The sequence below is a fragment of the Paenibacillus sp. FSL H8-0168 genome (genome assembly GCF_038592955.1).
Classification (GTDB): Bacteria; Bacillota; Bacilli; order Paenibacillales; family Paenibacillaceae; genus Paenibacillus; species Paenibacillus polymyxa_B.
On the sequence record NZ_CP151948.1, the window covers coordinates 3,743,507 to 3,858,849 of the forward strand.

Consider the following 115,343-nt stretch of genomic DNA (forward strand, 5'->3'; position numbering starts at 1 on the left):
AATAGCTATGTCTCTTGTTTTCTCATCCATTACAAAATATACATAGTTAATGAAATTCATAAAACAAACTCTTAACTGTTCCATATGATAAGTCAGATTCATATCAGCTTCACTGAACCACCTTCCCAATAGTTAATTAAAAACAACAACATTCTGTTTGAAGGATTTTTACCCCTTCATTTTTGGAGATAATTTACACTCAATTATAAAGCTCCCCATTTCGTGGTACCTACGATTATAACCATTGATGCAATAGAAAGGCTCCGACTCTCTGTTACAAGATCGCTTAATCTTGCCAAAATAAAAAAACGCCTCTCCGTATGTTAACGGTGAGACGTTTTTTGTTGATCCTGCGTACCTGCTGAATGCTCCACTGCAGCTACAAGCTCTCTCATTATTTTCGTTCATTTAACTTTGATGTGTCCGTGGTAATTCAAGGATGCCGAGGACCGGGATCGAACCTGTACGGTAGTCACCTACCGCAGGATTTTAAAACATGAGTTTTCAATATACTGTACTGGCATACAGTTCCAAAATCCAGCATTCTCAAGGCTTTTGTGTGTTCGTATATGTTCTCATTTGGACTGTATTCTACACAAAATACTACAGTCTGTCCCCAATAAAAAGAGCAGAAGGGATTAATTCCTTACTGCTCTTTTTGCCTTCTACTAAATACAAAATCATTATCCGCCGACCACTAGGTTAGCGGGTAGTATCTTTTGCCGTATGTGTTGTCTTACCTCATGCACACTATCGTTTTTTGTACACTGTAATCTAATTTCTATCCTCCAACGCATCCTAGGAAAAAGCCAGTTTATTATAAACCGTGATAATTATTCCGAAATTAAAAAATGATACACAGTATACATTCTTAATGACTCTCTGGTTCTGAATAAGCTTGGACTACTTTTTTATGAGTAGTACCTTAGGCTTAAACTATTCCATCCGTTCCCGCTCCTCACTATGAATTAACAGGACATGGTTATGAAGAAAAATTCGTGATAATATCTATGTCATAGTAAGTAGATATGAATTAATTGTTTGGAGGGATAATTTTGACTAAAATTCACCAAAAGTTGACAGAATTAATTGGAAATACTCCTTTGTTAGCACTGTTGAACTACAGCCAAATCCAAAATATTGAGGCAAGCGTGGTAGCAAAGTTGGAATATTTAAATCCGGCTGGTAGCGTTAAGGACCGCATTGGATATGCTATGATTAAAGACGCTGAGGAGAAGGGCTTAATCAATAAAGACTCCGTTATTATCGAGCCGACAAGTGGAAATACTGGAATCGGACTTGCATTTGCAGCTGCGTCTCTTGGATATAAACTTATAATTACACTTCCTGAAACGTTTAGTATCGAACGTCGTAAGCTTTTGACTGCGTTCGGTGCTGAGCTTGTGTTAACACCGGGATCCGAGGGGATGAGAGGCGCTATCAAGCGTGCTGAGCTCTTAGCTGCCGAAATACCGAACTCTTTCATACCACAGCAATTCAGCAATCCTGCCAATCCAGAAATTCATCGCAAAACTACAGCGGAGGAAATCTGGCAGGATACAGACGGCGGTGTAGATATTTTTATCGCGGGCGTAGGTACAGGTGGAACTATTTCGGGCGTTGGCCAAGTATTGAAGGAACGAAAACCTTCTGTAAAAGTGATAGCCGTCGAACCGTTCGATTCACCAGTGCTGTCTGGCGGTACTCCAGGTTCACATCAACTACAAGGACTCGGTGCTGGTTTCATTCCAAATAACTTTAATGAAGAATATGTGGATGAGGTTTTCAAAGTTAAAAACGAAGATGCGTTTGAAACTGCACGCCTGCTTGCCAAAACAGAAGGGCTGCTTGTTGGTATTTCTTCTGGGGCTGCGGTTTATGCAGCAACACAAATTGCGAAACTTCCAGAAAACAAAGGCAAGATGATCGTGGTCATATTACCTGATACAGGTGAGCGTTATTTATCCACTCCGCTTTTCTCACACGTAGAATTATAAAACGCCGAAGGCAGGGATCCTCCTGCCTCATTTGTTAATTTTCCAGCCACGACAAGCAAGAGCCTATAGAATTGCTTCATTAACCTAAATTGATACCTTTCTTCGCCAGCGGTCCATTTTTCGCACAACGAATGGACCGCTAGCGAAGAAAAAGTTACCTTGGCCCAGCGCGATGTCATTGTAGCTCATCAGGCTTTTTCTGTAAAAGTGAGCTTCTCCGTAATAGTCTTGTACCACTCTGTAAGCCTCTTTCTTTAACTTGATGCGGGTGTAACGCATCATCATCAGGAAGTCTTCGATTGCGATATGAGGATCTGCTTTTTTAGTTAATCAGCTAAAACACTAGCGTCAAATGCTCCTAGAAAGACTTCGACTTGAAATGTCGTAGGTAAGGCGGTTGAAAATATTTCTTGTTTGTTGGATAACGTCAGTAGAATATTTACTCCCCTTAGATTTTTGCTAGATACTTGCTGAAATGATATCCTCCAACTTGTTCCAACTAAAATCATCCTCGCCACGAAACAGTTTCACTTCCCTGCGAGCAGTATTTATAGACATGATTACACCTGTGAGTTCTTCGTCATCGAACGGGCTAAAAACCACTATCGATATAGGTTGACGTGTGTTGTAAGAGACTATGATCGCCTGCTCAATTAGCTGCACTTCTTGATCATCAAGTTCAGGCTTACCACGCCGTTGGCGATCTTTCATAAGCTTCAGGCATGCTTCCTTATGTTTAGGGATGATTATCCGACTGCTTTCCCATAATCCATTGCCCTCAAGTTTCTTTCCCATGTATACAGCCTCCTGATGTGTTATGTAGAAATCATATTCCGAACATACGTTCTAGACAAGGCTTTTTGTATGCCGAATCCAAAACTTTTGTCCTAGAAAAATATTCCTAGGTCTGATAGACTACACGAAAATACAAAATCAGGGGGATAATATGAAAATTGTAACAGGTATATTGGTGGCTGCCGCGTTTCTAACGCTTGCAGCTTGCTCGCCTAAACAAACTGCCACAACAAATGACACTAAACCAGCTACTACGCCAACGAATACTGCCGCACCAGCAGCACCAGTGGAACAAAAGCAAGAAGATACGGTTACACCTATTAAAAAGGGCGAGACAGTTACAATACAAGATTTCGCTGATATAACAGTAACGGGAAATAAGATTTCGAAAAAAATCGAACCCTCTAAACCGGGAGACTTCCACACACTATACAAATCCAAAGAAACAGACTCCACCTTCTTTGCTCTAATCATTAAAGCCAAAAATCTTGGGACAGAAGGTATTAAAGCGGATAAAATAGCGGAAGTAAACCTAAAATTTGATAACAAATATGATTATGATACATTCAGTACTATTGAGGAACGTGGTGGTGAAGACTTTACTTACACCAACATAACTAGCGTAGACCCACTTAAAACGGGAACACTGTACTATCTTTCAGAGATCCCCAATGAGGTGGCTAAAAGTGATAAGCCATTAAAAGCAGAGATAAAGATTCAGGATAAAGTTTACGAATATACGATCAGATAAAAAACAACCCCTGAGCAATCCGGGGTTTTAATCTACTGTCAGCAGAAACCAAAGTATTTGACTGAGTGTCTTTATTCCATGCGACCTTTCGAATTGTCATACCGCTAGATTTCATAAAATAAGTTTTAGACGGACTTAGAAATTGGAACAGCGACAACTAAGGACGAGAAGATAAAGTCCTAGACTGTCGCTGTTCCATTGAACTAACGTATCCCGTTAGCGGAATAACATATACGAAATTCTGATATTTTTGTACAACAGTCTTAATGTTTGATTTTCCTTGAAGTCTTTTTTAAATAGAAATTGTAGGCTGGTGCAATGTGTAGGTTAGTAATATTACGTCGTCTATACCTACTATTTATTTCTAAAAATTTATATATTTTCTTATTCTCTATTTCGAATTTGCGTCTAACCTATTTTACCGATTTCGGCGGTAAACAATCTGTTGGCGGAAGTGGTAAAGAAGTTGATAGTAGAGCTTGACTGACCGAATATAAAATACGCCGTCGTTATGCCTCTCGTGCATCTTATCTATTTTGATGTCGTTTTATTCTGAATGCTGACATATGTGTCTCGATTGCATGAAACGACGGTTAATCACAGCAGAAACCGACATCCGCCCTCAAATAAAGGGCGCGATGTCGGCTTTAAACTTAACGGCCAAACTCCTTATTGATTATTTTATTGTGAGCCGGCTCCACTTCCGGAGCTACCGAGTTGATGCACGTTACCAAAATATGCTGCCCGCCTAGAGATCCGAAGGCTCTCGATTCAAATCCGAAAGTACCGCCGGCATGCCCCCAGTATGATTGCCCGTCAGCTGTTTTTATTTCATAAATCCCTAGTCCGACTTTACCTATAGGTGAATCTACTGTCGTGAGCATCTGGTTCATTATCTCTTGATTTAGAAGCTTTCCGCCCAACAGCGAACTGAAGAAGGTGGTCAAATCTTTGGTTGTTGAGACTATATCTCCGGCTGCATTTGCCCATGATTGATTCATTTCTGTTAAATCATACAAATGACCCGATCTGTCCATATTATATCCTGTGGCATGCTTACCTGGAATATCGTGACTATTTTCCATTACAAATGTCCCTGTCATCCCGAGCGGTTCGATCAACCGTTTCCTGATCTGCTCCGCATACGTCTCTCCTGTTACCTTCTGAATAATTTGACCGGCTAGTATAGTATTCATGTTCGAATAGTTCCAGCCCTTCCCTGGCGCATATACAGGCGGCTTTGCTAGTCCCATGCTGATAAGCTCGTCGGACGAATAGTAACGGAATGGATTTTGAGGCAAGGTAATATCTCGAAAATCAAGATCAGTATAGCTCGCAAGCCCGCTTGTATGGTTCAATAACTGACGAATTGTAATTTTATTGCCGTCATACCCATTACCCTTTATGACCCCCGGCAGCCATTTTTCGACCGAATCATCCAGGTTCAATTTTTTCTCCTGAGCCAACTGCAATACAACGGTAGCAGTGAATGTTTTCGTGATGCTTCCAATACGGAATGAAAAATCCGGCTCCACCGGGCGTGGTACTTCGAAACTGGCTGTACCCGTAGCGTAGGACCAGCGTTCCCCATCCTGTAGCCCGCCTGCCACGACACTTGGAACTCTTTTGTTGGTAACTACTTGATCCATGACGCGTTTGACTTCTTCCCGATGCTTTCTTTTCTTTTCTTTCTCGTTGAGTTCTTTTTTGGGTTCTTTTGCGAATTCCGACGATAAAATATTGTCGGTATTGGCTGCTTTATCGATAGCTTGATAAGTTTCCGTCTGACCCTCTGCGTGGACAGTTCCATAAGCCACTGTACCCGCCAATATGGCTATTAAAGTAAGTGCAACTCCTTTTCGAATGGTGAATGATTTCATAACGCATCGCTCCTATTATTTTGAATGTTGTTCTGCTTTACCCCCTCACCTTACCTCTGATATTGTTAAATCGAACAGTGATAAAACCGCCAAGCTTTTGATGACATCGTACTTGGACCTGTCACATATACCGCATGACAAACTGCCAACTGTCTTATATGACGTGCTTGCTAAGCTACGTTCTAACCGCTGTTACCCCACCCTCTTTCGCTTGACGGATCGGGAAGTTATATTGCATGATAGGTCTGAATCATTCGGAATTTGATTTACAAAAAAATATAAGAAGGTGTGCGTAATTCGTGTTCTCGATAATGAAAAAAAGGGTCTGGTATGATTGGATACTTGTGGCCATACGAACGCTTTGGCTGGTCATTATCGCAAGCGCTGGTTTTGTCGATCCGTCATTGACCGTTGTGTCGCTTTGGGTTGTACTTTCTCTCGCTTTCGTCGTTTATCTCGTTCCATTAATCATCCTCTATAGGAAAGAAGACTGGTATCTCACAATCGAAGTCACGGTAACGGGCTTTTTTTATCTTTATTTAGCCTACGCAGCCCCGGGATTGCTTTGGTCTTTTGTTTTACTCGTGATAACTATCGGCTTGACGAGCAGTCGAAGAACCTATGTGTGGACAGGTATCCTTAGCGGAATCGTATTCCCGGCATTGAACGGTTGGATTGCTGATCGTCTCCCGTATGAGTTTATCGTTAGCTGCAGCCTTGGTTTTGCCATCGGCTTCGCGTTTAATATTTTAATTCAGTCCCATAAGCAAGCCCGAATTATTCAAGAGCAAAAGCTGTTGCTGGAGCAGCATATTAAGCGGATTGAGGAACTTACGCTGATGGAGGAGCGCAGCCGGCTGTCACATGAGCTGAATGACACGATTGGCCATACGCTTACCTCGCTCATCGTCGGCGTCGAATCACTGCGTTCGTCCGTACCAGATGCGCAAATAGAGAGGATCAATTCGCTTGTCGGAATCGCCCAACACAGTCTGGTTGATATCCGAAAGCATCTGCATCAGCTCTCTCATACTCCGTTGAACCATTCGTTAAGTGAATCGCTGCGGCAATTAACTGAAGATTTTATGAAGTCAACAGGTATAACGGTCAAATTCCGTGTGATCGGTAGTGAGACTCTCGTTATGCAAAAAATAAACATTTGTTTATATCGTTGCCTGCAAGAATCTCTAACCAACGTGGTTCGGCACGGCAAGGCGAGCATGATATCCGTTCAGTTACATTTCAATAGTCAGCAGCTTCGATTACAGATCGAAGATAACGGCATCGGAATGGAAGAAATCCAATTTGGATCTGGGCTCAATGGAATGAAGGAACGACTTGAACTATTTCACGGCACGTTGTCCGTGCATTCTGAATCAGGACAAGGAACTTTCGTCATATGTAATATTCCGTTGCAGACAGAGCCTGCACATGATGCGATCCGTCTGCTGATCGTTGATGACCAGTTGATCATTACCGACAGCTTGAAGCAAATTTTGGATCAGCATGCTGATTTTAACGTCGTTGGTACAGCCAGGGACGGGCGCGAAGCATTAGAACATTGTGATCGCTCCCAACCAGATATCGTGCTAATGGATATTCGTATGCAAGGAATGGGCGGGATTGAAGCTTTAGTTGAGATGAAACAACGATGGCCTGATATGAAGGTTGTATTCATGACAACGTTTAAGGATTCCTTGCAGGCAGCAACTGCATTGGAGCGCGGGGCAGAAGGCTACATGCTGAAGTCGATTCATCCGCGGGAGATGAAGGAAGCCTTGAAACTTATTTATAATGGAGGAACCTGGATCGACCAATCGGTCGCTACGCGAGTTTTCGAAGAGATGAAGCGTCAACGTGAGCAGTTGGAGAAAATCGGTTCAAGTCAGGGAAACTACCCGTACGGGCTTACGAAACGCGAGATGGAGATTCTAGAGCATCTGTCGAGCGGTCTGCGCTACAAATCGATTGCCGCCAAGCTATTTTTATCGGAGGGAACGATCCGCAATTACTGCTCGATTCTCTACTCGAAACTCGGCGTCAACAACCGTGAAGAAGCATTAGAAATGGCGCGAATGAAGAATATCGTGTAGCTGGGGAACTTCCCGATGGTACTCACGCTATAGGGGTCACGTGCTGTTCTTTCAAAAAATGGGCCAGGTTCAACCAGTAGTGGTCGGTCGGTTCCATGCCAACGATGACGTCCTGAAACCCTTCTCCGTAGCAATCTTTCTGAACCAGCTAACGAACAATTCAAAGCCTTCACGGTCGTTCTCAAACGTAATAGCCTTCCCGAACTCGACTCCGCGGTAGTCTTGTGCCCGGGCGACATGTTTGAATTTAGCGATGTCTACACCGATAATAAGGTAGAAGAAGTGATTTGATTAATACGTTCATTTTGAGTAGAATTCATCTTGTACTCTCCTTGGTTTGTTTTTGGATCCAGTCGCTGGCCAGCATCATGGACCCATTTACATCATACCAAGGAGTCTTTTTCATTCTGAAACCTCTTATTTCAACATAATAGGAATGCTGCCCGTTCGTATTATGTGATCAACCAGTTCTTTGTGGTTGGTTCTTTTTTTATTTTAGTTTAAGGATTGTAGGTGAGCTTAAAAGGCGATGATGCCGAATATATTAATGCCTTGCCTTCAACTGTTATTAAACTTCAGTTTCTGCTTCTTGTGCTTTCTGACTCCCTTACTCTTCGACTTCTCTGACTCGTCGGTAAAAAGTCGTCCTCTTCATATCGATCTGTCGCATAGCCTCGGTTGCAGTTATCAGTCCGTCCTTCCGCTTCTGTTACTACGGATAATGTCAGACCCGCCGCAGATGTCTCTCAAGAGCAGGAAACTGTAGAGTATCCGCTCAAATCTGCAGAAGAGTGTTGGGAAAATTACTTGAACAGCCTTGGCACTGAAGTTGCAACGGCCTTCTGATGACATCATCGAGGCCGCTAAAGCGTCCATGTTCTGAATTTTATACCCCCACAAAGAAGAACACGCCGTTATCCGGATTTATCAGCAGATTGAGTGTCCATTCACCGGAAGGCTCTTCGACTCAATGGACGAACTCGTACGCGAAACTATTCTGCATCTCATCGAGGAGTTAACCGCCGAGGAATAGCGTGATCCTGAACGAACAGCAGCGGATAGCTTCCAGGAGGAGAAACAATATCTTAACCACATTAGACTAAATACAGGTCATGTTCGGCGGACCTGTCTGGGCGAGGTGAATCAGAAACTTTATGCGATCTTGAAACGAGTTTGGAAAGACTCCTTCGACCCTGAAGGGGTGAAGCTGGAAGGATATCGATTCAAGAGTTTAAACCAAGTTGGCCACAGTCGGAACTATTTATAATAAAAAAGGAATGCCGGTTTTAACGACGATCTGTAGCAAATGGGATGACGGAACGGGTCTGGAAAACACTCCATAATAGTTCTTATCTTCCGCTTGCGACCCAATCTAATAAGCCTCCTCCCACTGCTCCATATGTGGCAGATCAGTTGCAGATTGGTTTCATGCAAAATGATTCGATGGCATGGAGAGAAGAATTCTCACGATGTTTTGGTTGGGTGCTGCAGCTCGCCTACGAAGATCCGCGTTGCAGCGCTTGGCCATCCTCGTAGCCATAAGTCGTTGAAAGTCTAAAGCTTGTCATTACAATGCACAGTAGGGAGTATAACAAGGTTATTAATTAAATTTACATATAGTAACAACTACTTTTGCGGGTGGTGTCAGCTTCGCTGGTACTTGGCCTGTTGATAAGGATGAAAATTGTAACTCGCGAATATAATATAGATTATGTGAAAACGTTAGAGAATAATAAAATTATCAAAAATGATCTGTCCTACATTCTCTTTAAGGGTCGGACGCTAAAGACTCACAAGTAAAAAGGTACTTTTACATGTAGAGCGGAATGGATAAACAGTAAATCTGATCCTTTCTAGTATCAAATTTACTGTTTAATATTAGCTTTATGAATTTCAAACTCCTTACGCTCATATAAAAACTAAACCTACTTCAATATCAATTAGGGGACAAACTTGATAAATAGTGATTACTTTCTCCGTTGCAACAGCATTTGTTGGGTAGCAGCAACTTCCTCGTGTAAATCTTCGTTTGTAAAATGAAAATGCTGGCTGTACTGAATCACGACTTGTTCTAAACCAAACCTTTTAGTAGCCAATAAATCGTATATCCATCACGAACATACCACCTGGAATAATGAAATGAAACGACAATAGGCATGAAGTGGCCGTGCAAGTCATAGTATTCGGCGGCTCGTTTTATTTTATCAAATGATGGTGTTGAAAAGTAAGAGGGAACATGAATGTCATGCACAGGAAGTATAATTTCGATGGGGTCTTTTTGTATGCTTTTGAAATTAATAATCTCCTTTGAAAAGAAAATTGTCATCAATGATATTTCTTTCTATTTCATCGTTATTCCTGCATAACTCCCTTTGCTTTTTTGCACCTGCCTCACCCTATACGGTAGAGCCGGATAATCTCTTGCTTTTTATTTCAGCTTCCCCCTATGTTTGTATTTAGTAGTACCGCTGTTTGCACCCAAAGCGTCTTCTTGTCTACTATGCTCTTTTCCTGATATCGATTCATAATACCCGGCCTGATTTGCAGCGTCCCAATACGATCCGCAGCCGGAAAACCTTCGATCACTGGGAGCTGGATACGGTCGTTTCCAGCCGAGGGAAGAGTAAGCTTGCGTCGACACATCATGGAGGCAAAAACACGTTTTTACCAAGTGATTAAATGACGATCGCACGGCATTATCGATGAAGTTCGCGTTTGGCTTACTAGCGGCTCAGTATCCGATGTCTGCGATTCGGAGCGCGACCGTGGGCGAGGGAAAGAATTCGTCTGTCACAGAGAGTTGGAACGGCTGTACGGCGTGGGTGTCTATTTCGCCGACCTGTACTCATCCTGGCAACGAGACTTCAACGAGAATGCTAAGTCTTGAGCGTGAATTCATCTCAAAGGGTCATAACTTCGCTCAGGTGACAGATGCTGATCTGGAACAGGCTCTCGCCCTGATTAACAACCGACCCCGAAAAACTTAAGATGGAAGTCCTCTCACGAATCGTTTCAGGAGGAACTGTTGTACTTGTCTTGACAATCCGTCTATTAAAAAAGGTGAAAGAAAACCATCATTTCACTGGTTTTCTTTCATCTTTTACGGTTTAAAGCTTTTTCAGTAGCTTATATAATGAATTTATTCAAACCGTAAATTTCCATCAGTTATTATAAATCCAAATGTTTTACTTAAGGCTTGTAACTCACTTTCATTAACTTCCGTTATTTTGATTATCTTATTGTTATCGTCTCTAATCACCTTTGAAATCGGATTTACCTTTAGCATCATAGTAAAAATTATTTGATCTACCTTCATTTTTTATATCCTTATCAACAAACAATCTGACTTGCTTGTCATGGAAGAGAAATCTGTCCTCTTTCTTATCATAAGTTAGACCATAGGCAATGTAATCCTTTAAAGAATCATAATTAAAATCGGCACCTTCACCAGCTTCTTGTGCTGAGGTAGATGAACTGAGGCTTGGCTTGTATCGTGATGATTTTCGATGGCTTGGATTTCAGGTGTACTCGGTGGAATGGGGAGCGCGATGCAGTCCAGCGGCAAGCCGATGAGCAAGACCAGGTATCCATAATCGTGAAACAATTATTCAACTAACCCGATCAGGTCCATGAGCATTCTCCCTCTTGTGCTGCAAAGTCCCGCCAGCCGAGACAAGCTTGTTTTGCGGCAAAATCAAATAAAAAAGTGCAAGAACCGCCAGTAAAGCAGCGCTGATGCTAATGGCAGCGGCATTCGTATACTGGCTGGCTATCCATCCCCCGATGACCGGGCCAATCATAATACCGAGCCCTTCAATCCCGGAGAGTACTCCCCACCCGGTCCCCTTCTGATCCTCCGGAACAAGGTACGACAGCACCGCATTCCAGGCCGGAAGCACGGCTGAGTAAGACAATCCCAGCATAAAGGCAAACAGCATCGTTAATGCAGGCGGCGGCATGGATACGACTAACAGAGCCAATACGACCGTAAGCGATACGAAACCGGCGAACAGCATTTGCTTGTGCCCCCATCGATCGGCCAGCTTTCCCATCGGGACAAGAAACAGCATCGCGCCGGCCCCGCCTAATATGAGCATTAGCGAATATTGCGGCTGGCTCAGACCGAGATGGTCAGCGGCAAAACCGGGCAGTATCGGCAGCAGCAGTCCCGCAGCGGTCATCTGCAGGACCATGCCTGGCAGCAGCCATTTCAGCTGAACGAGCCTTCTTCGCAGTCCTGCCGCTTGTTCGGAAAAGCTGACGTTCTGGAGATGCAAGGGGGTTGTTCTGTTAATCCCGAACGATGCGATGCAGCCGACGGCTAGCAGCGCAACCATCAGCCGGAAGGCAGGTTCGAAGCCATAATCGAAGGTGAGATTGATTGTGACCGGCCCCAGACCGATGCAGGCCAGCCACACGGTGTATATCGCCCCCATCTGGGCTGCCCGCTCCGTCAGCCGGACTTTCTCCAGACAAATGAGCCATATAGGCGACGCCCCCATCCCAAGCATCACGGAACCGGCAACCAGCCCCCAGGCATACGGACTAAAGAACACGGCGGCTAGTCCGGACAGCATCAGGACGAAAGTGGCGGGCAGCAGCCAGCGCAGCGAAAACCTGTCCAGCAAATATCCAGCCACACATTTAATCAGCGTATCGGCTGTATAATGAAGCGAGACGGCAAGACCGACCAAAGCAACGGTTTGCCCCGACTCGTTGACGGCAAAGTTCGGCAGGAACGAGAACAAGAAAGCGCTTCGGACAAACTCTGTGCAAAAAAGCACCGTGAACAGCGTCAGAGTAGAAAGCTTGAACGCGCTCCTCCCGCTCATCATATTCCACTCCTTCTTAAGGGACTTGCCTCCGGAAACAAATGCCGGACAATATGGTCCGCAGCCGCTTTCTGCCTTGCTGCGAGCAACCCGTTCATCATCGACTGCTTGATCTGCTCAGAGGAGATCATCGCTTGTATCTGCAACACCAGATCATGAATCGTAAAGGCCACGACTGCCGCTCCTTTGCGCTGCAAATACAGGGCATTTTCCTTCTCCTGCCCCAGAAACGGATTTAGGATGAAAATTGGAACCCCGGCCTGAATCGTTTCGGATAGTGTAACGCCTCCCGCTTTCGTGACTACGCAGCAGGCGCTGCTCATCAGAACATGCAATTGATCGGTGAAGCCGAATACATCCACTCTTGCATCATCCTCCCAGCTCTCCGTAAGCCTCCGTCTCCATCCTTCCTGCCGGCCGCAAATCACTTGAATGCGGACGCCTGACAAGAGCAGCAGCTTCCCGATGAGCCTCGATAACGAATGCAATGTGCCGCAGACGTTAGCCATAAGCAGAATCACATGCTCATCTGCTTCTTTAATGGAGCCGGAACCGCTCATTGCCGCATCATGAAATGACTCCCTGACCGGAATTCCGGTCACGGTAATACGACTCTCGGGAACGCCCTGCCTGACCATGGCCTCTTTCACGTCGCTGGCAGGGACAAAATAATGATCCGGCTTGGCGAACAGCCATCTTCGGTGAACATCAAAGTCCGTTATGACAACAGCAGTCCGGGGACGGATCGCAGATAATGCCTCACTGCTTGGCAAGCTGCCGAACGGGAATGTATAAATGATGACTTCCGGCTGGTACTGGAGGATGATTTTCTTGAGCCTATCGCCGCCAAGACTGTTCATCCAGGCTGCGATCTTTCCCTTCATGGGAAGCTGGTTGGTCAGATGGTAGGTCCATCCGTAATAGGGAATGCCCAGGCTGGCTGCATACAGGCTTTGCCGGTACAGATAGCGGATTATTTTGTTCAGCACAGGATAAGCTTCCCGGAACAAGTCGACAACCGCCACCTGGCTATAACCATTGCGGATCAAGCTTTGCTGCAACACCTTGGACACCTGATGATGACCTTCTCCGTAATCGGCCGTTAAAATTAAAATTTGCGGTTCCTGTTTCACTATTGTCACCTCATTTCCTTTGTCAAGCCATTTCATCCAGACGAACGAATTGCAAGTTGCGTCCCTGTAATTGATGCAGTACTTCCTCCAGAGCCCGAAGCATAAAATATGGCGCGTGACGGTCCGCTCCCGGCGAATCTCCGCTGTCATGCAGCAAAATAACAGATCCGTCCGTAATTCCGTTCAGCAGCGTTGCCTTCAGCTTTTTGCGGCAGCTTCTGCTGCGCCAGTCCCCCGCCTTCAAGGACCAGAGTACGATGCGGTACGATTTGGGATGAAAGAAATCGAAAGCGTTCATGAGCCCCCAAGGCGGGCGATAGTGATCCGGCCTTTTTCCAATTATGGATTCAATAATATCTGCGGTCCGTTTCATATGATCACGCCGCACCGTCCAGGGAAGCATCAGCCAATTGGAGATGTGATTGTAATTGTGGATTCCAATCTGATGACCTTCACGATCCATTCTTCTGATCAGATCCGGGTGCAGTTCCGCCTGTGAGCCAAGCACGAAGAATGTGGCCTTCACTTGATAATCCTGCAATAAATCCAATAATTCCGGTGTATACCTCGGATGCGGCCCATCGTCGAACGTGAACGCTACCTGGTTCTTGGTCGTTCCCTTACGAAAGGCTCCAAACCTGATCATTCGTGGTAGAAAACTGGGAATTAGCATATACAGACTGATGAAGCCTATGAGCCCAATCAACAAATATTTAACAAGCAACGTCTTTATCCCCCTTAGTGAAAATTAAGCTTAAGCATACTGCTGCAAGGAGCAAACCCATTTTTCTTCCTGTGTATCGCTCTGCATGCTCAGAATTTGCATGACCGCATGTCTGGCGGAATCCTGCTGTCTGCACAACCCTGTCTTCTCCCTCATTTCTTCCAATAGGGAAGGCTGTTGAACCAGCCGCTGAATCTGATCCTGCAAATTGTCAATCTGACATAGATACGCTACTCCCGCTTGAATCAAATAATCGGCATTATCCTTTTCCTGCCCCAGCCGTGGCTCCAGCAGCAGCATGGGAAGCTGAAGCGCCAGCGCTTCGGAGGTCGTCAGTCCGCCCGGCTTGGTAATCAATACGTCTGCGGACGCCATCCATTCATGGATTCCCTCCAGGAAGCCTGTCAGTATGACGTTATCCCTGTCTCCCAATGCTTCACGCAGACGGTACAGCAGCTTCACATTGCGTCCGCACACAATGACAAATTGCACGTTAGGGGGAAAAGAGTCAGATTGCATTTGCTCGATGAAGGATTTATCGATAATCCCGCAGCCGCCGCCCATCACCAGCACGACAAAGGCGTCAAGAGCCAAGGCTAGCTTCTCGCGCAGCCGGTCTTTATTGTCATGCTGACTGTAGGATGGGCGAACAGGGATGCCCGTTACAGCGATTTTGTGGTCAGCAACGCCTTTTCTCTGCAGAGCTGCACGCACGCCTTCGGAGCCAACCAGATACAGATCCGTAGACGGATGTATCCAATAGCTGTGATCGGAATGGTCGGTAATGACCGTTGCCGCAGGCAGATCCGTCATCCCTTTTTCCTTAAGCAAGGAAATGGCGGCTGATGCCAGCGGGAACGTGCTGACAATCAACGTCGGCTGTTCCTCATTCAGAAGTTTGAGCAGCCGCTGCAGGCTGGTCGTGAGAAAATGCTTCAGGAAGAAAGTAAGTGTACTGTCCGTCCGGGTCTTCTGATACATATATCCGTATGAGGAAGGAAAATACTTCACCCATTGCAGGAAGCAATACCGTTCAACCACATGCATGCGGGGATGGATCCATTGCATGAAGTCGACCACCTCTACTCCCTGTTTGTACAGCACCGATGCCTCCAAAATCGCCTTGGCCGCCTGCATATGTCCATCCCCGAGCGCGCCGGACAGAATCAGCAGCTTTTCCCGTTTCATGCTATTCATCAACAATCGCCTCCCTCGTGAAATTTAACTATGCATGAACAAAACAACCAGCACCGCCGTTAGGAATCCGACCATCCCACCAGCCACACAATCGATCGGATAGTGATAGCCCCAATAAACCCGGGATATGGCCACCAACAAGGCCAGACCAATCAAGACAAGCATAATTGCCGGCGATGAGGCCAACATAAAAGGTGTAACCAGGGCGAAAATAGCGGTAGTATGGCCGGATGGAAAGGAATAATCCTTCAACGGGAATTTGCCTACCTTCACCTGCTCCAGCTTGCGGAAAGGCCGGTCTCTGCGCACCTTTCTCTTGATCAGGACAGCAACGATATGGCTAACGCCCAGTGCGATCAAGCTTTGCAGCCCGATTCTGCTGAACTCCCCCTCGGCGAACCATGCCAAGGACACTGCGCAAATGATAGTAAACAAAGCTCCGCCCAAATGGGTAATCCATCCGAACAATCGGTCCATTGCCCGACTACTCAGCCGCTGGTTGCACCAGAAGAACATCATTTGATCAATTCGTCTTATCCACTGCATCCTGTTTTCCGCCTCCATTCCCTGTTTTTTCGATCGGTTGATGTTCATCCCTTATCTTCCTCCGCTCGCACAGCTTCCGTATCAAGAACCATATTGCCGCAATCGCTACACCAACTCCCACCAGCGTAATCGTGAGAACTTGGTTCACCATATTCTCTGCCGCGCGTCCATATATATAGAAGAGAAAACCGACTACATAAAACTTCACCGCCCGGCCAATGGCCGCATAGCTGAGCAGCTTCCATAACGGATAATTCATGTATCCGGATAAAACCGTAAATATTTTAAACGGGATCGGAGTGAACGATCCGATCAGGATTGCGGCCTCGCCGCGGCGGGCAAATAAGTCGCTTGCCGAATCCAGCCATTTTTTCTTCATTACACCGCCCATAACATGCTTTCCCGACACCTTGCCGATCCCATAACCGATCGGTGTTCCAAGCAGACTTCCTGCAAAGCCAACCGTAGCGAGCCATAAAGCCGACTCCGGTTGCACCGCACTTAAAGAAAGCTGCAGGAAGAACGCCGGGATGGGGAAAATAATCGCATCGAGCATAGCATGAATGAAAAGTCCCGTCGCTCCGAAGTTCTGTAAAAATTCCATAATTTTATCCATGAATGCCTATCCCGCCTTTGTTACAGAGCATGATAAAAAATAGGTTGCCTCCGGGCGGTATGGGTTTCCACTCGCTGTGTTCCAACTCCATACCGCCCTCCAAGAACTTACTCACCACGCTCTTAGTTTCTTTTGTTTTAATTAATTGGAGCTTGATTTGGGTAGACATAACTCCTTTGAAACGGAGTGTCTCTTCACCGTCATAAATCGGTTCCTCAGCGAGCTGCGGGAGTGAATCAGCATCATCGGTATCAATTTTTCGGTCTTGCGGCCAATCCGCTTCTTGCCTTCAGGGTGCATGACGGATAACAATAATCGTAGATAAGCCGTTGTAATGCGTTGGAACAGATCGGACTTCATCGGTTGTTGTTCGAAACCAAGACCATGTATCAAACCACGATGAAGCAGCGTAATGCCGACTAACGCCTTCACCTCTCTGAACTCCGGCTGACTTGCGAATGCCTCGCTGATCTGCTGCATGGATTTCCGTGTAAGCCGGGCCGTCATGAGCGCCGCGCGGTCTGAGTCTTCGGATTTGATCAGCGTCAGAATCGTTTCATTATTGAGATGGAGTTCCCCGACCAGATCGCCTTTATCGATGATGGTGGAGTCCGCACAGACGATACTCTCCCCTCGGTGTTTCTTAATCATGACTTTGCAAATTCCAAAGTGCGATGTATGCGAGCCGCGAAAGCGTGAAATCCAATCGAACCCTCTTTCCCACACCATCCAGGCCGCCTGCATTGAAGATTTGCGTAAACGAAGCAACATTGATCCAACCATCCCTCATTCTTATTTTAATCGACGAATTTTATTGAAATTGTCAAACTGAAATAATATTTCTATGTTAATTCCTTATTTCTGTTAACTTTATGATAGAGGATTTAACCAAAAGAGCATACGGGCTGAGGTACTGGTTGGTGGCCCGTCTTGAGACGGGGCCGGATACATTAAATATGAAAAATAAAGCATAATTAAACGTAAAGAAATTCTTAAGAAAAGGTTAATTTCGTTTGGGGTCGGGGGGTCCGTCACTCAATTTGATGCACATCGCTAATCGCTCAAGTTTAATTTGATATATAAGTGCGACCAAAAATAATTTCGTTACATGCTAGTTGAAATTCATTTGCACTCCTAACAATCAAATCAGGTAATGCCGATAGGATGGCTTCTCCTTCTGAAAAGTCCGGATGATCCGAATCACATCGGTACGATGCTGATCGGGAACCTTTAATTAAAGCAGTGTGCAGCGCGTGCCGGGAAAATGACGGAAAGTCCCCTCATAGACATCTTCTTCAACAAACCCTGCAACCTAAGGATTCGTCGCCCTCTTACGGCCGAAGCTAAACAATTCGTTCAGTTCTGCGTCTATTGCCAGAGAGGCATGGTATTGAAATCTGCCATATACTAATTCTGATATTCGATGTTTCGTAGGGGGGCGATTTCTTTTCTTAATTTTCTCTGATTATCCATGGTTTCCCCTAAGGTGACCGCTCCCGCATTTTTTGATTGAATTACAAGTCAAAGAACTTTGATTCGTCCCTTGCCTCAAGGGCGTATTTAGATCGTCCGTCTCCTGGTAAACAACCAACCGCCTGTCAGAAATATACAGCTGAATAAGAACGTGAGTCCAAATCCCTGAAGTAGCAAATCGTTAAAGAGCAGCGTTAGGAATCCGTCTCCAATATAGCTATTAAAGTAAGTGCAACTCCTTTTCGAATGGTGAATGATTTCATAACGCAATCGCTCCTATTATTTTAGAATGTTGTTCTGCTTTACCCCCTCACCTTACCTCCGATATTGTTAAATCGAACAGTGATAAAACCGCCAAGCTTTTGATGACATCGTACTTGGACCTGTCACATATACCGCATGACAAACTGTCAATTGTCTTATATGACGTGCTTGCTAAGCTACGTTCTAACCGCTGTTACCCCACCCTCTTTCGCTTGACGGATCGGGAAGTTATATTGCATGATAGGTCTGAATCATTCGGAAATTGAGATGAAGGAAGCCTTGAAACTTATTTATAATGGAGGAACCTGGATCGACCAATCGGTCGCTACGCGAGTTTTCGAAGAGATGAAGCGTCAACGTGAGCAGTTGGAGAAAATCGGTTCAAGTCAGGGAAACTACCCGTACGGGCTTACGAAACGCGAGATGGAGATTCTGGAGCATCTGTCGAGCGGACTGCGCTACAAATCGATTGCCGTCAAGCTATTTTTATCGAGGGAACGATCCGCAATTACTGCTCGATTCTCTACTCGAAACTCGGCGTCAACAATCGTGAAGAAGCATTAGAAATGGCGCGAATGAAGAATATAGTGTAGCTGGAGAATTTCCCGATGGTACTCACGATATAGGGGTCACCTCACGAAACGGAAAAAATCGTATTCTAAGCAATGCGTTGCAGAAAAAAACCGGACCCTTACAGGGGAATCCGGTTTTCGTCATAGCAGCAAGTGAAGTTGAACTATCGTTTCCCGTTGCTTTAACGATGTAATCGAACTGAAGCTAAATGCATTAGATCCAAATATCATTGACTGCTGTTAATTCTGACTCAGTCTCGCCAGTGTTTACTACGCCCCTGGGCTCTACCAACATGATATGACACTCCTGGTTAGCGAAAGTTTTGTGTTCGACACCCTTGGTACAATAAACATCTCTCCTTGGGAAATCATTACTTGGCCATCGCGGAAATCAATGAACATCTCCCCTTCGAGCACGATAAACACCTCGTCGGTATCTTGATGATCGTGCCATACAAATTCTATCTTGACCAATTTAAATTGATAGTCATTCATTTCACCAATGACTTTCGGAGACCAATGTTCATTGAACTTAGATAATTTCTCATTCAGACTATTACTTTATTTTTCAGTCTAGAACTTTAGACACCTACAATAAAGACCGCAAAGGCTTAAGCCCTTACGGTCTAATTTACTTCTGGTATCCTGAGTCCAATTTCACCTTCCTTGTTGCGCCCCGTCCATAGTCGATGGTGACAAAATCCAGTGTTCGGTTGACAGCACCAAAAATGGCCAGGCGGACATTACAGATACCAAGAATGAAGCATCTAACGATTATGTAGATATGCCACAATGGTATATGGAGGAACTGGCCGTCCATGTTAAAGGCATGCGTAAACTAAGGTTTGAGGCAAAGGCAAATGGGACATGGCAAGGCGGGGATCGCAACTTTGTTTTTCACTCAGGTACAGGGAAACCCTATTATCATACAACGCCGTCCCAGCAGTGGAAAAACTGGTGTGAGCGGTGTGGCTTCCGTAATGTATCACTCCATGGTCTCCGCCATACAAATGCAACGTATTTGCTTGGCCAGGGAGCATCTATCAAGGAGATTCAACATCGATTGCGACATTCCACATCTCAGGTGACTTCAGATACCTATGCTCATGTCACCAAGAAGCTTAGTCGTAAAACAACAGCACACCTCGATGTCTTCGATCCAAAAGTTCGTCCCCAATCCGTCCCCAAGAGCGAAAAAGGCGCTCGCTCCCTGTGATATGGAAGTCATGATTTCAATCACTAAAAAATAAAAAATCCCTTGATAATCAAGGGATTCAAGAGAAAAACCATAGTGCCGAGGACCGGGATCGAACCGGTACGGTAGTCACCTACCGCAGGATTTTAAGTCCTGTGCGTCTGCCAATTCCGCCACCCCGGCATAAATTTAGGAACGCTAATCTTTACACTTACTTGTCTTACAAGTATCTGAGAAACATACATCTGATTAAGAAGTGTTCTCGTTATGTAAATGTCGTTCAATTGGGCACCAACATATAATACGATAATTTTATCGAATTGTAAAGTGTTTTTTAAAAAAAATAATAAATTTCTCTTTTTGTATAACTTGTGCACATTTGAATTACACTAATAAACGTCTTTCCAAACTACCAGAAGGGGTGTTACGAATGCGTGAAGGTATGATTCCAGCTGTTCTTGGAACGGTAGTATCGGCTTCAGGCGCTGTGTTGCTGAGCAGTAAGTACAAACTTGCAGCTACAGGCATTCTCGGTTTCGGACTGGCTCATGTTGTTCTGGGGGCGATTGATCTGATTGAGCATCGCTAGTTGTTTGGGAAGTGCCGGGCGGGATTTACTTCCCCCCGGTTTTATTTTTATCAACGTTTAGTCTGGAGCACAAGCGTTTATGTAAAGTATAGAAGCTGAATGTACCTAATAAAAGGAGCTGTGATGTGCTATGAGAGATAATAACTCTGAAAAGAATCGTACTGACGATCAAATCAAACATAAACAATCCCTGGACAACCGCGAGCCAGGATTTAATCGCATTCCTGAAACCGATGCAGATACACCTGCTGCTACCGATATGATTGATGAAGCCATAGGTCGCGGGATAGACAAGTTACGTAACGATTTCACAAAATAAAGCATGGGTAATAGGACACAGGTTTGCGAGCAGTCCTTAATTCATTTGTTTTGATATGTACAGTGATTTCGTAAAATCACTTAAAGATCAGCATGATCCAGCCAATGATCGAGATCCACAGCACGATGCTGATTAAAAGTCCACACATGATACCAAAAGAGAAATTACCTTCATTCTTCGGCATAGTACTGCCAAATTTCAATCTAAGCTTCATTTGATTCCAGTTCATAGAACCCCCTCCTTAAGTTCTATTTCGGAATATGAAGCTTATTTTTTTAGACCTATAGTCATGTTTTCGAAAATAAAAAAGGGTTTTTCGTCCTATCACCCTGATCGCGGAAACAGGATTACAGCTATACCGACCAAACAAATCAATCCACCAATGAAATCGTACAAGTCGGGTGTCTTTTTATCAATCCACCAGCCCCATGCGATGGAAAGAACAATAAAGACACCTCCGTATGCTGCATATACACGCCCAAAGGAGGAAAAAACCTGAAAGGTAGCAATGATTCCATACACAGCCAAAATTACTCCGCCGCAAAGTCCGACATACCATGTCTTCCCTTCACGCAGCCACTGCCAAATCAAATATCCTCCTCCAATTTCAGCGATGCCAGCCAATATAAAAAGTAAAGCTGCCTTTAACACCATTTCACATCCCTAATTCTTCGAATTCTTTTCGTTTTTTTGGATATCTCAATTATAGCACTCGAGCTAAAATGATAATCAATGCAATCACGCCAACTAGAATCAGCAGGTTGCTAACCTGACGCCATAAGCTAGGCACTCCCTCGGAGTGAAGCTTCCGCTGATTGGCATCAAAGTTCGCTTTGGCTCCTTCAGCATCTGCTGATCTAGAGAATGGTCTGTTTTCTTCATTCATAAGAGTACCTCCTTTTCAATCCATTTTAATCATACCAAAATTTTCCGTCGATTTCGCGGTGCTTTTATGCATATACTTACCACATATTTCTGATTGCATCTTCATTTATGTGAAGTGTACATCTATATGTCAATATTTCGCTGAATATAAAGTATGATGTCGAATCAAGGTAGAGTGGGTATTTAGACGTCTTTCATTGCAGGACGGTAGTTATGGTATAATTTAGTCAACTTGTTCAAGATCGTAACCAGCGCTCAAATGTTTACTCCAATTGTAATTAAATTCACATCCAAGAATCCACATCCCGGTTACAACCTGCATATTCTGTTTGTAAACCCAGGAGGAGGATACCGATGTCCCCAATCTTTATAGCAAGTTTAATGATAATGGGCATATTTTTATTTCAGGCAGCCATCGTTTTCGGCATCATACATTGGATTTCAAAACGCACCCAACGTCCAGCACAAACCAAAATGTATCTTGCAATGGGTTTGCTCGTTGTAATTTTAGGCTTCCTTGTATGGGACAACTGGATACACTCACAGGAATTTAATGGATGGGCCACGATTAGTCTGCTGGTGATTATTATTAGCGCCTATATACAGCTTAGAAAGCAAAAAGAAAAATACTAATCCCATTACCATGCATCAAAGGAGGAGCGCCATGAAATCTCACTCAACACGCTTTTGGTTACAGAGGGTGCTACTGCTAATGCTTGTTTTACTCTTCAGCGGCTCTCAGCAATCATTCATTGTTGCCGATGCCGCCCCGCCAATTAATGTTCAGGCCTCTGCCAAAGCCAAGCAATTACTTGCCTACCTATCTAATGTACCGGATGATATGCTAATTTCCGGGCAGCATGATTACTTAGAGGCACCGGATGAACAAAATAACAAGCTACAACAAATCAGCGGACAATACGCAGGACTTCACGGCTATGAGTTTGGAGGATTAGCTAATCAGTCCCGTACGGCCCTACAAGAGCAACGTCAGCATGTTATGAATAGTGCTATCCAATGGAGTCAGGACGGCGGAATTGTAGCTATTACCTTCCATCAGGCGCTACCGGGCACACCCAAAACGTGGAAAAATGTACAAGCAAAAATAACTCAAGCTGAATTTAATCGTTACATCACGCCGGGTACCCCGCAATATAAACAACTGATCGCCGATCTGGATGAGGTGGCTCTGTCCCTTAAGACTTTACGAGACGCGGATGTACCTGTTTTATGGAGACCCTATCATGAGATGAACGGCAACTGGTTTTGGTGGGGGAACAAGCAAAATTACGCTAAGTTGTGGAATCTAATGTATGATCGGTTCACTCATGTCCATCATCTGGATAACCTGTTGTGGGTATGGAGTCCCAATGCCCCAAACGCATATAGCACTCCCTATAATCTGTCCTTCCCAGGTATTAACCGGGTAGATATTCTTGCAGCTGATATCTATAATAATGATTATAAATCCTCCTATTACACTGAATTGCTAAAGCTTGCGCAGGGCAAGCCTATAGGAATCGGAGAAAGTGATATTCTGCCGAGTGCGAAGGTGCTGCAAAACCAGCCAGCCTGGGCCTATGCCATGACATGGGGAAAGGAGCTGTCTGCAACCAATTCACAAGCAGCAATCAGACATTTTATGAACCAAAATAATATCATCACACGAGACCTTCTTCATGAGTCCCTCCGCTGAAAGAAAAAAGCTTCCACTTCGCTCTAAGAGCAAAGTGGAAGCTTTTTTTATACTAAATCCAAATAAAGCTCTCTAACTATTTCTGATAACCTCTTCTAGATCAATATCGGCATACGCCTCTTCACCAAGATGTACGGATACAATGGTGTAGATCCGCTTGGACAGTCTAGACATCAGCCGATCACCCGGTGCTACAGAATATTCTTCCCGATAATCTCCAATTTTGTGAAAACCGCTGGACATATGGATGTACAAGTTACCCCTACGTGTTCTACCATGCACCAACATCAAATCTCCTCCTGCTGTGTAACCAACCTAATTTCCCTGTTACATGTATATCGGTCAGAACAAGATAGGATATAAGTCCCTGGTACCCTTCTTTTGTTTCACAAGTTAGTGCACGTAAACGAAACGGGTCTGCCAGTGATGTGACAGACCCGTTTTTGTAAACCCATTTTCGTGATTTAGGAAGAAACTATTCTTGATAGGATTCTGCTATTGCATTCGCTGCAATGATTGCATTGTACACGTCAGCAGGACTAACCGGGAACGGCATGTTGACCATTGTATCATTCGATGCACAAGCAGCTTCAGCCACTTGGCGCCATTCAGCCTCAACAAATTCCTCTACACCCAAGTCACGAAGCGTCAACGGAAGGCCTACATCCTTCACCAGTTTAATCACGGTTTCCAGTTCCTCTTTCGGTGCATTTTCCAGCACTAGCTGGGTTAACAAACCGAATGTAACTTTCTCACCATGCTGTGCTTTATGGAGCGAAGGAACAGCCGTCATGCCATTATGAATGGCATGTGCTGCTGCCAATCCACCTGATTCTGCACCAACACCGCTCAGATAAATAGTAGCTTCAATCGTATCCTCAACCGCACGAGTATATACTTTACGATCCACAGCACGTTTGGCCTTCACAGCATTTTCCAGCAACGTATCATAACAAAGACGAGCAAGTCCCAGTCCTGTAGTGGAAGGCTTGTTCAGAACCAGGTTATCTCCATTGGCCTGATAGCAGGCACGAGCTTCAAAATAAGTGGCCAGTGCATCACCGATTCCAGCTGCAAAGAAACGTGCAGGCGCTGCTGCCAGGATGCCTGTATCCGCCAGTACAACGTCTGGATTAGTAGGCAGGAACAGATATTCATCAAAAGAGCCATCTTTTTTGTATATAACCGCAAGCGCGGTACAAGGAGCATCTGTAGAAGCAATCGTTGGGAAAATAACAACAGGCAGCTTTTCATAATAAGCCGTTGCCTTGGCGGTATCCAATGTTTTTCCCCCGCCAATCCCTATGATAATGTTCGAACCATGTTTACGCACCAATTCGCGGTTACGATCAATCTCTTCTTTTGTACATTCATATTGAAATTTCTCGAAGACCACCTGATTACCAGCTGCTTCAATCGAAGCACCTGCCTCCTTTTGGGCCCTTTCAAGTATGAACTCATCACAAATGACAAAGGCTTTATCGCCATAATCCTTAATATAGTCATTTAACGACGAGAGTAGATTTTGTCCAGAAATAAATTTCTTGGGTGAAGTAACGGACCTTACAACGTTTGCCATGTAAATTCCTCCTCAGCTTTGACTCATACTCAAATTAATAATGATTTGGGCATGTGACCCCTTAACTATAAACCTCTTTTCACGTTATTAAAAGGCTTATTATGGAATATTTTATGAACAAATTGTGTATCTATTATATTTGAACAGTCGAGCTCCATTCAGAATACAGGATACCCATCATGATACGATCATAACTGTTACCATCACGAAGAACAGCGGAACGAACTCTACCCTCAAGCTGGAACCCCGCCTTCTCATAAGTTCGGATCGCTTGTGTATTGTACTCAATCACATCCAAGCCGACCCGATTCAAATTGAGCTCATAAAACGCATAACGAAGAATGAGCCGTACCGCTTCTGCCCCAAAGCCCTTGCCGTGGTAATCCGTATTACCTATACCTATTGCCAGTTGTCCGCTGCGATTATTCCACTCAATCCCGTGGATAGCAACAAATCCGATCAAGACATCATCTGCCAATGTTCTTAATCGAAAATAGACCTCGTTAGAGCGGGGAGATCCTTCTGACTCCATCTGTTTCAACGTGTAGGGGAGCGCCAAATCCGTATCTACATTTCGCAGATACTTCGCATCCTCACCCCATTTGAACATCACTTCGGCATCTTCTTCCCTGACTGCGGCCAGTTTTATTCGTTCCCCATAAAATAAATTTTCGATCTTAATGACTCTTCAGCTCCTATTATGAATTGTGTGCCATGTTTTCCGTCATAATTGTCATGCTATCCGATGTCCGCAATATAAGCTGTCCCTTTTAATTCAATGTTTAAATTTTACAAAATAATCATACATAGCACAACCAAATCATTACAATTGTCATTGTGTGACACACAAAAAAGACCTTACAGCTGCAAGGTCTTCTCATAACTAATATTTAAACAACATAGCAACCAGCTGATATCCAGCTCCAATCGTCCAGAACAGCACATAATCACCGCGCCGGATACGACCCGATTCAATACCTTCATATAGCGCAATGAACGGGCTACTGGTACCTGTGTAACCATATCGATCACCCACATAAATCATTTGGGCATCCTCTAGCTCCAATTGATCCTGAATCTTCAATACATTTGCTAACGAGAACTGAGACAGACAATAAGCCCGCACATCCTGAGGCTCCAGCCCATTTTTCTTTAAAATGCGTTCAAGCAGATCAAATGTAGAAGGCAAGGCCATATTGGCATCGAACGGAAGCCACTGAATATATTTTCCGGGAGCATTCCTTTGGATTGTTGCCGCTAACCCCTGAGCCGGGTACAAAATTTTATCTATATTGACTGGGTCCGTAAAATACATCGAATCTATAAAACCGGTGTCTTCTTCTGTACGCTCCAAAATAACCGCACATGCAGCATCTCCATAGTTCGCATAAGTAATCTCATCCTCCGGACCGGAAATGAGTGAATTATAATCTGAACCGATAATAAGCGCTGTCCGCACGTCAGGATTAGATAGCATTGACCGACTGGCTTGATCGACAGCGACTGTCATCCCTGCACAATTCGCGTTGGAATCCATCACGGCCACATCATGTCTCGCCCCAATCGCCTGGTGAACAAACAAAGCATTCATCGGAAACAGTGACTCAGGAACTTGAGTGGAGAACACGATCATATCTACATCACGGCCTGTCATACCGGCTTGTTCCAGAGCTTTTTGCGCAGCTGCAATTCCCATTGTTAGGCCGTTTTCGTTCGGATCATCAATGATATAACGCTGTTTTCTACCCATATGCTCCATGAAGCGTCGAATATCTTTGCCCCGCTCGTCAAAATGGCGAACATAATATTCGTTATCCAACGAATGGGGCGGATGGTACACACCCAGTGCTTTTATTTTGATATGGCTCATCAGGTTTCCCCCTTACACATACGTCAGCGCATTATTGTACGACAATATCTACGTTATTTAATCCTGCTTCACGTGCTACTCGACCAAGCTGCATTTTAATAATGGTTTGTTGAAGACTGATGCCAAAGATTACTTTGGTAAATCCAGTTTCTTTATAACGTACAAATGAGCCCTTCAATTTTTCCACTTCTCCCGGACCCAAAAGTGCCATCTGGGTACAATCTACCTTGAGTGTAAAGCTGGACGCCTGAATGGATGAAGTTTTGGCTACATAATCTTTTACAAAGCTATCATACTCCTCCTGGCTAAAAACTCCATTCACCGCCATATGTACCGTTTTCATGGCTTGATCTACTTCGATAGTGTAAGGATGTTGACTCATTTAGAAAGACTCCTTTGATTTCATTTTTTTGTCTATTAAGAGTATCGGAATAATAGGTAGAATTTTTAATATTAAATCAGATAAATCACCACTAAAATATTACAAATTTGTGAATATAAAAAACCGTCACTGCTCCTAGAAGAAGCAACTGACGGCTGGAAATTTGCGTATTCTCATGTGCAATTAATTCGTAAACGTATGGCGACCGAGTGAGATGACAGCCGGGCGACTTTTACTCCATTTGGCTGTGGCAATGGCCGGGTTGTAATAAAACAAGGACCCATTAGTCGGATCAGCACCGTTAAGTGCCTGTCTGGCTGCACGGTATGCCGTCTTGTTTGGTTTTAGGCGGTATTGACCATCCTGTACAGCGGTGAATTGGCCAGGCTGCAAAATAACGTCCGGGATCGAGCTTGGAAACTCGCCGGACTGCACACGGTTTAATACGACAGCGCCAACAGCCACTTGACCTTCAAACGACTCTCCGCGCGCCTCAGAATAAATGATACGAGCCAGTTGATCCAGCGCGGTTACGCGCACCTCTCCGAAGGATTTCAGCTTGGCTTGTGTTGCCGCTCCGGCTACTCCATCAGGTGTCAGACCGTTATCTCGTTGAAAACGAGCCACCGCTTTACTGGTCAGAGAACCATAGTACCCAGTAAACCCAGCCTTGAAATAACCGAGCGAATGAAGCTGCTGTTGAAGCTCCAGCACCCGTTCGCTTTGAATCCCTTTCTTCAAAGCTGACGTTTGTGCTTGTGCTTGTCCTGGTGCGACTGACAATACAGTACCTAACATACATGCGCAGGACAGGATTAAAATAGATAATTTTTTCATATTCCAGACAACCTCCTCTTTCATGTTCTGTCCGGTGCAACCATTCCGGCCTGTACAACTCAGGGACGTTTATCCGATGATGTTTCTTATGACATAACTTATGCCTAGCTGCAGAAATGACGCGTGGCTACATACGGAATGGGACAATCATGCTTTCACACGTCCGTTGCAGTATACCACAAGCCGCATTTACGTATCATCCGGCTCTGGTCCTAAGACTACCCAAGCAAATAAAATGCCATCCCTAAAGGGATGACGTGTATTAAAAGAAATGGATCATGTTCTGACCACACTTGAATACGTGACTTTTTTCGCTATTTTTCGTTTCAACTTGCCCGGGATCGGAGCCTGATTTCTACTAATTCAAATCACATTTGCGCGCACACATATATGGGCGTATGCATAGAGTAGCGTACGATCATCAAATCTTGATTAACAGAAAGGCTGGAAACGACGCGTGAATTCATATATGGATTACACCTCTCCTACTGTACAATTCACCTATGATTTAAGCGACAATGTTTTGTTTCAGAAGGATGCTCAAAATTCGATCAACGAGCTGTCGATCCAGCAGCTGAATACATTAGCAAATGTATCGCTGCTGGATATTCGCCTCAGCACTGCTAATGTTGTGGAGCCTCACTATCACCAAAATGCCACAGAACTGGTCTACTGCATCTCAGGAGCAGTAACCGTGTCACTGATTAACCCCTTTACCCGCGAATTACGACATTTTCCGATCACACCTGGCCAAGTGGCTAACGTCCCTCAAGGATGGTGGCATTATCTGGTCGCCACGATGGATAACACTCATTTGTTGACGATTTTTGATGCCCCGACCCCTGAATTCATACTGGGATCTGACATTTTGCGCCTAACGCCAAATAATATTATGGCTCATACTTACTGCCTGGATGAGAATAAGGTTCAGGAAGCGCTCGCCCCTATTAAAAAACCTGTCATCATCGGTCCTCCCAATGACTGCAAGCAGCAGCCCCCCCGAAAACCAGGGATACATGTAAGGCTTGCTGATGCTTCATCACACCATCAGGTCGTCCCCCAAAGAGATTACGCCTATACTAACGGATATCCTGGCTTCTCTTTTAATCCCTATCAAGAATAGGCTAACTCTAGTCAGGTCTTAAGTTGGAGGGAATACCTTTTCCCTGTATGTTCGCCGTTACCATAAGACCGTCCCTCTCATAAAATGCCAATGTATAAGAGGGGGTGATGGAATGGACGCTTACTACAACTGTTTGAACTGCATGAATAAAAAGGTGCGTATTCTCACCATTGACGGAAAACAGTACGAAGGAACCATTATGGATGTGGATCGTAATAATGTGTACTTAAAAACAGAACGGAACGGACGTGTACAAACGTCTGCCTTTTATCCTGGCTACGGGTATGGGAATCAAATCTTAACTTTGAGCCTGTTCACCCTGCTGGCGATTGCGTTAATTTAATCCTGATCCATTGTCCGTTCCTGTCTATAGATGCCAATGTAACTCAAATGACAGCTGCCCAGCCCGGCACAGTTTGTGTAGGGCTTGTACGCTGTTATTTGAGGTGTTTTACATACGTTCCATCCTCTAAAACACTTAACCCCCCATCGGTTATATACCGATGGGGGGTTAAGCTACTCAGTTCAATTTAAACCCATAAAGACTTCGTAATGATAACGAGCAGAATGAACAGTACCAGAATAGCTCCTGTCGATGTCCATACTCCTGGGTAGCCCCCTACTGAACCGCCACCACAACCTCTTTCACATTCACTCATGGTCATTGCCTCCTTCAATTCAAGGTACAACATAGCTTATGTATTGAGCTTTCCTACGGACCGGGCTTTTCGGCAATGTTATGAATGTTTTTGCTGATGGGCATTAGCCTACACCTTTCCTAGGCAGGAGCATAGGATAACACAACTAATCTTGAAGGAGTGAAGCAATTGAATTCAAATCAAATGCTCAATTACAACGTTAATCAACCTTTCCCCCACCATCCTACCTCTCACCACGTCGTGGTGCACCCTGTAGATCCGTACGTCGTAGAAACATTAAAATCGGTGATCGGCAAGTACGTTGTACTTGAGACAACACGTGGCAGAATTGATGGATGTGTAGTGGACTGTAAGCCTGATCATGTCATTTTAGATGTATACGGAAAAAAATTCTTTGTTCGAATCAGCGAAATCGTATGGATCATGCCCAACTAAACAAATTAGACATTAAAAATCCTCGCAGATCCTATTCCGGATTCGCGAGGATTGATTATAACGTTGATTATGCTAATCAAGCTCTCCTGCCAGTGAAGCCCGGAGTTCATCTATCGTTCCGTTGTATTCATCCAAATCGACTTGGCCTTGAATACCCGGAACACTGCCTGTGCTACTGTACTGCCAAGCCCACCAGCTATTCCAAGCTGGGACTGCGGTCGGCTTTTGCGTAGTGCTGTATCGGGCTACCCACAGCTTATACATAGAAAATGTAGGATCAAACTTGGAAGCAAAGACATTGCCCGTGTATACGATCGGCTGACGCCCGGTAAGCCTCTCCATTTCATCCAAAAAAGCATGCGCCACTTCACTAATCTGTGCAGGAGTAAGACCTTTGGGGTTATTTTCATAGTCCATCACAGGGGGGAGATCCAGCCTGCCTCCTGCTGAATCTATAGCCCTGGCAAAATTAGCTGCTTCCTGACGAGCTCCATCCGCAGTAGTAGCGTTCAAAAAGTGGTAAGCGCCAACCAAGATGTTAGCATCTCTGGCACCCTGTACATTTATCAAAAATTGATTATCTTGATATTTTGTGCCCTCTGTAGCTTTAATAAAAGCAAATGTCTTACCTGCCGCTGCCACTTGCTGCCAATCAATATTGCCATTATAGTGTGAGACGTCAATTCCTTGCGCGTGTCCATCAGAAGAAATCGCAGGTACAACAGGTATGGTAGGTATAACGTCCTCGGTAGTTGATGGCCCCTCCGTTTCCTGATCCAACGCTATAACAACTTTACCATCATCCGCATTGAGTACATGAAAGGGTGTGCTGTGATTAAGATCAACCACAATACGTACCGATGCGGGGGTTGTACTAAACATGGAGTATCTTACTTGGGAAACATCTGGATCTTCTGTGACTGGAAAACTTCCTTGTCCACTACTGTCAAATGATTGCGATGCTAGAAATTCCCCAGAAAACGTTGAACTAGGTATGTCTACAACAATACGGTCAGCATGAGTCAACGTGGTTACTTTGGGGGTTACCTTTCCATTAACAGTTATAGTTAATTGGTGATTAGCGAAGCTAATTTGGTTTATAGCCGTGCGCGCACTCTCTTTAGGATTACTTACAGCTGGAGTAGCAGGATGATCATGAGTGGACTCGCTATTGCCGCTTGAAGTAGGAGGAGTCGTCAGGAACACAGTTTTAAGCTCGTTGTTCCAGGCCACATCAATCCCTGTCTGTTCGGACACAAAGCGAAGCGGAACATAAGTCGTTCCCTCTTTAAGCAAAGGAGCTACAGCCAATCCCATTTGATGATCATTGACAGAGGCTATGGGGTTGTTGACCTGAAGACTGAGGTTAAGATTTTGCTTATGTATAGTTATGGTCCCTGTCTTGGACTCCCAATTCACGCTATAACCCAATTCCTCTACAATGAGACGGAGTGGAACCAGTACATTCCCCTTTACTTCTTGAATCTGAACACCTTTGCCAACACTTATATCTTTACCATCCAACTGAAGATGTGAACTCGAAGATGCAGCATGACTTTCTCTTGGAAATGCTAGTAGAAACAGAAACAAAAAAGCAAATAAACAAATTTTCTTCATTATGTACCCTACCATTCTCTAAATTTTCGCTTATGAAATTCTTGCACTCTATGATTCTCAGGACCTCCATTTTGATAGACGCGAATCATATGTAAAAAGTTACGATTGATTCAGTACATATTTCAGTCTTATCATACAAAAGTACTAAAAAACTCTACCAGCTATACAGCAAGCAGAGCTTTTTCAGTTTTATTAATCTAGTTTACTAGCAATCTTATCACCAAACGAATACTTCATGTTCACACTGTTAAAAATGTTAATCCTATAAGAATGCTCGAGGTAACAGACAGTACCAGTAAAGGAAGCCTTGCTTTCTCCCGCAAAGCCTTAAAGCTCACATTCAGCCCCATACCTACCATAGCCATCGTTAACATAAAGGTGGTAACTTGAGAAATTCCGTTCGTCAGACTAGATGGAACTACAATATATTTTCCAAAAACATAGCTGCCCACAATACTTGTAGCCATAAAGCCGATGAGGAACCAGGGGAACTCCACTTTAGCGTCTGTACGAATTTTTCCAGTTCGTTTCATCCAAACCATTAAAACAAAGCTGAGCGGTATGAGTAAGAAAACACGCCCCAATTTGGCTAATAAGCCCATTGCAAGTGCATCCTGTCCGGCAGGCGCTGCAGCTAAGGCCACATGTGCAATTTCATGTAAACTGATACCCGACCAGATTCCATATTGCATATCTGTCAAAGGAAGCCAGGGCCGAAGCACAGTAAACAAAATGGCAAATACCATTCCAACCAAGGCAATGAGTCCTACCCCTATGGCTGTATCCTCATCTTTGGATTTTAACAAGGGAGAAACCGCTGCAATCGCTGCTGCACCGCAAACACCTGTTCCAATACCAAGAAGAAGCGAAAGCGAGGCATCTGCCTTGAAACGTTTTGCCAGCCAAACCGTAAAAAAGATGGAAAATACAACAGTCCCCACATCACGCAAAAGTAAACCCAACCCATGATGAATGACAACATCCATGTTCAGCTTCAGCCCAAATAACACAATAGCTCCACGTAGTATTTTCTTTGCTGAAAACTCAACCCCCGAGCGCACAGCTTCAGGGTATCCCCACAACTGTCGGTACAGAATAGCGAGAAACATGGCACAAGCCAATGGACCTACATAATGAAAACCTGGCAATTCGTTCAGGCCGTAGCCTGCCAAAGCAAATAACATCGTGAGGATAATACCAAGTATACGCTGGAATAATCGTCCTCTGTTCGAAAATAATTTGGTGTGTTGTGTATGTCTGTTCATGGTGAACCCCTCCAATTCTACATGCATCCAGCTTAATATGTTTTTTGTCATAATAAAAATAAATGATTATAATAATGATAATAAGTAAATAGATATGATGAATTTGGAGGAATGGGCTTTGGACCAATCTTTAATCGTATTTGTTATGGTCGCGGAGAAACAAAATTTCACACGAGCTGCCGAGGTGTTACACATGACCCAACCTGCGGTAAGTCAATATATTCAAACGCTGGAACGTAGCGTAGGGACCCGCCTCCTGGAGCGTAGTAATAAATATGTGCGCTTAACCAAAGCAGGTGAAATTGTGTATCATCATGCTCAGGAGATTATCCGTCTCCATACACGGATGCAATATTTGGTGGACGAGCTGATACATACGGCAAAAGGAAACCTGTCGATTGGCGCAAGCTACACATATGGCGAATATGTGTTGCCGCATGTGATTGCGCAAATGAGAATCCAGTATCCACTCATTCAGCCCTCTATTACCATCGGTAACACTCAGGAAATTGAAAAGCTCATGATCCATAATCAACTGGATGTAGGCATTATCGAAGGAGAATTTCAGCATGACCATTTACACATTGAATCATTTGCTGATGATCGAATGTATATCGTCGTTCCGCAAAATCATCGTTTGGCTGGTAAATCTCAAGTGGATTTAAGTGAGCTGCAAGAGGACATCTGGATTCTGAGGGAAGAAGGTTCTGGAACCCGGGAAGCGGCTGAAAATATGTTTGCACGGTTCCGGTTCTCCCCTTCTCATATGATGAATTTTGGCAGTACACAGATCATCAAAGAGTCTGTAGAAGCAGGCTTGGGGATTTCTTTGCTGTCCCAATGGGTCATTCAGAAGGAACTTGCTCTGGGCACATTAAAAGTACTGGATATTCATAATCTTCCGGTCATTCGAAAATTCTCCTTCCTAACTCCTTCATCGACATTTGAAACGAAAGCAAGCACCGTTTTTTTGGAGATTTTGCGAAGTTATAATGTGAAAAGGTAAAGTGCAGAAACAACGAAAAAAGCACCCATTAAGGTGCTTTCAACATCATCGTTATCATATTTTCATGAGGAAAGATGATCCTTACCATGATATAAGAAATGAGAAAAATCAGCGTAGCTTCCTTGAAATTGTTGCATATCATGAGCAGCAATACCTACAAAATTCCCTGTAAAACCACCGGATAAAAAGCTGATATCCTGCATTTCAAAAAGCCGCTTCCAAGCAGGTTTGTCTCCGACTCCATAATAAAATTGCCCGTGGGATGCATGGACTTCCACAGCTAAATGTATAGGAAGATCGTCCTGAAGCGTAATCGCTTGGGGAACTAAGGTAAATGTGTTGGCTTCACATCGCATCATGCGCAGCACCTTCCCTTGTCCCTCCTCATAGCTAATATAGGCGTACAAATAATCTTCTTCATTAAGGTACAGTAGAAGCCCCGCCATTTGCAAATAGCTTGTTGGCTGATACTCCAATGCTGTTTCTACCCGGAAATGATGATCCGTTTGCCGAATGGCAAGCACGTGATGCTGAAACAGGCTTTGAATGGATTCTCCAGCCAGAATGCGAAGGTAGCCTGGGCGCTGGCTTAATGAACACCAGCTATCATCCGCCAGGATACGCAATGTGTTCCACGTTTTATCTAATGTGGGTCCCTCGAAAAAATCCTCGAAAATATAACCCTGCTGCTCTTGTTTAACCGAGAACTTCCCTTGAGGTGCGGGCACTTCCAATTGAGGTGTATGGCCCCCAGCGGTTAATCGCAGCCAGCCTTCATCATTCCAATACACTTGCTGCAAAGCTGTTTCCCGTCCTAAAATGGCATATTTCCCCTCTACTGGACGTGTGCATAAATGAGCCATGTACCATTCGCCGTCCGGTGTTTGTACAAGACTGCCATGTCCTGCACATTGTAACGGGAAATCCAGTCGATCACGTGACGTAAGCATGGGGTTGTGCGGGTCTACTTCATATGGCCCGGATATCTGCTTCGACCGTGCTACGGTAACGGCATGCCCCGTACCCGTTCCACCTTCCGCTGTAACAAGATAGTAATATCCATTTTGCTTATAGATGTGAGGCGCTTCTGTTTTCTTCAAAGGAGTACAATCAAAGATTTTAACAGGCTCGCCAATGAGCTGTTGTTGCTTGCTGTCATACTCCTGCATGACTATGCCGGAAGATTTATTACTTTCCAACATGCGGTAATCCCACAATGCGTTCAACAGCCATTTGCGTCCGTCCTCGTCATGAAATAAAGACGGATCAAATCCGCTACTGTTAAGATAGACGGGTTCCGACCAAGGTCCTTGGATCGTAGGCGCCGTCATCACAAAATTATGAACGTCCTTGAACGGACGCTTGGTGCTTTTCACATCCGTATAGAGCAGATAAAAAAGGTCATCTGCATAGCTAAGCTGCGGTGCCCAAATGCTGCAATTTTTCGGGTTTCCTCTTAAGTCAACCTGATCGGTCAAAATATCTGTGCAGTGCTCCCAATGGGCCAAATCTTTGGACTGGTACACCCGCACTCCAGGCAGCCACTCAAACGATGACACCACAATATAGTAAGTATCCTCGACTCGTGTAATACACGGATCGGGATTAAAGCCTTTTAATATGGGATTTTGGATCATCATGAGACCTCACTTCTCCTTACTTCCAAAATGTAACTTCAGCAAAAACCTGTTCCTTGCTCCATGCTTCTGTTCCCGCTTCAAAACAATCCGCCCACGGAACACGCTGCTTACGTAACGCAGCAACTTCATCGGGTCCGTTATATTCCTGATAACAGACGGTTTTCTCGTTCGCAACATTGTTCCAATTGTCCCAGCCACGTGGGTCAATATGATCGCCCATTTTACAATCGACAAATACGGTCTTGGCATACTCCCGCCACGGACGCCCCAAAAAAACCGGGGTAATATCAGCTTCTGCGGTTAAGTAGCAATGGTTGAATACATAACCATACGCTTGTCCTTGCGGCGTAGAGGCCGCTGTGACGTAGCTCGTTTGGTTGTCATGATGGCGTAAACTGCGAATCTCGCAATCTTCAAAATACGCGGTAGCCCCACCAAAAATAAAGTCCACCGTCCCCTCTATATAACAATGCTGGTAGAGCTGCCGACAGTGCCTATGATGCTTCTTCAAATGAATTCCACCAAACTGGAGTCGTTCTTTCGGTGCAGGAGGTAGAGGGCCTGTAAATAAAGTATCCTGGTGCCCTTTAAAGGTACAGTTTCTAAAGACCGTTTCATCACAATGAGCGTATACCGCAACGGCCTGCCCAATGGCTTCTCCCTGTCCTGCCGTGTTGGAAATCGTGAGATTTTCCAAGATCAGATGGCTACCACCTAAAAATAAAGTAGGTGTCGCAAAGGTCCCTATTTCCTCACCCGCTTCATCCCGCTCCTTGGCATACCGATCCATTCGAATCTCTACCTGTCCGATGCCTATAATATGAAGATATGAACGGTAAATTCGTACCTCTTCCTCATAAGTACCTGATAAAATAGTTAGCGTTTCCATTTCGTTGGAATCCGACTGCTCCAATACAGCAATCGCCTCCTGAATCGTATGGAAATCACAAAAGGATTCTTTTCCAACTAGCATGGTTACCCCGATCCCTTCATTTGATTTACAGGTGTTCAGCTAAAAATAACTGCCACGCCGTTCGCATTTCCAACGTCTCCATATGTCCACCGCCCGCAATCACAGGCTGCCAATGCTCAGGGTGACCTGCCTCCTGGTAAGCTTCCAGCAGCCCTTTTGCCAAATGCTCGACTCCTTCAATAGGACACATCCGATCATTTTGACCTGTTATACTCATCCTTGGACGAGGTACGATCCGCTTTTGAATATCCAAGGTGGTAAAATGCTTCAGCAAGCCGGGGACATAGGAATAGAAACCATGATGATCCAACCCCCTTTTGGCGATTAGCGTATGGGCATCTACCTGTCCACAGATATCAACCGTAACCTGTATCCGTTCATCTAACGCAGCCATCCACCATGCCATGAGTCCGCCCATCGACATACCGATTGTTGCGATACGGGAAGCATCAATATCTTCACGCTGGCACATATAATCCACCAAACGACGGTTATCATACAGCATCATGCCCCACAGCACTTGGCCCTGCCAGAGCATTTCTTTTACCAGCTCGCTCTCGGTTTTGCCTCCACGTTCATTAAAGCCCCACATGTCAATACAGCATACGCAGTACCCCATGTCTGTCAAGGTGGTAGCAAACGAGGGCTGCTGCAAGTAAGAACTGCTATGGATCAGTTCCTTGCGCCCGTTCGTATAATTGCCTCCATGCGAATGGTTAAAAACGACCAATGGGAACGGACGGTTCCCTTGTAAGGGTGTAGCTACATAAGCGGGTACAGACTCGATCCCGTTCAAGTCGAGCAGGAGACACTCCAGTCGGTATCCCTCGCGCTCTTCTTGATTCAGCAGAGTTACCGTTACAGGGCGATCAGCCGGAAGGTCTCCCAACAATGCTTGCAACTTATCCACGTTATACCTCCTTTCATGCCCTCCTAATTCATCTTATTTCGTTCAGAAGGTTGTATCGTTACTTGTTCTATCAGCTTTTCGGGCTGAGCTGTATTCTTTGAATGACAGCGATTGATTTCAACGTCTTCTCCATTTTCAATGTAAAAGGCAGGACCTTCATGATTCTCAATCGTCACATGTTGAAAACGAATATCCTTCACGTTACCTAGATAAAAACCACGGTTGTTCATATCTTCTATCCCTGTCATCATGGCCGGACGACCGGGAATTGCATTTTTAGCCATAGAAATATCAATATTGGAAAATGTAATTTCAGCAATATATTGTTCTGCAAGTCCATATAAGAATCCAGCAGCCGCATGAACCTGTCGTGCCGTAATATCGGAAAAATGGATTCGTCTAAAGCATGGGGTTTCGTCGGTAATCGGATAGGGATTTTTGTCCCACACATATTTGTCTTTGCCCCGAGGGCCGCAGAAATAATAAAGATTCAGAATAAATGGACAAATTACATCTTCCATCACAATGTTGCTGACGCGAATATCCTCGATGGTTCCGCCACGTCCTCGTCTGGATTTCAGACGTATGCCCCGATCCGTTTGCTTGAACACGCAATTGCTGATCGTAACATTACGAATGTCACCACTCATTTCGCTTCCCAGTACGACTGCGCCATGTCCATGCACCATCGTACAGTTGGTGATCGTAATATTTTCACAGGGAATTCGCTCTTGTGTATCTTCGGTTCCTGCTTTGATCGCAATACAGTCATCGCCCACATCTATATTGCAGTTGCTAATACGAACATTGGAACAGGATTCAGGATTAATGCCATCCGTATTGGGGGAGTCCACCGGGTTAAGAATGGACAAATTATCAATCGTAACGTTATAGCAAGCGATGGGGTTTACAGTCCAACTGGGGGAATTTTTTAACATAACATCTTTAATGGTAACCCGCTGACAACGGTCAAAGCTGATTAATTTGGGTCTCGGATATTGTAACTCCTCTGGATGATTCCGGTGCTTTTCCCACCACGGTTGACCATTTCCGTCCAGCGTTCCGCTACCTGTAACTGAAATATTCTCAAGGTTCTGTCCATAAATGCATGACGCATGTACTTCTCGCTGAACGCCTTCCCATCTGGATTCTACTATAGGGTAATCAGCCATTTCCGTACTGAAGGACAGAGTTGCGCCAGGGCTTACATGCAGCTCAATGTTACTTTTTAGAAAGATAGCTCCTGTCAGATACGTCCCAGACGGTACAAAAACGGTTCCTCCTCCAGCATTGCTGGCCGCTTCAATCGCAGCCCCAATCGCTCCCGTAGCCAGCGTCGTGCCATCCTGAACTGCTCCATAATCTACAATGTTATACAATTGCATTTCGTTCTCTCCTGTCTTTATATTTTGTGAATGTTAGATCCATTCTGTATTGGGAAAGCATAAGCTGCCCCCGGATTTCAACATCCAAGAAATCATTCAAGGAGTCTGGGGGCAACAGCCATGCTCAGCTATTATTTTTTCGTTTTCTTATACGCTTCCTCATACTCAGCAGTAATTCGTGATCCACCGGAGTTTTTCCAGTTTTCTACGGCTGCTTTAAATCCGGCTTCGTCAAGCTCACCCATAATAAATTTGAAGGAGGCATCGGTAATGATTTTCTCCAGCTCTGTTCCTTGCTCATTAGCAGTGACTGAATCCAGTGGCACGGTCGGGTCCAGAACAGCAAATTCATTATTTTCACGGACTAATTCATTAGCCAGTTCCTTTTCTGGATTGGCATCTTTTAAGTTATAGGTCACTTCACTTGGTCTGGAGCTTGAAAACGGCTGAACATCTGCTTGCCACAAATCTGTATTCGTAATTTTGAAGGCTCCATCTTTTTCGATTTTATAATGAGTGCCTTCAATACCACCGGTCATATACATATATACATCTTTGTCAATTAAATCATCTACAAATTGCAGCAGTCTCTTCAACTCAGCTTCTGTTTTTACTTCGGATTTTGGAAATGCCAGCAAACCTCCTACCCCGCTTCCTTCAGACCATACGTGGTATTTGCCATCTCCATTCGAAATCTTGTTAACCGGTACCAGCTTCAGTCCCTTTTGTAGGCCTTGGGACAAGGTTCTGAGGTTAGAGATATCGATCATGCCCGTATAAATACCTGCTTTACCTTGGGCAAATTGTTGCTGCTGATCCGTTTTAGCGGTTACAGCAAAGTCTTTAGAGAGATATCCATTTTTGTATAATTTATTGGAATACTTTAAGGTCTCCAAATATTGAGGAGTATCAAATTCTGGCGTAAACTTTCCGCTTTCATCTACTTTCCAGCCATTAGGTGTGCCAAAGTAGGAACTTAAAGTTTTGAAGCTGCTATAGCGTAGATCCGATCTGTCAACAAACCCAGTCGTATCATTTTTTCCATTTCCATCCGGATCATCTTCTGTAAACGCTCTCGCAACTTCATACAACTCATCCAGTGTCGTCGGCACCTTCAGTCCTAAGCGATCCAGCCAATCCTGACGAATGACCAGACCCGCCCGAGCCAGATTCTTCTGGAACGGAACGCCATACAGTACCCCTTCAATGGATGCGGCTTCCCGAACTTCAGGCGGGATCTTCTTCAAATTTTCATAATCATCCAAATACTTTCCTACATCCCAGAATAGCCCTGATTTCAAAGAGCTTCGTACTGAAGAATTTGTCATCATCGTCAGCGTCACCATATCGGCCAATTCGCCGGATGCAAGCGCAGTAGTGATTCTCTCTTCTTTGGAAGCGTCAGGCACCCAATTGAACGTGATTTTAGAATTGGTGTATTCTTCAATTTTGCTTTTGATCGTTTCTGTAGGCGGAGAAGCTGTATGCAATACGTTTAACCAGGTAAATTCCAGTTTGGACTTCGGATCATAGGTTTGGCCGCTTTGATCCTCAGCTCCCTTGTCACCGCAAGCAGCTAAAAAAACACTCATGACCATTAGTACAGCAAGAAGGCCTGATACTCCCTTTTTCGTCGTGATTCCCTTTTTCATTGTGTTTGCTCCTCTTCTGTTTATATATTTATGCCATATCTTCCTCTTTCACCAGAACCTCTCGCTCTATTTTGCTGAACACCTGATGCGTCATCCACATCACGAGATAACCCATAATACTTGCTCCGGCAAAAGTTAGAATTCCTGGGTACAAGCCTAGAATCAATGCAAAAAGCACGACAATGGCTACAAAAAGAACAAGCGTATATTGTAAATACGAAAATCCAATCACTATCGACATTTTGACCTTCAGTCTGATACCTTTCCAATCATAGTGAACCAGCAGCGGGAAAATGTAGGCCAAAGAGATGAGATACAAAAAGGCTCCAATAAGCGTCACCACACGAACATACCAGGACGAGACGTTGACTATATCCACGTAGAGCACGTAACCCACAAGGCTGTAAAGCCCGCCAATAATTGCTGCTTCTTTAAAGCTTTCTCTAAAGTAACGTACAAACGTCGAGAAAATGGCGACTTCCTCATTGCCCCGAATCCACTGCCTTAAAATACTAAGCATAGCAACGGTCGCAGGTCCGACACCTATAAAACCCAAGCCTAGAATCGTCGCAACCGTCCAAAGCAAATTAAGGTAGACCAGGCGCAGCAGGCGCATGCACCATTTGTTCATGTTTTCTACAAACCGTACCATTTTGCATCCTTCCCGTCGTCATTAATAAACGCCGTCTTCACCAAATTTCTTGGCCAGTCGATTGGAGCCCATAATCAGGATTAAACCTACTACACCTTTAAAAAGTCCTACCGTCGTACTGAAACTTAATTGTCCATTCTTTAAGCCCGCAGTATAAATGTAGGTGTCAAAGATTTCGGCAACCTCGCGGTTTAATGAGTTCAATAACAGATACATATGCTCAAAGCCCAAATCCAACGTGCTACCGATCTTCAAAATTAACAATGTAATAATGACTGGGCGGATCGCAGGCAAGGTAACGTGCCATGTCTTTCTCAGGCGTCCAGCTCCGTCCATCTCTGCTGCCTCATACAATTGCGTATCTACCACTGTAATCGCAGATAGATAAATGATGGTAGACCAGCCGAGTTCCTTCCAAATCACTTGCCCGATGTAGACGGTTCGCAGCCATTGCGGAGAAGTTAAGAAGCTGATCTTCTCACCGCCCAGCGCGGCAATCATTTCGTTCAGCACCCCACCGTCTACAGTTAGGAATACATAAGAAATCGAAACAATAATAACCCATGACATAAAGTGCGGGATGTAGATGATGGTTTGAATAATGTTCTTAAAAAACATCTTCCTAACCTCGTTCAGCATGAGTGCCAAAATGATGGGCAATGGAAAAAAGATTACAATGTTCAATGCGAACAAAACCAGCGTATTGCGAAGCAGCATAAAAAACGTAGGCTCGGTAAACAAACGAATAAAATGCTTCATTCCTACCCATGGACTGCCCGTGATTCCCTGAAAAGCTTGATAATCCTGAAATGCAATCACCAATCCCCCCATAGGAAAATACTTAAAAATAATGAAGTACACCAGTCCGGGCAAAACCATTAAATAGAGCAACTTGTGTTTCTGCATTCGTAAAAGGCTTTCCGTCGTTCTTTTGTTCTTTTTCATTTTCATGTTTGGTGCGGGGACACTTGAAACTTTCATTAGTTCGACCTCCTTCAAACGTTCCTGTATACGTTTTCAAGAGTATGCGATTTTCGGCATTCCGCATATAATCATCAAATGATAGCGTTTACAAAACTGGGTGTACAGCCTACTTTTCAACCTTATCACCTTAGCTAATGATTACTACACAACCTAATGAGCATTCGCTTATTTCCATGATTAGAGAACACCTCAAGATTTGATTATATACGGAATTCTTTCCTCTTGATAAGGTTGACATGTAAACGATTACGAGGAGGTCAACCACATTGACAGAGCCATTACGAAAACAAAAATTACGAAAAAAAGAATCGCTAGGCAGCCGTATTTTCAACATTGTAAACAGTACACTATTGATTCTCATTGCCCTCACTTGTCTCTTACCTTTTTTGAATATCATCGCCAGCTCTTTTGCCTCAACCGAAGAAGTGATAGCCAAGAAGTTCATTTTATTCCCAGTTACTTTTTCCTTGGATGCCTACCGCTATATTCTGTCGACTCCCACCATTTTTAGAGGTCTCGGGGTTTCGGTCGGAGTAACGGTCGTCGGTACAGTTGTAAGTATGATATTTACTGCTTTTATGGCTTATGGATTATCCCGAAGATATCTACTCGGCCGCAATACGATTAACTTCATTGTCGTGTTTTCTATGTTGTTTAGTGGGGGGATGATTCCGACATTCCTCGTTGTAAAAAGCATGGGGCTTATCAATTCGTATTGGTCCTTGATTCTTCCCGTGGCCATTAACGCGTTTAACCTGATTATCATGCGTAACTTTTTTCAGGCGCTGCCAGATGATCTGGAGGAATCAGCCAAGATGGACGGGTGCAACGATTTTGGCATCTTCTTTAAAATTATGTTGCCATTAGCCCTGCCTTCTATTGCAACCATCTCTCTATTCTACGCTGTTGCCTACTGGAATACGTATATGCACGCCATTCTCTATATTAATGATTCTGCCAAATGGCCGATTCAGGTCTTGCTACGTCAAATTGTAATCGTTTCCAGTGGTATGCAGGCAGAAGGTACTGCTGTAGATGTCATCCCGCCTGCGCAGACCATTAAGATGGCGGTCATTGTCATTGCGACCGTTCCGATGTTAATCGTATATCCATTTGTGCAAAAGCACTTTGTCAAAGGAGCTTTATTAGGAGCGGTAAAAGGCTAATTGGCTTGCTTCATCTTTCGGTAAGCTCCCGGTGTAACCTGTTCCTTTTTCCGAAAAGAGCGGATAAAGTTTTGTGAATTATGATATTGCAGTCGCTCGGCGATTTCTTTAATTGTCATATCTGTCTCAACGAGCCACTTTTTGCCCATTTGTAAACGGTAGCCCATCAGATATTCACTAAACGTCGTTCCGTATTCTTTTTTGAAAATACTGCTTAAATAATTCGGATTGTAATGAAGTCGGTCTCCAATGAGTTCTAATGATAATTCCTGGTCATATTCAGCACGGATAATAGCAGCAATTTTCTCCGAGAGACAGCGGAATTGCTGGTTGGTCTTCTCCTTCATGCTTTTTACCATGGGGAAAATAACTTGCTCTATCAGCATACGTTCTATCTCTTCCGGGTTACGGATGTCCAGCAAACGATGATACAAGGCATGATTGTCTTGCGTCAGCAGCACTTCAATCCCTAATAGCTGCTCCAATTCGATGAGGTTATTCACAAACCGTACCAACAGCACTTCAAAGTTCATGGAATGATTGTTTTTTATCATCATTTCCTCCAATAAAGAGTGCACGGTATGATATACCTGCTCTTCGTCCCCTATTCGGATGGCATCAAACAGTTTCGATTCCAATTCCGTAGGATAATGAAGCAGCACCGGACCTGAAATGACCATGGAAATATCTTCATAAAAAATAATTGATTCTTTGCCTAAATTTAAACGGTGATGCAAAGCTTGCTTGCTCATCTCACAGGCTTCTTTACTTTCTAATAAGTTATCATACGCCGTACTAATGCCGATGCTGATGGATACATTCAAATACTCTTTTACATTTCGAACCAAAAGGGTCGCATCATCCAGGACTTGCTTTCTCATTTCCTGTTCGCTCTTACCTGTCAAAATTAATATGGTGGCCTGAGTGTTATCGTTCAAAATGATGGGAAGCATTCGCTGCTGCTCTGGAATCGTTTCTTCTACGATTTTGTTAATAGCCAGCAGCAAAACGTCTTTATCCGAGGGCTCTCGATCTCCCAGATTATCCAGTTGGACTAACAAGGTAATATACATTTGATTCTCGATCTGCGGATAACCCAAGCGTGGCATTTTTCGTGCCAATTCCTCTGCAGAAATACGTTTGCGGAACAGGTTGAGAATCAATTGGGTTTCCAACTGTGGCATTTCGGACTGAATGAGACTTTCCAAGCTTTCCTTCTCGGTTACAATGTTGTCGATGGAATTAATAATCCATTCAATTTCATTTTTAGAAGGTTCATTTTTGAAAGCGAAATTAGGATTTTTAGGCAAGCTTCGTTTTATTTGCTGAAATGGCTTTGTAAAGTAAATGGCAATGAAGTACGCCACTACCACCATTAAGAGCGTTAATACAAGTCCCATCATGATGATTCCAAATTTGGTCGTTTGAAAGGCATCCGCAATTTCTTTCTTATCCAATACCGTTAAGTAAGTCCAATTGTTATAGGCAGATTTGGCGTAAATGACTTGTCGTGCAGGCTGCTGATCCGTTTTCTCCAAAGTTAACATACCTGTGTTGTTCGGCTTCACTGTAGCTTCTGAAATGTGCTGAAGCTGCTGGGTGGACAATAATTGTTCAGCAGGCTGGGTTTCATACATTAAATCGCCTTGTTTATTCAAAATAAAAACAGCCATATGATCCTCGGTTTGAATCGTATGATTTAACGTTTGCAGCGAAATATCCGACAAAGCAATGGCTTGCTTCTTCTTAGAGAATACAGGCAAGGTATTCACAAAACGAATTCCTTTATCTGTTTTAACCCAGAATAGCCCCTTCTCTTGGTGGTCGATATAGGTACTAATCAGCTTTTCTCGTTCCGTTTTCGTCAAATAGGACAGGCTACCATTGGAGATTCTCCAATTCTGATCCAGACTGATTAGTGAATATTCCGTTCCTTCTAATCCCATCGTAGCAATATAATTGAGCTGAGTATTCACATTCCGATACGCTATAAAATCTTTTTCTGTAATGGGATTTTTCACAACATCATTAAAGGAACTTGTCGTGCTATACGTATTAAAAGCATATTCAATCGTTTGAATTTTCTGCTCCAGGCTATTTCTGATCTGTGCCATGTAGCTTTGCTTGGTATTGGAAACTCTCTCCACAACGGAGCTAATTGTTGTAAAATAAATGTAGCTGCCAAAACTGGCCACCAATCCTACTCCCAAAACCAGAATCGTAATAAAAATAGTGTAGAACATTCTTCCTTTTTTCATTGCGCTCCCCCTCTGGCTCTTTGCATCACAACAAAATTATAGCGCTTTCATAACAAGGTTTAAATCATTTTTTTCACGTGTGCATTATTTTTTACATCCGTATCATTCCAATTTAAGTCGATTTTGTTTGGTTTGCGGCAGTTAAAAAGAATTTTGGAGGAGTTATTTATGTTACATGTTGTTAGTCCTAAAGAACCGATTATAAAAGAAGAATTTCCGTCAGACACTTCTTTTCTCTCCCTATATCCCGTAGCAGTTCGTGAAGCTCGTCCTTTTATATTGGTACTACCTGGCGGTGGCTACGAGCATTTGGCCTCACATGAAGGAGAGCCTATAGCCCGGTGGTTGAATGATCTAGGTATTCATGCGGGTGTGCTTGAGTATCAAGTCGGCGATTTCGAGATTACTTCCTTGTTGGAGGATGTAGAACATGCTCTGCAATGGATTCGCCAAACACCGCATGACTGGCTAGTCATTCCTGATCAAGTGGGGCTCATCGGTTTTTCTGCAGGCGGTCACTTGGCCTCCATTGTCTCCACTATAGGGACAGTAAAGCCAGATCTTCTGTTGTTGGGATACCCTGTAATTTCATTTCATGAGCCTCATACACATATCGGAAGCCGTACACATTTTTTAGGGGAACAGCCAACGCTGGAGCAGCTTCAAGCCTTTTCATCCGATCAGCAAGTAACTTCACAGACACCTCCAACTTTGATGTGGACTACAGCTAATGATGGCGCTGTACCAGTAGAAAATAGTCTGTTGTTCGCTTTTTCATTATCCAGAGAACATATTCCGTTTGAACTGCATGTATTTGAGGAAGGGCGACACGGATTGGGACTGTCAGAGGACAACCATGAATGCCACCAATGGCTTAATCTGGCGGAAACTTGGCTTCAAAAACATGGATATGCTCAGGCAAGGCAACAGATGACAACTCGACTGTTTATCGCTGGGGACTCCACTGCAGCTCAAAAAGGGGCTACCGAAAAACCGATGACAGGCTGGGGCGAGCACTTGCAAAGCTACTTGGCACCGTCTGTTCATGTGGACAATCGTGCTGTCAATGGACGAAGCACCAAATCTTTTATAGCAGAAGGCCGGTTAGCTGATATTGAAAAAGATATTCAAGCTGGAGATTATCTGTTTATTCAATTTGGACACAACGATGAGAAACAAGAAGACCCTACTCGCTATACCGATCCTGATGGAGAGTATCGTCAAAACTTAATTCAATACATTCAGTCCGCTCGGGAGCGTGGTGGAATTCCAGTGCTATTGACCTCTGTAAGCCGCCGCCGATTCACCGCAGACGGTGAACCTGATCCGTTGGCTGTAGGAGCCTATCCTGCTGCCATGAGAAAAGTAGCCGCGGAAACCAAGACACCCCTGCTCGATATTTTTGAAGCTTCTCAGCAGCTTTATCGTTCAATGGGTGAAAAAGAGTCAAAGCAGCTATTTATGCATTTGCCTGAAAAAGCGCATCCTAATTACCCCGCTGGTGTAACAGATAATACCCATTTTTCTGACGAAGGAGCCAAACAGGTCGCCCAGCTTGTAGCGGAAGCAATTCGACAGTGTGCGGAACTGTCTGCCTTAAAACAGCGCATCGTAGAAAGGAATCTAGACAGCGATGAGAGGCTTGCACACCAACTTGTCAACTGATATCAAGAACTAAATAGATACAAATACAAAACGGACTTGGAGCAAATCACTCTGACGTCCGTTTTTTATTTCGTGTGATCAAAGACTATACAGCTATGAAGAATAGTTCAAAAGTATGGTAAATAAAAAACTTAAATTGTTATATTTTAATTATTTTGTATTTTATAGGACTTTAGAATCGTTTTGTTGTATTATTTTGACAACATTTGTCGAATGAAGTGAAATCCATAACTTTACATGGTATATTTTAGGAGCTCAGATCATACATAAGGAGGATTTTTTTATGAAAACTAAGAAAATATTATTATCAACAGCTATGTCTCTGGGACTTATTGGGAGTATTATCGTCCCTAGCGCGTCCGCATCTGTAGGCCCTTCTCCGGTAATTACGCCTGTCGTAGAAGTTAACGGAGTATACTACAGAACGGCTACGTTGCCACGTAATTATTCCTATGCGTTGTCAAATTACCCAGGGGATACTTATAAAGTGGCGAGCGGAAATGTCACCGTCTCCGCTTCCGGGGTGGTAACAACTAGTACTGCAACGACTGCAAGAGTTGAGATTTACGGCGGTAACGGTAAATTGAGAATGGTGTACACTGTTAAGGTGTCCTAAGATAAAAGCAGTATATATAGCACTGTCCGTTTATTCGGGCAGTGCTTTTTTTATGAGACGAAAAGAACTCATATTAGCTTTTTTATCAGCGGAACCCTTTATTAGTTTTCATTGAACTCTATTAACCGACTCTTGTGAAGTTTTATTTAAATGCTCCTCAAATTGAGTGCCAAATGCTCGAACTTCCTCTTTTCTAAACTTTCGTGAGATCAATAAAGATACCCTAAAAAATCTAAGTCTCCCTCACTCCAATCCATCTTTCCTACTTCTTTAATCATTATTCCATCAATTTTCTCAAAGCCTATTCCATTTGTAATAATTTTTTCATTATCAATTTTTAACCATTTAATTTTGTTCTTTACAGGCTTATATCCATTTCTTAAATACAAGTTCATATTATCAGCAAATAAAAGTATAAAATCAATATTTCGTGTAACGGATAACTTTTCAATTTCTAAAAGCAGTGCTGAAGCTATTCCCTGTGATCGAACATTTTTTGAAACACACAAATCAATTAAACCCAGTACTCTTATGGTTTCTCCGTTTAGATTCATTATCCTATAATCTAATCCAACATGCCCTATAAGTTGATAATCATGGTTAAAAGCTAGAAGTCTAAAATGTGGAAGTTGCTTGAAATAAATTCTATCCGTAGGGTAGATTTCTGAAAAACTGTCCATTAATAATGCTTGTATACTGGCTGCTAACTCTTGACTTATGTCATGTTCAAAAACTTGATCTATTTTCAAAATACCACTCCCATCCTAGTACCTACTTTAGCACTCTTCTACATTTAAGTATCACAACTGTACGTGAATTACCGGAGTTGATCTAAACAAAATGAACCAACCTAGAAAAATATTCCTAGTTCTGATAGACTAATTTTGTGTTTTGAAAGTTAAATTGATAAGGAGCCATAAAAATGAAGAAATTTATATTAGTATTCTTCTCAGTAATCATTGTTTCTGCCTTCCTCCAATTTCCAACATTTGCTGCAGAAATCAATGCCAAAGAAATCCTTAAGAAAAAATATCCTCGGGAAATTGTAACACTGAGCAAATCTACGGATTTAAATGGAGATGGTAAAAAGGAATACTTCCTACTTACTGAAGCGGGTAATTTTTTTCTTGTTAATTCTAAAGGGGCAGTTGTATTAATTAACACAAATATAATAAGTGATGAATTTTTTGAACAGCCTACTATCCAGATTTATCAAGTATCTAAAAAAGAAAAGCACATAGCAATAACATTTGAATATGGACCATCAAATACACAGTTTTATGCTTATCAATATAAAAACGGTACATTATTTAATAAACTTTCCATTATGGGCGATCAGGGTGTACAAGTTGATAAAAAAGGAACCGTTAAACAATATTGGAAAAAGTACAAACCTGAGGGAGGATGGGATTTAGCTATAGCGACGTATTCATGGAGTACTTTAAAGAATAAGTACCTCGGAGCAGGACAGCTGCCTTAGTTAATCATCTCTATTGAAAAGCTCACTTTTAAAGTCATCTAAGGAAATACACTGGGACTCACACCAGCTTTCAGTCAGTGGAGTCCTCTTTTAGATCTAAAAGTAAACTCACTAGTTGTCAAAAGAAAATATAGTACTAGACTGGGTGTCCGTATTCCATGCGACTTTTCGAATTGTTCCCCCCCAGACTTCATAAAATAAGTTTTAGACTGACCTTAAAAATTGGAACAGCGACAGCCAAGGACGAGAAAATAAAGTCCTAGACTGTCGCTATTTCATTGAACTAACGTTCCCCGTTAGCTCAAATATGAAAATTTCTAAAGAGTCCATATAAGAACGAACAATTCCAATTACTGTATAATTGAGAACAAGAAAGGGTGGTAATAACAAATCATACAGGGTTATTTAAGAAATTAAAACCCACCGTAAGGCTGTCGCCTTGCACGGTGGGTTTTGCCTTTATTATCTGATTTGCGTTCCGTTGGGTAGATCGAAATCCGGCTTCAACAGCACGACATCTCCCTGTTCAGGCAGTCCGCCCAGAACCAAAACTTCCGAATTGAATCCCGCTATGCGGCGCGATGGAAAATTGACGACGCCTACGATTTGTTTTCCGACGATATTTTCAGCCGCATATCTCTTGGTGATTTGCGCACTGGAATTCAGTTCGCATCTTACATATTAATTTCATCCGCATTCATTGAAACAAATATAAAGCACCAGCTTCAAAGAGATTCTTCTTTGGTTCGTCATATCTATCGGCAGAGAGTAAGTATACGGCTATCCACTAAGACTTCCCGATCGCAGACTTAGGATAGAAACTCTTTTCCCCATACTCTTATAGAATCGATGATACTCGACAATTTATTTCCTTGTTCAGTGAGGAAGTATTCTACTTTGGGTGGCACAGTGTCATCTACTATCCTCTTCACAATTCCATCCGCCTCGAGTTCCCTGAGTTGTAAAGTCAGCATTCGTTGTGAAATCCCTGGTATTAATCGTTTAAGTTCATTAAATCTGACCGATTTTTCGGATAAAATGTCGATAATGATTCCCTTCCATTTTCCTCCTATTATATGTAAAACCATTTCAACAGGGCAGGCCCTTATAACCTCTTCACTGCAATCGCCATATTCTTTTAATCCATATCCCATATTGCCACTCCATTCATTAAGTTACAAAAATGTGCGTACTTACAAATATCAATCATTTCCACTATATTAACTATATCAGAAATGAAAGGAGATATGTCTCGATTACAATGAGAGAATCTAAATAGCAGTGACAAATATAAGAATTAAATACATTTTCGTAGGTACAGGTTTTAGAAAATAGATTAGGGAGGCAATTTTATGAATAAATCCAAGATCGTATTAATTACAGGTGGCAACAAAGGTATTGGTTTTGAGACAGCAAGACAATTGGGAAACATGGGGTATGAGATTTTAATAGGAGCAAGAAGCGAAGAAAAAGGACATGAGGCCGTAACGTTTTTAGAAACGGAGAACATTAAAGCTAAAACGGTGGTTCTTGATGTCACAAACCCCAGCACCGTTCTCTCCGCAGTAGAATGGATTGAACAAGAATATGGATACCTTGATATCTTGATTAATAATGCAGGCGTGTTTTTTGAAGGCAACACACCTCCAAGTGAACTGGAACTGTCCGTTCTCAAGAATACCTATGAGACAAACGTTTTCGGCGTATTTTCTGTCACTAAAGCAATACTTCCATTGCTCAAAAAATCTTCTGCCGGAAGAATCGTAAATCTTTCCAGCGGATTAGGTTCCTTAACTTTGAATTCAGACCCAACGTCGGAATTTTATAATGTGAATTCGCTCGCCTACAATAGTTCCAAAACGGCTGTAAATGCTTTAACTGTTTTCTTTGCTAAAGAATTAAGAGATACTCCTATTAAAATCAACTCGGTTTGCCCTGGATTTACAGCTACCGATTTAAATGGTAATAGTGGCTATCGCACAGTCGAACAAGCAGCTTCCAGTGTAGTTAAGCTTGCCACAATCAATAATGATGGTCCAACTGGTAGCTTTTTTGATGAAAATGGAGTTGTGCCTTGGTAAAAACACAGGGAATAAGTTAGCTTTAATATCCAAAAATTCAGATATAAATATTTCTAATACATCATCTTATCCGTACCATTTTACCCGGGCAGTTTCTGAGTATTCCGTAAAGCTATTTGGAGAAAGGTATCCTTTTGTTTGATCATACCAGCGGTTGCGCATATACTGAAGACCTGTTACCCCGTCCCACTCTCCAGAGTAGCGGAATAGATTCTCTGTGTAGTCAACGGCTATAAGGACTTGTTCATGTCCACTATCGGCAATAGGGTCAAATTCTTGTGCCTGACCAACTAATACTTTATTTTCTTCTGACACTAGTCCCTAATTTTTTCTAAAGTAGCGCTTCCCATCTCCTGTAGGCATAATAACCTTCTACTCCCTATCCCGTCATTCTACCCGCAATATAGACTCTTCCGCCCATACAATATAGTCAAATCAGGCATCGAAAAGACGATATAACGATCAGCAAAACGATTTCTGAAAGCTGTCCGTTATCAAAGGTATGATTGGGAAACCGATAAGTTATCGGAATGGCATACTGTTCCTGCTGGCGGCATTGTCATAATCGAAGGAGTATATTCCATCCGGAAGGAACTAGAAGACAAATATGACTTCAAAGTTTGGGTTGATTGTCCACGAAAAATTAGGCTTTCAAGAGGTCTTGAAAGAGACGGAGACTGTACTCGTGGGATGGATTATAATCGCCCCCTTATAAATGCTACTTCCCTCCATTTTCTCACCCTCTATAAACAACAAAAAAAACCCTTGCTACGCAAGGGTTTTTGAGGAAATGGGCCCTGAGGGACTCGAACCCCCGACCAATCGGTTATGAGCCGACCGCTCTAACCAACTGAGCTAAGGGCCCTCAAAAAAATTTGTATATTCACGTTACACATTCATAACAGCAACGTTAATTAATATACAACATTTTCTTGTGTTTCGTCAATAGTCTTTCGAAAATTTTCTTTTATAAAATTATTTTTGTGGACTTACGGAATAAATCGGACACCATAACGACCTTTGCGCGAGCGGTACACCTCCACTGCGCGGGGATCATTGTAGCCATACATCCAGCCGTCGTGCTCCAACCTTTTTGCCAGACATCCTGCCTGAAATTTAGTCGTGTACAGTCTGCCATAGTAAATCCAATACATCCGAGCTCCCTCTTTTCACATGATGGTAGGAGTTAGTGTAACCGGATCGAATTCGATTTACACGGCCCGAGCCATAACAATCTACAATAGTTAGCAACGAGTACGAATCGTTCTAATCATTAGCTCTGTTGTCCCCTATAGCCCATCTTATTTGCCAAAGGAAGCCGGGTCCTGACGCCAAGAACGCAGCAGTTCCATCTCTTCTTCCTGAATGGTTCCTTCACGCAAGGCAACATTCATCAGAGCTGTATAATTGGACAAGCTTTGCAGCTCCACACCTGCTTCTTCAAAAGCTTGAGTCGCTTTGTCTAGCTGGTAGCTGAAAATAGCTAGTACCGCTAACGGCTGAGCGCCTGCTTGTGCTACAGCCTGCGCTGCTTTAATGGAGCTGCCTCCTGTAGAAATGAGATCCTCGATGACCATAACCTTTTGTCCTGCGCTGATGCGGCCTTCAATTTGGTTCTCTTTCCCATGTCCTTTGGCTTTGTCCCTTACATAGGCCATTGGCAGATTTAGCTTTTGCGCCACCCAGGCCGCATGAGGAATACCTGCTGTAGCTGTCCCTGCAATGACTTCGGTTTCGGGATATTGCTCACGAATGAGGGCAGCAAAGGAGTCTGCGATCAGCTCGCGCACCTCCGGATAGGACATGGTCAGGCGATTGTCGCAGTAGATTGGCGATTTAATGCCGGATGTCCATGTAAAAGGCTGTTGTGGGCGCAATGCCACCGCCTGAATACGTAACAGATGGGATGCAATTTGCTCGGGTATACTATTCAATGTAGTCATACTTGTATCATCTCCTTAATAATGTGTTCCGCTGCGGCGCGTGGGTCTACTGCTGCGGTGATAGGACGTCCAACGACAATGTAGCTGCTGCCCTGGGCAATGGCTTGCCCAGGTGTAAGCACACGCGATTGATCGCCTGTAGCACTACCTGCCGGGCGTATGCCAGGGGTTATCGTCTTAAATTCTGATCCACATACAGCACGAATGGCAGGCACTTCCAAAGGGGATGCTACCACACCATCCAGTCCCGCCTCACGGGTCAGTTGTGCGTAACGAACCACTGCATCCTGTACCGTACCAGGAATACCTAACTCCTTATTCATGGTCGTCTGATCCGTGCTGGTCAGCTGTGTGACTGCAATAATGAGCGGCATGGAAAGCGAGCTGTCTGCCGAAATAGCTGCTTCTGCACCAGCTTTAGCGGCTGACATCATATTAACGCCCCCAGCAGCATGTACGTTGAACATATCCACACCTAGGCGGGTAATGCTCTCTGCCCCTCCCCGCACCGTGTTAGGGATATCATGCATTTTCAAATCCAGAAATACGGAGTATCCTCTGGACTTTAGCTGTTCTACAAAAGCTGGTCCTGCACTATAAAACAGTTGCATACCTACTTTTATATAACAGGGAATCCCCTCTAGCTGACGAATTAACTGCTCAGCCTGTTGTGCATTGGGATAATCTAACGCAACCATCAGCCGTCCTGCCATCTGCTGAATTGCTCCATTCACCGTTCTACATCCCCTTTTCACGTCAATTCGGGTACATTTGCCCGTGATAAAGGACATCCGTCAGCCGAAGCTGATGAATGTCCTTCCCTGTGCTACTTATTTCCTCACATCTATTCATAACGCATTAGTTGCTCAGGACTGGCATGGATTCGGATGTGAAATTGATCGTTTCCAGCATTCTTAGCAAAGCGCGTACTGTATCCAGTGAGGTCATGCAGACAATGCCATTCTCAACTGCTTCGCGGCGGATACGGAATCCATCACGCTCTGGCGTTTTGCCTTTGGTCAGCGTATTGAAGACAAAGTTGGCTTCACCCGTACGGATCATATCCAGGATATTCGGGTTCCCTTCGCTCAGCTTGTTGATCGTGTTCACCGGAATATTGGCCTGCTTCATAGCAGCCGCCGTTCCACCTGTTGCAATAATTTTATAGCCCAGTCTGTAAAAGCCCTGCATCAACTCGACAGCTTCTTCTTTGTCCTTATCTGCCACTGTAATGATGATTGCTCCAGTGGATGGAATTTTCATGCCAGCCCCCACAAGTCCTTTGTACAGTGCTTTGGCATACTGAATATCGCGTCCCATGACTTCACCTGTCGATTTCATTTCTGGACCCAGCGTTGGCTCTACACGGCGCAGTTTGGCAAAGGAGAATACCGGAACCTTAACCGAGACATAATTACTTTCAGGCCATAGACCTTCTGAATAACCTGCATCTTTAAGCTTACCGCCCAAAATAGCCTGTGTGGCCAGATTCGCCATCGGGATATTTGTTACTTTACTCAAGAAAGGAACCGTCCGCGAGGAACGAGGATTAACCTCGATCACGTACACCTGGTCTTGATGAATGACAAACTGGATATTTACCAGACCGATCGTTTTTAATTCTTTGGCGATGCTGATTGTAATTTCCACAATTTTTTGTTTCAGCTCGGCGGACAAGTGCTGTGGTGGATACACCGCGATCGAGTCACCTGAGTGAACCCCGGCCCGTTCTACATGCTCCATAATGCCTGGTACCAGTACTGTCTCGCCGTCGCAGATGGCGTCGACCTCAACTTCTTTACCCAACATATAACGGTCGATGAGCACCGGATGCTCTGGATTGATTTTAACCGCTTCTTCCATGTACCGCAGCAATTCCGTATCTGAGTACACGATTTCCATAGCGCGCCCGCCCAGAACGTAGGATGGACGTACCAGGACCGGATAGCCTAGCGCCTGTGCGGTTCCTACTGCTTCATCTACCGATGTGACCGTGTTGCCTTTAGGCTGTGCGATAGCCAGACGAGACAAAAGTTGCTCGAACTTTTTCCGGTCTTCCGCTTCATCGATACTTTCCAGACTTGTGCCCAAAATATTCACGCCTGCCGCACTCAGCGGAGCTGCGAGATTAATGGCCGTTTGACCACCGAACTGGACGATAACCCCAATCGGTTTTTCCTGCTCGATGACATTCATTACATCTTCGAAGAAGAGCGGTTCAAAGTAGAGGCGATCGGATGTGTTAAAGTCCGTAGATACCGTCTCCGGGTTGTTATTGATAATCACTGCTTCGTAGCCCGCTTTTTGAATAGCCCATACCGCATGTACGGTGGAGTAATCAAATTCAATCCCTTGCCCGATCCGAATCGGTCCAGAGCCGAGTACGATAACTTTCTCTTTGCTAGATGGAATCACTTCATTTTCCACCTCGTAAGAGGAGTAGTAGTACGGAGTTGTGGCTTCAAACTCGGCTGCGCACGTATCTACCATTTTGTAGACCGGACGCAGGTTTTGAGCTAGACGGAATTCACGTACCTCACGCTCGGTTGTCATACTGTCGTTTTGGCCCATACTGCGAATCTCGGCGATAGAGCGGTCGGTAAAACCTTTACGTTTGGCCTGATAGAGTGTTTCGTAGGTGAGCTCAGATTCTCCAGCGATGATGGCTTCGAACTTGACGATTCCCTCTACCTTATCGAGGAACCACCAGTCAATTTTCGTCAAATCTTGAATCTCCTGCTGCTGCCAGCCGCGACGGAACGCCTCGGCTACCAAGAACAACCGCTCATCATCTGCTTTAATCAGGCGATCCTTGAGCACATCATCAGACAGCTGTTCGGCTCCCTTAAGATGCAGACGGTGTACACCGATTTCCAACGACCGTACCGCTTTATGGATGGACTCTTCGAATGTGCGTCCGATGGCCATGACTTCACCCGTTGCTTTCATTTGCGTGCCCAGCTTGCGGTTGGCAGAAATGAATTTGTCAAATGGCCAGCGTGGTATTTTGCTCACGATGTAATCCAGTGTTGGCTCAAAGCAAGCATACGTTTGTCCCGTTACCGGATTCACAATTTCATCCAACGTGTAGCCCAGTGCAATTTTGGCAGCCATTTTAGCAATTGGATATCCGGTTGCCTTGGAAGCCAGCGCCGAGGAGCGACTTACGCGCGGGTTTACTTCAATTACATAGTATTGATAGCTGTGCGGATCAAGCGCAAACTGTACATTACAGCCGCCTTCGATATTGAGGGCCCGGATAATTTTCAGAGAAGCGGAACGCAGCATCTGGTATTCGCGATCTGACAGCGTCTGACTCGGAGCTACGACGATACTGTCGCCAGTATGCACGCCGACTGGATCAAAGTTCTCCATATTACAGACAACGATGCAGTTATCATTGCCGTCACGCATGACCTCATATTCGACTTCCTTCATACCTGCAATACTCTTCTCCACCAAACATTGTCCGATTGGACTGTATCTCAACCCAGAGCTGACGGTTTCACGCAGTTCTTCTTCTGTGGAGCAGATACCACCGCCTGTTCCCCCTAGCGTATAAGCCGGGCGAACGATAATTGGATAACCGATTTCGTTAGCAAATTCTAATGATTCTTCCAAGGTTGTTACAATTACACTCTCCGGTACAGGTTGTTCCAACTCGCGCATCAAATCACGGAACAGATCACGATCTTCGGCTTTTTCTATCGAATTCAGTTGAGTTCCCAGTAGCTTGACGTTTTCACGCTCCAGCACTCCGGCGCGAGCCAGTTCCACTGCCATATTCAGACCTGTCTGTCCTCCCAGCGTAGGAAGCAGCCCATCTGGACGCTCTTGACGGATAATCTGTGTTACAAAATCAAGTGTAATCGGCTCGATGTATACTTTGTCTGCCATGTTGGTGTCTGTCATGATGGTTGCCGGATTACTGTTGATCAGTACTACCTCGACGCCTTCTTCTTTGAGCGCTTGACAAGCTTGTGTACCAGCGTAATCAAATTCTGCTGCCTGACCAATGACGATAGGACCGGAACCGATCACAAGTATTTTTTTAAGTTCTGTATTTTTCGGCATATTAGCGCTCTCCTCTCACTGCGGCGGCGATAGCAGCCTGACGCGGTTGCTTTGGATGATTTCTTTTGTGCTCACGGATCATGTCCAGAAAGCGGTCAAACAGGTAGCCATTATCGTAAGGTCCTGGTGCAGCCTCTGGATGATATTGCACCGAAAACGCGGGATACTTGGTATGTTTAAGACCTTCAATCGTTTTATCGTTGTTATTAATATGCGTCACTTCAAGCTCAGTACCTTGGATCGAATCCTCATTCACCGTGTAGCCGTGATTTTGTGATGTGATAAAGCAGCGTCCGCTCTCCAGTTCTTTCACCGGATGGTTACCACCGCGATGTCCGAATTTCAGCTTTTCCGTATCCGCTCCCGAAGCTAAAGCGAACAACTGGTGTCCCAAGCAAATTCCAAAAATCGGATATTCCCCTAACAGTTCAGCTACCGTACGAACGGCATGGGGTACGTCTTTTGGATCTCCAGGGCCGTTAGACAGCTGGATACCGTCTGGGTCCAAGCGACGAATTTCCTCAGCCGTCGTATCATGTGGAACGACAACTACATCGCAGTCCCGTTTGTTCAGTTCGCGCAAAATGCCGCTTTTGGCACCGTAGTCAATCAATACGATCCGCTCTCCGTTGCCAGGACTGCTGTACGGATGAGGTGTGGAAGTCATAGGAACCTGATTGCGCAGTTCTTCAATGGTCAAGTCAGACATCATTTCTTTCAGTTCTTCCAGCGGCTGGGAACCAGTCGTCAAAATGCCCTTCATCGTGCCGTGATGGCGAATAATCCGGGTAAGCATGCGGGTGTCGATGTCGCTAATGCCAATGATGCCATATTCCTTCAGCAAATCGCCCACGCTGTATTGAGCACGCCAGTTACTTGGCGCCGGCTCGTAATGTCGAACAGCAAAGCCATGGACATAAGGCCGTACCGATTCAAAGTCATCCCGAGTAATTCCGTAATTGCCAATCAGCGGGTAAGTCATCGTTACGATTTGTCCGCAGTAAGAGGGATCAGTCAGCACCTCTTGATAGCCTGTAATCCCTGTGTTGAAAACGACCTCGCCTGTTTTATCACCTTCCGCACCAAATGATGTGCCTGTAAACAGCGTGCCGTCCTGAAGTAACAATCTTGCCTGCATCCCGTCTCACTCCTCTATATTGTTTCCTGCTATAAGGTTCTATTTTTTTAGTGGTTTCTATTTATTTTGCTTCGTCAGCAGACCATACCAGTTTGCCATCTACCCAAGTTTTCACAGGCCAACCTTTGAGCTTCCAGCCTGTAAAAGGAGTGTTGCGTCCTTTGCTGACAAACGTTTGCGGATCAACTGCCTGCTCCTGCTCCAGATCAATCATAGTCAGGTCGGCTGGAGCTCCTTCTTCCAGGCGTCCCGTATCCAGGCGGAAGACACGCGCTGGATCAGCAGTCATACGACGCACCAGAAAGTCCAGCGTCCACTGTCCGGTAGCTACGAATTTCGTGTACAACAGCGGGAAGGCCGTCTCAAATCCAACGATCCCGAATGGCGCCAGCTCCATCCCTCTTGCCTTCTCTTCCTCACTGTGCGCTGCATGGTCGGTTACGACGATGTCAATCGTACCGTCTTCCAGTCCCTCGATGCATGCCTGCACATCACGTGGGGAGCGGAGCGGAGGATTCATTTTCCAATTCGCATCCAGCCCAGGGATGTCCTCATCTGACAATACCAAGTGGTGAGGGCATACCTCAGCCGTTACCTTGATACCAAAAGATTTCGCGTGGCGGATTAACCGCACTGACTGCTCTGTGCTGACATGGCATACATGATAGTGTGCCCCGGTTGCCTCGGATAACAAAATGTCTCGTCCGACATGAATGGCTTCGGATTCGTTTGGAATGCCTTTAAGTCCGTGGCGCTTGGCAAATTCGCCGTCCGTCACTGCCGCTCCTTCAACAAGCGTGTTATCTTCACAGTGTGCAATAACCGGCATATCCAGTGCCTTGGCCCGCGCCATGGCGTCCTTCATCATTTGCGCGCTTTGCACCCCGACACCATCGTCAGTAAAGCCGATTGCACCTGCTGCTTTGAGCGCTTCAAAATCTGTCAGCTCACGACCCAGTTCGTTTTTCGTAATGGCTGCGTAAGGAAGAACCTTGGCAAGCCCGGCTTCCTGTCCCTTTTTCAATACCAGCTGGACTGTGTCCACATTGTCAGTCACTGGACGTGTGTTTGGCATGCAGGCAATCGTCGTAAATCCACCTTTCACCGCTGCACGGCTGCCCGTTTCAATCGTTTCTTTATATTCAAAGCCAGGTTCTCTCAGATGCACATGCATGTCGATTAAACCGGGAATGACCAGTTTTCCCTGGGCGTCGATTTTTTCAACTTCGCGCTCCTGCCCAGATGCCCCTTCTTCTATAAGTAGGCTGACTCCAGCATCTGCATTTGCGATAGCCAAAATCTTTCCGTCGGCGATTAGGATGGATTTCAATTCAGCCTCGCCCTGCTCGTTCAATACGCTTGCATTCATTATTAATTGTTTCATCTGAAATATTCCTCCGCTCAGTTTTCTGCAACTTTTCCTACGATCCTACTGACAGCTTCTACAGCTTCATTGCCCGTTCCATAACCGCCATGCGGATCGGAACCCCGTTTGCCATTTGTGGAAAAATTCGTGATTGTTCGCTTTCCACAACCGCACTATCAATTTCCACGTTCCGATTCACTGGAGCTGGATGCATGATAATTGTTCCGGGCTTCAGGTTCGCTGCTCTTTTCTCTGTCAAACCGTACTGCTCTCGGTACTCATCCGCTGAGCGCAACATCCCTTCGGCATGCCGTTCCAGCTGTACCCGAAGCATCATGACCACGTCCGCCTGTAGTGCCTCTTGCATCGGAACATAAGGCGCGTACGCCGCAAGATCAGGTGCTTGCATATTATCAGGAGCGCAGAAGCTAACCTTGGCTCCAAATTTTTGCAAGGCCCACAGATTCGAGCGAGCGACACGGCTGTGCAGAATGTCTCCTATGATGGATACTCTCAAGCCTTTAAGCTCACCGAAAGTTTTTCGCATGGTGTACAGGTCCAGCAGAGCCTGCGTTGGATGCTCATTGTTGCCGTCCCCTGCATTAACCAGTGGAACACTGACCTTCTCAGCGAGCTCTTGCAGCACCCCGGCTGGCTTTAACCGGATGACTCCTGCATCAATGCCCATGGATTCGAGCGTACGTACTGTATCGTAAATGGACTCCCCTTTTTCCACACTGGAAGCCGCAGCGGAAAAGTTCAAAACCTGAGCGCCCAGCCGCTTCTCTGCCATTTCAAAAGAAAAGCGGGTGCGAGTGCTGTTTTCAAAAAACATGTTGGCTGCAAAGCGTGATTGCAGTACTGGAACCAGTTTTTCTGGTTGAGATTCCCAATAATGAGCGCGATCCAGAATGGACTCGATTTCATTTCGGCTAAGTTCCTTTAACCCGAGCAGGCTACGTTCTTTAAGTTGACTGGCTGTTGTGATCATAGCTGTTCCCCCCGGTTCTGAATGATTGTCACTTCGTCCTTACCGTCCGTCTCTTGAAGGGCTACTACGATTTCCTCAGATTTGGAGGTCGGGATGTTCTTGCCGATGTAATCCGGACGAATCGGAAGCTCACGGTGTCCGCGATCTGCTAGCACTGCCAGCTGAATCATTTGCGGTCGTCCGCAGTGCATCAATGCATCCATCGCCGCGCGGATGGTGCGGCCTGTGTACAGCACATCGTCAAAGAGAATGACTTTCTTATCATGAACCGATACGTCAGCAGGATTCATCAAAAGCTCTTTTCCATTTCCTTTAGCTTCGGCTACGCTGCTCCGGTCATCCCGGTAGGCTGTGACATCCAGCTCTCCCCATGGAATTGGTGCGCCTTCAATCTCAGCAATTTTTTCAGCCAGGCGTTGCGCCAGATGAACTCCGCGTGTTCGAATACCTACTAGCACACAATCGTCAATACCTTTGTTTTTCTCCAAAATTTCATGTGCAATCCGTGTCAATGCCCGACGAATCGCAATTTCATCCATCAGTACATGTGTTTCATGACTCATGCTTCCAGCCTCCTCAGGTGATGTTCCCTTCAGACCTGGTCCCGTGTTCGGATACAAAAAAGACTCCTTGCCCAAGTTTGGCAAGGAGTCTCGTGTGAACAGTCTTCCACTGTTCTCCGATCTCTCGGACACACTGAAGACATACCGCCGCAGCGGATGCACTGATCAGTGATCCATTCACGTTACCTTGCCAGCCTCACGGGACTGATTTAAAGGTGCTATTCAGGATTTCCTTTGTCCTGCTTCTCATAGTGTGAGATGGTTAGCCATCTCTTGGACAAAGTTCATCGCAACTACAAGAAGTATGACAGATTGAAAATCGTGTGTCAACACCCGTTCAACCGGAACCACCGGAAGCACTCTAATAATTATACAACTTCATTGTATAATTATCCATAGTTGTTTTTACCCATACCTTATCCCACAATAAAAAAACCGCCAATTAGGCGGTTTAACTTAATAATTTATTCAGGTTTGTGAATAGGAATGCAAATTGTCATTGTTTTAGCGACTACGCAGGGATGCTAAAACATCCTCCATATCAGGAGGGATCGGTCTGTTGAATTCCATGTACTCTCCAGTGGATGGATGCTTAAAGCCCAGTACCGCCGCATGCAGCGCCTGACCATCCATACGAACCCCTTTGCTGCGCCCATACATAGGGTCGCCAACCAATGGGTGTCCAATAAATTTCATGTGAACACGAATTTGGTGGGTGCGTCCTGTTTCCAATTGAAGTTCAAGCAGGGTATAATCCCCCAACCGTTCAATGACGAGAAAATGGGTGACTGCATGCTTGCTGTTACGTTCCGTCACTGTGAACAATTTGCGATCACCGGAATCGCGGCCAATCGGAGCATCTACCGTTCCTTGATCGTGGCTCAAATGACCGTGAACTAAGGCTATATATTTCCGAGTCACACTATGGTCCTTAAGCTGTGCTGCAAGTGATGCGTGAGCCTGATCATTTTTAGCCGCCATCAGCAGTCCTGATGTATCCTTATCAATACGGTGAACAATACCAGGACGTAATTCCCCGTTGATGCCGGAAAGATCGTGACAGTGGTACATCAGTGCGTTAACCAATGTTCCCGAAGAGTGTCCCGGTGCAGGATGCACGACCAGACCACGTTGCTTGTTAATAACAATAACGTCCGAGTCCTCGTAAACGACATCCAACGGAATATTTTCCGGTACAATATCTACACTTTCTGGCTCCGGTACCGATAATACAATACGATCTCCTTCAGCCAGCTTGTAGTTCGCCTTGATCGCCGTACCGTTCACCAGCACGCGACCATTTCCGATCCACATCTGTATCTGAGAACGAGACACTTCCTTCATTTCTTCGGCGATATATTTGTCTATACGCGTTTTGGCATCCCCGGAATCGGCTGTCCATTCTAGAGATTCACCCTCCAGTTCGTCCTCATAAGACAGACCTGCGGCTTCGCCGTTTTCATTCACTTCGCTCATGCTATGACTTCCCTTCAATGCTATCATTGCCATTTCCTTTTTCCCGACGCGATTCCAGCAATGTATCCAAAATAATCAGTGCTACACCGATGACAATCGCCGAATCTGCCACATTAAAAATGGGGAACGTATAGCTCCCAAAATTAAATTGTGCAAAATCAACTACTTCCCCTGAAATAGCTCGATCCAAAAAGTTACCGACTGCTCCCCCCAGCACCAAACTTAGCGCAACAGGAAGTAGCTTTTGTCCAGCCTTGACTGTTTTTCGCAGGTACCAGACGATACCAATCACCACTACAATTGTAATCACGATAAAAAGCCAACGTTGACCTTCCAAAATCCCAAAAGCAGCTCCACGATTTCGATGGGAGGTGATTAAAAAGAAGTTGCCGATGACTGGTATTTGTTCGTACAATTCCATCCGCGTAGCCACCAAATATTTGACTCCCTGATCAATCAAAAAAATAATTAGCGCAATACCAAAATAAATCACAGTCCTTCGTCACTCCGATCCGCTTATATCCGTTGTTGAACCCATTTATTGTAGCATAAGCATTCTCAGATCGTCCACGAATCCCGCAAGCTTCAAGTACAGATCATCCATAAAATGAACTCCTTCGCATTTGATTAGAATTTCCTATGTAAAAGAGGTCTTCCCGGTGCAAACTACATGGAGCATACTCGACACAACGCATGCGCATGTAAACCTAGAACAAGGAGAGGATTCCATGTCCCCATTGACGGAGCAACAATTGCAGGGCTTGCGTAACGAACTGCTGGAACGCAAAAAAGAAATTGAGCATCGTTTGCAAAACAACGACCATTACGGACTCGGCGATTCCCAACGCGACCAAACCGGCGAGCTTTCTCCTATTGATAACCACCCAGGAGACCTGGCTACCGAAACCTACGAGCGAGCCAAGGATATTTCCTTACTGGAACACGACGAATTCCAATTAGAACGCATCGAATCAGCTCTGATGGCCATGGAAAAGGGGACGTATGGCATTTGTGCCGCCAGCGGTAAACCCATTCCCTATGAGCGCCTACTGGCTGTTCCCTATACCATTTACTGTAAAGAGTACAGTCCCGAAACAGAAGTGTCTAACCGCCGCCCAGTAGAGGAAGAATTTCTCGCTCCCTCGTTCGGCAGAACGAGTCTGGATGAGCGTGATGATCAAAACGGCTTCGACGGTGAAGATGCTTGGCAGATCGTCGAAAATTGGGGTACCTCTAACACACCAGCCATGGCCGAAAGTGGAGAAATCCACAGTTATGATGATATGGAAATTGAAGCAGGCGATGATAATATGGGCTTCGTAGAGCCATACGAAAGCTTTATTGCTACTGACATTTATGGACAAAATGTATCTGTTATTCGCAGCTCCATTTATCAGCGTTATATCGAAGATGGCGAGGGCGAAGGTCTACTGGAGCCGGATACGCACGAAGACGAATCGTGAACTTCAAAGTGGAGATCGCTGCCTAATAGGTGGTAAGCTCCAATTGTCGCTGTACGATCCGTACAATATCAGCGATATAATCACCGATAATCGGCAAATTCAACGCTCCGAGCACTTGCAGCACATAAATAATGGTAGCGGCAAAAAAAGTAAAACCTAGCGCGATGCCGATTCCCCGGGAAACGCCTGATATTAGATTTAGCCAGAGTAATCGCCAAGGCTTATTCAGCAGCAAAGCGTAATCTGCAATACGTGTCCGTTCCATCTGCTCTGACACAGCACGTATCAGCTTTTCAACACGACTTAATTGCTCTGCCTGATTACCTGTTTTGCTTTTATCTGCGGCTACGGCAGCCCCTTCTCCGTTCACCCCTCGGAGACTCCTTCCCTGTCTACGCCTTGATCGTGCCGTCATATGCACAATCCCCCTTTCCCATGGCTGCCCTGAACGCAGCAAACGAGCCGAAGCACGTAACGGAGAAAACCCGTTTCCGATGCTTAGGCTCGTTTTTATATGCTGCCTGTTATTGTATTATGGGAAAGGGGGCTTGTAATTATTCCCCAATATGAACGCCGATGGTTTTACCGTTCACTTCCACATGTTCTGCCGGTTCGGCTTGACCAAATGTCACAGTAGTAACCAATACGTTCTCACGCAACACAGAGTCGAAGCTTTCGATGGCCAGACGCAGCTCATTATCTACATCCAACGTCAACGCCACATACTTTTCAATCGGCAGATCCAGTTTTTTACGATAATCCTGTACCGCACGAACCACTTCACGTACCCAGCCCTCTTGCTCCAGCTCCGGTGTAATGTCTGTGTTCAACGCTACCGTTAAGCCATAACCGGAAGCAGAAGCGAAGCCTTCTTTCGCTTTTTTCTCCACCAGCAATTCTTCGGCCGTAACTTGCAGTTCTTCACCTTCTGGAGAAGCGACGTTTAACACTCCTTTTTCTACAACAGAACGGGTATCCTCAGCAGACATTCCTTTGAAAAAGTTTTGTAGGAAACCGACATTTTTGCCGTATTTCTTGCCTGCTACTTTCAAATTCAGTTTCAGTGTAAAATCTACAAAGCCGCTATCGTCCGTCTCCACATGAATATGCTTCACGTTAATCTCATCTTTGATGATTTCCTCATAGCCACTCAGTTCAAAGTCCTGATCCATGGACAGAATCAACTCGGACAACGGTTGACGCGTTTTCAAACCCGTTTCGTTGCGGACGTTACGCGCCAATTCGACGACACGGCGTGCCGTTTCCATATCTCGTTCCAGTTCCAGATCGATCAAGGATTCATTGGCAGTCGGATAATCATCCAGATGAACACTTTCCCCGTTGCTTAGGTTGAGGTAAATATCCTCTGCAAGCAGTGGTGTAAACGGCGCAAGCAGTTTGGCAGTCGTTAACAGCACTTCGGTCAGTGTACGGTATGCATCCAGCTTATCTTCTGTAAGACCATTGCCCCAGAATCGGTCGCGTGAACGACGGATATACCAGTTGCTCAGCTCATCCACAAACGACTCAATCGCTTTGGATGAGTTCAGGAAGTCATTTACAGCCAGCGCTTTGTCCACTACCAAAATCAGGCTGTTCAGACGGGACAAAATCCAACGATCCAACTTATGAGCCGATGGTTTGAACGGATGCTGTGCCGGATCAAATCCGTCGATATCCGCATACAAGGTCAGAAAAGCATGTGTATTGACAAGCGTATCCACCAGCTTCGATTTAGCCTCACCTACAATGCCTTTGGAAAAACGTTTGCTATTCCATGGTGCACTATCTGACAGCAATGCCCAGCGGAAAGCATCTGTACCATACTCGTCAATCACTTCCCACGGATCAATAACATTACCCTTGGATTTGGACATTTTCTGCCCCTGCTCATCCAGTACATGGCCTGTCGCCATGACAGCTTTATAAGGAGCTTTGCCAGTCAGCATAGTCGAAACCGCAAGCAAGCTATAGAACCAGCCACGAGTCTGGTCAATCCCTTCACAGATCATATCTGCCGGAAATTGCTGCTCGAACGTTTCATTATTTTCAAAAGGATAATGATGCTGCGCAAACGGCATGGAGCCACTATCGAACCATACGTCGATTACTTCCGGTGTACGAGTCATTTCGTATTTACCGCATTGACTACGAACCTTAATATCATCTACATATGGTTTGTGCAGCTCGATGTCCGCAGGTACATCGCCAATCGCACGTTCCCTCAATTCAGCAATACTATGTGGAGCGAACTGTTCTCCAGTTTCTTCACAAACCCAGATGTTTAGCGGTGTACCCCAATAGCGATCACGACTGATGTTCCAATCCACCAGTTCCTCCAAAAACTTGCCAAAACGTCCTTCACGTATATGCCCCGGGTACCATTCGACTTCGCTGTTGTTGGCAATCAATTGATCCTTGATCGCAGTTGTTTTGATAAACCAGCTGTCCATAGCATAGTACAATAATGGAGTATCGCAGCGCCAGCAGAACGGATAGCTATGCTCGTATTTTTCCTTGCTGTACAGCAAACCTTTTTCGGACAGCATTTTAACAATATCCACATCACAGTCTTTCACAAAACGGCCTGCAAAATCAGTGATTTCCTCTACATAGTTACCTTGAAGATCCACTACGTTGATGAATTCAACACCATTTTCACGGCATACCCGGTAATCATCCTCACCATGCGCCGGAGCCATATGAACGATACCTGTACCGCTGGAGTCTGTTACGAACTTCGCACCCAGAATCTGATTACCCTTCTCAACCTGAAAATACGTAAATGGCGGGATATACGTTTGGCCAACCAGTTCTGAACCGGATAGCGTGCCAATCACTTCATGATCGCCTTTAATTACATCCTCAACCAGATTTTTAGCAACGATGTATACACCGTCTTCCTGCTTCACACGTGCATATTCCAGTTCAGGGTTGACAGCGAGCGCCACGTGACTCGGCAAGGTCCAAGGCGTTGTCGTCCAAGCCAGTACATATTCACCACTGCTATGCAGCTTGAATTTAGCCGTGGCGCTCAGATCCTTCACATCTTTGTAGCCCTGCGCTACTTCATGAGAACTTAGCGTCGTTTGACAATCCGGGCAATATGGACTCACACGATGACCACGATACAGCAGATCTTTTTCATGAATCGTCGCCAAAATGTTCCATACGCTCTCGATATAGTTATTATCCAATGTAATGTACGGGTTATCGAGGTCTGTCCAGTATCCGATCGCTTCGGTTAAATCACGCCATTGTTGCTCATACTCAAACACGCTCGCCTTACATTTTTTAATAAACTTTTCAACGCCGTATTCTTCAATTTCAGGTTTGTGGGAGATTCCCAGCTGCTTTTGTACACCCAATTCCACCGGCAAGCCATGCGTGTCCCAGCCTGCCTTACGTACGACGCGGTATCCCTTCATTGTCTGATAGCGACCGACGAAATCCTTAATTACACGGCCCAGCACGTGACCAATATGCGGTTTACCGTTAGCTGTTGGTGGGCCTTCATAAAACACAAAATTTGGCTTTCCTTCACGATTTGTGATGGATTTACGGAATGTGTCCTCCTGCTTCCATTTGCTCAGGATGCGTAGGTCACGAGACCGTGCTTTTTCTTTAACATCCACTCTGTTCATACCGTCATACTCCCTCTCTACTCATCATTGATTTCTCTAGCATTTCCTAAAAAAAGCAACAAAAAAAGCCCCATCCCTGTAAAGGGACGAGACTGTGCTCGCGTTACCACCCTGATTCCGTAAAAACAGACCATTAAAAATACAGTCTCATCACGGCTCTCTGAGCCCCACTCAACTACAGCAGGGCGCCATTATAACGCATGGCAAACGGTGATTGCTTACACACGCCATAAATCTTAAGCGCTTCAGCTCACTTCTCCGGGAGGATCTTCGGTCATGTTCTGAACGTTGGCTTGCACCGGAAGGCCAACTCTCTGAGGGACAAATCATGACGTACTCGTTCCCATCAACGAATTAAACATGTTAAATTCATCGAAATCAGCAACATCGTTGCCTTGAATAACAATCATCAGCCTACAGACGGATAATCATTGAATTCAGTATAGTATTTACAGTTATAGCCTGTTTAAAGATAAAAGTCAACCCTAACAAAGCCTAATAAAAGCTTGTCAGAAATGAAATTAGTAAATTTCTTTCATCTCACGCTCGCGCTCCAGTACTTCGCGTTCCCGGTTTTCAAGTGCTTCCCAGCCGTCTTGGCTTAACAAGTCAAGCTGTGCTTCCACCAGTGTACGAAACCGTGCTCGGTAAATCGATGCCTGCTTCTTCAGTTCTTCAACCTCCAACGCGATCTTGCGGGATTTGGACAATGCTTCGTTCACAATACGGTCCGCATTTTTTTCCGCTTCCTTCACGATCAGTTGGGATTCTTTCTTGGCGTTGTTACGAACTTCATCTGCGGCTTCCTGCGCTACGATAATCGTCTTACTCAGCGTATCCTCAATCGTCGCGAAATGATCGAGCTTCTCCTGTACGTTTAACAACTCGGTGCTCAGTTCTTTATTTTCACGAATAACGCCCTCGTAATCTTTGATCACCTGATCCAAAAATTCATTAACCTGATCCTCATCATAACCGCGAAGCCGGCGGGCAAATTCCTTGTTATGTATATCCAATGGCGTTAATGGCATGCCGTCCACCTCCTATAAGATTGACAAAAAATACATTTTCCGCGTCACGACGCTCACTATCATCTATCGGTCATCATACCCCGTTTTGTGAATACTGTACAGAGCAAAATCGTTCCAGTTCTTCGCTATAGCTTAATTCTTTCGACAGAAAGCTCGTGATTCCTGCCTACTGCTATACAAACTTACCAATTTTGACACGGAATCTTCCCTTTTTTGTCATCCCGTCTGTTTCAAGCACTTTGAAACGCCCAAAACCCTGCATGGAAATAACGTCCCCCGCTTTAAGTGGAGTAGATGGATTCTCCTCCACCTTCCAATTTACCCGGCACCGTCCCGCCCGAATCGGTGTTAATATTTTACTGCGGCTTAGCTTGTACACATCGCTGGCAATACCGTCCAAGCGCAAAGAAGCGACCGTCAGATCTAGCGCCTCTAATGCAACTTCCTTCGTTCGCAGACTCGCTACAGGCAATAGTTCTGTCCATACATGAACACGATGTACCTGCTGCAAATGCATCGTCATAAAACCACCGATCTCTGAAGCTACCAATACATGGCACCCATCATCCAGTACATGAATGTCCCCGATTTTCCCACGTTTGATTCCAAGTCCCAGTAGGGCACCTAGATAATCACCGTGCTCAAGGGTACCTATTTTATGATCGTCAGATGTGATGGAAAGGACCTGAATCCCCATCTCCTCACCGTCCAAATACGAATAATCGGGCGCAATAAGCGCCCGCTTTCGTTCCGAAGCGATATATCCGCCATCTACCCTAATCGTGACCTTGTCTTCCTTCGAAGCAAGTGTCTCCAATATGTACTGTTGGCGCGGGTCCAAAAAATCAGTCAGCTTCTGCTCATGATAAGCTCCCGCATGACTGATCCATTCGGAAGCGCGATCCACATAGTCCCGTTCATCCGGGTGAAAATGCTCATAAATCTCAGTTCGCATAACTCCTCCTAGACGAAATTACCAATTAAAGAAATCAAGCCGTACGACGCAAAACGCAGAGCAATCAGCGCAACGATGGGTGAAATATCAATCATCCCGAAGATTGGCGGTATAAACCTGCGAAAAGGAGACAAATACGGCTCCACAAACTTGGCAAGTAAATCACCAATTACACTCTCTCTGGCATTAGGAAGCCATGACAGCAGAACATATGCAATGATCATGTACGAATAAATCTGAAATAGCCAGTAAATTACCTCGATCAAGAAAAGTTCACCTCATTCTGTTAAGTTCTTGTTCAGTGTCAGCCAGTATTTCTGTAATAGAGCCTTGAATCTCAACCGTATCTGGTGTACACAGAAAAATATTATTCCCGACCTTGGAAATACCACCACCCAGTGCATACACAGTACCACTCAAAAAATCAATAATGCGCAGCGCCTGATCCTTGCGAATTCGTTGCAAATTAACTACGACGGTGCGATGGGAACGGATATGGTCGGCAATTTCCTGTGCTTCATCATAAGAACGCGGCTCATACAGGACAACTTTCACATTTTTCTGTGAATGGATGCTGACAACATTAGTGCCCTTCTGGTTCTTACGTTTATCAAAGCTTGGGGTTTCAATTTCTTGATCTTCCGGCGTATTCATAACCTCTCGCTCTATAACTTCCTCTTCTTCCTGAAGCCCCAGAAAGTTCATGAACTTATTCATTACGCCCAATGGAAATCCTCCTCTCGTCCGACCAGTACGGAACCAAGCCGCAGCCAGGTCGCTCCCTCTTCAACTGCCACTTCAAAATCATTGGACATCCCCATTGACAAGTGAACGATGGGTTCTCTGGTCAAGGCTTGTCCATTTAACGTATCCCGTAATTCACGCAATCCCCGAAACACAGGCCGAGTTTTTTCCGGGTCTTCTTCATGAGGAGCCATCGTCATCAAGCCAATCACGTCCACATGCTCCAACTCGCGAATTTGTTCCAAGAAGGGGGCAACCGCCTCAGAGGACAAGCCATATTTGGACATTTCTCCAGAAATATTGACTTGCACAAAAGCTTTAACTCGCAATCCCAGAGCGGCTGCTTTCTTGTCCAATTCCTGAGCGAGCGATAAGCGGTCAAGCGAATGTATAAATTTAAATTTTCCAATCACATCTTTAACCTTATTCGTTTGGAGATGACCAATAAAATGCCACGTTCCCCGGTCACCCAACTTGCTCCATTTATCCGCAGCATCCTGCCAGCGATTTTCGCCCACATGCTCCAAGTTGCTATCCAATACTGATGTCATTGTCGCTGCCGAAACATATTTCGTGACAGCGATCACATTAACTTCATCACGCGAACGCCCGCTACGGGCACATGCCGCTTCTACACGGGCATTCACTTCTTTAATTCGTTCCTCCAAAGACACGGGAGGACTCACCTCTCTTCCAGACCAATCCAACTCGCCATTCTTCCTGTGACGCCGCCTTCTTTGCGATATGAAAAAAACAAATCGCTACGGCTACTCGTGCATAAGGTAGTACATTCGATATGGCTCGGCAATATTCCTGCTTTCATCATAATGTGTCGATTGCATTGTTTCAAGTCAAGTAGTGTTTTTCCGTCGGTTAAGGGGAAGTAAACAGAACCTTCCCATTTATCATTACCCGGGCAATCATGCTCCAAAACCTGAATTTGGCTCATCACGTACTCATCCACCTCATAGGATTCAGAACCAATAGAAGGACCGATAGCTGCTAGTATATCAGACGGCTGAGATCCATATTCGTTCTGCATGGTCTGTACCATTTTCAATGCAATTTCCGCAACGGTTCCCTTCCAGCCTGCATGCGCCAACCCAATCACACGGCGCACTGGATCACAAAAATATAATGGTACACAGTCTGCATAAAAGGACGTCAGCAAAATGCCAGGTACATTCGTCAAAAGTCCATCTGTGTCCTGAAAAGCGGATGCACGATCCATAAAGCCCCGCCCGCGATCAGCAGCCTTGACTACAGCAACATGATGACCATGAACCTGCTCACCACACGTCCATGCTTCAGCAGCAAAACCAAGCTGCTCAGCAATGAGCTGCCGATTACGAATGACTTTCTCGGGGTCATCCCCTACATGAAACGCACAGTTCAGACTAGCGTAGGGCACCTCACTGACACCGCCATGACGACCTGTAAAACCAGCTGTTAATCCCTGAACCTGTCGCTCCCAAGATTGAATATATAACAACTCCGGTACGGGACGCCCGCCATCTTGCATTGGCTTTGCCCCCGTAACCTCGGTATTCACTACAAATGATTCCATTCATTCTCACCTCTACTGCCCAGTGTACCAAAAAGCCGCCGCCGTGTCTTCACAACACACTAAAATACGTAGATCTGCAAGTTCAGAAGCCCCTTCGGTCACTCCGCTCTTGACGTTCGATATACAACTTTTCTTCCCCTTCACCCGGCGGCCCTTGCAATCCTTCCAGTCGTACAAGCACAACATCCGAACCAATTTTCACAATGTTGCGCCACGGAATGACCAACTCGCTTCCGCCTCCAAACCAGCCCATAAAACGACTGCTGCCTGGAACCACAATAGCTTCAATTTTCCCCTGCCGCACGTCAATCTCCAAATCACTGATTTGTCCGAGGCGTCGTCCATCTACAATGTTAATGACATCCTTGGTTTGAAACTCGGAAATTTTCATTGCTCTTACTGACGTTTCCGGTGCACTCACACGCATCACATCCTTTATTTCACTATATGAGCGGAAGAGCCCAAAAAATGTCCTGTAAACGCAAAAACGATCCGAGTAGGATCGCTTTTATCGCTGGATCATTCAAGCATTCATTTCATTAGGACTTTACATGTTTTTGCATTTGCTGTATAGCCGACTTCTCTAATCTTGAAACCTGGGCTTGAGAGATACCGATTTCGTCGGCAACCTCCATTTGCGTCTTTCCTTCATAAAAACGCATAGACAATATCATCTTTTCACGCTGGCCCAGGCGATGCATCGCTTCCCGCAGAGCGATTTCCTCAATCCATGAGACGTCTTTATTTCTGTCATCACTGATCTGATCCATCACATAGATTGGGTCGCCCCCGTCGTGATATATCGGCTCGAACAGCGAAACCGGATCCTGAATCGCATCCAACGCGAACACAACGTCTTCTTTAGGCACATTCAGTGCCTCTGAAATTTCAAAAATCGTTGGTTCTCGCGAGTTCAGATTCGTCAGACTGTCCCGCACCTGAAGCGCCTTATATGCAATATCCCGTAACGAACGAGACACACGGATCGGATTGTTATCCCGCAAATAACGGCGGATCTCTCCGATAATCATCGGCACCGCATAAGTGGAGAACTTTACGTTTTGCGAAAGGTCAAAATTATCAATCGCCTTCATTAGGCCGATACATCCTACCTGAAACAAATCGTCCACAAACTCTCCCCGATTGTTAAATCGTTGAATCACACTCAGGACGAGCCGGAGATTGCCGTTGACCAATTTTTCTCTGGCTGATCGTTCATTATTTTGCTGAAGTGATGTGAACAACTCGCGCATTTCTGCATTGGTTAATACCGGCAGTTTGGCGGTATCCACACCGCAAATTTCCACTTTGTTTCGGGTCATCGTGTCTTACCTCCCAAGGAGCAACATTAATGTACATTATCTCCTGAGGGCATTTTTTTATTCGCCGTTTCCATCGCTTCCGGATATACCCATGCATTATACCATTTTGTTAAATTCTTTTCGTAAGCGCTTTATAATTCGCTTTTCCAGACGCGAAATATACGATTGCGAGATACCCAACAGGTCAGCAACATCCTTCTGTGTCTTCTCCTCTCCGTCTTGTAAGCCGAAGCGCAGCTCCATAATCAAACGCTCTCGATCCGTCAATTTATCCAGTGCCTTATGCAATAATTTACGGTCCACCTGCTCCTCAATATTACGGTAAATGGTATCATTTTCCGTTCCCATCACATCAGAAAGCAACAACTCGTTACCATCCCAGTCAATATTGAGAGGCTCATCAAAAGAAACTTCCGTTCTCGTTTTACTATTGCGACGCAAATACATCAGAATCTCATTCTCAATGCATCGAGAGGCGTATGTGGCAAGTTTGATTTTCTTCTCTGGATCAAAAGTGTTAACCGCTTTGATTAGTCCAATAGCACCGATGGATACGAGATCCTCAATGTTGATGCCCGTATTCTCAAATTTACGGGCAATATATACGACTAACCGCAAATTTCTTTCGATTAGCATCGACCGTACTGCCGCATCTCCAGAAGAAAGTTTTCCCAGCAAATATTCTTCTTCGTCTCTCGTCAGCGGTGGGGGGAGCGCCTCGCTGCCGCCAATATAATAAATTTCTTCACTTTTCAGCCCAAATAAAAATAAAATACGATAATATTGCAATTGCAATGCTAACCTAATTCTCATCTTCAATTTCATCTGTTCCCGCATATCATTCTCCCCCTTTTAAAAATAGTGCTATTCCAGCTGTGCTCCGTCCATTTCACCATTGGATATTTCTCGTCGCCTTCAAACATCATTTTGTGTTTATGCTCCGTCATCCTGATTCTGTAAAACGCTCACCAATATGTGCATCTTGTTTCTGGTTGGTATCAGCACTGCCCTCTTCTTGTGCCGTCACATCCGGGTGGATGATGGCGCGATACTTACCCTCTGCCGACAATGTCCCCCCGTCCAAGCCAATCAACACTCGATGATGTACAAAATGAACCCCATTCATCACCACCTCTACCCGGTCTGGTTTAAGGGCGAGCATAAAGGAATGATTGCGGTTAATTCCACGATACGGGACGAGACGAACACGATCCTGCCAGCTAAACGGTTCGTCCCCCAGTTCCATCACCAGTTGGTCAGCATTACCCTCAGAACATTTTCGGAGCCAAGAGGCAGGCAAATGCGATTCCCACAAGGCCGCCTCCATGACCATCACCGGGGTTCGGGTCAAAGGATCATAGAGCTGATTACCTGTATCCAACAAGCCTGTACACTCAATATGATCCTGCCCAATCCATACCTGCACTTGTCCCAAAAACCCACTCATCCTTTCTGTGCGCTGCTTTGAGGACTGCACAATACGAAAGAAAAGCATCACTCCGCCAAATGCGCATAAAATAAACCAGAATGCGATTTTGAGTTCAAAGGACATTCCACCCGAAGCGGTGTACCAGATGCCGTTAAACAATTCCCCCGTATTTTGGAGAAAATAATGCATCCCCAAAATGCCACCTGCAGCTACAAAATTGATCATGTAAAAAGCACCCATTGTACGAAGATACTTTTGCATGCTGCCAAATCCAAAAGCCACCAGCAGCATTATGACCGATAATGCCAGTTTGATCAGGAACGTAAATAAAAAGGACAGTTCCGGCACAAACATCATGACCACATACATTGCGCCGATTCCAGCCGAAGTCATCAACCTCCACCACACTAGACGGATTTTTCTCATCCAAGCGGTGACCATCAGCAACACAGCATCAATGAACAAATTGGCCAAAAAAATCAAATCGATATAAACAACCAAGGCTTCACCCGCCCAGCGTTTGCAGGATAGGATTAAGTATAGTAGTCATGCTGTTCAAAGTCTGTCTAACGGTGGGGACGGTGACCGACTAATTTTGTCGGAAAGAGGAGAAGCGCCTGAACTGCAGGATACGGAAAACAGAAAGAAGCCCGCATCTCCAGGGAGAATGCGGGCAATCCGAATTGAAACTAGTTATCGTTATTATTATTGCGCGAACGGTTACGTAAGAATGTAGGAATGTCTAATTGGTCACTGCTTTGAGTGTTACCAAATGGACGCAAGTTAGGAGAGCCTTTTTCCGCCGATTCGGAAGTAGCCGGGTTGGTTGCCGGTTTACGTCCCGGTGCCGGTTGACTTGGCTTGCCTTCAAAGCCAGTGGCAATGACGGTAACCTTGATCTCTTCTTTCAACTCTTCGTCAATGATAGCACCGAAAATCATGTTTACTTCCGGATCGGAAGCCGATGTTACAATTTCAGCTGCCTCATTAACCTCATACAAGGACAGGTTGTTGCCGCCAGTGATGTTCATAATCACACCACGAGCACCTTCAATGGATGTCTCCAACAACGGGCTCATGATAGCCTTGCGTGCTGCTTCAGCCGCACGATTTTCACCAGTTGCTTCGCCAATCCCCATCAAAGCGGAGCCACGCTCCGTCATGATCGTCTTAACGTCAGCAAAGTCGAGGTTGATTAGACCCGGTACAGCGATCAAATCTGAAATACCTTGAACCGCCTGACGCAGAACATTGTCCGCTTCACGGAATGCTTCCAACATTGGGGTTTTCTTGTCCACAATTTCAAGCAAACGGTCATTCGGGATTACAATCAAAGTGTCTACTTTTTCTTTTAATCCTTCAATACCAAGTTCAGCTTGATTGGAACGCTTACGCCCTTCAAACGTGAATGGTCGGGTTACCACGCCTACAGTCAGCGCGCCGCATTCCTTGGCAATTTCAGCAATGACAGGAGCCGCTCCGGTTCCAGTACCGCCACCCATTCCCGCCGTTACGAATACCATATCCGCACCTTTGAGCGTATTCATAATGAGCTCACGCGACTCTTCAGCCGCTTTTTTACCCACATCGGGGTTAGCGCCGGCACCCAGACCGCGGGTCAGCTTATCCCCAATTTGAAGCTTATGCTCAGACTTTGCTAAATGAAGTGCCTGGGCATCTGTATTGACTGTAATGAACTCCACACCCTGAACACCATTTTCGATCATTCGGTTAACCGCATTGCTGCCGCCGCCTCCGACGCCGATCACTTTAATTTGAGCCAAGCTCTCCATTTCAAAATCAAATTCCAACATACTATTCCATCTCCCCCTCAATGTGCATGGATGGCCCGTCCATGATTGGCATAATTAGCAATGAACGTTATATAAATTCACTGAACATATTTTTTAAGCGTTCAATCAACCCCTGCTTTTGCTCGCCTTCCGCAGCGGGACTACTGCTTTTGGTTCGGTTAGTCGGCTTCTTGGTACTTCCGCCACTGTTGCTAACGCTAGTCGATCTTCCGCGATAGTAACGAATAGCATTATGCAAGATTCCAACTCCGCTCGTGTAGCCCGGATCCCTTACACCGATAAAATCAGGTACGGCGATCCTTACGGAAGCGGCCAGTTCGCTTTGTGCCACCTGAAGTACACCAGGCATGGAGACGGTGCCTCCGGTAAGTATATAACCTCCCGGAAGCTCTGTGTAACCCAAGCGCTTAACTTCCGCCTGAATGAGTTGAAAAATTTCCTGCACTCTCGGCTCAATAATAGCAGCCAAATCCTGCTGGTTGAATTCCTTATCCACATTACTGCCGATACGCGTCACTTTAAAGACGACATCGGCTGCCGCATCATCATACCATGCGCAGCCGTATTTAAGCTTTACTTTTTCGGCTTGATCGGTAAGGGTTCTCAGTCCGTAGGCAATATCATTGGTTACAAATTCTCCACCAATCGGAAGTGTTGATGTGGCAACAATCGTTCCTTCCTGGAAAATGGCAACATTCGTAGATCCTGCACCAATATCCACTAGCACTGAACCCATCACCTTTTCATCCTTCGAAAGAGACAATTGTCCGGCTCCAAGAGGCAGCAAGACCAGATCTTTAATCCTCAAGCCGGCTTTCTCAACGCAGCGCAACAGATTATGTATCGGGGTCTTGCCTCCAGTAACAATCGTAGCCTCTACTTCGAGACGAACTCCAATCATACCGCGAGGGTCCTGAATGCCTTCAAGGCCATCCACGACATACTGCTTGGCTACCACGTCAATAATTTCTCTCTCCGGTGGTACGGCAATAACCTCAGCTGCCTTCAGTACACGCTCAATGTCCTCCTCACCGATTTCACGGTCCTCGTTGGACACGGCTACTACGCCATGACTATTTTGCAGGCCAATATGATTGCCTGAAATCCCCACATACACTTCTGTTATTTGAATACCAACCATGCGTTCTGCGTGATCCACGGCGTTACGGATTGATTGCACGGTTTGATCAATGTCTACAATTGCACCTTTGCGAATCCCTTCCGAGTCGGCAGATCCAACTCCAATAATATTAAAGGTTCCATTATTCATTTCCCCAATAATAGCCCGAACTTTGGATGTACCGATGTCCAAACTAACAATGATGTCATTGTTGCTCAAGTCTGTGGCACCTCCTGACTCCAAAATGAATTTCGTTCTTTAAACACACTCTGTACATATTCAACATACTCCATGCTTTCCCTCTTTTTTCTACAAATTTTTTAGAAGCCAATTTATGGTTGCAGTCACATAAAAATTTGAAGAAAAAAGAAGGAGGCAAGTCTATTACCCATAAAATCAATTCTAGCATTTTTTCACATCACTGAGTAGTATCTTTTTCTTGACCCTCTTCACTCGTATCCGGTTTGAACGGAACGTAGGAATCCGCCTCCAACATGGTGATCAAACCTGGATCTTCTGTTTCTAGCACCTGGTTCAAATAGCTGATTTTAGAATTCAGTAGAGAAACAGTTGTAATAACCTCAAACTGGGAACGTGTGTACATTTTGATGCGATCCGGAAAAGAAGGAATCGGTGCGGGAATGATTTCCGAAATATCGGCTGTCCATTCCCCCGGAATGCGCGATAAAGCATCACACAGCTTCGCTTTGTACGGATCATCAGATTTCCATTTGGTCAAAATAGGCTTCTCAACAGCTATTCCGCTACTCCCCACGCTCACGCTTGTCCCATTCGCTAGAATAGCACGAAGGCTCCCATCACTCTGCAACTCGTAAGCGACCGTAGCAAACTCTTTAATGTGAATAGCAATAATACCCGGAAACTGCTTGTCCACTGTGACTTGCTGTATCGATTGAATTTCCCGCAGCTTCTCAGAGATGTCGGATGAACTGACTCCGAAATACTGGTCTCCAACAGCCAGACCGCTTCGATTAAGAAGCTGATCTCGGGTCGAAAATACATTACCATCAAAACGAATTTCAGAAACCCGACTCAACGAAGAACGGAAAAAGAGAACAGCGAGCAGTACGATAAACAACAAAATGAGAAGAATAGCAATCTTCCGGCTTGTTCTTTTTTTCGTTCTGTTCTTTTTAAGAACAGGTATTTGAGCATTTGGCATAGCTTCTCTCCACAAAAGCCTTTTGTCCCCCCGTTAACGGAGGGACATTACAGGCATTAATTTACGAAATCCAGGTGCTCCGGCACCGGAGACTGACGGCTCATTCGGGCACCCAGTCCCTGGAAAAGACGTTCGATCCGGTCATACCCTCTGTCAATATGATGAACCTGCTCGACAATAGTACGTCCTTGAGCCGCTAGACCCGCTATGACCAGCGCTGCCCCTGCCCGCAGATCGGTAGCCTCTACCGTAGCCCCGTACAGACGAGAAACTCCTCTTATAAAAGCAGCATTTGCATCAACCGTAATATCAGCACCCATTACATTTAGTTCATCCACATGTTTGAATCGGCTTTCGAAGACGGTCTCTTTCATGACACTGAATCCGTCCGCCAAAGAAAGCAAAACCATGACCTGTGATTGCAAATCCGTCGGAAAAGACGGGTAAGGGGAGGTAACGATCCTCTCCACTGCTTTGGGACGACTCATACAACTTACGGTCATTATATCATTCAAGATGCCGATTTGAACACCAGCCCGCCTGAGGACGTGAATCAGAGCAGACAAGTGGGATGGATTGCAGTGGGTCAGCGACACACTTCCTCGTGTAGCTGCAGCTGCAATCATAACCGTTCCAGCTACTATGCGGTCAGGAATGACCTCATACGTACACGGATTGAGGCGACTGACCCCCGTGATTGTAATCGTGTCGGTTCCAGCACCAATAATGCGGGCTCCCATGGCATTCAAGAAGTTTTGTAGATCCTGAATCTCCGGTTCCCTCGCTGCATTGGTGATCGTTGTTCGTCCTTCAGCCAACGCAGCGGCCATCATAATATTTTCCGTTGCACCTACACTCGGGAAATCCATGTGGATGTCCGAGCCGATTAGCTTGTGGGCTCGAAACGTAATTTGCTCGTCTTTTTCCTCTATCTCTGCGCCAAGAGCTTTTAAGCCCTCTAGGTGAAGATCAATTTTGCGCTCGCCTATGGCGCAGCCTCCGGGCTGGTAAATGGAAACCTCTCCATATCTGGCGAGCAGCGGTCCCATCAGAAAGATAGATGAGCGCATTTGCTTCATCAAATCTTCCGGAATTTGGAACGTTCGGACGGACGACGTATCCACGTATACCGTTTCCTCTTCATGTCGGCATGTACAGCCGAGTCTTTCAAGGATGTGCAGCATGACCTTAATGTCTAAAAGATGGGGCACATTCCGAATTTCTACCTTACCTTGTGCAAGTAAGCTCGCTGCAAGAATAGGTAGTGCCGCATTTTTTGCCCCATGGATACGTATGGTGCCTGACAGGGGACGGCCTCCCTCAATCACCAATTTGTCCAATGTATCACCTCCGAGTTTACCGCTCACCCACTACGAAAACCTCCGGAACTAGCTTGATGCCGGTTTGAGATGATATTGTACTTTGAATATGCTTCATTAGGGTAAGCACGTCCTCTGCTGTCGCTTGACCGGTATTTACAATGAAATTGGCATGCTGTACAGATACCTCAGCGCCTCCCGCCTTCAAGCCCTTGAGACCTGCGCTCTCAATAAGACGAGCAGCATAGTCACCTGGAGGATTACGGAACACGCTTCCTGCACAAGCTAACTGTAGCGGCTGGGTCAGCCGACGGCGGTCTTTAAAAGCCGCAAGCGCTGATGAAATTTCCTCCCGATCGCCCCGCTTCATCCGAAACACTGCCTCTGTCACCATTCCACGTTGCTCATGCAACACGGAGTGACGATAGCTGAAATGCATATTGTCAGCATCGTACACAGCCAATTCCCCTGTATCCAGTACAATCTCAGCGGACTGGAATATTTGTGACACATCAGACCCATGGGCACCGGCGTTCATGTAGACAGCCCCACCGACTGATCCTGGGATACCACCAGCAAATTCAAGACCGGACAGGCCCTGTTTGCTGGCCATAACGCACAGTTTGACCAGTGAAACGCCTCCTCCAGCAACGATCTGTTCATCCTCAAAATGAACATAATCAAATCCTGGCCCCAGCTTGATCACAAGTCCCCGTATCCCTTTGTCAGAGACGAGCATGTTGGAGCCCCGCCCCAACTGCATCCAGGGAATTCTGTGCTCGCTAGCCAGCTTCAAAACTCTTGCCAGCTGCTCTTTGGTATCCGGGATGACAAGTGCATCCGCAGGGCCTCCAATCTTCCATGTCGTATATTTGGACAGCGGCTCATGCTCCAGCACTTTTCCGATATCATGCTCCGCTAATAATGGCATCCATTGCTGCATTGTACTGAAACCTCCTTGTTGCTTGCCCGCATGGTTATAAGGCTCTCACCTGACAACCGGCAGCCTGAGTGATGGTCACAATCTATAGGGTATCCTATGTAAATACCATCCGGTGTGTGACAACCGCCCAATTCTGCGCTGCAGACTACCTTTTATGGGCAAGACGTTCCATTTCTTTTACTAAAATATCTGCTGAGTCAGGCTTGCCGAGCGCAGACGCCGACTCTGCCATGCGACTTCTCCGTGCCTCATCCTTCATAATTCCCGCTATAGATTGAAACAGGGCCGGGCCACTCAGTTCCTTTTCTACAATCATGACGGATGCGCCTGCCTTTTCAAGTGTACGAGCATTAGCCTCCTGATGGTTATTCGTCACATTAGGTGATGGGATCAGAATGGACGGAATGCCCAAAGATGTGATCTCTGCCAAGAAGGACGCACCTGCGCGATTAACAATTAATGAGGTACAAGCCAGCACCTCTGGCATATTGTGAATATAGGGAAGCACATGTAGATGATTGGGCAATGAGCCGATCTGATTCCGTATGCTATCCAGCGTTTGCTCATAATAAGATTCACCGGTTACATATACAAAATGGACGTCTTTCAGTTGCGAAAGTTGCGGAGCCATTGCAATCATGGCGTCATTAATGGCCTTCGCTCCCCTGCTGCCACCGACCACAAGGACGACCGAACTGTTCATCGGAACCCCAATTGAAGCAAATCCCCGATCCCGGTTAGCCAAACGAACTGTTGTAGCACGCGGGTTCCCAGTGTACAGTACATTTTTAGCTTTGGGGAAAGCTCCTTCTGAGCCTTCAAAGCTAACAGCCACTGTATCCACATAGCGACTCAGAAATGTATTAGTCAACCCTGGAATTGCATTTTGCTCATGAATAATGCTGGGAATTCCCAACTTGGAAGCTGCATAAACGACGGGGCCGCATACATATCCCCCAGTGCCAATAACGACATCTGGCTTAAATTTCTTTAATAATGCTTTGGATCTGCGAACCCCTTTGAAAAAGCGCATGATCGTTTTTATATTTTCCACAGACAAGCTGCGGCGAAATCCTGTGATATCAATAGCCTCAAATGGAATTTTTTCCTGAGGAACCAACTTGCTTTCGAGTCCTCGTTGACCGCCAATATATAAAAATTCAGCGTCCGGATCAATCTCTTCGCACTGTCTGGCTACGGCCAGCGCCGGATAAATATGCCCTCCGGTGCCGCCGCCGCTCAACACGACGCGCATAAACGTTCACCTCGCATAACGTGATAAATTTAGTAAAATGCCCAGAGCTGTTAGCATTAAGGTCAGAGAAGAACCTCCATAGCTGATTAAGGGCAGTGTTATTCCTGTCACCGGCATTAAACCGATAACGACACCAATATTAATGACGACCTGTACGGCGACCATTGCGACAATACCCACCGCAAGCAAACTGCCATAGGTATCCGGAATAGTTATAGCGACACGCATTCCTCTCCATACGAGAACCAAAAAGAGCCCCAGCACCGTCATTCCACCGATAAAGCCAAGCTCCTCCGCCAAAATGGAAAAAATAAAATCAGTTTGCGGCTCAGGAACGTAGCTATATTTTTGTCGACTCATGCCGAGTCCCAAGCCCGCCAGCCCGCCAGGACCAATCGCATATAGCGATTGAATAATTTGATAGCCTGCGCCAAGCGGATCGGACCAAGGGTCCAGAAAAGCGGTGATGCGCTGGAGTCGATAAGGCGCAGCTGCAATCAGTGCAGCGAACCCTGCTGCTCCCGACAGAGCCAGCAGACCGAGATGCTTCATACGCGCGCCTGCCGTAAATACGATGAGCATGGACGCTCCCATCATTACCGTGCCTGTGCCCAAATCGGGCTGGAGCATAATAAGCCCAAAAGCCAGTCCCATGAGTCCAAGCGGGGGCAACAGGCCGCGCGTAAAAGAGCTAATATCATAGTCAGGACGACTGAGCCAACGAGCGAGAAAAAGAATCATACCCAGCTTCATAAACTCGGAAGGCTGAATGCCGAAAGAGCTAATACCGAGCCAGCTTCGTGCACCGCCTCTTACTACACCAATGCCGGGAATTAATACGGCAACCAGCAGCGCTAGACAGATCAACAACACGACCTTGGCATATTTCTGCCAGATCCGGTAGTCCGTTCTGGCAGTAAAGTACATCGCTACAAGGCCGAGCCCTGCAAACAGCAATTGCCGCTTTACAAAATAGTAGGAGTCCCCGTACTCGTGAAAAGCGAGGACGGCGCCCGCACTGTATACCATAACCATGCCGATGGCTAATAAGCTTACAATACAAACGAAAAGCCATAGATCCGGCGCTGGACGAGATTGCTTCATCAGGAGGCCACCCCTTGCATAAAAGTAGGGGCTTATCCAACCCCCCTACTTACAATTTATGCGCCGCCTCTTTAAAAATACGTCCACGCTCTTCATAGGATCGGAACATATCCCAGCTTGCACAGGCGGGTGAGAGTAATACTACATCTCCCGTCTCAGCAAATTCAGCAGCCTTGTTCACAGCCTCCACGAGCGTAGCGGCGGCATCCTCCCCATTATCGACGACCTTGACATGCTCTATTCCAGCCTGATGGGCCCGCTCAGCCAGCTTATGCCGTGTCTCACCCAAGAGCACAACGGCTTTCACACCTTCCTGCAAGGAAGGTACGAGCTCTGTATAATCAGAGCCGCGATCCAATCCTCCGGCAATGAGTACAATCGGTTGCTTAAAGGAAGATAAGGCCATCATTGTTGCTTTCGAATTGGTTGCTTTGGAGTTATTGTAATAAGCTACACCAGCGTGTTCTAAAACATATTCAAGCCGATGTTCGACGCCGCGAAAAATACTTAATGGTTCTGCCAAATTCGCTGGTTCTGCGCCTGCAGCAATGGCGATTGCGCAAGCAGCAAGAGCATTTTCTACGTTAAAACGACCGGGAAGTCCAATCTCAGCTACGCCTATAATGGGATGCAGCACACCATTTCCATCGCGGTATACGATGCTACGTTCAATATCGTCCGTCACATCCGGTATGTATGGCGGGTCAGCGAACAACCCTTCCTGCAAACGTTCTGTCATAGAGAACGGAAGCAGTTTCGCTTTTATATAGGGTACGAGCTCCCGGCAGACGGGGTCATCCCAGTTCACCACCGCAGTATCCGCTGCCGTTTGATTGGCAAATAGACGCGCCTTGGATGCAACGTAATCCTCCATGCCTCCGTGGTAGTCCAAATGGGTCTCAGCTACATTGAGCAGGCAGGCCACAGTGGGCTTGAAATCTTTTGTTCCTTTTAACTGAAAGCTGCTCAGCTCCACAACCATCCACTCGTCCGACTTGGCATCCACAGCCGCCTCACATACGGGCGTACCGATATTACCAGCCACGATTGGATTCATGCCGGATGCTTCCAACAGCTTGCCTACCCAAGTGGTCGTGGTCGTCTTTCCGTTGGAGCCAGTAATTCCGATGATCGGAGCTTTACATAGATGGTAGGCGACCTCAACCTCGGTCACGACCTCAATGCCGAGCTCGACAGCTTTCTGTACGGGAGGGGCCGTATAAGGAATCCCTGGATTTTTGACAACCAGCTTCACTCCAGGATGAATTAGCCCCTCTGGGTGACCCCCGCATAAAACGGAAATTCCCAAAGCCTCTAATTCAGAAGCTTCGGGACATTGTTCCCTATCTTTTTTATCATTGACTGTCAGCTTGGCTCCGGCCTGGTGCAGCACCTTGGCAACTTGCACGCCGCTTTTAGCAAGACCGATAATGACGACTTCCTGATCTCTGTATGCGTCTGGATGGTTCATTTGTCTACAACCCCTTGTTGAGATAAAGTCCGAGTCCTGCCAACAGCAGTCCTACAGCCCAGAATGTAATGACTACGCGCCATTCGGACCAGCCGGACAGCTCGAAATGATGATGAATCGGGCTCATTTTGAAAATACGCTTGCCACGTGTTTTAAAGGAAGCTACTTGCAAGACTACGGACAGCATTTCAATTACGAATACACCACCGATAATGAGGAACAAAATTTCGCTTTTCGTAACGATGGCAATGGCACCTATGGCGCCGCCGATTCCCAGCGAGCCTGTGTCACCCATAAACACCTTGGCAGGATGAGCATTATATACAAGAAATCCGAGTACAGCGCCAATCATAGCCGCTGAGCATACTGCTGCCGGAAGCGAGGTTGCCTGAATCGCGACAATGGCATAAGCAGCAAAGGCAATGGCACTTGTACCGGACAGCAGCCCGTCCAGCCCATCCGTGAAATTGACAGCATTGCTAATCGCCAGCATCATGATAATGATGAACGGATAATAAAACCAGCCGCCCCAATCAAAAGACCATGACGTTCCAGGGATGCCGATCGCAGTACTATGATCATTACTAAGCAGAAGCCAGCACATGATCGCGCCAAACAATAATTGCCCAAACAGTTTTTGACGCGCCGTCAGACCTAACGAGCGTTTGAATACAATCTTGATATAGTCGTCCAAAAAGCCGATCAGCCCAAAACCCAGCGTAGCAACCAGCAGAACGTAAAAGTCCGTATTTTTGATAGCTGAAAACTTAAGAAAGGTCAGCGTAAAAGCCACCAGAATCACGATACCGCCCATTGTAGGCGTACCTATTTTTTTAAGATGGCTTTGTGGCCCGTCATCCCGGACCTGCTGGCCGAATTTCATTCGCCGCAGCAGCGGAATGAGCAGTGGAGCGGCAATGACCGCCAATATAAACGATACGACGATCGTCAGCAGTAATAATTGAATATCCATGGGAGTCTCCCTCTCGTCAACATCAGTTCTGTAGCGGACCGTTTTTCAGCGCATCCACAATTTCTTCTAGTCGCATCCCTCTGGATGCCTTAACCAGCACAATATCATTGGCGTGGAGATGAACCAGCAAATACTGGATCAGCTCTTGCTTATCTGTATAAGCGTGAACGTTAGCAATTGGCATCAACTCTTGCGCACCCTGCGCAATCGAAGTGCCTAACGCACCGTAGGTAAACAGTACTTCTACGTCGTGCTTTGCCGCGAAAATTCCAATTTCCTCATGGAATTGCTTTTCCTCAGGTCCCAACTCCAGCATGTCACCAAGCACGGCGATTTTACGTCCGTCCGTTTTATACGCAGACAACGTCTGAATTGCAGCCTTCATTGAAGCCGGACTGGCATTATAAGCGTCGTTTAGCACGGTAAGTCCATTAGGACAGTTCACGACCTCAATGCGCATGCCCGTCAGCTTTAAAGACGACAACCCTTTACGTATATGGTCTACATCGACATTGAAATGACGCGCTACCGCCAGTGCTGCCAAACCATTTACAACATTGTGCTGTCCAAGCAAGGGAAGCCGGAAAGCCTCTTTGCCAGATTGGGCTGTTATAAATAAGCTGCCTTCTCCATCGGAAGTGATTTCAGTCGGATAGTCATCGTTGCCTGTAGCTAGCCCGAACGTAAACAATTTTAAACCTTCAGGCTTGACCGTTTCAGACTCCGCCAACACTTGTGAAAGCAGTGGTTCATCCCCGTTGTAGATCAGCAAACCACCAGGCTTAAGGCCACTTGTGATCTCCAACTTTGCACGAGCGATTTCCGTTCGAGAACCAAGCTGCAGCAAGTGCGATTCGCCTATGTTCGTTATGATAGCTACATCTGGTTGGGCGATATTAGCTAGCAGACGAATCTCTCCGCGCCCACTCATGCCCATCTCCAGAATGAGAATATCTGTATCCTGCGGCATGGAAAGTACAGTTAAAGGCAAACCGATATGATTGTTATAATTTCCTTCGGTTTTGTGTACTTTAAAAGTCGTGCCCAGCAGAGCGTTTACGATGTCTTTCGTTGTCGTCTTGCCGTTGCTTCCCGTGATCCCCACGACAGAAACGCCGGTTTCGCGTAAGTATACAGCTGCTAGATGCTGAAGGGCTTCTAACGTATCCTCTACCTCAATAGCGTTCTCAGCCGGAGGTGCTCCATGATCCTTTTGCCATAAAAATGCAGCTGCACTTGCCTCGCTTACGATCTGCTGCACATAATTATGCCCATCAAACCGTTCGCCCACGAGTGGAACAAACAACCCTTGGCTCTGCGGCCTGCGAGAATCTGTAAAAACGCCTTCGACCATCCGTTCGGCGTCCGCTTCTCCGTGAAGTGTTCCTCCACACATAGATGCAATCTGACCGATTGTTCTTTTCATCACTTGGATAAACCCCTTATCGCTTCTTTGGCTACGATGCGGTCATCGAATTCATGCACCGTTTTTCCGATCAACTGGTAAGTCTCATGACCTTTTCCCGCAATCAATACTACATCGTCAGGGCTTGCCATTTCAACAGCTTTATGAATTGCAGTTCTGCGATCCACGATCAATTCGTATCGTTCTGCGGGTACACCTTCGTCAATCAACCCTTGTTCGATGTCTTTCAAAATCACTTTTGGGTCCTCTGTTCGCGGATTATCGGAAGTAATAAACGAATGATCGCTGTAACGCGCAGCAATTTTCCCCATCAACGGACGTTTTGTACGATCCCGGTCACCGCCGCATCCAAATACACACCATACTTTACCGACCGCAAATTCCTTTACGGTGCGAAGGACATTTTCCAATCCGTCCGGTGTATGGGCATAATCTACAATAACAGCAAAGGGCTGACCCGCATCTACAGGCTCTACCCGCCCGTCTACGCCTGCGATAGACTCTAGACTGCGCTTGATATCCACTAGCGAGATTCCTTCCAGCAAAGCAGCGGTAATGGCCGCCAGTGCGTTGTACACATTGAACTTGCCCACCATTCGAAGCTCAATATCGGTATCTCCTTTAAAAGTAGACACATGGAAGGAGGTTCCCTTGGAACCTATAGTGATACGAGATGCCTGCACATCAGACTCCTTTTCTACGCCGTATGTAATCACTTGGGCCGCAGTTTGAGCCTGCAAATAGGAAGAAGCCGGATCGTCTGCATTCAGAACAGCATATTTGCTATCTGATGCATCCCGCGAGAAAGCATTTCCCAACCTAGAGAACAAAAGTCCTTTTGCAGCACGGTACTCCTCCATTGTGTTGTGGTAGTCCAGGTGGTCCTGCGTCAGGTTTGTAAATATAGCGGTGCGAAAATCAGTTCCTTTGACGCGGCCCTGCTCCAACGCATGTGAGGATACTTCCATGACACAGCATTGAACCCCCTGCTCTGCCATATTTCCGAGATAACGTTGCAGTTCCACCGCTTCGGGCGTAGTACCAGACATTGGGTAAGACTGACCTCCGTAACGCATTTGAATCGTACCAATCAGTCCGGTGTTCACCCCGGCATCCTTCATGATCTTTTCAATCAGATAAGTTATCGTTGTTTTACCGTTGGTTCCGGTTATGCCGATCATGCGCATACGTCGGCTCGGTGAATCAAACATATAATCCGCCAAAACCGCCATGGCATGTCGTGCATCCTTAACTACAAGCTGTGGAACAGGTGCATCCAGTTCCCGTTCAACGACCAAAGCTGCCGCCCCGGACGCAATTGCCTGCTCAGCATAGTCATGTCCGTCCACTGTAAAACCTGGCAAACATAGAAATAAATCTCCCTGTTGCACTCGACGTGAATCCGCCCCGATTCCTCGGCAATCCACTGTACCGTCACCCACCACACGGGAGACGGCCAGCAGTGAAGCCAATTGTTGAAGCTGCATCTTTCATTCCTCCATTGCTCTCTCGTTATTCATAGTATGGTATAAAATGAACCTATCAATCCCCCATGTAAATACGGATCGTTGATCCCCGCTCCAATCTGGAGCCCGGCTTCGGCGCCTGACTCACGACCGTCTTGCCTGACCCAGATTTCACGAGCATAAAGTTCATATTCATATCTTCGTACAAATCAGCTGCAGTAGCACCTACCAGATCAGGTACCGTTTCGATCGGATTTTCTCCATACTTGTACTCTTTGGCAATTTGATTGGTGCGAGGCGGTATTTTCAAGGCAATCAGCGCGTCCTTTAAAATATTTTGCACGATTGGCGCAGCAACCACCCCGCCGAATTGAATGCCCTTCGGGTTATCGACAGCGGTATAAACGACGATTTGCGGATCATCCGCCGGTGCAAAACCAATAAAGGATACAATATGCTCCGAGGAAGAATAACGCCCGTTAATCACCTTTTGTGCTGTCCCCGTTTTACCTCCCACCCGGTAGCCTTCAATGAAAGCAGGACGACCTGTACCTTTAGCAACGACGCTTTCCAGCGCTTCCCTTACCTGTCGGGAGGTTTCCTCTGAAATAACCCTACGTACCAGTTCTGGCTCTACTTTTTCCAGCACTTTTCCGGTTCCCGGCTGAACCCAACCTTTTGTAATGTGAGGCTTATAAAGATTACCGCCATTGATTGCCGCTGATACAGCCGTAACCTGCTGGATCGGAGTAACAGACACCCCTTGACCAAAAGCGGTTGTAGCCAGCTCTACAGGACCGACCTGAGGTAGTTTGAACAAAATACCGTTGCCCTCACCAATCATGTCGATCCCCGTTTTGCTGCCGAAGCCAAAATTGCGAATGTATTTGAACAGTGTTTCTTTACCTAATCGCTGCCCTAATGTTACAAAACCGGGGTTGCAAGAATTCTCCACCACTTGAAGGAAAGTTTGGCTTCCATGTCCGCCTTTCTTCCAGCAACGCAGTCGTGCTCCACCGACTTCAATATATCCCGGATCAAAAAACCGGTCATTTTTGAGATTGACCTTCTTTTCTTCCAAGGCAGCCGCCAGTGTAATAATTTTGAAAGTAGACCCAGGTTCATATGTCATCCAGATAGGCAGATTTCGATTATAGATTTCAGGCGCATATTGCTTGTATAGTGCTGGTTCATAGCTTGGTCGTCCAGCCATGCCTAATATTTCACCCGTCTTAGGGTTCATAGCTATAGACAACGCGGACTTCGCCTGAAATTTGACCATGGCTTGGTCAAGCTCCCGTTCCATAATGGACTGCACAGACTTATCAATGGTTAATTGTAAATTCAGTCCATCCTTCGGTTCAATGTATTTTTCAGAAGAACCAGGCATTAGACGACCACCTGCATCCGATAAATACGCAATGCTTCCGTCGATTCCCCGAAGCTTACTGTTTTGCTGCTTCTCTACGCCTGTCAGCCCTTGATTATCAATTCCTGTAAACCCAAGAATATGAGCCGCTAGATCACCATAAGGATAATAACGTTTGTTGTCTTCAGCAACGACGATACCCGGCAGCTTCAAATCACGAATTTGCTGCGCTTTCTCCATCGTAATTTTTCGTCCGCCGGGCTGAAGTTTTTGGCTTGCTGTTCGTTTGGTAATCAACTTGAGCACTTTATCCTCACTCATATCCAGCAAGGGCGCCAGTCTGCGTGCCGTTTCTTCCGGCTTCTTAATTTGTACTGGTATCGCCATGACTGTCGGCGAACTGACATTATAGGTCAGCGCCGTACCCTGCCGATCCAAAATTTCGCCACGCTTGGCGGCAAATGGAATATTGCGGCGCCACGAATCCTCAGCCTTGGCCGAGAGCTCGCCTCCTTTACCCAATTGAACATAGGCGAGCCGGATCGACAAGGCCGCAAACAGTACAAATAATCCCATTAGCCCCCATACCAGCCTCCGCCGCATGGTCACGTTAGATTTTTTCAAACGCGCTCCCTCCGTTCCTCAAATACTCATGACATGTCTTACCTCATGAATATTCAAAAGAACGGACATTAGAACAAGCTATCAGTTATCCTCGCCTTTAATCGCAGCAGCACTTTCCTCATCTGCAACAGCAGATATTCCTCCCTTAGGAGCTCCCGAGTCTGTTCCAGCATCAGCAGTAGTGCTGGAATCGGTTTTAGTATCGACCTCCGTTTTTGTTGCGCTGCCGGTCTGGTTAGCTGCAACTCCATTGGTCGAGTCCTGTGTTTCCTCCGGTTTCACCCCGGTCACCGTTTCTTTGGCCGGCTGAAGCATCACGCTGACAATCCGCTTTCCATTTACCATTTGCGCCTTTTGAGAGACAACATAACCTTCGCCGCTTACCTGCACACCAACCTTCATAAGGGTCAGAACTTGAAGTGTGTCACGCAACGAAACACCTGTAAAATCAGGAATAGTCATGTTGGCACTATCCTCAGTCAGCAAGTAAATGCGTTGTCCGGGTTTCATTTTGACGCCTGCTTCAGGATACTGGCGAACAATTTTGGAGCCTTTGCCTACCGTTTCATAGGCAATTCCCTGTTTGAGCAATGCATTTTGCGCATCCTTCTTCACCTGACCAGTTAATGTTGGTACCGTTGGCAAATTCACTGTTTTTACAACAGCGGCACCTGATTTATTCGTTTTAGTTCCCGTTTTTGGAACCCCCATATATTGCAACGATTGGGATACAATTTTTTTAAATACAGGTGCTGCTGCTGTACCGCCGCCTACCGATTTGTTAGGTTCGTCCATAACAACCAAAACAGCTATTTTCGGATCATTTACCGGTGCAAAACCTATAAAGGACACGACATCCTTCGAATGGTCATATACTTTTCCGACGACCTTCGTCGCCGTACCTGTTTTACCAGCTACACGATATCCGTCAATATAAGCAAGGCGTCCCGTACCAATTTCTTGGTCCGATACGACCTGCTCTAGATAGCTGCTTGTCTGGACTGCCGATTCCCGAGTAATCACTTGGCGGACTTCCTTCGGTTGAATCGTCTGAACTTCGCCTGTATCTGGGTTGATGATTTCCTTCACCAGATGAGGCTGCATCAGCTTCCCTCCGTTAGCAATTGCCGAGATGGCAGCTACCTGCTGGATTGGCGTCACCTGAACACGTCCGTGTCCATATGAAGCGGTTGCGACCTCGGATTTGTACTGGGTATGGAACGTAATAGCTCCGGTAGACTCACTTGGAAGATCAATGCCCGTTTTCACGCCGAATCCAAAGTTATTAATATATTTCTTCAGTCTCTCGCCACCCAACTTATCCAAACCCAGATGGACGAAACCAACGTTACTTGAGCGCTTGACTCCCTGAAGATAGGTTAACGTTCCCCAGTTGCGGCTTACATCACGAATATCCCAGCCTCCGACCCGAATCATACCAGATTGGTAAGATTCATTTGGATTGAACACCTTTTCTTGAACCGCAGCTGCCAAGGTTACAATCTTAAACGTGGAGCCAGGCTCGTAGATAGATTGAGTAGCATTATTACGGAAATATTCCAAGGGCGTACTCCCATATGTATTGGGATTAAAATTCGGATAAGTTGCCATACCAAGAACATCCATCGTCTGGGGATCAGCAGCTACTACAGTCATCGTTTTCGGGTTGTATTTTGCAATAGCTTCCTGCATGGCATCCTCTATATAATACTGAATTGTATCGTCAATCGTCAGCTTTAAATTTTTACCATTTTGTGCCGGCTCATAGACACTTTCAGATCCTTGAAGAGGAACTCCCTTCCGATCCCGCTGATACAGAAGCTTTCCAGCCGTCCCCGAGAGCTCTTTATTATAATAAGCTTCCAACCCCATACCTGCTGTGCCATCTTTTCTTTGATAGCCAAGAACATGGGAAGCCAGCTTATTTTCCGGATAATAGCGTTTGGATTCTTGAACGGTGTCCACAGCTCCAATTACTTCATACTTATCCTTCAAATACTCTTTGAACGTATCCACTTGTGCCTTGACCTCAGGATCTACCTTCCAGCCCCCATTACGAATCTCGCGATTTTTTAAGTAGTTCCCCTTTTTATCCTTTGCAGAAAGATGCCCTCTCAGCTCATCCTCAGGCGTTTTGAGTAACTGGTGCAGCTTAGCTACAACCTCATTCTCCAAATCATACTCCTGAATGATGCTAGGATTGACAACTACCGTATAAGCCGGTGCATCCGTAGCCAATACGTTTCCTTTACGGTCCGTAATGGTTCCACGCTTAGGCTGAATCACCTGATCTCTTTCTACTTGATTAACTACCAGGTTATGCCAGTACTCCCCGCTCACAACTTGAATCCAAAATACCTTAAGTAGCAGAACAAGAAAAAAGAGGGTAATACATCCCCCTATTAGCAGTGTGCGAAGCTTTATTCTTTTGACCATAGCTCAAACCTCTCTGCAAAAAAATGTACGTCAGAGCATAGCTTGATGCTATGCCCTTAACTATTTGGCAGCCTGCTTTTCCACACGAATGGGCTCTCTTGTTGGTTCGATATATCCCTGTTGCTTTGCAGTCGGCACGATCTGATTTTCCAGACGTTCCTTTTGAATCTTCAGTTGGGCGATATTGGTCTGTAATTTGGAAATGTCCTTGCTTGCCGTATTAATCGAATAATTGATTTGATAAATGTGAGCGTACCTGCTAATCAACATACCAGCAATGACAATGCACGCTACAAGTGTCAATAGATACAGCAGCTTTTCTCGAATCGGCAGCTCTCTGCGGCGTGTAACGACTTTGGTGGTCTCACGATACCGTTGTTGCTGAACCTGTTCCTGACGGGCTTTTTCTTTTACAGCCAAATTACCGCGTGTATAAGCCATGTCGCCTCTCCTTCTCCATTAAATTTACAATTTTTCGGCAACTCTCAGCTTCGCTGACCGGGACCGTGGATTAAGCTCCAATTCCTGCTCCGACGCCACAATCGGCTTACGGTTCACCAGCTTCAGATCGCCTTCCATTTTGTCCTCCAATATAGGCAAATCAGATGGATAGATGCTTTTCGCCAAATACTCCTTGAAAATATGCTTGCATATCCGATCCTCCAGAGAATGGAATGTAATGACCGAAATTCTGCCTCCTGGAGCCAGACATCTTACTGCCTGATGCAAAGTATCTTCCAGTGCACCCAACTCATCATTCACAGCAATCCGCAAAGCCTGGAAACTGCGTTTAGCCGGATGTCCCCCGGTTCTGCGTGCCGCAGCCGGAATTCCTTCTTTGATAATATCGACAAGTTCCCCTGTTGTGTGAATAGGCTTGTTCAATCGACGTTCAATCATGATCTTTGCGATCCGCCGTGAAAACTTCTCTTCTCCGTAATGAAACAAAATACGCGCAATCTCTGCTTCCGACCATTCATTGACAATTTCGTAAGCCGTAAGCGAGCTACTCTGATCCATCCGCATATCAAGCGGCGCATCATGATTGTAGCTAAATCCCCGTTCCCCCTCATCGAACTGGGGCGAGGACACACCCAGATCGAACAAAATACCCTGGACCTGCGGGACGCCGTCTTTCTCGGGCAATCCCAATTCGGTCAGCTTGTCCTGCAAGTGGCGGAAGTTGGATTTCACTAATGAAATCTTGCCTTCATAGGCTGACAGCTTCTCTCGCGCATTGTTCAATGCCCAGTCGTCCTGATCAAAGGCAATGAGCCTTCCCTCAGGGCCAAGCTGTGATGCAATGACGGAACTGTGTCCTGCCCCTCCCAACGTGCAGTCCACATAAATCCCGTCCTGCCTGATGTTTAGTGCCTGTGTTGCTTCTTCTTTGAGTACGGTAATGTGGTGAAACAAACGGCTGACCTCCTAAATTACAATTCAAAGTTGAAATCAACCAATTTCTCAGCAATGTCGTTAAACGCTTCTTCTGATTGGTTGAAATATTGCTCCCAAGTGTGCTTGCTCCAAACCTCTACACGGGTGGACACTCCCAATACGACGCACTCTTTAGTGAGCTTGGCGTATTCGCACAAATTCCCCGGTAAATTTACCCTGCCCTGTTTGTCCAATTCGCATTCAGTCGCCCCCGAGAAAAAAAAACGGGTAAACGCCCGCGCATCGGCCTTCATCAGAGGCAGTGCTTTAAGTTTTTTCTCCATGACAGCCCACTCATCCATGGGATACACGAAGAGGCATTGGTCCAACCCGCGGGTAACCACGAACGAGGCACCGAGAAGTTCACGAAACTTGGCCGGTACAGTAAGCCGCCCCTTCTCATCAATGCTATGTTGGAACTCCCCCATAAACATTGGTTTCGTCACCCCTTACCCCATTCTCCCACTTTGGCCCACTTTCCACCACCTAAGCATAATAGATTCGCTTTAAAAAATCAAAGACCTCTTTTTCGTTACCAAAAAGTGATAGAAGCCGGATCCATACCATTATGTCTGTTATTGTAGCCCCGCGTCACAAGATGCAAAAAAGCCCTTATCCCATGAAGCCGTCCCCCGACAATATGCATCAGGTTTCGAAACAACACGGAATAAAGGGCTTACTCTCTGTCCATTATGTCAACCTAAACAAATACTTGCATAAAAACGCAACACTTTGCAGCGAAAATCGTGATGAGAAAATCCGATTACGCGTTCCAGCTGTCCAAATAGATCTTTTGGTCTTCAGTTAACGTGTCAATTTGGATTCCCAGACTATCAAGCTTGAATCGAGCTACCTGTTCATCAATTTCATATGGTACATTAATAACGGCTTTGCCTAGCTCATTGTAACGATCATTCACATATTTCAAGCCAAGCGCCTGAAGCGCAAATGTCGTATCCATAATTTCCGCAGGATGTCCATCAGCAGCAGCCAGATTCACGAGGCGTCCTTCTGCCAGCAAATACATTTTACGTCCATCTTTAAAGCGATATTCCTCGATATTGCGACGCACCGTACGAATGGATTCGGAACGTTTAGCAAGCTCAGGCTTACTAACCTCCACATCAAAATGCCCTGCGTTACACAGCACAGCTCCATCCTTCATCACATCAAAGTGTTCTCCTGTAATTACAGCCTTGTTTCCAGTTACTGTAATAAAGAAGTCGCCCAGTTTGGCAGCCTCTACCATCGGCAAGACATGGAAACCATCCATATGGGCTTCTACTGCCTTGATCGGATCAACTTCGGTTACAACAACGTTGGCTCCCAGCCCTTTCGCACGCATTGCAACTCCTTTGCCACACCAGCCATAACCTACCACAACCACTGTACTTCCTGCTACAACCAGATTAGTCGTACGAATAATGCCGTCGAAAGCTGACTGTCCTGTACCATAGCGGTTATCAAACAAATATTTGCAGTAAGCATCATTAACAGCCACCATCGGAAAGTGAAGTTGCCCTTCTTTTTCCAAAGCCTTCAAACGAATAATGCCAGTAGTTGTCTCCTCTGCTCCCCCACGGATCGTAGAAATCAGATCAGGCCGTTCGGATTGCAACAGAGTAACCAAGTCACCACCATCATCTATAATGAGATCCGGCTTTGTTTCCAGTGCCTTGATTTGCAAATTCTTGAATTCTTCTGGGTCTGGATTGTATTTAGCTAATACTGTAACGCCATCTTCAACTAATGCGGCACAAACATCATCTTGTGTAGACAATGGATTACTCCCCGTAATAGTTACCTGCGCTCCACCTGCTTGTACCACTTTAGCCAGGTAAGCCGTTTTGGCTTCCAAATGTAGACAGATGGTTACCTTCAGACCAGCAAAAGGCTGCTCTTGCTCGAATTGTTGACGTATACGGTTCAATACCGGCATATGGGCTTCTACCCAATCAATTTTCAAATGACCTTCAGGGGCCAATTTAAGATCGTGAACTATGCTATTTTGTAGAGAATGGGAAGTCATACTTTGTTTCCTCCTTCATATTGGTTGAATTTGCTCCATGATAAATCCTATATAAAATAACAATCATACATAAATAACACGATGCGTACCTGTCAGATCCAATGGTACATTCATAATCGTATCAATCAAGCTGAGACCATGACGGTTTAGAAAATGATAGATCGTATACGCCCGCTCCTGCGGCTGTCCAAATGGAAAAAGCGACCATTCGATGCGATCCCACTGACGAAGTGCTGTTTCATTTTGCCGAAGCAACGCTTCCTGAACTTTTGCCTCCAGATAGGCGATCTGTGCCAGAATCTTCTCGCGGTTGGTTTCTCCGAGCCGTAGCAAACCTTTTTCAATCAAACCTGTCTGCTGCACAAGTGGTTCGTACATGCGGACAAAAGCTTCCTTAGCCCCTGAAAACTGATCCTGCATTCCAAGCTGATCTTGAGTGGCAATCCATTGCTTTTTCCGCTCCTCAAGTCCGTCTCTAACTTGACCAAAACTTAATTCATACTTAAGCATATGCTTCTCCACACCTGGCTCTACCAACGTAAAAGACATTCGTGGCAGCAGTATCGGCATCTGCATCTCCAACACCTCGAAAGCATCTCGTGTAATCGCCCAGTAAGCAATCTCACCTAGACCCAGCACAGATGCCAGCACCGGAAACAGTGAATCCTGCATTAGAGGACGAGTTAGCACATTGTTACTAAAACGTTCGGGATGTCTATCTATCTCTTCAAGCAGTTCATCCACAGTAAACGCCACCAGACCGTGTCGATCCGTGAATAGTCCAGCTTTTTTGAAAAGCAGCAAGCGTTCATCTTCATGGATATAAAAGAGATTCGCGCCACCTTCATGCACATCGGCTTGTAAATGATATCCATAATCTACGATCCGTGTGGCAGCCGTCCGATAAGCCTGCTCCAACTCATCATTGTGCTGAACCAGCCGCTTAAAAACGGATGCTTCCAGCTTGCGTAGCGAAGGATCTGCTGAATCCAAGAGTACTAATCCATAGGTGCCAAACAAAAGGCCCAGCAACTTGGCAAAGGCTTCACTCAGTCCATATGAATCCGTTATCCCGTTCTCAATCATGCGCATTATATCAGCCTTATGTTCTGAATCTGGCAAGCTTTGCTCTATATCCGCTATCGCTTGCTTCCATTCAAAAGCGTCAACTTTAATGGCACTAACCGAAGATCGGCGTTCAGGTTGCTTATTCAGCTTGATTTTGACGGCTTGTGGGTCATTTGCCATTACGTATGTATGATTGACCTCGTCCCAGTCATGATCTTCGCCAGCAATCCAGAAGATGGGAATAACCGGACGTCCAAGCCGTTCCTCAGCTTCTCTCGCCGCCTTAATAAGGGTAGCGGCTTTGTAAATGACCAACATCGGACCTGTGAACAATCCGCTTTGCTGCCCGCCAGCTACTACTAAGGCATCTGGACTTTCCAGACGGTCCAATGAAGCACGAACCGCCTCATACGAATTGTATTTCTCATTGTATATACGAAGACATGCTACGACATCCTTACGGTTTAATCGCAGATGCCCCGTCTTATCCAGCCACTTCGCCCGTTGGGCATAAGCATCGGCGTGCAGCACATTATATTCATACAAGTCGCTTGCGCGTCCTGTACCCTGTATATAATCTTCTGCCAAAGCCGACCCTCCGCGAAGCGTTTCCGGAATTATTTTCATGGGTCTGCCTCCTGTCTCCACCAAAACCTTACTGCTTGATTGTACCGAAAGCCTCTGTCCACGTCAAAGCTTCCTACAAAAAAAACCGCCGAATAACTCGACGGTTGGTGCATAAAACAAGATCAGGCGTAAGGCTCAGCTACAAAATGTCCTTTAGACACTTCGATGAGCGTAGCATTTTCCAGGTTATAAGCCCCTGTCTTACTGCCAGATGCATCATGAATCGGGCCTGCTTGGTCGCCTGGCATAATAATCCGTTTTTTGTTGGCTTCTACTTCTGGATCAGGAAGTGGGATCGCCGACAAAAGCATTTTCGTATAAGGATGGATCGGATTTGCATACAACTCAGCACTTTCTGCAAGCTCAACCATTCTACCCATATACATTACAGCTACCCGATCACTGATGTGCTTGACCATCGACAGATCATGCGCAATGAAGAGGTATGTCAGACCCAAACGTTCTTGAAGCTCTTTTAACAGGTTGACAACCTGAGCCTGAATAGATACGTCAAGAGCTGAAATTGGCTCATCACAAATGATGAATTTAGGATTAACAGCCAGTGCACGTGCAATACCGATCCGTTGACGTTGACCACCAGAAAACTCATGCGGATAGCGTGTTGCATGGTCAGGGTTCAAACCAACCAGATCAAGTAACTCCTCAATCCGTTTCTTACGTTCTGCACGGCTACCCGCCATATTGTGAATATCCAGTGCCTCACCAATAATATCAGAAACGGTAAAACGCGGGTTCAATGATGCATACGGATCTTGAAAGATCATCTGCATATCACGGCGCATTGCTTTCATTTTACTTGGTGATAATTTGTAAATATCCGTACCGTTAAAACGTACGCTACCTGCTGTAGGTTCATACAAGCGCAAAATCGTACGACCCGCTGTAGACTTACCACAGCCGGATTCGCCAACCATACCCAGCGTTTCACCCTCGCGAATATAGAAATTCAGGTTGTCCACCGCTTTGAGCACACGGTTTTTGCCAACATTAAAATACTTTTTAAGACCTTCAACCTCAATTAAATTGTTGCTACTCACCATGATCTCACCTCCTATTTCTTCAACTTCGGATCAAGCGCATCACGCAAGCCGTCGCCAAAAAGGTTGAACGCAAGCATAATCAAACTGATCAAACCTGCTGGGAAAAGCATCCGCCACGGGTAATACATCCACCCGGTCAGAGCTGATTCAATCATTGAACCCAACGACGCCTGAGGAGCCTGTACCCCTAATCCAAGGAAGCTCAGGAATGCCTCAGAGAAAATAGCACTTGGAACTGTCAAAGTCAGTGTGACAATGATCGGTCCTACCGCATTGGGCAACAAGTGACGGAACAGCAAACGACCAGCACCTGCACCCATTGAACGGGAAGCGAGTACGAATTCTCGGTTTTTAAGTTGTAACATCTCACCACGTACAATCCACGACATGTTAATCCACCCCGTTACACAGAGCGCAATAATAATTGTAGTGATACTTGGCTCCAGTACCACCAGCAACAGGATCGTAACAAGCAAGTAAGGAATGGAGTACAAGATTTCAGAAAATTTATTCATGATTTCATCAACGCGGCCACCAAAGTAACCCATAATTCCACCATAAATAACTCCAATCATCAAGTCAATCATTGCAGCAGCCAAACCAATAATCAAGGAAATCCGAGCGCCCATCCAAGTACGTACAAACATATCACGCCCCAGATCATCTGTTCCGAACCAATGTTCCGCCGAAGGAGGAAGATTGGTGCTCAACAAATCATTCGTGCGGTCATCGTATGGGGACAGCATTGGACCAACGATTGAAGCAAGCACAATGAGAACCAAAACACTCAAGCTTGTCATGGCCAGTTTGTTTTTACGAAGTCGCTCCCAAGCATCTCGCCAAGCGGATAAGCTTTCGCGCTGAATAACTTCAGACTGCTTTTCATCCGCCCCGACCTTCTGGAAATCTTCCGGTTTCACCTGAAGCTTATCCAAGTTCACAGCATTATCTTTAACAGACATAAAGTTATCCCTCCTTCCCGCCAGTAAGCTTAATCCGCGGATCAATAAATCCATATGCAATATCTGTAATAAAACGCGCCACCATCAGCAAAATACCGTAAAAAATAGTAACTCCCATAATCATGGTATAATCACGGGTTGTAATACTATCTACGAATACCTTACCAATACCGCCAATCCCGAAGATACGTTCAATAACAACTGAACCCGTAATAATATTGGCCGTCATTGGTCCCACATAGGTAACAACCGGCAGAATAGCATTACGCACAACGTGTTTGAACATAATAGTAATGGATTTCAAGCCTTTAGCCTTGGCAGTCTTAATGTAATCCGCATGAAGCACTTCCAGCATACTAGAACGCGTTAGTCGAGCGATAAACGCAATAGGGGAAGCAGATAGAGCTGCAACAGGCAGAACGTAGTCCATCGGACCGTCAAAGCCCATAACATTAAACCAACCTAACTGTTGAGCGAAGAAAAATTGAATCAACGATGCCAGAACGAAGCTGGGAACCGCAATCCCCATGATAGCTAATACCATTGCAACGTTATCTATTAGCCTACGATGATACAAAGCTGCTAGCATACCTAGCAAGAGACCGACAATTATCGACACGATTATGGCAACAAAACCCAGTTTAAGGGAAACCGTAAACGTTTGTCCGATAATGTCAGTTACACTTTGATTCAGCTTTTTCATAGAAATACCAAAATCACCTGAAGCAATATCACCTAAGTATTTAAAATATTGGACATATACAGGCTTATCCAGCCCATATTGCTCCATTAACCGGGCTTGAATCTCAGGAGAAGTCGCTTTTTCACTCATGAAGGGGTTACCCGGAATTGCTTTCATGAGAAAAAACGTCGCAGAGATCAGAATGAACAAAGATAGCAGCATGTAGAAAAATTTACTGATCAAATAACGCGTCATTGCCCGTTTACACCCCCCATAAATTTTTTTCGACACCATTCGATTTTATCGAAATAGAATTGGACTGTCCAATCTACTTATTTGCATGGTTACATGATGATGGAAAAGACCATGACACACAAAAAAAACGGGATATATATGGTTCTATCCACATATATATCCCGAAGTAACTATCAAACTTCAGAATCGAGCTTCAGTTACTGTGTAATATACGCTCTTGTGAAATCAACTGCTCCACTAAAGTCAAGCCCAATGTCTTTTACATTCGGTTTTGTTAAAGAAACATTTGAGTAGTAGTAGATCGGAAGCATTACCATATCATCTTGAACCAGAATTTTCTCCGCTTTCGCAAAATCTTCCATTCGTTTTGCTGGATCAGTTTCTTTCTTAGCTGCTTCAATCAAAGCATCATATGCTGGGTTAGCATAACCTGCATTGTTGTTGCCATTGCCTGTTGTCCACATATCCAGGAATGTCATTGGATCATTATAGTCAGCAGACCATCCACCACGAGCGATTTGGAAATTCAGCTTGTTACGTGTTTGGATAAATACGCCCCACTCTTGGTTTTGGGTTTTGATGTCAACGCCAAGGTTTTTCTTCCACATATCAGCAACTGCCAAAGCAATCTTTTGGTGACTCTCACTGGAGTTATACAGCAATGTTACCGGAGGAAGTGTAGTTACGCCTTCTTCCTTCATACCTTCTTGAAGCAATTTTTTCGCTTCAGTGAAATCTTCTTTGAAGTAATCATCTTTATTCTCAGTGCGGAATTCTTGAGATACTCCTTTGATACCTGGAGGTACAAAGCCGTATGCAGGAATTTGACCGCCCAATGTTACTCTTTCAACGATTGGTTGGCGTTCAATAGCCATCGCAAACGCTTTACGGATTTTAACATTGTTAAATGGTTTTTCAGTTACATTAAACAGATAGTAGTACGTACTTGCAATCCCTTTTGCCTTAAATTCGTTAGGCAGTTCTTTTTTCACAGCCGGAATTTGGTCGGTAGGAATTTCACCGTTTGGCATACCTGCGTAATCGAGTTGTCCACTTCTATAAGAAGCCAGCTCTGTTGCACCGCTATTTACAAGGGACATCGTAATTTTGTTCAGCTTGATCTCATCTTTACCCCAATAGTTTTCACTCTTGGTTACTTCGATCTTTTGACCGCTGTCCCAAGTCGTTAATGTGTAAGGTCCGTTAGTGATCATGCTATCTTTCTTAACAGCCCACTTATCATTACCTTTAACAGAAGGATTTACAGGATAGAAAGTGTAGAAAGAAGTCAATCCCAAGAAGTAAGGAGTTGGGTGCTCCAGCTCTACTTGCAATGTATGATCGTCAACAGCTTTAACACCTACATCTTTAAAGTCTGTAACTTTAGTGCCTTTAAAAGATTTGGAAGTGCTCAGGTTGTAACCCTCAGCATTTTTGATATAGTACAATTGGTAAGCATATGGAGGTGCAGGAGCCGTGGAAGGATCCAATACCCGTTGCCAAGCAAATACGAAGTCGCTTGCTTTGACTGGGTCGCCATTACTCCATTTTGCAGTATCACGAAGCTTGAACGTATAGGTTTTGCCGTCATCGGAAATCTTCCAAGATTCAGCTACGCCAGGGATTTCTTTGCCGTCAGGACCCATACGTACGAGACCTTCATACAAAGTTTTCAGAACCGTGTTAGTTTGACTATCCTGAGCTTGTGCCGGATCGAACGTTGGCGGCTCGGATGCAAGGTTAATGCGCAAAATTTGCTTGTCGGCCGCAGCCGGCGTAGTCGAGGTGTTTTCTTGTGCGCCCTTACCATTGGTATCGTTCTTGCCGCCGCAACCTGCGAGCAGTGCGCCAACTGCAAGAATGAGTGTCAAAAGGACTAAAAAGCTTTTCCTTTTCATCTAGCGTTTTCCCCCTAGTTCTAAAGTGGTATATGTTTATAGATTATACAACCAGCGGTCAAAAAAATCTACATTACATTTCTTCAAATTGAGCTTTTTTTTCAAAAAAACATGATTAATTCATATTTTTTCACCTTTTCATGTCACCTTATATCACATGGTGTTGAATATATTCTTAAATATACCAACTACAGTCAACAAAATATACGCCAATGTCATCGCCATAAAAGTTAATCTCCAGACCGCTCTACATAATCTTTTACCATCAACCTTCCCTTTTATTCGATTTTGAGCTCCTCCAATTAAACCCAAGGCCAGTAATAGGAGCAGTAGAATCAAATAAAAACCGAATCGAGATGTAAAAATGACGTTAAAGAGTGCTGCGACGGAAAATATCAGAAAAAACGTGGTAATATCCATAGAAGTAAGTAACGATTTCTTTTTTTCCACTTTAAGAATGTAGCGACAAACCGCAAACACGATCAAAAACGGAAAAAAGGGAAGAATACTGAAAGTGATAATAGTACCTTGTATAAGACTCAACTGATCACCCCTCTTTTAGCCGCATGCCTTCAATTAATTGCCACAATACCTCATGAGTTGGTGCAGTAACTCCAGCCCGATCTGCCATCTGCACCAGTTGTCCGTTAATGGAAGCAACTTCTGTCATGGACTGTGCAAGTACATCAGCTAGCATGGACGAGTGATTCTCTGCCGTTGCCCGGCATACATTCATAATTTGCTCCCACCATGCGTTTTCCCAGTGGATACCATGAGCTTCATACACTTGAATGCCTTCATCGTACAGCCTGCGCATCATATGTATTCGAATAGGGTCCGAAAGCAGCTCGCCATTACGAACTCGCCATAACGCCGTCAGCGGATTGATCACAGCATTGATCAACAACTTGCGATACATACCGTTCTCGATTTCTTTCGACAAGCAAGCGTCAAATCCTGCTGCAACCAGCCGATTTAGCACACATTGATTAAAATTATTGTTCTTCGACTCCTCCTCTTCCTCCGAACATCCTATTTCAGTAACACCCGATCCTGCATGTACAATAGATGCTACTCCCTGCCTCTTGGCTCCTTCAGTCGTCACAGCAGGGTATATTACAGCTTTAGGCCAAGCCTTTCTAATGCGTTCTATATGGCCGATTCCATTCTGCAAGCAAACAATTCCTGTATCTCTATCCATTTGAGCTGCAGGCTGGATCTGTTCTAATACTTCCTCAATCGCCCCCTGTTTGGTCATAAGCATTATCCATCGTGCCGGAGCCTGTGAATTTAACCGTTGCCAATCTGCCAATGGAGCTACCTTCAATTTATTCCCGGACACATGTACTGCCGTCTGTCCCTCCTTATCAAACACAGTAATCCCTTCACGAGCAATGATGCGTGCCTGCTCAAGTGTACGCGTCCACAGCCTTACTTTTGTACCTGAGGCAGACAACCTCCCGGCAAACAACAATCCCAGCGAACCCGCTCCAATAATATCAATCACCTTTGTATCGTCTCGCTTCCATCTTTTTTTCTACTATATCATATGCACTCTAAAGAAATACAAAAAACGCCAACTACAGCAAAGCGCTAGTTGACGTTTTATTTCAATATTGCAGAAGTAATCTTGTTACTCAATGCGCTCCAGATTCCCATTGGCGTCCATTTTGAATCTGGATTTAAGCTCTTCCTCATCATCAGTGATTAAAGCCAAGCGCCGAGCCCGGTCCATAATCTGAATCAGAGCTTTATAATCATCATTCACAACACGATAGTCGGTTTGCACCTCATTCACTTCTTTGGACAGCCGGTCATTAATGGAGCGAAGCTGATTCAATTCTTCTTCCTTTTCCCGTAAATCTTTCTCCAGCATCTTAATCTGCCGATTCGTTTCCTGGACAGATCCCTTCCATTGACGCAAGAAGCGAATTACTGCATCAATAGATAACGTATCCTCACTCGTACCATCCGTTCTGTACCCACCTTCGACTGTATCAAGCGAGGCAAAAGCCGCAACCTGTGATACACCTACCGGGTTCTGCTTACGGATATAACTGCGCTTCTGGCGCTGTGCTTTGGCAATGCTAATCGCTTCATCATAACGTTTGCGCACGCAGCTGTTCCAACGAAAGCCGCATGCTGCAGAGGTTCTTCCGATTTTTTGACCAACCTCCTCAAACGCAGCGAGCTGCGTCCCACCTTCACGGATATGCCGCAATGTCACCTCCGCCAATATCAAGTCATCTTCCACACTCCATGCATCTTGTCTTATTGCAGTCATGCCTCTAGCCCTCCTAACAACATCCTGAAATAACCGTCTTCATGAACCGATCTTGCCGGTATTTGAATAGGGTATAAAAGCTGTTTATTCATTCCTATGCCTCTCGTAGAGTTCATAGAATCTATTTGATACTAAATTGTATTTCCATTTCTGCAAGAACTCATACGTGAACGTAAACAGTTTCGGGTTTTAAGCATGCTCAGACTGCTGTACAATAAAATGAATGGTTAAAGAAACAGAAAGGATCATATACATTACCATTAGTTTTTTTCGGGAATACATAAAAGGGGAAACCAAATGAACAAACGAATAAAAATCACAATCAGCACCCTGCTGACCACTATCATGATGCTAACTTTCATATATGTACGTCCTACTCTGGCCGCTCCCTCCCATGAAGAAAATCAGATTTTACAAGATAGCCTGTCGATTGTAGAGATAGACCATGAAATTGAGCGAATCAGTCAAGAGCAGCAGACTCTTATGCAGCGTCAGCGGGAATTGCGAAGTAATCTCACCGTTCAGCAAGAGCAAATGACCATACAACGGAAGCGTGCAGGTTCTGTGCTGCGATCGTATTATATGGGAGAAAGGGACAAGCTGTTGAGTGTAGTGCTAGGGGCGAAAAGTATAAGGCAGCTTCTCTCTCTGTACGATTACTACTTATTATTGATTAGTCACGATCAGGATGTGCTTCAAGAATATGAATCCAATTATCAATCTATGCGAAAAACAGAACAACAAGTCACCCAAGCCTCAATGGAATTGGAAACAGTCAAAACAAACTTACTGGCACAACGCAAACGCATTATCCTGCTTCAGTCGCGTGTAAATGACGGCGTTAACGCCAGTAATGACCCGGATACCCTACGCAAGCTTATTGGCGAAATGACAGCTTATTGGGAGAATGTAGGTGTCTACGAGGTAAATAAGCACTTTAAAGCATTAGCTCAAGCTATGCAGGATTTACCGCAATTCATTCAACAACAACAAGGTGCTATGGTTACAAATGGAAAAGTGATTACGATAAGCATTCGCGAAGAGGACTTTAACCGTTTTTTAAAGTCAGAAAATGAATTGTTTAATCACTTCAACTTTACATTTGCACAGGATCGAATTATGGTAGAAGGTCAGCAGGGAACGATGAAATTAAGAGTAGAGGGTCACTACACGGTAGAAAATGAACCGAAAAATGCAATTTTATTTCATGTAGATCGATTGGTATTTAATGGTCTGGAACTACCTGATACGACCCGCAACAAGCTGGAAAAAGATTTTGATCTAGGTTTCTACCCACAGCAGCTTATTTCCTATGTCAAAGCCACAGAAGTACGCACTTTAGCAGGAATGCTCGAAGTTAAGCTCGAATTAAACTTTAAATAAGCTTTTGCTCACTTTCATTGTTCTGAATTTTTACGTGTACAAAACAAGAGACCCCGGGATATTCCCGAGGTCTTTATTATTGTCATAACGATAGGGATTTTATAGCAGATCGGCTGCCAACTGCGCAAGCTTGGAGCGTTCTCCTTTTTCCAACATAATATGCCCGCTAATCCCTTCTTGCTTAAACCGCTCCACTACATAGGTTAAACCGTTGCTGGCTGCATCCAGATATGGGTGATCAATCTGCTCCGGGTCTCCCATCAAAATAATCTTGCTTCCCTCACCCACCCGGGACACAATCGTTTTGATCTCATGTCGGGATAAGTTTTGCGCCTCATCGACTATAATAAATTGCCCAGGTATCGAACGCCCGCGAATATAAGTAAGTGCCTCCACCTGAATACTGCCCAAGCCCATCAAAATTTTGTCGATATCACCTGATTTTTTGGCATCAAACAGATACTCTAGATTGTCGTAGATTGGTTGCATCCACGGGCGAAGTTTTTCATCCTTTTCTCCCGGTAAATAACCAATATCCTTACCCATAGGAACAACAGGCCGAGCAATCAGCAGTTTCTTGAAGCGATGTTCATCCTCTACCTTAAGCAAGCCTGCCGCCAGCGCCAGCAGCGTTTTGCCCGTACCCGCTTTTCCTGTAATGGTCACGAGGGGGATATCGTCATTAAGCAAAAGCTCCAATGCCATCCGCTGTTGAGCATTACGCGCGCTGATTCCCCACACCGATTCGTTACTTAAGTACAGCGGCTCTAATCGCTCTGCCTCCTGATTTACTTTCAGCAAAGCTGATTTTCCAGTTCCCATTTCATCTTTCAGAATGACAAATTCATGTGGATACAGCGTATAAGGTAGTTCCAGTGGCTTGATTGGTAAAAAACGGTTAGAGTAAAATTCATCTATGATGGACGGGTGCACCTGTATTGCCGAGTATCCGGGATATAGCTCACTTAGATCGCCTGTTCTATCGGATAGGTAGTCTTCGGTCAGCAGTCCCAATACATCTGCCTTGATCCTGACCAGCACATCTTTACTGACCAAAACGACCGAACGTGGTTCAGGCTGCTCCTGCTCTTCCAGATGATAATTCAAGGCAACCGCTAAAATCCGGTTATCGTTCGAAACCTCCCCGAACATCTCCTGAACTTTCAAAAAACTTCGGTGGTTTAACTCAACCTTAAGCCTTCCACCTTGGGGAAGTGGAACGCCACTATGCAGATGACCCACTTCTCTCAATCCGTCCAACAATCGCGATACATTGCGGGCATTCCGTCCAATCTCATCCGCGTTGCGTTTTTTGGAGTCGATTTCTTCCAGAACTACAGCTGGAATAACAACTTCATGTTCTTTGAAGGTAAATATGGCTTTCGGATCATGCAGCAGCACATTCGTATCCAGCACAAAAATTTTCTTCATTAAATCCCCTCCAAAGCGGCGTGGACAATCTCGTGTTTCATACCTATACCTATTCACCGGGTACCTAATACTTGCTGATTCCCTGAAAAAAGAACCCCAAAGCAGCATAAAACAACGAAAAGTTGTAAGTGAAGATAGCCTCTGAGCCTGTCCATTTTTGAAATTAGACACAAAAGGCCCAGTGATTGCTCACTGGACCTAGACTTGGTTCACTATAACTTTAGACATACCTCAACCCCCTTATGTTATATAAGAGCTTTACTCGCTGCGAGTATAACATAAGTGGGAAGAAAGATACATACTCAGGAATTGGAAGAAGCTGCGGTATTGTCGCTTGCTTTTTTAGCTAATTCCTCTTGGAGCGCTTGCTTGGCCAAATCGAGCTGTTGCTCATCAATGTACACATACGGGCTACGCCACGTTCCTGCTACCGGATTGTATTTCACATTTTGCTTGGAAATATCCCAATAGGTTTGTACGATATTTTTCATTTGCTGTGACTCGATATCTGTCATCATATTCTTATCAACCGATTTAATAATTGCACTAAACTTGGTCAAAGCGTTAAAGGATTGCATTTGGTCAATTAGGGAATGAAGCACCTGATTTTGTCGACGATTACGATCAAAATCGTCAGATTCAGCTGTTCTCGGACGACAATTAGATTTGCGGTAGCGAACAAAATCAAGAGCCTGATCACCGTTCAAATGCTTGGCTCCAACTGTCAGGTTAATATCGGTACCATCTGCACGGTCACGATAACACATGTTTTTATCAACCGTCACATCTACGCCACCCAAATTATCTACTACATCTCTAAAGCCCTGGAAGTTAATAACCGTCACATAATCAATATCAATGTTTAAATATTTTCCAATCATCTTCTTCATTTGTTCTTCAGCAACTTCGCCAGATTCTTTCTCTCTAGCCTTAAACACCGGATAATACTCATTCAACTTGCGAGGTTTATATCCATCCATTTCTAGACGCGTATCGCGCGGTAAGGACACGATGGTAGACGATTTAGTATTGGGGTTCAATGTAGCTACCATAATAACGTCGGACAAATAAGTCGGATGATCAGGGCGGTAATCGGTTCCTAGCAATAAGATAGTCAAAGGCTTAGCTTCTGCCAATTGTGTTTTGGGTACTTCCTTGTTGATCCCCGTATCCAAAACTTCCTCTACCTGATTGTAAAGATAGTAGGTATAACCACCTGCTGCCAAAATACCTATAATAAGCAGAAACAAGACAAACTTCATAAACGATCTGAAAAAGCTTTTTTTCTTTTTCGTTTTTTTCGGTTTGGCGGATTTTTTCCCGCTTTGTGTCCGGGGAGGCAATCCGTTCGAAAGATTACTCATGCTTCAACACCTTTTCCTGCGTTTTGAGAAATATAGCTTTCTCCAAGTTTACAATCCTAAAACACACACAGCGGCGCATCCCGTTCCCGGGCGTCGCCGCTGTGGCCAAAGACCAATCCAATCAATTACATATTTGCTTGTGCTGTTTTACGTTGTTTCTCCGCACGCTCGCGTTCACCTTTGTTCAAGATCTTTTTACGCAAACGGATAGCGTTAGGTGTAATTTCGCAATACTCATCATCATTCAGATATTCGAGCGCCTGCTCCAAAGAGAAGATGACAGGTGTTTTCAGTTTAACTGTATCGTCTTTTGTTGCTGAACGAACGTTTGTCAGTTGTTTTTCTTTACAAATGTTAACGACGATGTCGTTATCACGTGTGTGCTCCCCAACGATCATACCCTCATAGATTTCAGTACCTGGCTCCAGGAACAAAATACCGCGGTCTTCCACGCCCAGCATACCATAAAAAGTAGAGCTGCCGTTTTCCGTTGATACGAGTACACCCTGATGACGTCCACCTACTTGACCGCCAACAAATGGTCCATAGCTGTCAAACGCATGGTTCATTACGCCATAACCACGAGTCAAAGTCAGGAAGTTTGTAGTGTAGCCGATCAGACCACGTGCAGGGATCAAGAATTCCAAGCGAACCTGTCCGGTGCCGTTATTAATCATGTTAACCATTTCGGCTTTACGGGAGCCCAAACTTTCCATAACCGCGCCCATGCTTTCTTCCGGAATATCAATAAGGAGACGTTCGATTGGCTCCATTTTCTTACCGTCAATTTCCTTGACGATAACTTCCGGCTTGGACACTTGCAGTTCGTAACCTTCACGACGCATGTTTTCAATCAGGATACCCAGATGCAACTCACCACGTCCGGATACAATAAAGGCGTCCGGGCTATCTGTTTCATCAACACGTAAGCTGACATCCGTTTCGAGTTCTTTCAGAAGACGCTCACGCAATTTACGGGATGTTACCCACTTACCATCGCGACCTGCGAATGGGCTGTTGTTAACCAGGAAGGTCATTTGCAGCGTTGGTTCATCAATCTTCAGTACAGGCAATGCTTCAGGATGATTTGGATCAGCAATGGTTTCACCAATGTTGATATCTTTAATTCCCGCAATTGCCACAATGTCACCAGCGCCCGCTTGGTCAGTTTCAATACGTTTCAGACCTTGGAAGCCGAAAAGTTTCTCAATACGCGCTGATTTACTACTACCATCACGCTGCATAACTGTGACTGCTTGCCCCTGCTTGATGATACCGCGGTTTACACGACCTACTGCAATTCGGCCAAGGTATTCGTTATAGTCCATCAGTGTTACGAGGAATTGAAGAGGCTCATCTACTTTCTCAGTTGGAGCCGGAATGTGCTCTACAACTGTTTCGTACAATGCTTGCATGTTATCGTCTTGCTTTTCAGCATCCATGCTGGATGTTCCGTTCAGCGCCGAAGCGTACACAACAGGGAATTCCAATTGCTCGTCATTCGCACCCAGCTCGATGAACAGATCCAGTACTTCGTCAATAACTTCTGCCGGACGAGCTGCCGGACGGTCAATTTTATTTACTACAACGATTGGCGTCAGATTTTGCTCCAGCGCTTTACGCAGTACGAATTTCGTTTGCGGCATGCAACCTTCGTAAGCATCAACGACGAGCAAAACACCGTCAACCATTTTCATAATCCGTTCCACTTCGCCACCAAAGTCGGCGTGTCCCGGTGTATCTACAATGTTAATCAGATAATCTTTGTAAGTGATAGCTGTATTTTTAGCCAAAATCGTAATACCGCGTTCACGCTCCAGATCGTTGGAGTCCATGGCGCGCTCCTGAACAGCCTCGTGTTCTCTAAATGTTCCGGACTGTTGAAGCAGCTTGTCGACAAGCGTCGTTTTTCCGTGGTCGACGTGGGCAATAATCGCAATATTGCGAATGTTTTCTCTAGCATGCATGGTTTGTATCCATATCCTTTCCGTATATCAAAATAGTGTCTCTATCCTGAAGCAGTGCTGATTCAAGGCTAACAATCGTTCTTTAGGCCCACTCCCTGCCAGCCTTCTATATGTTTCAGGCTTTGTACAGACAGCTTCTCTCTCCGATTCGCGTGAAAACCTTAAAATAAGCGTCAGAAATCATTCCGACGCTCTTATCATATCCATTATATTATAGTTGAAATATGTCATAAAGCAAGACATTATTGCCTGTTCCGTAATTTACCGCCATAAAATCTCACAGCTTGCCGGTTTACCTTTTGCGTTTGCCACGGTTGTTTAGGACCAACCAGATTCCAGCGCCAATCAGTAAAACTGCAATAACATATATGATACCCGTTCTTAGGGAGGTAATAACCAATAAAAGCACCGATACCAAGCCCAATATTACGCCCCCTGTATATACATTGCGAGAAAGCGAAATATCATTAATGGCATACTCCCATAATCCAATCGCCACACCTAGAAGTAACAAAGGCCATAAATAGGCCATTAAATGCCAGCCCCAAATATTGCAGAGCAAAAATAAGAAGCCATAAACCGACAAAATCCCTGCCGGCAGCAACATAAAGGGTGAAACTTTACGCTTCATGTACATTGCATGCAGTACGATTCCAGGTATTAAAAACAGCAAAGGCCAAAAGTTTCGTCCCAAAAAGGAGAACGCCCCCAGTTTCCCCAACAAAATAATCAGTCCTACGGCAACAATGCCCACTCCGATCATACGCTCTTTTCCGGAATTCATCGTGGTCTCCTTTGTTTGCTGAATTTGTTTTTAGGTCTCTTAATGTGATTGTTTTTAAGTATATTTTTGTGAATATAGAGTCTTTACAAAAACCGAGTAAACCTGGCATTTGCAAAAACTCTATGTCTATTTTAGCCGATGTTTTCCAAAAAAACTACGTTCAAATATGGCGAGCTCGTAACTGACGATATATACCTGCAACGACAACTGCTGTTGCCAAGAGTCCCGGTAACCATGCATGTATAAGCTCTCCCGTACCTGCTAACCATACACCCAATCGGGGATCACGCAGTAGCATTTCTCCTGCCGTAAAAGCCAGGATTGCAGATCCGAGCAAAACAAGTACAGGGAACCGATGAAGCCAGATCGCAATCACGTTGCTGCCCCAGACGACAATTGGAATGCTAATGGCAATACCAATGACAATAATGGCGATATCCCCATCTGCTAGGGCTGCAATAGCTAATACATTATCTAGACTCATCACAAAGTCCGCTACCAGAATCACCTGTATAGCCTTCCATATGGTTGTTTCTGCTCTTACTCCCACATGATCCTCATTCTCATAAAGCAGCTTAAACGCAATCCATAACAGAAGTAGACCGCCTGCCGCCTGAATAAAGGGTACGCCCAGCAAAATGACAGCTACAAAAGTCAAAACACAGCGCAGGAGGACTGCACCGACTGCACCCCACCATATAGCTTGACTCCGCTGCCTTGCAGGCAAGTTTTTGCTCGCCATGGCTATAACAACTGCATTATCACCGCTTAACACCAAATTAATCATTAATATTTTCAACAGCAAAATGATATGCTCCATGTGTACAAACACCCCCATCCTACTTGTATGCGAAATAGGACGAGGCTATGCTTATAAGCCTTGTCAAATAAGTCATCATTTATTAAAAATTGATGTCAAATTTGTTGAGCAAAGACCTTGAAATCAATAACAAACAGCAATATAATGAATCGTATTTCCGAAAAACGGGTATTAAAATAAACAACATACAATGATTTTAGGATGTTTAATCAGGGAGATGAGAACGATTGATATGTCCGGACTTCAGTTCTTTTGGCTACTGCTTAATGTGATATTTATTGACCTTCTGCTCGCAGGAGATAATGCGATTGTAATTGGACTTGCCGCCAGAAAGCTGCCTCCTGCAACGCAAAAAAAAGCGATACTGTACGGTACCGGTGGTGCCCTTCTCATTCGCATAGCAGCCACCATTGTGGTACTCTGGTTGCTTCAAGTACCATGGTTGTTACTCATCGGGGGTGTCATGTTAGTCTGGATCGCGTATAAGTTGCTCGTAGACCAGGAGGACCATACCGAAGTCAAAGCGGGAACAACGTTATGGGGTGCTATCCGCACGATTGTTGTAGCCGATGCGGCTATGGGTCTGGACAACGTGATTGCTGTTGCTGGCGCGGCCCAGCAGCATTTGCTCCTTGTAGTGCTGGGACTATTAATCAGCGTACCGATCGTTGTATGGGGAAGCACTCTTTTTATCAAGTTGATCAATAAATTCCCTTGGATTATCTATTTAGGATCGGCTGTGCTTGGTTATACAGCCTCTAATATGATTACTGAAGAACGTAAGCTGGAACCCTACTTTACTGAGCACCCTGCGCTGCGTATCTTGTTTATTGCCGCAGTCATGGCAGGTATTTTGCTCACAGGATATCTTCAAAATCGCAGAGCAGTGTCGAGTCGAGAAAAAGCCGTCTAAAATCATTCAAAAACTGTTTTAACTAAAAAAAAGGCAGACCCAAAATAGCTGGCGGGTCTGCCTTTTTTTTAAAACCAATCTTCCTGTATAACTTCCTCTTTGCGCCCCTCTATAGCTCCGCCTGCCTCCAGGACAAGCGTCTCCGTTGTAGCCACAGCCTGTTCAATCAACACATTTAAATCCCGAATAGAGGCTTCAATCTTTTGAACAACCCACAAATTTGGATTGGTCGTTGGGGATTTAGGAACAAACAATGTGCAGCAATCCTCATAGGGGAGTATCGATAGATCGTAGGTGCCAATCTGCTTTGCGATTTCCGTGATCTCCTGTTTATCCATCATTACGAGAGGTCGCAGCAATGGTAATTCTGTCGAACG

At 45.2% G+C, this 115,343-nt stretch carries 107 protein-coding genes, 2 tRNA genes, 5 pseudogenes and 1 other annotated feature (2 of these 115 running past the window's edge); of the genes and pseudogenes, 22 read left to right on the forward strand and 92 right to left on the reverse strand.

Going from position 1 to position 115,343, the window contains the following annotated elements; genetic code table 11:
- Window positions 1–102: the 5' portion of an MBL fold metallo-hydrolase gene (locus MHI21_RS16420; RefSeq protein ID WP_342418539.1), read on the reverse strand. Its footprint begins 576 nt before the window's first position; only the first 102 of its 678 coding nucleotides appear in the window; the start codon lies at window positions 100–102; the stop codon falls past the left edge of the window.
- Between the two features lie 953 nt (window positions 103–1,055).
- On the opposite strand from MHI21_RS16420, the gene cysK reads away from it, so the two are divergent.
- Window positions 1,056–1,997, forward strand: a complete 942-nt coding sequence (gene cysK, locus MHI21_RS16425) for a cysteine synthase A (RefSeq protein ID WP_341163881.1) — start codon at window positions 1,056–1,058, stop codon at window positions 1,995–1,997.
- Between the two features lie 459 nt (window positions 1,998–2,456).
- Here cysK and MHI21_RS16430 read toward each other — a convergent pair whose 3' ends face one another.
- Window positions 2,457–2,792: a YolD-like family protein gene (locus MHI21_RS16430; RefSeq protein ID WP_341163882.1), complete on the reverse strand. Its 336-nt coding sequence runs from the start codon at window positions 2,790–2,792 to the stop codon at window positions 2,457–2,459.
- Between the two features lie 151 nt (window positions 2,793–2,943).
- Here MHI21_RS16430 and MHI21_RS16435 point away from each other — a divergent pair, with 151 nt between their 5' ends.
- On the forward strand, window positions 2,944–3,543 hold the full coding sequence (locus MHI21_RS16435; protein ID WP_341163883.1) for a bZIP transcription factor: 600 nt from the start codon (window positions 2,944–2,946) through the stop codon (window positions 3,541–3,543).
- 653 nt (window positions 3,544–4,196) lie between these two features.
- Here the strand turns inward: MHI21_RS16435 and MHI21_RS16440 are convergent.
- Window positions 4,197–5,423, reverse strand: coding sequence for a serine hydrolase domain-containing protein (locus MHI21_RS16440; RefSeq protein ID WP_342418540.1), 1,227 nt, complete (start codon window positions 5,421–5,423; stop codon window positions 4,197–4,199).
- 299 nt (window positions 5,424–5,722) lie between these two features.
- On the opposite strand from MHI21_RS16440, the gene MHI21_RS16445 reads away from it, so the two are divergent.
- The gene (locus MHI21_RS16445; protein WP_342418541.1) at window positions 5,723–7,516 is read left to right on the forward strand and encodes a hybrid sensor histidine kinase/response regulator transcription factor; all 1,794 of its coding nucleotides are present in this window, start codon (window positions 5,723–5,725) and stop codon (window positions 7,514–7,516) included.
- 52 nt (window positions 7,517–7,568) lie between these two features.
- On the opposite strand, the pseudogene MHI21_RS16450 reads toward MHI21_RS16445, so the two are convergent.
- From MHI21_RS16450 to MHI21_RS16490, 9 genes and pseudogenes are all read right to left on the reverse strand, one after another.
- Window positions 7,569–7,836 (reverse strand): annotated as a pseudogene (locus tag MHI21_RS16450) (transposase); the annotation flags it as partial.
- Between the two features lie 3,095 nt (window positions 7,837–10,931).
- Entirely contained in the window at window positions 10,932–11,120 is a 189-nt protein-coding gene (locus MHI21_RS16455; protein ID WP_342418542.1) for a hypothetical protein, read from the reverse strand.
- Between the two features lie 4 nt (window positions 11,121–11,124).
- The gene (locus MHI21_RS16460; RefSeq protein ID WP_341163661.1) at window positions 11,125–12,351 is read right to left on the reverse strand and encodes an MFS transporter; all 1,227 of its coding nucleotides are present in this window, start codon (window positions 12,349–12,351) and stop codon (window positions 11,125–11,127) included.
- Window positions 12,348–13,481 (reverse strand): glycosyltransferase, encoded by a 1,134-nt coding sequence (locus tag MHI21_RS16465; RefSeq protein ID WP_341163660.1) that lies wholly within the window; start codon window positions 13,479–13,481, stop codon window positions 12,348–12,350. The genes MHI21_RS16460 and MHI21_RS16465 overlap by 4 nt, the downstream gene beginning before the upstream one ends.
- Window positions 13,482–13,503: 22 nt before the next feature.
- Window positions 13,504–14,205, reverse strand: coding sequence for a polysaccharide deacetylase family protein (locus MHI21_RS16470; protein WP_307346722.1), 702 nt, complete (start codon window positions 14,203–14,205; stop codon window positions 13,504–13,506).
- Between the two features lie 30 nt (window positions 14,206–14,235).
- Window positions 14,236–15,402: a glycosyltransferase gene (locus MHI21_RS16475; RefSeq protein WP_342418543.1), complete on the reverse strand. Its 1,167-nt coding sequence runs from the start codon at window positions 15,400–15,402 to the stop codon at window positions 14,236–14,238.
- 24 nt (window positions 15,403–15,426) lie between these two features.
- Window positions 15,427–15,948 (reverse strand): phosphatase PAP2 family protein, encoded by a 522-nt coding sequence (locus tag MHI21_RS16480; RefSeq protein ID WP_341163658.1) that lies wholly within the window; start codon window positions 15,946–15,948, stop codon window positions 15,427–15,429.
- The gene (locus MHI21_RS16485; protein ID WP_342420217.1) at window positions 15,926–16,552 is read right to left on the reverse strand and encodes a VTT domain-containing protein; all 627 of its coding nucleotides are present in this window, start codon (window positions 16,550–16,552) and stop codon (window positions 15,926–15,928) included. Before MHI21_RS16485 ends, MHI21_RS16480 begins: the two co-directional genes overlap by 23 nt.
- 153 nt (window positions 16,553–16,705) lie before the next feature.
- Window positions 16,706–17,335 carry a polysaccharide deacetylase gene (locus tag MHI21_RS16490; RefSeq protein WP_341163656.1) on the reverse strand — a complete coding sequence of 210 codons (630 nt, stop codon included), beginning with the start codon at window positions 17,333–17,335 and terminating at the stop codon, window positions 16,706–16,708.
- A 1,230-nt stretch (window positions 17,336–18,565) separates the two neighbouring features.
- On the opposite strand from MHI21_RS16490, the pseudogene MHI21_RS16495 reads away from it, so the two are divergent.
- Window positions 18,566–18,894 (forward strand): annotated as a pseudogene (locus tag MHI21_RS16495) (LuxR C-terminal-related transcriptional regulator); the annotation flags it as partial.
- Window positions 18,895–19,087: 193 nt separating this feature from the next.
- Here MHI21_RS16495 and MHI21_RS16500 read toward each other — a convergent pair.
- Window positions 19,088–19,425, reverse strand: a pseudogene (locus MHI21_RS16500) (cupin domain-containing protein).
- A gap of 232 nt (window positions 19,426–19,657) precedes the next feature.
- Between MHI21_RS16500 and MHI21_RS16505 the strand changes: the two are divergent.
- On the forward strand, window positions 19,658–20,089 hold the full coding sequence (locus MHI21_RS16505) for a tyrosine-type recombinase/integrase (protein WP_342418544.1): 432 nt from the start codon (window positions 19,658–19,660) through the stop codon (window positions 20,087–20,089).
- A 76-nt stretch (window positions 20,090–20,165) separates the two neighbouring features.
- Here MHI21_RS16505 and MHI21_RS16510 read toward each other — a convergent pair.
- Window positions 20,166–20,251, reverse strand: a tRNA-Leu gene (locus MHI21_RS16510).
- Window positions 20,252–20,498: 247 nt separating this feature from the next.
- Between MHI21_RS16510 and MHI21_RS16515 the strand changes: the two genes are divergently transcribed.
- Complete coding sequence (locus tag MHI21_RS16515; protein WP_013311032.1) at window positions 20,499–20,657, forward strand: hypothetical protein; 159 nt, start codon at window positions 20,499–20,501, stop codon at window positions 20,655–20,657.
- Between the two features lie 130 nt (window positions 20,658–20,787).
- The gene (locus MHI21_RS16520) at window positions 20,788–20,976 is read left to right on the forward strand and encodes a hypothetical protein (protein ID WP_342418545.1); all 189 of its coding nucleotides are present in this window, start codon (window positions 20,788–20,790) and stop codon (window positions 20,974–20,976) included.
- Between the two features lie 76 nt (window positions 20,977–21,052).
- Here the strand turns inward: MHI21_RS16520 and MHI21_RS16525 are convergent, their stop codons facing one another.
- The 3 genes from MHI21_RS16525 to MHI21_RS16535 all read right to left on the reverse strand — a co-directional run bounded on the left by MHI21_RS16525 (window position 21,053) and on the right by MHI21_RS16535 (window position 21,862).
- Window positions 21,053–21,205, reverse strand: coding sequence for a hypothetical protein (locus MHI21_RS16525; RefSeq protein WP_165149143.1), 153 nt, complete (start codon window positions 21,203–21,205; stop codon window positions 21,053–21,055).
- A gap of 95 nt (window positions 21,206–21,300) precedes the next feature.
- On the reverse strand, window positions 21,301–21,627 hold the full coding sequence (locus tag MHI21_RS16530; RefSeq protein ID WP_023989398.1) for a YnfA family protein: 327 nt from the start codon (window positions 21,625–21,627) through the stop codon (window positions 21,301–21,303).
- A gap of 52 nt (window positions 21,628–21,679) precedes the next feature.
- Window positions 21,680–21,862, reverse strand: coding sequence for a hypothetical protein (locus tag MHI21_RS16535; protein WP_013311035.1), 183 nt, complete (start codon window positions 21,860–21,862; stop codon window positions 21,680–21,682).
- Between the two features lie 353 nt (window positions 21,863–22,215).
- On the opposite strand from MHI21_RS16535, the gene MHI21_RS16540 reads away from it, so the two are divergent.
- Window positions 22,216–22,494: a hypothetical protein gene (locus tag MHI21_RS16540; RefSeq protein WP_069289956.1), complete on the forward strand. Its 279-nt coding sequence runs from the start codon at window positions 22,216–22,218 to the stop codon at window positions 22,492–22,494.
- Between the two features lie 31 nt (window positions 22,495–22,525).
- The gene (locus MHI21_RS16545) at window positions 22,526–23,557 is read left to right on the forward strand and encodes a glycosyl hydrolase (RefSeq protein WP_165178360.1); all 1,032 of its coding nucleotides are present in this window, start codon (window positions 22,526–22,528) and stop codon (window positions 23,555–23,557) included.
- Between the two features lie 72 nt (window positions 23,558–23,629).
- Here the strand turns inward: MHI21_RS16545 and MHI21_RS16550 are convergent, their stop codons facing one another.
- The 6 genes from MHI21_RS16550 to MHI21_RS16575 all read right to left on the reverse strand — a co-directional run bounded on the left by MHI21_RS16550 (window position 23,630) and on the right by MHI21_RS16575 (window position 28,225).
- On the reverse strand, window positions 23,630–23,845 hold the full coding sequence (locus tag MHI21_RS16550; RefSeq protein WP_165178361.1) for a hypothetical protein: 216 nt from the start codon (window positions 23,843–23,845) through the stop codon (window positions 23,630–23,632).
- A gap of 187 nt (window positions 23,846–24,032) precedes the next feature.
- Entirely contained in the window at window positions 24,033–25,136 is a 1,104-nt protein-coding gene (locus MHI21_RS16555) for a glycerol dehydrogenase (protein WP_023989402.1), read from the reverse strand.
- A gap of 133 nt (window positions 25,137–25,269) precedes the next feature.
- Entirely contained in the window at window positions 25,270–25,818 is a 549-nt protein-coding gene (locus tag MHI21_RS16560; protein ID WP_165178743.1) for a GNAT family protein, read from the reverse strand.
- A 201-nt stretch (window positions 25,819–26,019) separates the two neighbouring features.
- A complete protein-coding gene (locus MHI21_RS16565; protein ID WP_342418546.1) occupies window positions 26,020–27,006 on the reverse strand; it encodes a ketoacyl-ACP synthase III in 987 nt (328 codons plus the stop codon).
- Between the two features lie 31 nt (window positions 27,007–27,037).
- A complete protein-coding gene (locus MHI21_RS16570) occupies window positions 27,038–27,388 on the reverse strand; it encodes a hypothetical protein (protein ID WP_013311042.1) in 351 nt (116 codons plus the stop codon).
- 183 nt (window positions 27,389–27,571) lie between these two features.
- Window positions 27,572–28,225, reverse strand: a complete 654-nt coding sequence (locus tag MHI21_RS16575; RefSeq protein WP_165178363.1) for a cell wall hydrolase — start codon at window positions 28,223–28,225, stop codon at window positions 27,572–27,574.
- Window positions 28,226–28,682: 457 nt separating this feature from the next.
- Here MHI21_RS16575 and MHI21_RS16580 point away from each other — a divergent pair, with 457 nt between their 5' ends.
- Together MHI21_RS16580 and MHI21_RS16585 are read left to right on the forward strand one after the other, a co-directional pair.
- A complete protein-coding gene (locus tag MHI21_RS16580) occupies window positions 28,683–29,348 on the forward strand; it encodes a cupin domain-containing protein (RefSeq protein ID WP_341163652.1) in 666 nt (221 codons plus the stop codon).
- Between the two features lie 112 nt (window positions 29,349–29,460).
- Window positions 29,461–29,691, forward strand: coding sequence for a hypothetical protein (locus MHI21_RS16585; protein ID WP_025719727.1), 231 nt, complete (start codon window positions 29,461–29,463; stop codon window positions 29,689–29,691).
- Between the two features lie 187 nt (window positions 29,692–29,878).
- Here the strand turns inward: MHI21_RS16585 and MHI21_RS16590 are convergent, their stop codons facing one another.
- Complete coding sequence (locus MHI21_RS16590; protein ID WP_013371969.1) at window positions 29,879–30,007, reverse strand: hypothetical protein; 129 nt, start codon at window positions 30,005–30,007, stop codon at window positions 29,879–29,881.
- Window positions 30,008–30,175: 168 nt separating this feature from the next.
- On the opposite strand from MHI21_RS16590, the gene MHI21_RS16595 reads away from it, so the two are divergent.
- Window positions 30,176–30,442, forward strand: coding sequence for a DUF2642 domain-containing protein (locus MHI21_RS16595; protein ID WP_025719729.1), 267 nt, complete (start codon window positions 30,176–30,178; stop codon window positions 30,440–30,442).
- A gap of 72 nt (window positions 30,443–30,514) precedes the next feature.
- Here MHI21_RS16595 and MHI21_RS16600 read toward each other — a convergent pair whose 3' ends face one another.
- Window positions 30,515–32,059: a GH25 family lysozyme gene (locus tag MHI21_RS16600; protein ID WP_341163651.1), complete on the reverse strand. Its 1,545-nt coding sequence runs from the start codon at window positions 32,057–32,059 to the stop codon at window positions 30,515–30,517.
- A 239-nt stretch (window positions 32,060–32,298) separates the two neighbouring features.
- Window positions 32,299–33,324, reverse strand: a complete 1,026-nt coding sequence (locus tag MHI21_RS16605; protein ID WP_341163650.1) for a putative sulfate exporter family transporter — start codon at window positions 33,322–33,324, stop codon at window positions 32,299–32,301.
- 118 nt (window positions 33,325–33,442) lie between these two features.
- Here MHI21_RS16605 and MHI21_RS16610 point away from each other — a divergent pair, with 118 nt between their 5' ends.
- Entirely contained in the window at window positions 33,443–34,330 is an 888-nt protein-coding gene (locus tag MHI21_RS16610) for a LysR family transcriptional regulator (protein ID WP_342418547.1), read from the forward strand.
- A gap of 62 nt (window positions 34,331–34,392) precedes the next feature.
- Here the strand turns inward: MHI21_RS16610 and MHI21_RS16615 are convergent, their stop codons facing one another.
- The 7 genes from MHI21_RS16615 to MHI21_RS16645 all read right to left on the reverse strand — a co-directional run bounded on the left by MHI21_RS16615 (window position 34,393) and on the right by MHI21_RS16645 (window position 42,523).
- Window positions 34,393–35,970: a glycoside hydrolase family 43 protein gene (locus MHI21_RS16615; protein ID WP_342418548.1), complete on the reverse strand. Its 1,578-nt coding sequence runs from the start codon at window positions 35,968–35,970 to the stop codon at window positions 34,393–34,395.
- A gap of 16 nt (window positions 35,971–35,986) precedes the next feature.
- A complete protein-coding gene (locus tag MHI21_RS16620) occupies window positions 35,987–36,943 on the reverse strand; it encodes a pectinesterase family protein (protein ID WP_342418549.1) in 957 nt (318 codons plus the stop codon).
- Between the two features lie 25 nt (window positions 36,944–36,968).
- Window positions 36,969–37,853: a prolyl oligopeptidase family serine peptidase gene (locus MHI21_RS16625; protein ID WP_342418550.1), complete on the reverse strand. Its 885-nt coding sequence runs from the start codon at window positions 37,851–37,853 to the stop codon at window positions 36,969–36,971.
- Window positions 37,854–37,876: 23 nt separating this feature from the next.
- On the reverse strand, window positions 37,877–39,238 hold the full coding sequence (locus tag MHI21_RS16630; RefSeq protein ID WP_342418551.1) for a glycoside hydrolase family 28 protein: 1,362 nt from the start codon (window positions 39,236–39,238) through the stop codon (window positions 37,877–37,879).
- A 131-nt stretch (window positions 39,239–39,369) separates the two neighbouring features.
- Window positions 39,370–40,890 (reverse strand): extracellular solute-binding protein, encoded by a 1,521-nt coding sequence (locus MHI21_RS16635; RefSeq protein ID WP_028540499.1) that lies wholly within the window; start codon window positions 40,888–40,890, stop codon window positions 39,370–39,372.
- Window positions 40,891–40,918: 28 nt separating this feature from the next.
- Window positions 40,919–41,542, reverse strand: coding sequence for a DUF624 domain-containing protein (locus MHI21_RS16640; protein WP_134903333.1), 624 nt, complete (start codon window positions 41,540–41,542; stop codon window positions 40,919–40,921).
- Between the two features lie 21 nt (window positions 41,543–41,563).
- Window positions 41,564–42,523, reverse strand: coding sequence for a sugar ABC transporter permease (locus tag MHI21_RS16645; RefSeq protein WP_023989418.1), 960 nt, complete (start codon window positions 42,521–42,523; stop codon window positions 41,564–41,566).
- Window positions 42,524–42,792: 269 nt separating this feature from the next.
- Here MHI21_RS16645 and MHI21_RS16650 point away from each other — a divergent pair, with 269 nt between their 5' ends.
- Window positions 42,793–43,692, forward strand: coding sequence for a carbohydrate ABC transporter permease (locus MHI21_RS16650; protein ID WP_342418552.1), 900 nt, complete (start codon window positions 42,793–42,795; stop codon window positions 43,690–43,692).
- Here MHI21_RS16650 and MHI21_RS16655 read toward each other — a convergent pair.
- Window positions 43,689–45,950, reverse strand: a complete 2,262-nt coding sequence (locus MHI21_RS16655) for a helix-turn-helix domain-containing protein (RefSeq protein WP_342418553.1) — start codon at window positions 45,948–45,950, stop codon at window positions 43,689–43,691. The two genes, MHI21_RS16650 and MHI21_RS16655, sit on opposite strands and share 4 nt — an antisense overlap.
- A 168-nt stretch (window positions 45,951–46,118) precedes the next feature.
- Between MHI21_RS16655 and MHI21_RS16660 the strand changes: the two genes are divergently transcribed.
- Window positions 46,119–47,615, forward strand: a complete 1,497-nt coding sequence (locus MHI21_RS16660; RefSeq protein WP_342418554.1) for a GDSL-type esterase/lipase family protein — start codon at window positions 46,119–46,121, stop codon at window positions 47,613–47,615.
- A gap of 283 nt (window positions 47,616–47,898) precedes the next feature.
- A complete protein-coding gene (locus MHI21_RS16665) occupies window positions 47,899–48,231 on the forward strand; it encodes a hypothetical protein (protein WP_028540495.1) in 333 nt (110 codons plus the stop codon).
- A 209-nt stretch (window positions 48,232–48,440) separates the two neighbouring features.
- Here MHI21_RS16665 and MHI21_RS16670 read toward each other — a convergent pair whose 3' ends face one another.
- On the reverse strand, window positions 48,441–48,980 hold the full coding sequence (locus MHI21_RS16670; RefSeq protein WP_023989422.1) for a GNAT family N-acetyltransferase: 540 nt from the start codon (window positions 48,978–48,980) through the stop codon (window positions 48,441–48,443).
- A gap of 173 nt (window positions 48,981–49,153) precedes the next feature.
- On the opposite strand from MHI21_RS16670, the gene MHI21_RS16675 reads away from it, so the two are divergent.
- Window positions 49,154–49,711: a hypothetical protein gene (locus tag MHI21_RS16675; RefSeq protein ID WP_342418555.1), complete on the forward strand. Its 558-nt coding sequence runs from the start codon at window positions 49,154–49,156 to the stop codon at window positions 49,709–49,711.
- A 462-nt stretch (window positions 49,712–50,173) separates the two neighbouring features.
- Here MHI21_RS16675 and MHI21_RS16680 read toward each other — a convergent pair.
- Window positions 50,174–50,371, reverse strand: a pseudogene (locus MHI21_RS16680) (tRNA-binding protein); the annotation flags it as partial.
- A gap of 149 nt (window positions 50,372–50,520) precedes the next feature.
- Window positions 50,521–50,865, reverse strand: a complete 345-nt coding sequence (locus MHI21_RS16685) for a helix-turn-helix domain-containing protein (protein WP_342418556.1) — start codon at window positions 50,863–50,865, stop codon at window positions 50,521–50,523.
- Between the two features lie 198 nt (window positions 50,866–51,063).
- On the opposite strand from MHI21_RS16685, the gene MHI21_RS16690 reads away from it, so the two are divergent.
- Entirely contained in the window at window positions 51,064–51,792 is a 729-nt protein-coding gene (locus tag MHI21_RS16690; protein ID WP_311081374.1) for an SDR family oxidoreductase, read from the forward strand.
- A gap of 66 nt (window positions 51,793–51,858) precedes the next feature.
- On the opposite strand, the gene MHI21_RS16695 is transcribed toward MHI21_RS16690, so the two are convergent.
- Window positions 51,859–52,107, reverse strand: coding sequence for a hypothetical protein (locus tag MHI21_RS16695; protein ID WP_342418557.1), 249 nt, complete (start codon window positions 52,105–52,107; stop codon window positions 51,859–51,861).
- Between the two features lie 177 nt (window positions 52,108–52,284).
- On the opposite strand from MHI21_RS16695, the pseudogene MHI21_RS16700 reads away from it, so the two are divergent.
- Window positions 52,285–52,578 (forward strand): annotated as a pseudogene (locus MHI21_RS16700) (uridine kinase); the annotation flags it as partial.
- Window positions 52,579–52,583: 5 nt separating this feature from the next.
- On the opposite strand, the gene MHI21_RS16705 reads toward MHI21_RS16700, so the two are convergent.
- The 11 genes from MHI21_RS16705 to lspA all read right to left on the reverse strand — a co-directional run bounded on the left by MHI21_RS16705 (window position 52,584) and on the right by lspA (window position 63,836).
- Window positions 52,584–52,657 (reverse strand) — tRNA-Ile (locus tag MHI21_RS16705).
- Window positions 52,658–52,781: 124 nt separating this feature from the next.
- Window positions 52,782–52,946: a hypothetical protein gene (locus MHI21_RS16710; protein ID WP_014282411.1), complete on the reverse strand. Its 165-nt coding sequence runs from the start codon at window positions 52,944–52,946 to the stop codon at window positions 52,782–52,784.
- A gap of 147 nt (window positions 52,947–53,093) precedes the next feature.
- Complete coding sequence (pyrE, locus tag MHI21_RS16715) at window positions 53,094–53,735, reverse strand: orotate phosphoribosyltransferase (protein ID WP_250260947.1); 642 nt, start codon at window positions 53,733–53,735, stop codon at window positions 53,094–53,096.
- Window positions 53,732–54,526 carry an orotidine-5'-phosphate decarboxylase gene (pyrF, locus tag MHI21_RS16720; protein ID WP_342418558.1) on the reverse strand — a complete coding sequence of 265 codons (795 nt, stop codon included), beginning with the start codon at window positions 54,524–54,526 and terminating at the stop codon, window positions 53,732–53,734. Before pyrF ends, pyrE begins: the two co-directional genes overlap by 4 nt.
- Before the next feature lie 67 nt (window positions 54,527–54,593).
- Window positions 54,594–57,809 carry a carbamoyl-phosphate synthase large subunit gene (gene carB / locus MHI21_RS16725; RefSeq protein WP_342418559.1) on the reverse strand — a complete coding sequence of 1,072 codons (3,216 nt, stop codon included), beginning with the start codon at window positions 57,807–57,809 and terminating at the stop codon, window positions 54,594–54,596.
- Between the two features lies 1 nt (window position 57,810).
- Complete coding sequence (gene carA / locus MHI21_RS16730; RefSeq protein WP_025718621.1) at window positions 57,811–58,947, reverse strand: glutamine-hydrolyzing carbamoyl-phosphate synthase small subunit; 1,137 nt, start codon at window positions 58,945–58,947, stop codon at window positions 57,811–57,813.
- Window positions 58,948–59,008: 61 nt separating this feature from the next.
- Window positions 59,009–60,331, reverse strand: a complete 1,323-nt coding sequence (locus MHI21_RS16735) for a dihydroorotase (protein ID WP_342418560.1) — start codon at window positions 60,329–60,331, stop codon at window positions 59,009–59,011.
- A gap of 58 nt (window positions 60,332–60,389) precedes the next feature.
- Window positions 60,390–61,304, reverse strand: a complete 915-nt coding sequence (locus MHI21_RS16740) for an aspartate carbamoyltransferase catalytic subunit (RefSeq protein ID WP_023989427.1) — start codon at window positions 61,302–61,304, stop codon at window positions 60,390–60,392.
- A complete protein-coding gene (pyrR, locus tag MHI21_RS16745; protein ID WP_023989428.1) occupies window positions 61,301–61,867 on the reverse strand; it encodes a bifunctional pyr operon transcriptional regulator/uracil phosphoribosyltransferase PyrR in 567 nt (188 codons plus the stop codon). The genes MHI21_RS16740 and pyrR overlap by 4 nt, the downstream gene beginning before the upstream one ends.
- A gap of 504 nt (window positions 61,868–62,371) precedes the next feature.
- Window positions 62,372–63,343: an RluA family pseudouridine synthase gene (locus MHI21_RS16750; protein WP_103049653.1), complete on the reverse strand. Its 972-nt coding sequence runs from the start codon at window positions 63,341–63,343 to the stop codon at window positions 62,372–62,374.
- A gap of 1 nt (window position 63,344) precedes the next feature.
- Window positions 63,345–63,836 carry a signal peptidase II gene (gene lspA / locus MHI21_RS16755; RefSeq protein WP_023989430.1) on the reverse strand — a complete coding sequence of 164 codons (492 nt, stop codon included), beginning with the start codon at window positions 63,834–63,836 and terminating at the stop codon, window positions 63,345–63,347.
- Between the two features lie 235 nt (window positions 63,837–64,071).
- Here lspA and MHI21_RS16760 point away from each other — a divergent pair, with 235 nt between their 5' ends.
- Window positions 64,072–64,806, forward strand: a complete 735-nt coding sequence (locus MHI21_RS16760; protein WP_069289977.1) for a TraR/DksA C4-type zinc finger protein — start codon at window positions 64,072–64,074, stop codon at window positions 64,804–64,806.
- A 22-nt stretch (window positions 64,807–64,828) separates the two neighbouring features.
- On the opposite strand, the gene MHI21_RS16765 is transcribed toward MHI21_RS16760, so the two are convergent.
- The 37 genes from MHI21_RS16765 to MHI21_RS16945 all read right to left on the reverse strand — a co-directional run bounded on the left by MHI21_RS16765 (window position 64,829) and on the right by MHI21_RS16945 (window position 106,304).
- Window positions 64,829–65,221, reverse strand: a complete 393-nt coding sequence (locus MHI21_RS16765; RefSeq protein WP_341057428.1) for a DUF5665 domain-containing protein — start codon at window positions 65,219–65,221, stop codon at window positions 64,829–64,831.
- Between the two features lie 139 nt (window positions 65,222–65,360).
- The gene (gene ileS, locus MHI21_RS16770) at window positions 65,361–68,450 is read right to left on the reverse strand and encodes an isoleucine--tRNA ligase (RefSeq protein ID WP_342418561.1); all 3,090 of its coding nucleotides are present in this window, start codon (window positions 68,448–68,450) and stop codon (window positions 65,361–65,363) included.
- 79 nt (window positions 68,451–68,529) lie between these two features.
- Window positions 68,530–68,809, reverse strand: a binding site (T-box leader).
- Window positions 68,810–68,971: 162 nt separating this feature from the next.
- On the reverse strand, window positions 68,972–69,481 hold the full coding sequence (locus MHI21_RS16775; protein ID WP_023989434.1) for a DivIVA domain-containing protein: 510 nt from the start codon (window positions 69,479–69,481) through the stop codon (window positions 68,972–68,974).
- 172 nt (window positions 69,482–69,653) lie between these two features.
- The gene (locus MHI21_RS16780; RefSeq protein WP_342418562.1) at window positions 69,654–70,436 is read right to left on the reverse strand and encodes a YlmH/Sll1252 family protein; all 783 of its coding nucleotides are present in this window, start codon (window positions 70,434–70,436) and stop codon (window positions 69,654–69,656) included.
- An 8-nt stretch (window positions 70,437–70,444) separates the two neighbouring features.
- Window positions 70,445–70,702, reverse strand: a complete 258-nt coding sequence (locus MHI21_RS16785) for a YggT family protein (RefSeq protein ID WP_023989436.1) — start codon at window positions 70,700–70,702, stop codon at window positions 70,445–70,447.
- A 7-nt stretch (window positions 70,703–70,709) separates the two neighbouring features.
- Window positions 70,710–71,162 carry a cell division protein SepF gene (locus MHI21_RS16790; protein WP_013311078.1) on the reverse strand — a complete coding sequence of 151 codons (453 nt, stop codon included), beginning with the start codon at window positions 71,160–71,162 and terminating at the stop codon, window positions 70,710–70,712.
- Complete coding sequence (locus MHI21_RS16795) at window positions 71,153–71,854, reverse strand: YggS family pyridoxal phosphate-dependent enzyme (RefSeq protein ID WP_061828505.1); 702 nt, start codon at window positions 71,852–71,854, stop codon at window positions 71,153–71,155. The genes MHI21_RS16790 and MHI21_RS16795 overlap by 10 nt, the downstream gene beginning before the upstream one ends.
- Before the next feature lie 8 nt (window positions 71,855–71,862).
- A complete protein-coding gene (gene pgeF, locus MHI21_RS16800) occupies window positions 71,863–72,747 on the reverse strand; it encodes a peptidoglycan editing factor PgeF (protein ID WP_342418563.1) in 885 nt (294 codons plus the stop codon).
- A gap of 82 nt (window positions 72,748–72,829) precedes the next feature.
- Window positions 72,830–73,174: a YlmC/YmxH family sporulation protein gene (locus tag MHI21_RS16805; RefSeq protein WP_341163632.1), complete on the reverse strand. Its 345-nt coding sequence runs from the start codon at window positions 73,172–73,174 to the stop codon at window positions 72,830–72,832.
- Between the two features lie 112 nt (window positions 73,175–73,286).
- A complete protein-coding gene (gene sigG, locus MHI21_RS16810) occupies window positions 73,287–74,069 on the reverse strand; it encodes an RNA polymerase sporulation sigma factor SigG (RefSeq protein WP_007431182.1) in 783 nt (260 codons plus the stop codon).
- A 96-nt stretch (window positions 74,070–74,165) separates the two neighbouring features.
- Window positions 74,166–74,906 (reverse strand): RNA polymerase sporulation sigma factor SigE, encoded by a 741-nt coding sequence (sigE, locus tag MHI21_RS16815; RefSeq protein WP_254350270.1) that lies wholly within the window; start codon window positions 74,904–74,906, stop codon window positions 74,166–74,168.
- 106 nt (window positions 74,907–75,012) lie between these two features.
- On the reverse strand, window positions 75,013–75,999 hold the full coding sequence (gene spoIIGA, locus MHI21_RS16820; RefSeq protein ID WP_342418564.1) for a sigma-E processing peptidase SpoIIGA: 987 nt from the start codon (window positions 75,997–75,999) through the stop codon (window positions 75,013–75,015).
- Window positions 76,000–76,187: 188 nt separating this feature from the next.
- Complete coding sequence (ftsZ, locus tag MHI21_RS16825) at window positions 76,188–77,312, reverse strand: cell division protein FtsZ (RefSeq protein ID WP_341163630.1); 1,125 nt, start codon at window positions 77,310–77,312, stop codon at window positions 76,188–76,190.
- Between the two features lie 67 nt (window positions 77,313–77,379).
- On the reverse strand, window positions 77,380–78,651 hold the full coding sequence (gene ftsA, locus MHI21_RS16830) for a cell division protein FtsA (RefSeq protein ID WP_013311085.1): 1,272 nt from the start codon (window positions 78,649–78,651) through the stop codon (window positions 77,380–77,382).
- A 199-nt stretch (window positions 78,652–78,850) separates the two neighbouring features.
- A complete protein-coding gene (locus tag MHI21_RS16835; protein WP_061828510.1) occupies window positions 78,851–79,615 on the reverse strand; it encodes an FtsQ-type POTRA domain-containing protein in 765 nt (254 codons plus the stop codon).
- A 56-nt stretch (window positions 79,616–79,671) separates the two neighbouring features.
- Window positions 79,672–80,982 (reverse strand): UDP-N-acetylglucosamine 1-carboxyvinyltransferase, encoded by a 1,311-nt coding sequence (gene murA, locus MHI21_RS16840; protein ID WP_172828261.1) that lies wholly within the window; start codon window positions 80,980–80,982, stop codon window positions 79,672–79,674.
- Complete coding sequence (gene murB / locus MHI21_RS16845) at window positions 80,972–81,877, reverse strand: UDP-N-acetylmuramate dehydrogenase (RefSeq protein ID WP_341163629.1); 906 nt, start codon at window positions 81,875–81,877, stop codon at window positions 80,972–80,974. Before murB ends, murA begins: the two co-directional genes overlap by 11 nt.
- A gap of 145 nt (window positions 81,878–82,022) precedes the next feature.
- A complete protein-coding gene (murG, locus tag MHI21_RS16850; RefSeq protein WP_341163628.1) occupies window positions 82,023–83,132 on the reverse strand; it encodes an undecaprenyldiphospho-muramoylpentapeptide beta-N-acetylglucosaminyltransferase in 1,110 nt (369 codons plus the stop codon).
- A gap of 6 nt (window positions 83,133–83,138) precedes the next feature.
- Complete coding sequence (spoVE, locus tag MHI21_RS16855) at window positions 83,139–84,236, reverse strand: stage V sporulation protein E (protein WP_061828513.1); 1,098 nt, start codon at window positions 84,234–84,236, stop codon at window positions 83,139–83,141.
- Window positions 84,237–84,285: 49 nt separating this feature from the next.
- Entirely contained in the window at window positions 84,286–85,707 is a 1,422-nt protein-coding gene (murD, locus tag MHI21_RS16860) for a UDP-N-acetylmuramoyl-L-alanine--D-glutamate ligase (RefSeq protein ID WP_341163627.1), read from the reverse strand.
- A 4-nt stretch (window positions 85,708–85,711) separates the two neighbouring features.
- Complete coding sequence (mraY, locus tag MHI21_RS16865; RefSeq protein ID WP_013311092.1) at window positions 85,712–86,680, reverse strand: phospho-N-acetylmuramoyl-pentapeptide-transferase; 969 nt, start codon at window positions 86,678–86,680, stop codon at window positions 85,712–85,714.
- Between the two features lie 22 nt (window positions 86,681–86,702).
- Window positions 86,703–88,106: a UDP-N-acetylmuramoyl-tripeptide--D-alanyl-D-alanine ligase gene (gene murF / locus MHI21_RS16870; RefSeq protein WP_342420219.1), complete on the reverse strand. Its 1,404-nt coding sequence runs from the start codon at window positions 88,104–88,106 to the stop codon at window positions 86,703–86,705.
- Window positions 88,106–89,593, reverse strand: a complete 1,488-nt coding sequence (locus MHI21_RS16875; protein WP_342418565.1) for a UDP-N-acetylmuramoyl-L-alanyl-D-glutamate--2,6-diaminopimelate ligase — start codon at window positions 89,591–89,593, stop codon at window positions 88,106–88,108. Before MHI21_RS16875 ends, murF begins: the two co-directional genes overlap by 1 nt.
- A gap of 55 nt (window positions 89,594–89,648) precedes the next feature.
- The gene (locus MHI21_RS16880; RefSeq protein WP_043882263.1) at window positions 89,649–91,565 is read right to left on the reverse strand and encodes a stage V sporulation protein D; all 1,917 of its coding nucleotides are present in this window, start codon (window positions 91,563–91,565) and stop codon (window positions 89,649–89,651) included.
- Between the two features lie 81 nt (window positions 91,566–91,646).
- On the reverse strand, window positions 91,647–94,001 hold the full coding sequence (locus MHI21_RS16885) for a penicillin-binding transpeptidase domain-containing protein (protein WP_342418566.1): 2,355 nt from the start codon (window positions 93,999–94,001) through the stop codon (window positions 91,647–91,649).
- Window positions 94,002–94,061: 60 nt separating this feature from the next.
- Window positions 94,062–94,442 (reverse strand): hypothetical protein, encoded by a 381-nt coding sequence (locus tag MHI21_RS16890; RefSeq protein ID WP_254325276.1) that lies wholly within the window; start codon window positions 94,440–94,442, stop codon window positions 94,062–94,064.
- A 24-nt stretch (window positions 94,443–94,466) separates the two neighbouring features.
- Complete coding sequence (gene rsmH / locus MHI21_RS16895; protein ID WP_061828520.1) at window positions 94,467–95,417, reverse strand: 16S rRNA (cytosine(1402)-N(4))-methyltransferase RsmH; 951 nt, start codon at window positions 95,415–95,417, stop codon at window positions 94,467–94,469.
- A 17-nt stretch (window positions 95,418–95,434) separates the two neighbouring features.
- Window positions 95,435–95,872: a division/cell wall cluster transcriptional repressor MraZ gene (gene mraZ, locus MHI21_RS16900; protein ID WP_342418567.1), complete on the reverse strand. Its 438-nt coding sequence runs from the start codon at window positions 95,870–95,872 to the stop codon at window positions 95,435–95,437.
- A gap of 329 nt (window positions 95,873–96,201) precedes the next feature.
- Window positions 96,202–97,467 (reverse strand): adenosylhomocysteinase, encoded by a 1,266-nt coding sequence (locus tag MHI21_RS16905; RefSeq protein WP_013311100.1) that lies wholly within the window; start codon window positions 97,465–97,467, stop codon window positions 96,202–96,204.
- Window positions 97,468–97,530: 63 nt separating this feature from the next.
- Window positions 97,531–99,162, reverse strand: a complete 1,632-nt coding sequence (gene bshC, locus MHI21_RS16910) for a bacillithiol biosynthesis cysteine-adding enzyme BshC (protein WP_341163623.1) — start codon at window positions 99,160–99,162, stop codon at window positions 97,531–97,533.
- 122 nt (window positions 99,163–99,284) lie between these two features.
- Window positions 99,285–100,223, reverse strand: a complete 939-nt coding sequence (locus tag MHI21_RS16915; RefSeq protein ID WP_013311102.1) for an ATP-binding cassette domain-containing protein — start codon at window positions 100,221–100,223, stop codon at window positions 99,285–99,287.
- An 11-nt stretch (window positions 100,224–100,234) separates the two neighbouring features.
- The gene (locus MHI21_RS16920; RefSeq protein WP_013311103.1) at window positions 100,235–101,185 is read right to left on the reverse strand and encodes an ABC transporter permease; all 951 of its coding nucleotides are present in this window, start codon (window positions 101,183–101,185) and stop codon (window positions 100,235–100,237) included.
- Window positions 101,186–101,189: 4 nt separating this feature from the next.
- The gene (locus tag MHI21_RS16925; RefSeq protein ID WP_023989458.1) at window positions 101,190–102,122 is read right to left on the reverse strand and encodes an ABC transporter permease; all 933 of its coding nucleotides are present in this window, start codon (window positions 102,120–102,122) and stop codon (window positions 101,190–101,192) included.
- Window positions 102,123–102,319: 197 nt separating this feature from the next.
- On the reverse strand, window positions 102,320–104,020 hold the full coding sequence (locus MHI21_RS16930) for a peptide ABC transporter substrate-binding protein (RefSeq protein ID WP_165178388.1): 1,701 nt from the start codon (window positions 104,018–104,020) through the stop codon (window positions 102,320–102,322).
- Between the two features lie 153 nt (window positions 104,021–104,173).
- Window positions 104,174–104,563: a DUF3397 domain-containing protein gene (locus MHI21_RS16935; RefSeq protein ID WP_341163622.1), complete on the reverse strand. Its 390-nt coding sequence runs from the start codon at window positions 104,561–104,563 to the stop codon at window positions 104,174–104,176.
- A 4-nt stretch (window positions 104,564–104,567) separates the two neighbouring features.
- The gene (locus tag MHI21_RS16940) at window positions 104,568–105,527 is read right to left on the reverse strand and encodes a 2-dehydropantoate 2-reductase (RefSeq protein WP_342418568.1); all 960 of its coding nucleotides are present in this window, start codon (window positions 105,525–105,527) and stop codon (window positions 104,568–104,570) included.
- A 126-nt stretch (window positions 105,528–105,653) separates the two neighbouring features.
- Window positions 105,654–106,304, reverse strand: a complete 651-nt coding sequence (locus MHI21_RS16945) for an RsfA family transcriptional regulator (RefSeq protein ID WP_254325272.1) — start codon at window positions 106,302–106,304, stop codon at window positions 105,654–105,656.
- A 297-nt stretch (window positions 106,305–106,601) separates the two neighbouring features.
- On the opposite strand from MHI21_RS16945, the gene MHI21_RS16950 reads away from it, so the two are divergent.
- Entirely contained in the window at window positions 106,602–107,687 is a 1,086-nt protein-coding gene (locus MHI21_RS16950; RefSeq protein WP_341163620.1) for a hypothetical protein, read from the forward strand.
- 99 nt (window positions 107,688–107,786) lie between these two features.
- Here MHI21_RS16950 and MHI21_RS16955 read toward each other — a convergent pair whose 3' ends face one another.
- From MHI21_RS16955 to MHI21_RS16975, 5 genes are all read right to left on the reverse strand, one after another.
- Window positions 107,787–109,118, reverse strand: a complete 1,332-nt coding sequence (locus tag MHI21_RS16955; protein ID WP_023989462.1) for a PhoH family protein — start codon at window positions 109,116–109,118, stop codon at window positions 107,787–107,789.
- 302 nt (window positions 109,119–109,420) lie between these two features.
- A complete protein-coding gene (locus MHI21_RS16960) occupies window positions 109,421–110,482 on the reverse strand; it encodes an LCP family protein (protein ID WP_341163619.1) in 1,062 nt (353 codons plus the stop codon).
- A gap of 125 nt (window positions 110,483–110,607) precedes the next feature.
- Window positions 110,608–112,449 (reverse strand): translational GTPase TypA, encoded by a 1,842-nt coding sequence (gene typA, locus MHI21_RS16965; protein WP_061828529.1) that lies wholly within the window; start codon window positions 112,447–112,449, stop codon window positions 110,608–110,610.
- Between the two features lie 292 nt (window positions 112,450–112,741).
- Window positions 112,742–113,233: a hypothetical protein gene (locus tag MHI21_RS16970; protein WP_103049630.1), complete on the reverse strand. Its 492-nt coding sequence runs from the start codon at window positions 113,231–113,233 to the stop codon at window positions 112,742–112,744.
- A 160-nt stretch (window positions 113,234–113,393) separates the two neighbouring features.
- Complete coding sequence (locus MHI21_RS16975) at window positions 113,394–114,053, reverse strand: TerC family protein (RefSeq protein WP_254325269.1); 660 nt, start codon at window positions 114,051–114,053, stop codon at window positions 113,394–113,396.
- Between the two features lie 217 nt (window positions 114,054–114,270).
- Here MHI21_RS16975 and MHI21_RS16980 point away from each other — a divergent pair, with 217 nt between their 5' ends.
- Complete coding sequence (locus MHI21_RS16980; protein WP_025722107.1) at window positions 114,271–114,966, forward strand: TerC family protein; 696 nt, start codon at window positions 114,271–114,273, stop codon at window positions 114,964–114,966.
- Between the two features lie 68 nt (window positions 114,967–115,034).
- Here MHI21_RS16980 and thiI read toward each other — a convergent pair whose 3' ends face one another.
- Window positions 115,035–115,343, reverse strand: partial view of a tRNA uracil 4-sulfurtransferase ThiI gene (gene thiI / locus MHI21_RS16985; RefSeq protein ID WP_341163618.1) — the end only. It continues 918 nt past the right edge of the window; 309 of the gene's 1,227 nt are visible here — the last part of the coding sequence; the start codon falls outside the window, past its right edge — the gene reads right to left on this strand; it ends in the stop codon at window positions 115,035–115,037.

Coding starts and splice junctions, on each gene's coding strand:
- sigE (WP_254350270.1), bottom strand. CDS start 74,906: ATGCGGGAACAGATGAAATTGAAGATGAGAATTAGGTTAGCATTGCAA.
- MHI21_RS16645 (WP_023989418.1), bottom strand. CDS start 42,523: ATGAAAGTTTCAAGTGTCCCCGCACCAAACATGAAAATGAAAAAGAAC.
- MHI21_RS16970 (WP_103049630.1), bottom strand. CDS start 113,233: ATGAATTCCGGAAAAGAGCGTATGATCGGAGTGGGCATTGTTGCCGTA.
- MHI21_RS16480 (WP_341163658.1), bottom strand. CDS start 15,948: ATGCAGTGGATAAGACGAATTGATCAAATGATGTTCTTCTGGTGCAAC.
- typA (WP_061828529.1), bottom strand. CDS start 112,449: ATGCATGCTAGAGAAAACATTCGCAATATTGCGATTATTGCCCACGTC.
- MHI21_RS16605 (WP_341163650.1), bottom strand. CDS start 33,324: ATGAACAGACATACACAACACACCAAATTATTTTCGAACAGAGGACGA.
- MHI21_RS16520 (WP_342418545.1), top strand. CDS start 20,788: ATGAGAGATAATAACTCTGAAAAGAATCGTACTGACGATCAAATCAAA.
- MHI21_RS16685 (WP_342418556.1), bottom strand. CDS start 50,865: ATGGGATATGGATTAAAAGAATATGGCGATTGCAGTGAAGAGGTTATA.
- MHI21_RS16660 (WP_342418554.1), top strand. CDS start 46,119: ATGTTACATGTTGTTAGTCCTAAAGAACCGATTATAAAAGAAGAATTT.
- MHI21_RS16655 (WP_342418553.1), bottom strand. CDS start 45,950: ATGAAAAAAGGAAGAATGTTCTACACTATTTTTATTACGATTCTGGTT.
- MHI21_RS16765 (WP_341057428.1), bottom strand. CDS start 65,221: ATGACGGCACGATCAAGGCGTAGACAGGGAAGGAGTCTCCGAGGGGTG.
- MHI21_RS16920 (WP_013311103.1), bottom strand. CDS start 101,185: ATGTCTGTTAAAGATAATGCTGTGAACTTGGATAAGCTTCAGGTGAAA.
- MHI21_RS16585 (WP_025719727.1), top strand. CDS start 29,461: ATGGACGCTTACTACAACTGTTTGAACTGCATGAATAAAAAGGTGCGT.
- MHI21_RS16535 (WP_013311035.1), bottom strand. CDS start 21,862: ATGAATGAAGAAAACAGACCATTCTCTAGATCAGCAGATGCTGAAGGA.
- MHI21_RS16760 (WP_069289977.1), top strand. CDS start 64,072: ATGTCCCCATTGACGGAGCAACAATTGCAGGGCTTGCGTAACGAACTG.
- MHI21_RS16740 (WP_023989427.1), bottom strand. CDS start 61,304: ATGATCACAACAGCCAGTCAACTTAAAGAACGTAGCCTGCTCGGGTTA.
- MHI21_RS16600 (WP_341163651.1), bottom strand. CDS start 32,059: ATGAAGAAAATTTGTTTATTTGCTTTTTTGTTTCTGTTTCTACTAGCA.
- pyrR (WP_023989428.1), bottom strand. CDS start 61,867: ATGAGTCATGAAACACATGTACTGATGGATGAAATTGCGATTCGTCGG.
- murD (WP_341163627.1), bottom strand. CDS start 85,707: ATGAACCATCCAGACGCATACAGAGATCAGGAAGTCGTCATTATCGGT.
- MHI21_RS16570 (WP_013311042.1), bottom strand. CDS start 27,388: ATGAGTCAACATCCTTACACTATCGAAGTAGATCAAGCCATGAAAACG.
- MHI21_RS16485 (WP_342420217.1), bottom strand. CDS start 16,552: ATGGAATTTTTACAGAACTTCGGAGCGACGGGACTTTTCATTCATGCT.
- MHI21_RS16750 (WP_103049653.1), bottom strand. CDS start 63,343: ATGAGCGAAGTGAATGAAAACGGCGAAGCCGCAGGTCTGTCTTATGAG.
- MHI21_RS16885 (WP_342418566.1), bottom strand. CDS start 94,001: ATGGTCAAAAGAATAAAGCTTCGCACACTGCTAATAGGGGGATGTATT.
- MHI21_RS16460 (WP_341163661.1), bottom strand. CDS start 12,351: ATGATGAGCGGGAGGAGCGCGTTCAAGCTTTCTACTCTGACGCTGTTC.
- MHI21_RS16640 (WP_134903333.1), bottom strand. CDS start 41,542: ATGGTACGGTTTGTAGAAAACATGAACAAATGGTGCATGCGCCTGCTG.
- bshC (WP_341163623.1), bottom strand. CDS start 99,162: ATGAAAATAATTCCGGAAACGCTTCGCGGAGGGTCGGCTTTGGCAGAA.
- MHI21_RS16780 (WP_342418562.1), bottom strand. CDS start 70,436: ATGCGAACTGAGATTTATGAGCATTTTCACCCGGATGAACGGGACTAT.
- MHI21_RS16925 (WP_023989458.1), bottom strand. CDS start 102,122: ATGACGCGTTATTTGATCAGTAAATTTTTCTACATGCTGCTATCTTTG.
- MHI21_RS16540 (WP_069289956.1), top strand. CDS start 22,216: ATGTCCCCAATCTTTATAGCAAGTTTAATGATAATGGGCATATTTTTA.
- MHI21_RS16525 (WP_165149143.1), bottom strand. CDS start 21,205: ATGAACTGGAATCAAATGAAGCTTAGATTGAAATTTGGCAGTACTATG.
- MHI21_RS16710 (WP_014282411.1), bottom strand. CDS start 52,946: ATGTATTGGATTTACTATGGCAGACTGTACACGACTAAATTTCAGGCA.
- carB (WP_342418559.1), bottom strand. CDS start 57,809: ATGCCGAAAAATACAGAACTTAAAAAAATACTTGTGATCGGTTCCGGT.
- MHI21_RS16635 (WP_028540499.1), bottom strand. CDS start 40,890: ATGAAAAAGGGAATCACGACGAAAAAGGGAGTATCAGGCCTTCTTGCT.
- MHI21_RS16915 (WP_013311102.1), bottom strand. CDS start 100,223: ATGGTGAGTAGCAACAATTTAATTGAGGTTGAAGGTCTTAAAAAGTAT.
- MHI21_RS16575 (WP_165178363.1), bottom strand. CDS start 28,225: ATGAAAAAATTATCTATTTTAATCCTGTCCTGCGCATGTATGTTAGGT.
- MHI21_RS16440 (WP_342418540.1), bottom strand. CDS start 5,423: ATGAAATCATTCACCATTCGAAAAGGAGTTGCACTTACTTTAATAGCC.
- mraZ (WP_342418567.1), bottom strand. CDS start 95,872: ATGTTTATGGGGGAGTTCCAACATAGCATTGATGAGAAGGGGCGGCTT.
- MHI21_RS16930 (WP_165178388.1), bottom strand. CDS start 104,020: ATGAAAAGGAAAAGCTTTTTAGTCCTTTTGACACTCATTCTTGCAGTT.
- MHI21_RS16435 (WP_341163883.1), top strand. CDS start 2,944: ATGAAAATTGTAACAGGTATATTGGTGGCTGCCGCGTTTCTAACGCTT.
- MHI21_RS16505 (WP_342418544.1), top strand. CDS start 19,658: ATGCCACAATGGTATATGGAGGAACTGGCCGTCCATGTTAAAGGCATG.
- MHI21_RS16665 (WP_028540495.1), top strand. CDS start 47,899: ATGAAAACTAAGAAAATATTATTATCAACAGCTATGTCTCTGGGACTT.
- carA (WP_025718621.1), bottom strand. CDS start 58,947: ATGCAGGCAAGATTGTTACTTCAGGACGGCACGCTGTTTACAGGCACA.
- MHI21_RS16955 (WP_023989462.1), bottom strand. CDS start 109,118: ATGAAGAAAATTTTTGTGCTGGATACGAATGTGCTGCTGCATGATCCG.
- MHI21_RS16430 (WP_341163882.1), bottom strand. CDS start 2,792: ATGGGAAAGAAACTTGAGGGCAATGGATTATGGGAAAGCAGTCGGATA.
- mraY (WP_013311092.1), bottom strand. CDS start 86,680: ATGGATATTCAATTATTACTGCTGACGATCGTCGTATCGTTTATATTG.
- pgeF (WP_342418563.1), bottom strand. CDS start 72,747: ATGGAATCATTTGTAGTGAATACCGAGGTTACGGGGGCAAAGCCAATG.
- MHI21_RS16555 (WP_023989402.1), bottom strand. CDS start 25,136: ATGGCAAACGTTGTAAGGTCCGTTACTTCACCCAAGAAATTTATTTCT.
- ileS (WP_342418561.1), bottom strand. CDS start 68,450: ATGAACAGAGTGGATGTTAAAGAAAAAGCACGGTCTCGTGACCTACGC.
- MHI21_RS16515 (WP_013311032.1), top strand. CDS start 20,499: ATGCGTGAAGGTATGATTCCAGCTGTTCTTGGAACGGTAGTATCGGCT.
- MHI21_RS16835 (WP_061828510.1), bottom strand. CDS start 79,615: ATGCCAAATGCTCAAATACCTGTTCTTAAAAAGAACAGAACGAAAAAA.
- murF (WP_342420219.1), bottom strand. CDS start 88,106: ATGAAAAGAACAATCGGTCAGATTGCATCTATGTGTGGAGGAACACTT.
- pyrE (WP_250260947.1), bottom strand. CDS start 53,735: ATGACTACATTGAATAGTATACCCGAGCAAATTGCATCCCATCTGTTA.
- MHI21_RS16960 (WP_341163619.1), bottom strand. CDS start 110,482: ATGAGTAATCTTTCGAACGGATTGCCTCCCCGGACACAAAGCGGGAAA.
- MHI21_RS16805 (WP_341163632.1), bottom strand. CDS start 73,174: ATGCGTGTGAGTGCACCGGAAACGTCAGTAAGAGCAATGAAAATTTCC.
- MHI21_RS16615 (WP_342418548.1), bottom strand. CDS start 35,970: ATGATGATCCAAAATCCCATATTAAAAGGCTTTAATCCCGATCCGTGT.
- MHI21_RS16890 (WP_254325276.1), bottom strand. CDS start 94,442: ATGGCTTATACACGCGGTAATTTGGCTGTAAAAGAAAAAGCCCGTCAG.
- MHI21_RS16590 (WP_013371969.1), bottom strand. CDS start 30,007: ATGAGTGAATGTGAAAGAGGTTGTGGTGGCGGTTCAGTAGGGGGCTAC.
- MHI21_RS16775 (WP_023989434.1), bottom strand. CDS start 69,481: ATGCCATTAACGCCATTGGATATACATAACAAGGAATTTGCCCGCCGG.
- MHI21_RS16950 (WP_341163620.1), top strand. CDS start 106,602: ATGAACAAACGAATAAAAATCACAATCAGCACCCTGCTGACCACTATC.
- MHI21_RS16975 (WP_254325269.1), bottom strand. CDS start 114,053: ATGGAGCATATCATTTTGCTGTTGAAAATATTAATGATTAATTTGGTG.
- MHI21_RS16475 (WP_342418543.1), bottom strand. CDS start 15,402: ATGAATAGCATGAAACGGGAAAAGCTGCTGATTCTGTCCGGCGCGCTC.
- MHI21_RS16490 (WP_341163656.1), bottom strand. CDS start 17,335: ATGTTGCTTCGTTTACGCAAATCTTCAATGCAGGCGGCCTGGATGGTG.
- MHI21_RS16565 (WP_342418546.1), bottom strand. CDS start 27,006: ATGAGCCATATCAAAATAAAAGCACTGGGTGTGTACCATCCGCCCCAT.
- MHI21_RS16980 (WP_025722107.1), top strand. CDS start 114,271: ATGAGAACGATTGATATGTCCGGACTTCAGTTCTTTTGGCTACTGCTT.
- MHI21_RS16875 (WP_342418565.1), bottom strand. CDS start 89,593: ATGCAGCTTCAACAATTGGCTTCACTGCTGGCCGTCTCCCGTGTGGTG.
- MHI21_RS16945 (WP_254325272.1), bottom strand. CDS start 106,304: ATGACTGCAATAAGACAAGATGCATGGAGTGTGGAAGATGACTTGATA.
- ftsZ (WP_341163630.1), bottom strand. CDS start 77,312: ATGTTGGAATTTGATTTTGAAATGGAGAGCTTGGCTCAAATTAAAGTG.
- MHI21_RS16735 (WP_342418560.1), bottom strand. CDS start 60,331: ATGAAACAATTAATAATGAATGCAAGCGTATTGAACGAGCAGGGCGAG.
- murG (WP_341163628.1), bottom strand. CDS start 83,132: ATGCGCGTCGTGTTGAGCGGCGGCGGCACCGGAGGGCATATTTATCCG.
- MHI21_RS16550 (WP_165178361.1), bottom strand. CDS start 23,845: ATGTTGGTGCATGGTAGAACACGTAGGGGTAACTTGTACATCCATATG.
- MHI21_RS16630 (WP_342418551.1), bottom strand. CDS start 39,238: ATGCAATTGTATAACATTGTAGATTATGGAGCAGTTCAGGATGGCACG.
- pyrF (WP_342418558.1), bottom strand. CDS start 54,526: ATGTCCTTTATCACGGGCAAATGTACCCGAATTGACGTGAAAAGGGGA.
- murB (WP_341163629.1), bottom strand. CDS start 81,877: ATGCAGCAATGGATGCCATTATTAGCGGAGCATGATATCGGAAAAGTG.
- MHI21_RS16675 (WP_342418555.1), top strand. CDS start 49,154: ATGAAGAAATTTATATTAGTATTCTTCTCAGTAATCATTGTTTCTGCC.
- sigG (WP_007431182.1), bottom strand. CDS start 74,069: ATGACCCGAAACAAAGTGGAAATTTGCGGTGTGGATACCGCCAAACTG.
- spoVE (WP_061828513.1), bottom strand. CDS start 84,236: ATGAAGCAATCTCGTCCAGCGCCGGATCTATGGCTTTTCGTTTGTATT.
- MHI21_RS16690 (WP_311081374.1), top strand. CDS start 51,064: ATGAATAAATCCAAGATCGTATTAATTACAGGTGGCAACAAAGGTATT.
- MHI21_RS16620 (WP_342418549.1), bottom strand. CDS start 36,943: ATGCTAGTTGGAAAAGAATCCTTTTGTGATTTCCATACGATTCAGGAG.
- MHI21_RS16905 (WP_013311100.1), bottom strand. CDS start 97,467: ATGACTTCCCATTCTCTACAAAATAGCATAGTTCACGATCTTAAATTG.
- MHI21_RS16545 (WP_165178360.1), top strand. CDS start 22,526: ATGAAATCTCACTCAACACGCTTTTGGTTACAGAGGGTGCTACTGCTA.